This is a genomic window from Novibacillus thermophilus, from assembly GCF_002005165.1.
GTDB lineage: Bacteria > Bacillota > Bacilli > Thermoactinomycetales > Novibacillaceae > Novibacillus > Novibacillus thermophilus.
Window position 1 is genome coordinate 1,843,386 of record NZ_CP019699.1, and the last position, 115,343, is coordinate 1,958,728.

Consider the following 115,343-nt stretch of genomic DNA (forward strand, 5'->3'; position numbering starts at 1 on the left):
TGGCACTGTCATTGAAGCTGAGACAGATGTCGGACATGTGACGAGCGAAGTTCCTTTATACAACCATGACGGAGACGGGAAAAAAAGTACTGGTACCATCGGGGATGGGACGTACACAGTTCGGTTAAAAAGTGACGTCGGCAACATTAAAATCCGGAAAACTACGGATTAACGCTGACAGGTAAGGTAAAACCACTCTGGCGTTAACTGTCAGCTTATGGGAGGGACGGCGTTTGAACATTTTGTCCACAACGAATATGAGCGAGAAACATCAGCAGCGCTTGTCAAAACAGTTTCCCCAACATCGATTCATTTATGCGGCAAACCCGGAAGAAGGGAGGAGCGCTTTAACCGAGGCAGATGTGCTGGTGGCTTTCGGAAACGGAATTGGCGAAGAAACGTTGGATGAGGCTCCCCGTTTGAAATGGATTCACGTCATGAGTGCCGGTCTGGAAACTCTCCCCTTTCCGAAATTGCAGGATCGCGGCATCTTGCTGACGAACGTTCGGGGAATCCACGCCATTCCGATGGCGGAATACACTTTTGCCGCCATGTTACACATATCTCGCCGCATGGGCGAGCTGGCACAAGCGCAACGGGAGAAGCGCTGGGCAAAACGGTTGCGTGTGACGGAGTTGTGGGACAAGTCCCTCGGGATCGTCGGGGTCGGGGCCATCGGACGTGAGATTGCCCGTCGGGCAAGAGTGTTCGGCATGTACACACTCGGGGTTAACACAGATGGACGTTCAGTCGAGGGCGTTGACGAGACATGGGCGACTCACGATTTGAAGAAGGTCCTCGCTAGAAGTGACTTCGTCGTCGTCGCGGTTCCGTTAATTCCGAGTACTCGCCGCCTCATCGACCGCGAAGCGATTGCCTCGATGAAAGAGACTGCTTACTTGATCAATGTCGCCCGGGGTCCTGTTGTCGATGAGGCGGCGCTCGTTGAAGCGTTGGAACAAAAGAGGATTGCCGGAGCAGTGCTGGATGTGTTCGATGAAGAACCGTTGCCCGAAGACCATCCCTTCTGGACGATGGACAATGTGATGGTGACTCCGCACATTTCCGGCTTGTCCCCAATGTACATGACCCGAGGCGTCGATTTGTTTATCGAGAACTTGTCTTACTACACGCGCGGCGAGATTGAAAAAATGCAAAACGTTATCGACGTGACGAGGCAGTATTGACGGACCTTTGGCTGTGAACAGGAGAGCGGTTTTCTCCTGTTTTTCTTATGTTCTGGGAAGTGTATAATAACGGTGAAAAGACGGGAGGAAGATCTGGAAAATGAGACCGAAGCCAAAACGAGTCCAGACGAAGAAAATATTGGAAACACTAGAGCGGATGTATCCAGAAGCAAAATGTGAACTTCATTTTCGCACCCCATTTGAGCTGTTAATTGCGACGATATTGTCCGCACAGTGCACGGACAAACGCGTGAACGAAGTGACGGCACGACTGTTTGCAAAATACAACACGCCTGAAGATTTTTTGCCCTTAACTGAGGAACAGCTGCAGGAGGAAATTCGTGGACTCGGTTTGTATAAAAACAAAAGCCGCAACATTCTCGCCACATGTCGTATTCTGTATGAGAAGTACGATGGGAAAGTGCCTAAAGACCGCAAGGCGTTGGAGGCGTTACCTGGAGTTGGGCGCAAAACGGCTAATGTCGTCTTGAGCAACGCGTTCGGTGTCCCTGCTCTGGCCGTTGACACTCACGTTCAACGGGTGTCGAACCGGTTAGCACTGGCCGATAGCGAAAACCCACTGGAAACAGAGCGACAACTCATGCGCAAAATTCCGAGATCACAGTGGTCAAAGGCGCACCATTGGTTGATTTGGCATGGGCGGCGCATTTGTGTCGCGCGCAAGCCGCGATGCCTCGATTGCGACCTTTTGCCGTACTGTTGGTACGGAAGATCACGCCATCCTAAAGAAAGGAGGAAATCTGGTGAAAGTGGTGATGTGCATAGCAGGTCAAAAGATCGCCCCTGATCTTCTGGAGAAATTGGAACAGAACAACTATCGGGTCACTCGGCTGGCGAGTGAGGGGGGATTTTTGAGAAGAGGGAATGCCACTTACCTCATTGGGGTTGAGGATGACGAAGTATCCAGGCTGTTAGGGATCGTGGACGATTTGAAGGCACAGAACGGTCACACTTCGTCAGCCCAGAGCGTCTTGGCTATCGTGTTGGATGCCGAAGCGGGTGGAGCGTTCGTGCATACGAATAAACAACAATCTTGACCGCATTTGTTGACAAAATTGTGGCTTACAGCATAGACTATATTATAAGCATTATCAATTGATAATGATGCTCAATTCAAAGCGAGGTGTGCATGACGATGGCGGAGCGATTGAAACATGCGGTAGATCAGCTGAAGGCCAAAGGTGTCCGAATGACACCTCAGCGTCATGCCATATTGACATATCTTATGGAAACAATGACTCATCCGACAGCTGATGAAATTTACAGAGCTTTAGAACCGAGATTTCCGAACATGAGTGTCGCGACCGTCTACAACAACTTGCGCGTGTTCAAAGAAGCAGGTCTTGTACGCGAGCTGACGTACGGTGACTCCTCTAGTCGCTATGATGCCAATACGGTGGATCATTACCACGCCATATGCACGCAGTGCGGAAAGATAAAGGACTTCGAATACCCTTCACTCGATCCTGTCGAGCGTCAAGCCGCTGAGGAGACGGGGTTTCTCATTCACTCTCACCGAATGGAAGTGTATGGGGTATGTAAAGAGTGCCAGCAAAAACAGAATGTGATAGCTCAGTAACCCTACCCTCTGCGACAGCGATCGGATATGGATAGGACTTTGTCTGCAGTAAAAAGATCCTGGTAAAAAGTTCAGGATCTTTTAATGTTTATGGAGCTGATTTCTGTCACTCGAGGAACCGTCTTTTTTTGAATCGGGAGCGTATTTCGGATCCAGTGACAGTGTCGTTTTACAGAACATGCACTGATCGGTCGTTCCTAACATTTTCGTGATTTTTCCACATTCGGGACATTGTACTTGCACGGCCTGAGTGGACAACATCCCGGCCCAAAAGTATATTCCGAAACTTGAAAGCATGACGACGAGACCGAAGATGAAAAAGAAAACCATCCATGACGGCCACAGGAAGCCAAAGTACATGACGATGATGCCGAGAAAAACGAGTCCGAGTGCAATAGTCCTCAATTTATTTAATTTGCTTGCCAAAAGCATTGATGTCCCTCCAGGTGCGATTCGAATCTGTGTTTTCAGTATACTACAACCGCCTGGAATATAAAAATTTAACTTTCCTGTTGACGTCTTGTCAGATGCGTGGTAGGATATGTCTTGCCGCTCCGAGAGCGGTGAAAAAGTGCTGCGCAGGTGCGAATGGAAAGAAATAGCGTATTGACAGCAAACGCCCTGCGTGATAAGATGTAGGATGTCGCCTTTCAGGCGAGAGCGCGAATGTTCCTTGAAAACTGAACGAACAAGCCAACGCCCCAAGAGCTTGGAACAGCTTGTTTCGTACAAGGAGCCTGTTTGGCTTCTGAAGAAAGTGTTACGCAGCTGAGCTGCGGACAGACCATGATGAATGGAGAGTTTGATCCTGGCTCAGGACGAACGCTGGCGGCGTGCCTAATACATGCAAGTCGTGCGGGTGAAGCCGACCGCCCCTTCGGGGGCGGATGGTGGAACCAGCGGCGGACGGGTGAGTAACACGTGGGCAACCTGCCTGCAAGACCGGGATAACTGCGGGAAACCGGAGCTAATACCGGATAAGAGGCTTTTCCGCATGGGGGAGCCTTAAAAGGCGGCGGAAGTCGTCACTTGCAGATGGGCCCGCGGCGCATTAGCTAGTTGGTGAGGTAAGGGCTCACCAAGGCGACGATGCGTAGCCGACCTGAGAGGGTGACCGGCCACACTGGGACTGAGACACGGCCCAGACTCCTACGGGAGGCAGCAGTAGGGAATTTTCGGCAATGGGGGGAACCCTGACCGAGCAACGCCGCGTGAGCGAGGACGGCCTTCGGGTTGTAAAGCTCTGTCATGTGGGAAGAACGGCTAGGAGAGGGCATGCTCTTAGCGTGACGGTACCACAGGAGGAAGCCCCGGCTAACTACGTGCCAGCAGCCGCGGTAACACGTAGGGGGCGAGCGTTGTCCGGAATTATTGGGCGTAAAGGGCGCGCAGGCGGTCTCTTAAGTCTGATGTGAAAGGCCACGGCTCAACCGTGGGATGGCATTGGAAACTGGGGGACTTGAGTGCAGGAGAGGGGAGCGGAATTCCCGGTGTAGCGGTGAAATGCGTAGAGATCGGGAGGAACACCAGTGGCGAAGGCGGCTCTCTGGCCTGTAACTGACGCTGAGGCGCGAAAGCGTGGGGAGCGAACAGGATTAGATACCCTGGTAGTCCACGCCGTAAACGATGAGTGCTAGGTGTTAGGGGCGTCACGCCCTTAGTGCCGAAGTAAACACATTAAGCACTCCGCCTGGGGAGTACGGCCGCAAGGCTGAAACTCAAAGGAATTGACGGGGGCCCGCACAAGCGGTGGAGCATGTGGTTTAATTCGAAGCAACGCGAAGAACCTTACCAGGGCTTGACATCCTCTGACCCCTCTAGAGATAGAGGTTTCCCTTCGGGGACAGAGAGACAGGTGGTGCATGGTTGTCGTCAGCTCGTGTCGTGAGATGTTGGGTTAAGTCCCGCAACGAGCGCAACCCTTGAGCTTAGTTGCCAGCATTGAGTTGGGCACTCTAAGCTGACTGCCAGTGACAAGCTGGAGGAAGGTGGGGATGACGTCAAATCATCATGCCCCTTATGTCCTGGGCGACACACGTGCTACAATGGCTGGTACAGAGGGCAGCGAAGCGGTGACGCGGAGCCAATCCCTAAAAAGCCAGTCTCAGTTCGGATCGCAGGCTGCAACTCGCCTGCGTGAAGGAGGAATCGCTAGTAATCGCGGATCAGCATGCCGCGGTGAATACGTTCCCGGGCCTTGTACACACCGCCCGTCACACCACGAGAGTCTGTAACACCCGAAGTCGGTGAGGCAACCGTAAGGAGCCAGCCGCCGAAGGTGGGACAGATGATTGGGGTGAAGTCGTAACAAGGTAGCCGTATCGGAAGGTGCGGCTGGATCACCTCCTTTCTACGGAGTAAAAAAAGGCGTTCGGCTTGTTCGTTTAGTTTTGAGGGAGACATTCTCAGAAGAGAATGGTCTCTGCCGTCCCGTGGAGGGGCGGATGTGTTCCTTGAAAACTGGATCGGAAGCATTCACCGGGATGACGAGAGTCATGTCGAGAACGATTAAGCGAGAAAGGGCGCACGGTGGATGCCTAGGCGCCAGGAGCCGACGAAGGACGGGGCGAACACCGAAATGCCTCGGGGAGCCGTAAGCAGGCGTAGATCCGGGGATGTCCGAATGGGGGAACCCGCTCTCTTTCATAGGAGAGCATCCGTTGCTGAATGCATAGGCAGCGGAGGGCAACCAGGGGAACTGAAACATCTTAGTACCCTGAGGAAAAGAAAGCAAGGCGGGCCCCGCGAAAGGGAACCTTTCGTGGGTGCTCAAAGCGATTTCCTGAGTAGCGGCGAGCGAAACGGAAACAGCCCAAACCCGGCACTCAACTGAGATCCACAAGACGCATTTATCATATGCGTAGTGGGTTTGAGTTGAGTGCCGGGGGTTGTGGGGCGTCTCATAAGGAGTGAGAAACGGACGGGATAGCCGAAGCGGCCTGGAACGGCCCATCAGAGAAGGTAAGAATCCTGTAGGCGAAATTCTGTCCGCTCCGAGACGGACCCCGAGTACCGCGGGGCACGGGGAACCCCGTGGGAAGCAGGGAGGCCCACCTCCCAAGGCTAAATACTCCCTGGCGACCGATAGCGCACCAGTACCGTGAGGGAAAGGTGAAAAGCACCCCGGGAGGGGAGTGAAAGAGAACCTGAAACCGTGTGCCTACAAGCAGTCGGAGTCCGGGTAATCTGGATGACGGCGTACCTTTTGTAGAATGGACCGGCGAGTGACGATGCGTAGCGAGGTTAAGCGGGAGACGCGGAGCCGTAGCGAAAGCGAGTCTGAAGAGGGCGATTTTAGTTGCGCGTCGTCGACCCGAAACCGAGTGATCTACCCATGTCCAGGGTGAAGGTCGGGTAACACCGACTGGAGGCCCGCACCCACGTCTGTTGAAAAAGGCGGGGATGAGGGGTGGGTAGGGGTGAAATGCCAATCGAACTCGGAGATAGCTGGTTCTCCCCGAAATAGCTTTAGGGCTAGCCTCAGGGGAAGAATCGCGGAGGTAGAGCACTGATTGCGTGAGGGGCCCTCGACGGGTTACCGATCGCAGTCAAACTCCGAATGCCGTTGATTCGGTTCCTGGGAGTCAGACGTCGGGTGCTAAGATTCGACGTCGAGAGGGGAACAACCCAGACCATCAGCTAAGGTCCCGAAGTATCCGTTAAGTGGGAAAGGATGTGGCGTTGCCGAGACAACCAGGATGTTGGCTTAGAAGCAGCCATCATTGAAAGAGTGCGTAAAAGCTCACTGGTCAAGTGACGTCGCGCCGAAAATGTACCGGGGCTAAACGGATCACCGAAGCTATGGGCGGGACACCGTGGTAGGGGAGCGTACCCAGTGCAGCGAAGGATTTCCGGGAGGGAATGTGGAGCGCTGGGTAGTGAGAATGCCGGTATGAGTAACGATAAGAGGGGTGAGAATCCCCTCCGCCGAAAGCCTAAGGGTTCCTGAGGAAGGTTCGTCCGCTCAGGGTAAGTCGGGACCTAAGCCGAGGCTGAAGAGCGTAGGCGATGGAGAACAGGTGGAGATTCCTGTACCACCGCGTTCCGATTGAGCGAAGGGGGGACGCAGGAGGGCAGGGGAGCAGGCGGATGGATGTGCCTGTCCAAGCGGTGAGAGAGCAGCGCGAGGCAAATCCCGCGTTGCGAGGATCTTGAGCCGTGATGGGGAGTGAAACTTAGAGTAGCGAAGTCCCTGCACCCACACTGACAAGAAAAGCCTCTAGCGAGGAGCGCGGTGCCCGTACCGCAAACCGACACAGGTAGGCGAGGAGAGGATCCTAAGGCGCACGGGAGAACTCTCGTTAAGGAACTCGGCAAAATGGCCCCGTAACTTTGGGAGAAGGGGTGCCCCGTTAGGGTGGCCGAGAGGTTGCCTGAGGGGGCCGCAGTGAAGAGGTCCAAGCGACTGTTTAGCAAAAACACAGGTCTCTGCGAAGCCGCAAGGCGACGTATAGGGGCTGACGCCTGCCCGGTGCTGGAAGGTTAAGGGGAGGACTTAGCGGAAGCGAAGGTCTGAACCGAAGCCCCAGTAAACGGCGGCCGTAACTATAACGGTCCTAAGGTAGCGAAATTCCTTGTCGGGTAAGTTCCGACCCGCACGAAAGGCGTAACGACTTGGACACTGTCTCAACGAGAGGCCCGGTGAAATTGTAGTATGCGTGAAGATGCGCATTACCCACGACAAGACGGAAAGACCCCGTGGAGCTTGACTGCAGCCTGATAGTGGATTTGGCGATGATGTGTACAGGATAGGTGGGAGCCAGAGAAATCGGTTCGCCAGGATCGAGGGAGGCGCCGGTGGGATACCACCCTCATCATGGTTAAATCCTAACCGACCGCCGTGAGCCGGTGGCGGGACATTGTCAGGTGGGCAGTTTGACTGGGGCGGTCGCCTCCTAAAAGGTAACGGAGGCGCTCGAAGGTTCCCTCAGCGCGGTTGGACATCGCGTGAGGAGTGTAAAGGCAGAAGGGAGCTTGACTGCGAGACTGACAGGTCGAGCAGGGACGAAAGTCGGACTTAGTGATCCGGTGGTTCTGAGTGGAAGGGCCATCGCTCAACGGATAAAAGCTACCCCGGGGATAACAGGCTTATCTCCCCCAAGAGTCCACATCGACGGGGAGGTTTGGCACCTCGATGTCGGCTCATCGCATCCTGGGGCTGAAGCAGGTCCCAAGGGTTGGGCTGTTCGCCCATTAAAGCGGTACGCGAGCTGGGTTCAGAACGTCGTGAGACAGTTCGGTCCCTATCTGTCGTGGGCGCAGGAAATCTGAAGAGGAGCCGTCCTTAGTACGAGAGGACCGGGACGGACACACCGCTGGTGGACCAGTTGTTCTGCCAAGGGCATCGCTGGGTAGCCACGTGTGGCCGGGATAAGCGCTGAAAGCATCTAAGCGTGAAGCCCCCCTCAAGATGAGATTTCCCACCAGGCACTCAGGTGCTTGGGTAAGACCCCTTGGAGAAGACGAGGTGGATCGGTCCGAGGTGTAAGCGTGGTAACACGTTGAGCTGACGGATACGAATCGGTCGAGGGCTTAATCGAGAGAATGCTTCCGACCAGTTTTGAGGGAATGCTGTCTGGTGGCCATAGCGGAGGGGACACACGCGTACCCATGCCGAACACGACCGTTAAGCCCTCCAGCGCCGATGGTACTCGGGGCGAGAGCCCCTGGGAGAGTAGGTCGCTGCCAGGCGAAAATGTGAAAATAATAATTTCACCTCTAACACGGAGAGGTGTCCGAGTTGGCCGAAGGAGCACGATTGGAAATCGTGTAGGCGGGTAACCCCGTCTCGAGGGTTCGAATCCCTCCCTCTCCGCCATCTCTGAACTGGTAAGGCCCGTTGGTGAAGCGGTTAACACACCAGCCTTTCACGCTGGCATTCAGGGGTTCGAATCCCCTACGGGTCACCACGGACGGTTAGCTCAGCTGGGAGAGCACCTGCCTTACAAGCAGGGGGTCGGCGGTTCGATCCCGTCACCGTCCACCATGCCGCGGGGTGGAGCAGTCAGGTAGCTCGTCGGGCTCATAACCCGAAGGTCACAGGTTCAAATCCTGTCCCCGCAACCAATATCCCTTGGAGCTGTGGTGTAGAGGCCTAACATGCCTGCCTGTCACGCAGGAGATCGCGGGTTCGAATCCCGTCAGCTCCGCCATCCTTTACTTTTCGTCAAGTGTTGACTTACTAAGCGCAAACATGTTAATATGGTATTCGTCACTGCAGTCGTATTTAAGCCAGAAAATGGAGGTACTCCTCCTTTCCTGAAAGCGAAAAAAGCTCGCTAAAACCTGAAAACCCAACGCAGCGCGGTTCGGTAGCTCAGTCGGTAGAGCAGAGGACTGAAAATCCTCGTGTCGGCGGTTCGATTCCGTCCCGAACCACCATTTTAACTCTGTTTGCCGGTGTAGCTCAACTGGTAGAGCAACTGACTTGTAATCAGTAGGTTGGGGGTTCAAGTCCTCTCGCCGGCACCAGTGGTTAGAAATATGGAGGGATACCGAAGTGGTCAAACGGGGCAGACTGTAAATCTGCTGGCGTTGCCTTCGAAGGTTCGAATCCTTCTCCCTCCACCATGGATAGCTCATCCTTATCAGCGTCTGTCTGCCCGCATCATGGGGCACCTTGTGTAGGGGCGTAGTTCAATGGTAGAACAGTGGTCTCCAAAACCATCGATGCGGGTTCGATTCCTGCCGCCCCTGCCATAATACGGCGGCCGTGGCGAAGTGGTTAACGCACCGGATTGTGGCTCCGGCATTCATGGGTTCGATTCCCATCGGTCGCCCCACAGCATTTGAATTTTGGGGAGTAGCCAAGTGGTAAGGCAACGGACTTTGACTCCGTGATGCGCAGGTTCGAATCCTGCCTCCCCAGCCATAATAAGCGGAAGTGGCTCAGGGGTAGAGCATCGCCTTGCCAAGGCGAGGGTCGCGGGTTCGAATCCCGTCTTCCGCTCCATTTTATCCCGCTTAAGCGGCGGCATAGCCAAGTGGTAAGGCAGAGGTCTGCAAAACCTTTATCCCCGGTTCGAATCCGGGTGCCGCCTCCACTTATAGCGTGATCATTTTGTGAGAGGCAGAGATGCGACACTTATTTCGCCGGGGTGGCGGAACTGGCAGACGCACAGGACTTAAAATCCTGGGGAGGGTTAACCTCCGTGAGGGTTCGAGTCCCTCCCTCGGCACCAATAGGCGGACGTGGCGGAATTGGCAGACGCGCAAGATTCAGGATCTTGTGGTCATTACGACCGTGGGGGTTCAAGTCCCTTCGTCCGCACCATTTAACAATGCGTGTGCCCTTAGCTCAGCTGGATAGAGCGTCTGACTACGAATCAGAAGGTCGGGAGTTCGAATCTCTCAGGGCACGCCATTTTATTTAAAATGCCGAAGTGGCGGAATTGGCAGACGCGCACGACTCAAAATCGTGTGGTCTTTGACCATGTGGGTTCGACTCCCACCTTCGGCACCATATTGATGTCCTCATCTAGGGTTTCAGTGTACGCTGAAACTCTTTCATTGTAGCAAACCTTTGGCTTTCTACATCTCTCGGTTAACGGTATTTGCGATGGGAGACAAATGCTGGTAAAATAATACGTGACAGTGAAAAGGTTACGGGGTGTGGCTCAGCTTGGTAGAGCACCTGCTTTGGGAGCAGGGGGTCGCAGGTTCAAATCCTGTCACCCCGACCATCCAAAAAGCCGCATACGAAGCTTTAATTAAACGCACCCACTTTAAAAAAGTGGTTTTTTTGTCTGTTCGGCACCATTACTTGACATTTTGAAGCCAGTCGTATACCATATACCGGTATCATGTCGCTTCTCCTCTTTGCGTGATGAAATTGCTTTGAAAGGAGGGGAAACAGCGTTGGCCGTCAAAACATTCAAGATTAACGGGATGACATGTGACCATTGCAAGCGCGCCGTAGAAGGAGCTCTCAGTAGTTTAAACGGCGTGAAAGAAGTCTCAGTCAATTTAAAAACAAATTCAGCAGATGTCACGTACAACGAGAACCAAGTGACAGAAAGCCAAATGAAACAAGCGATTGAAGAACAGGGATATGACGTGAAGTAATCGACCGAACGGCAGGGGCAGTGCTCCTGCCTTATTATTTTTTTGTTTTCAAACATCCGGGTGCATTCGCCTTCGCATGGGGTTTTTCTTACGTTCCGGTGGATAGTATAGTAGTAAGCGGAGAGTATAACGTGTGGTTTTGTCGATAAACATCCGTTTTGGGGTTCTTTATAAAATCTTAACAATTCGGGTCCATACTGTTACATGAACCGTTTAAAATGAAGGTGAGGTGACACCGATGCGTTGGCGAAATGTCCTTTTCGGTTTGGCGATATTGTTACTTGTGGTAGGAGCGGTTGTTGTGAATCAGTCGAAAGAGGAAGAAACCGCTGGCGAAAAGAGACAGGAAGCAGTTGGCCCTATACAACCTGATCGCGACGTGAAACCGCAGGAGGGGTTTGCAGCACCAGACTTCGAACTCGAGACGCTGTCGGGGGAAACGGTGCGCTTATATGAAAATAATGGGAAACCGTCGCTCATTAATTTCTGGGCTTCATGGTGTCCGCCGTGCAAAGTGGAAATGCCCCACTTACAGGAAGCGTACGAACAGTACGGTGAGCAAGTCAATTTTCATATGGTGGATCTTGCCTTTAACGACGACTTCGACAATATGAGCCAGTATATCGAAGAAAACGGCTACACCTTCCCCATTCCGTTGGACGAAACGGGAGATGTGGCGACGACGTATCAAGCTGTGGCCATCCCCACGACGTTTGTCGTGGACGAGAAAGGGATCATTACACACCGCATTCAAGGGGCGATGACGGAGCAACAGATTCGAGATATCATGGAAGAGTTAACGGAGTGAAGGAGGTGATCTTGTGGAAGTAGCCGATGTGACACTCTGGCTGGCATTCGGAGCAGGGGTGCTGTCGTTTATATCACCGTGCTGTCTCCCCCTTTACCCGTCTTACATCTCCTACATCACGGGTGTGTCGGTCAGTCAGCTAAAAGGGGATGAGCAAACTGGGAAGATACGTAAACTCACGATGTTCCACACGCTGTTTTTTATCGTCGGCTTTTCCATTATCTTTTTTGCGTTAGGTTTGTCCGCTTCCTGGATCGGGCAGATTTTTATCGGGAATCAAGACTTGATCCGCATGCTGGGCGGCATCTTGATTATCGCTATGGGGCTTTTTGTCATGGGTGTCATTAAACCGTCCTTTTTAATGAAAGAAAGGAAGTGGTCCGTCAACCGCAAGCCGGCGGGATATGTTGGCTCCGCACTTGTCGGTATGGGCTTCGCAGCAGGGTGGACACCGTGTATCGGACCGATTTTGACCGCGGTGTTGCTGTTAAGTGCGTCCAACCCTTCGCAAGGGCTAGCGTATATCACGGCTTACACCTTGGGGTTTGCGTTGCCGTTCTTTATCATGGCCTTTTTCATTGGTCGCACGCGGTGGATTTTAAAGTATTCTTCTAAAATTATGAAAATTGGCGGAGCGGTTATGGTGCTGACGGGGATACTGTTGTACACCGGACACATGACCAAAATTACGACGACGTTGATCGACCTTTACGGCGGGTTTACAGGATTTTAATGGGGGAGTGACGATGTGTGATCCGGTCATGATTAACGTCGGACCCCTTTTTCTCCCCTTGCACGTCGTTGCAATCGCGCTGTTCGTTTTTATATCGGTTTGGCTGGCGGAAAGGTTGTCCCCGGAATCCCGTTTCGTACGGAAAACCGTCATCGAATGGCTGCCGACTGCATGGTTGATGGCCCTCGTCGTATACAAATTCAGCCCGGCGCTGTTCAACCCGGGTCAAGTGTGGCGAAACCCGGCTATATTGCTCTATCTGTCAGGAACGGACGTATCTTTTCTCTTGGCAATTCTGCTGACAGCCTGTTGGCTGGCGTGGAAAACTTTTCATTCTCCGTTACTTTGGGCTACAGCTGACGTTATGGCCGTTTCTGGTTTGTTGAGCGTCATCGCCTACAACGTTTTGTTTAAAGACTTGGGAAATACCACCACATTGTGGCAGATTTGGGGGAACGGCCATGATGTTTACCATCCGCTGCACGTATACCGAATTATTCTGTTACTGCCGTTGGTCATATGGATCTTCCGCAAGTGGAGGCGGTTAGAAAACGGACGTGTTTTTAGCCTGACCTCACTCTGGATCGGGACTGTGTACATCGTGACGTCGTTTGCCGACTTCCACACCGGAAGTTTTAAGTTTTTGTTGACGAAAGAGCAGTGGGCTGGTGTTATATTGGCACTGGCAGGTTTCACAGCTAAAGTTTACCAGGATCAAAGGAGAAGCGAGAGCAAATTGTGAGATGGGGGAATGCTTCATGGAACTTAAAAGGGAAGAACGTGGATTTGTGACTGAAACTGCGTACGGCTCCTTGCATGTATCGTCTGACGAACAGCAAGGATTTCGCCCCTTCCAGTTGATGGCTGCATCCGTTGCAGGATGTAGCGCCATCGTATTAAATAAAGTGATGGCAAAGATGCGGATACCATGTGACGACATAAAGGTTTCGGTTCAAGTGGAGCGGAATGAGGCGGAAGCGAACCGCATCGAAAGGTTACAGCTGCACTTTGTCATTCGCGGACAAAACCTGAAAAAGGATAAGGTTGAGAGGGCGATGGCGTTGGCTCGTAAAAATTGCCCGATGGTTCAGTCTGTTAAAAACAGTATAGATGTCACAGAAACGTTTGAAATTGTTGAATAAAGTCTCGTTTGTTGACATATCCGCCATAAAGCGCATACACAATCTGACGGTGATTGGGACCGTATTCTAGGCCTCGGCGCCATTTGCCAATGTCGTGACTGGAAGAGGCGTCGAAGATCAGAACACACCGGAGCAACTTTATGTGGCCACTCATAGTTACCAACTACTGTGGAGAGCCGTCCCTTTACCGTCGGCATCGCCATTTTCGCCCAATCGTTTGAGACGGGGTACAGTGGGGGACGGTGACGGCCGCGACGATTGTGGTGATCTTTCCTCTGTTGGTCGCGTCCTTCATTTTCCAGAAACGGTTTGTGACGCGTTTCATGCATTCCGGTATTAGATAAGGCTTCTTCCTGTGATAGGCAGACGATTAGAAAGAGGGATGGAGATGGAAGTCGTTTTATTGGGAACCGCGAGTGCAGGGGCAGCGCGGTAAGGGACAATACGTATTTCCTGCTGCGCCGCGGGCAAGGCAGTGTGCTCGTTGATGTGGGAGGGGATCCCCTCGGCAAACTGAAGAGACTCAATGTTCCCCTCGATGACATTGAGCAGGTCGTCTTCACTCATTTTCATATCGATCACATTTACGGACTTCCTTCATTGCTGTGGGGGATGTGGCTCGGCGGAAGGACAAAACCACTGACGCTACATTGCTCCACCGGTGACCGTGAGCGACTTCAGCGTTGGTTGGACGTTTTGGAAGTCAAGAAGTGGCCTGTGGCATTTGACATTCACATCGTGACGTACGAGTGGCGTAAGGAAACGGTTTTGGTGAGCGACCAGAACTTGTATCTCTCGACATTTCCCAGTCAACACGTTGGAGAGACAGTCGGGCTAAAGCTCGTGCACAATGACCAGGTGCTCATGTACTCGGCTGACACGATGCCGAACGAGCGGATTAAGCGAGAGCCGAAAATTGACGTCTTAATTCACGAAGCGACGACTGCAGAAAAACAACTACCTCATCATACCAGTTTGAACAGTATCATACAGTACTATGAAATGGAGCAGATAGACAAAGTCGTACTCGTCCACTTGACGGACGGGGAACCGTATGAAGCCGTGTTAAAACGAGCAACGCCAGCAGTTAGGCAGAAAGTGACACTCGGATTCGACTTCATGAACATCAGTATGTGAGTATGTGAGTAAAGGGAGAGATTGGGAGGCATCCCAAGCTGTATCGACCTCGATGGGCTTTGACGGCTTGGGATATTTTGTTTTAAGTGGCGAGGGCTGAATGAAGACTATCTTTTCCGATTATATCTTTTGATTTAGACGGAGCGATTTACGTTGGGGACCTAATTGAGCGACGGTGCAGATCAAGTGATCGAGGCACTTCAGTCCGCAGGAAAACGTGTACTAAGCCATCTGTTCTAATCACTAAAATGGCGCTAAACGTGTTAAAATTAAACTGGTGAGACAGTTGCAGAGATTCAAGAAACTGGAAAATGTGGCTTTCGTCCATCCAATTGGCGATATTGGAAAAGAGCAGATGGGAGTACGCTTTTTGGCGCATAAGATTGGAGCCGACGGTTCGGTGACGACGGCTCCAACATTATCTTAACCGCCAAACGGCATCACTTGTTGACCATTCAACGATTGTTTGCGTTTGATTCAGTTTAGGTACCCAACCCGATGCGATTGAGGTATTACCGGGAGTGGTGGTTCCCCGTATCGTTAAAACGCATTGGAATGAAGCACCATTTGCCGATTATGGCCGGTGGTTTGATCACGGAGTTGACTGATGTGGAGACAGCACTTAAATGCGGGGCTATCGGTATTTCAACTTCGACCCAACAACTTTGGCAATGGCAAGACGGGAATGAGTAAAACAAATGGAGGTCTGCGAAGATGTTAGACATCGATTACGCGGCTGTCGCAGAAAGGCTAATCCTCGCGGCGGTACTCGGCGGAATTATCGGATGGGAGCGGGAACGGCGCAATAAGCAGGCGGGGTTTAAAACCCACTTACTCGTCTCCGTCGGTTCCGCACTCATTATGTTGACGTCTATTTACGGCTTCGGCGATCTCGTCGACCATCCGAACGCCCGTTTCGACCCGGCCCGGCTCGCCGCGCAGGTGGTGAGCGGCATCGGGTTTCTCGGTGCCGGTGCCATTTTGCGCCATTCCAACATGGTGGTTTCCGGATTGACGACGGCCGCGACACTGTGGGTTGTGGCGGCCATCGGTTTAAGTGTGGGAGCGGGGTTTTACTTCCCCGCCGTCGCGACAACAGGCATCGTGTTAATCAGCGTGGTCGTGCTGAGAGGGGTCGAGGTCCGGTTTGCGAAGACGAAAAAAGTGAAAGAGCTGAACATCACGGTTGAAGACGTGGAAGGAACGCTCGTGGACATTAGCGACGTCCTGGACAAAGAGAGGGTAGACGTCCGCAAAGTGACCTTTTCAACCAAACAGGGCGGAGAGGAAGCGGCCCTCACTGTCGTCAAGTTCCGCATTCGGATGCCAGCCAAGAAAGATTCCCTCGAACTTGTGAATCGACTGCACAACATTCACGGCGTCAAAGAAGTGCAGTTGCGCAAGTTCACGACGTAAAGGAGGGATCAATAAGCCGACTGACACTTTGTTTGCCTTCAAGGTTGCCGTTTATGCGAGATGGACGCGCACTCCTTCATCTCGCCACTTTTGTATGTCATGTTCATCGACTTCCTCTCCGGTAACCAAATCGTGCACGTGTTTTGTATTGACCACTGTGTGCAGGGATACACGCCCAATCTTCGTGTGGTCTGCGACTACAATCACTTGTTTGGCTGCACGGATCATGCCGCGTTTCGCTGGGACTAAATACTCATCGAAGTGAGTCAGGCCATGTTGGTGGTGAAGAGCCGGTGTTCCAATAAACGCTTTGTGAACGTGGAGGGATTCGAGAACTTCATCGGTAATCATGCCGTTAAGCATGTAGCTTTCGGGAAACAAAATCCCCCCTGTGACGATCACTTTGATAGACTTGGCGAAACGCAAATTGGCAGCAATATTAATGTCGTTCGTGATGACGGTTAAGTTTTTCTTGTGGGCGATCGACTCAGCAACGCGCAAAGTGGTCGTTCCAGAGTCAAGAATAATGTTGTCTCCATCTTCCACGAGCTCTGCTGCCCGCTTTCCGATTCGTTTTTTTTCTTCAAATTGTACGGACTCTCGTTCTTGAAAGGGCGGTTCTGAGTGAACTTCTTCCTCAATCATGACACCGCCGTGAGTGCGCTTCAGTCTCCCTTCCTTTTCCAAAGTCGAGAGATCGCGCCGAATCGTCGCTTCGTGAACGTGAAAGTGCTTAGCCAATTCTGAGACGGTGGCGACGTCGTGTTGTTTCACAAATTGCAGTATTTTCCTTTGCCTTTCCAGTGGGAGCATGTGGGTCAACCTCACTTGTACGTTGATTGGGACCAGTACGATGGCCCATGTTCTTAACGTTACGCGGCATGTGTATTTCATTTTAAATAATGATAAATAGGCAATCAAGGGCAATTTTGAGCGATCAAAAGGTTAAATCACGGATATTTTAAATTAAAACAAACACACATGAGCATTGGCGTGGAACACGCGAGATACACAACTTGACGAAACCGAATTTGGCAGGAGTCTTTATAATATGTAAAGAGGGTGTTCTCGGTGAAGGACAGTCTTGCGCAGTGACGATACTGGGCCTTCCCTTGACACTCTCACATCTTTCGCTACAAAGGAAGGGATACAGTGAAAGTTAAAGCTCTCGCCCATCGAGGGTATTCTGCCAAATATCCGGAGAACACGTTGTCTTCGTTTCGGGCAGCTTATGACCTTGGCTTTACCCATCTGGAGTTGGATGTCCACCTAAGCAAGGACGGGGTTCCGGTCCTGATGCACGACTTGAGGATCGACCGTACGACCAACGGGAAGGGGTTTGTGAAAGATTATACGTATGAAGAACTAAAGCAGTTCCGGGTCGGGGACAGAGAAACGATTCCTACGCTAGAAGAGGCTTTAAGATTTGCCAAAGATAAAATGCGAGTGTGCATTGAGTTAAAACAGAAAGGGAATTGGTACCCTGGCTTGGAAGAAACAGTCCTCCAAGTGATAGAAGAAACTGGTATGCTGAAGCAGGTTTATGTGAATTCGTTCGACCATTTTGCTGTACAAAAAATGCGCAGTCTCTCAAAAGACATTGAATTAGGCCTGATACAGTACGGCATTACACCATCCGTTATCCCCTTTATGAAGGAAATCGATGCAACGTATTTGTCCTTCAGGGTAGAATTTCTAACAGATGAATATGTGAAGGCTTGCCGTGACGCAGGGATCCAGGTTGTCGTTTGGCCTGTCGATACAGAATGGCAGTTTAAAAAAGTGAGTCGCTATCCATCGGTTCTGAGTACGACGAATCAATTAGAACGCTTTAAAAGGCTTTGCGAAAAACTCGTTCAACAATAGAACGAGTGGGGGCAGATTGGCCCATTTAAGAACTGGGTCCGTTTTTACGGTCCGTTCTACTGTAGATGGCACGGCCGTCGGCAAAGGGGTCGTCCTCGCAGCAGGCTCGGTGGTCTCGTCGGATGGGAGCAGGAACGCCAAACAGGAACGCTAGCGGATATCAGCGACGCCAGGCCAGAGGGCAGACGTCGGCAAAACAGGGCGGAAGGGAAACAGCCCTCACTGTCGTGGATCGCATGCCAACATTTACGGCGTAAAGTGAAACATTAGCGAATAGCGGTGCGGCTTTTGTATTGGGAAGGAGAGGGAATCACATAGTGTTTTAAAAAGTGGGCGACGGCATGTTCCTCGTTGGATGGCATCACGACGTCCGCCCTTTTTTTTGCTGACGGATGTGCGTTCCCGACGGCTGCGGACAATCCAGCTACTTCAAACATGGACAAGTCGTTCAAATGATCGCCGATGACCGCTACATCTTGCAAGGGGATATTCCATTCCTCTGCCAGTTGGACGACAGCTTTCCCTTTTGATGTGTGGAGGGGCAACACCTCCAAATAAAAATCGGCGGACTGGATGACGGTCAGCTCGTCGAATTCCGGTTGTTCTTGAAGATGGGGGACGACTGTCTTCTCGACGTTCGGTTTCACAATGACGAACTTAATAATGGGATTTTCTTGTGGGATCTCCACAAGTCGGTTGACCTCGACGATGGTAAACCCTTCTTCGTCTAACCCTTCTGCGGTAAATTCGTTCATTCCCTTCGTGTAAATGGCCTTCGGTGTGAAGATGAGAATGTCCACATCGGGCAACATGCGTTCGATTCGAGCGACAAAATTTAACGTTTTGTTCCGCTCCAAGCACGTGACAGTGTGCAAGTGATCCTGCAGTGGATCGTAAAGGATGGCACCGTTGCACAAAATGACGGGCAACTCCAAACCGAGTTCCTCAATAAACTTTTTCGTTTCCAAATAACTCCGGCCGGTGGCGAGGGTGACCTGGCCCCCCAACTGCCGGTATAAGCGGATCATGTTTTTATTTTTTTCGGAAATTTTCCGGTCCTCACCAATCAACGTTCCATCAATGTCTGACACAAACAATCGGTATTTTAAGTTCACGTTATCCACTCCTTACTGCTATTGTAACGGTATTTTGTGAAGAACGCTTTAACGTTTTGTAAATCATCGTGTGCTGGTGTGAACCTACACTCTATTGTAGCCATTCGATTAGAAGACTCAAGAAAGTGTCAAAAAGTATAAAAGGGTTCCCTCGTACGAACGTCGAATTAGAGCATACGGGAACAGCCCCATCGGTTGCACTCGCGGGGGAAACTTGATATTGTAAGGAAACCGACAATCTACTTTGAAACGTATGAATGGCACAGTCGTCAGGTGCGTGTTTTCTGAAAGGAGCGTGTGCATGAATCGCCTGCGGGAGATACTGCAACGCATTGACGGAAAAGGGTACAAAGCGTACAAAGACATACAGGGCGAATACCGCTTTCCGAAGTTTTTGCTGTTTATCGACTATGTACAGGGAGATCCGTTCGCCAGTCCTACCAAAATTCGCGTTCGCATGGAGCAGCGACAGGCGAAATACGATCCAGACTGGTATCACACCCCTCACCGTAAAGTGGCCTTAAAAGATTTTGTCGCTAGAAGGTTAGCTGAGGTGATCCGCCGGGAGAAACCGAACATCGGCGGCACGGGGAAAAGCGGTCTCATCGCCGTCGACGCTCCAGGACAGACGATTTTGGATCGTACGACGGTTGTGGTGACACCGGAATACGTGGAGGCGAGAATATCCATTGGCCTTCCGGCCAGCGGACGGCGCATCTTGGGACAAAAGGCCGCCCGATTGCTTCTGGAGGTCATTCCGTCGATCGTCGCCAAATCTTTGCCAAAAACAGCTCTAGATATAGATCAGCTGGAAGAACACTTAAAGTTGTCTGACAATCAATTCGCTATTCGCCAGTACATGGCACAGAAGGGGTGGATCGTCTTCGTTGCCAACGGTTCGGTGCTTCCCCGCGAGAGCGGGATCAGTGATCGGCCGCTCACCGGTGACCGGGTCGTTCGCTTTCAATCTCCTCCGACACTGGAGCAGTCCGTCCCTGTTCCCCACGGAGATCCGGTAAAGGGGATGGCGTTGCCTCGAGGCGTCCACTTAATCGTTGGCGGCGGCTACCACGGGAAAAGCACGTTGCTGAAAGCGATTGAGCGTTCCGTCTACGATCACATTAAAGGCGATGGGCGGGAGTATGTCTTTACCGAGCCCTCCGCTGTTAAAATCAGAGCGGAAGACGGTCGACGGGTGGAAAAAGTGAACATCTCGCCGTTTATTAACAACTTGCCCTTTGGTCAGAATACGGAGCGCTTCTCAACGGAAGATGCCAGCGGGAGTACGTCACAAGCCGCGAACATTGTGGAGGCGTTGGAAGTCGGATGTCGCTGTTTACTGATCGATGAAGATACGAGTGCGACGAATTTCATGATTCGCGACGGGAGGATGCAACGTCTCGTGGCGAAAGAGAGGGAACCGATCACGCCGTTTATCGACCGCGTGCGACAGCTGTCAGAAGAAAAGTCTGTCTCCACCGTCCTCGTGCTCGGTGGATCGGGAGACTATTTCGACGTATGTGATACAGTGATTATGATGAATGAGTATTTGCCCTACGACGTCACGGACAAAGCGCGTCAAATTGTAAAACAAGTGGACAACACCCGCCAGGCAGAAAGCGGGGGATCGTTCGGCAGTGTGACACCGCGAAACGTCCTGCCCTCCAGTTTTCAGGCGCGTCGCGGCAACAAGGAAAAAGTGGACGCCAAAGGTCTCCACCGGATCGTCTACGGCCGAACCGATATCGACCTTTCAGCGTTAGAGCAGCTCGTCGATGTGAGCCAAACGCGTGCCATTGCTGAGATGATGCGCGTGTTGGCAAAGCTTGCAGACGGGAGTACGCCGTTAGTCGACTGTATCGACCGGCTGTACGAACAAATTGAGCGTGAAGGTCTCGATTCGGTGTCTCCGTTTTACGGGATGCATCCGGGAGATTTGGCTATGCCCCGCAAGTTTGAGTTGGCTGGAGCGGTAAACCGGCTCCGGACGCTGCGCGTTACTTGAGCATTCAGTCAAGGGCAGTTCCTCGAAAATCTCTTGGTTTTTTAGGGTAGACCTTGCGGCTCTCGGGAGGTTATCATGAAAGAAGTGACGATTTACACAGATGGAGCCTGTTCCGGAAACCCGGGCCCCGGCGGTTGGGGGCCATCCTCCTTTACGGAAAACATGAAAAAGAGCTGTCTGGCGGAAGCAAAGAAACGACGAACAACCGCATGGAATTGACGGCTGCCATCGAGGCGTTAAAGAAATTAAAGGAACCCTGTGTCGTACACCTTTACAGTGACAGCGCCTACCTGGTGAACGGCATGAACGAGGAATGGTATCGCAACTGGCAGCGGAACGGCTGGCTGAACGGAAAGAAACAACCGGTAGAAAACAGAGATTTGTGGCAAGAGCTGCTGCGAGAAGTAAAGCGACACGACGTCAATTTCTACAAGGTAAAAGGACACAGTGACAACGACCTGAACAACCGTTGCGACGAACTGGCCCGCAAAGCTATTCCAAGCACCTAACACGTCAGAACGTCACGACTTAAACATATGTTGTTCAAGGGGGAGGTGGACGCAGTGAACGCATCGGCTCTAAAAGCAGAACTGTTCGCGTACGCCCGTGAAATCGGCATAGACAAAATCGGGGTGTGTTCCGCCGAGCCGTTCGACGAACTGCGCGTGCGCCTCACTGAACATCGAAAAAAGGGATATGACTCCGGGTTTGAGGAAAAAGACATCGAGAAGCGCGTCGACCCGTCGTTAACCGTTCCCGGTGCGCAAAGCATTATCGCCATTGCCGTCGCTTATCCGAGTAAGATGCCGTATAACCCGGCACAAGCCCCGGGCGCTTACCGCGGGGTGATGGCGAGAGTTTCATGGGGGCAAGACTATCATCACGTCCTCAAGGAACGTCTCCAAGCGTTAAAAGACTTTCTGTTGGAACGCATCCCCCATGCTAAAGCAGAAATTATGGTGGATACAGGTGTACTGTCCGACCGCGCTGTGGCAGAACGCGCCGGCCTTGGGTGGATCGGTAAAAATACGGCCCTCATTACACCAGAATTCGGATCGTGGGTCTACCTCGGAGAAATGGTGACGGACGTCTTTCTTCCGCGGGATGAGCCGATGTCAGACGGGTGCGGAGAGTGCACGCGCTGTCTCGATGCGTGTCCGACGGCAGCCCTCGTTCAGCCGCGTCAACTGAACGCACGGCGCTGCCTTGCGTATTTGACGCTGACGCGGGGATCACTCGAAGAAAAAGATCGTGAAAAAATCGGAGCACGACTGTACGGGTGTGACACGTGTCAAACGGTTTGCCCGTACAACCAACGTGTGAATGCCACACATCAAGAAGAATTCAGGCCTGACCCGGAAACGAGCAAACCGTTACTAAAACCGCTGTTATGCATGACAAAAAGTGAATTCAGGGAGAAATACGGTGCGTCATCTGCGTCCTGGCGCGGCAAAAAACCGATCCAGCGCAATGCGATCATTGCCCTGGCACACTTTAAAGACACAACGGCTGTCCCTGAGCTGGCCAAACTTCTTTACGAGGACCCGCGTCCCGTCATAAGAGAAACAGCGGCGTGGGCTTTGCATAAAATAGGCGGTGAAGAAGCGGAGCGTGTGTTAATAACAGCTGAATCTAAAGAGACTGACCCGACAGTGAAAAGACAACTGCAACAGTATTTGGAAGGATCGAATAAAAACTGTACGGGTAGATCGTAAAAGGTGTCCGATAGTTCTGTGGCAAAGGGGAGTTTATGGGAGGGTTTGCTTTGGATGCACAACCTGACAAAGGGACTCATTTACGGTACGGGTCTACGGAGACTCCGCTAGGCCAAGTAACGGTCGCTGTGCTGGACGGCGAGGTGTGTTGGCTGTCCTATGCCGGTTGCAAGCCTGCTGAATGGGAGCTGGAGTTGTGGAGCAAATCATGCCTCGGAGCGTCGGTCCGTCTGACAGAAGGTGGAGAAGACGTGCAATCAGTTATAGACGAGTTGCACGAATACTTCTCCGGTGAGCGCCGTCAGTTTGATACGTCCGTCACTTTTCTGGGCGGGACGCCTTTTCAACGAAAAGTTTGGCAGGAGCTTTTAAACATTCCGTACGGAGAAGTGCGGACGTACAAGGACATTGCAAAAGCCATCGGCATGCCGAAAGCAGTGCGAGCGGTCGGGAGAGCCAACAATAAAAATCCGATTTCCATCATCGTACCGTGCCACCGGGTCATCGGCTCAAACGGAGCATTAGTCGGTTACGGCGGCGGACTAGATAAAAAAGAGTATTTACTGAGGCTAGAAGGCTATCTAAAATAAACAGATCATCTTCGCCGCAGTCCCTTCATACAATGTGACGATAAAAATGGGGGAAAGAGGGTTTGGCATGAATCTTTCACGTCACACGTATGACCGTGAACGGGTGCGACAGTATGCGGAAAGATGGTGGAACGACTACCACCCGAAGTTCAAGAAATTTGAGGTGGACTGCACGAACTTTGTCTCGCAGTGTTTGTTGGCTGGGGGGTTTCCGATGCAGGGCGGCGAGAGACGGGACGAGGGATGGTGGTACCGGGGAAACGGCGGGGAGGATGACAATTGGAGTTACAGCTGGGCCGTGGCTCACAGCTTGCACTGGTATTTAGCCGGGGGCCGCACTCCCATACCGGTCTGGGAAGTGCAACGTCCGCAAGAGTTGGCCATTGGCGATGTCGTTTGCTACGACTGGTCAGGCGGTGGCAAGTGGGAACATACGACGATCGTGACCGGACACGGGGCAGATGGAATGCCACTCGTCAACGCCCATACCGTCAACAGCCGGCACCGCCTGTGGAGCTACCGGGACTCCCATGCTTGGACTCCCCAATCGCGCTACAAATTTTTCCACATTGACGACTGATTGGCGGTGCGAAACGGCCGCCATTTTTTGGACAAACTCAAACATAAACATGTTGAGAGCTTTTCACGATGTAGCGGAGTAATCATCAAGTTTGAGGTGACACACGCATGCCCTTTCACATTGTACTCGTGGAACCGGAAATTCCGTACAATACGGGAAACATCGCCCGAACGTGTGCCGCCACCGGGGCGAAACTGCACCTGGTACGGCCACTCGGTTTTTCGACTGACGATCGCCATTTGAAGCGGGCGGGGTGTGATTACTGGCATGACGTCGATATCACGTATTATGACGCATTGTCTGAAGTGGACCAGGCGTTTCCAAACAGCCGTTTTTTTTATTTCACGACGAAAGCGGACAAGGCCCACACCGATGTTTCGTTTCAGGCGGGCGATGTGTTCGTATTCGGCAAGGAATCGGCCGGGTTGCCGCCGGAATTGCTGCAGGAAAACCGCGATTCGTGCCTGCGCGTCCCGATGACGTCGGACGTACGGTCGCTTAATCTGTCGAACTCCGTCGCTATCGTCGTCTACGAAGCGTTGCGTCAAATCGGTTATCCGGGGATGCGTTGACTCAAACCTTTGACATCGAAAGGTCTAGTCGCAGTCGGACTAGACCCCCTAGACCTGTCTTGTTAGAAGTTAAACGTGCGGTCTTCGTTGTAACCGGCGGTGAAAATAGCGCCGAGGAAAGCGATGAAAACGATGAGAATAATCGCCAGTTTCATCACGCATTCGCTCCTTGCAAAATAGAGTGATCATCTCTTAGTATAAACCAAAATGCCCGGTAGAGGAATGTTTGTCACAAGAGAGACACAATCATGCAACCTTTTGCCTTCCCCATTCGTCACATGGGGAGGAAGGCGTGTGTTAGGAGACAACGTACCGTTACAGGTACAGAGTGAGGTAGGAGAGTTCAATTTGGGGAAAAGCGCGCTGAGCACTTATATTCGCTACATACTCGCGGTGGGCTTCCTGTTCATCTTGGTGTGTACGGGGAATCTTCCAGTGACTTACGGCCAGGATCGCGTGGAAATGTCTGTCGAGACAGGTTTTAACGGTGAAGTGAAATACGGCAGTTGGGCTCCGATTCGTATTACCCTTACGAATAACGGATCAGCGATCCAGGGAAACGTGTATCTCGATGTGAACCGTAACGCGAATGACGGCGATTGGACGGGGACAGTGGAGGCTCATGTTGACCTTCCGCAAGGGACGACGAAAACGTTGACGTTACTCGCTCCGAGTGAACGCGTGCAGGCGGGACAGAAACTCGTCTTCACAGCAGACGGGAGTAAAGTAACGGAAGCTAACGTTCGAGTCAACCAATTGGGACCATATGAGATGACGGTCGGTGTGTTGTCCACGTCTCCGGAAGCAGGTAAATTTTTGCACGGCTTAAAGATGGGTGGCGGAAACCGCGCGCCGCACATTTACGAGCTGCAGCCGGACGTTATTCCCGAAGTGGGGATTGGCCTCTCCAGTCTGGACGTGCTCGTCTTAAACAATTTCCCGGCTGAGACGCTCAATGTCAACCAGGTGGAAGCCGTTAAAAACTGGGTGGCAAGGGGCGGAACACTTATCCTCGGTGGCGGTCCGGGATACGAAAAGAGCGCCCAGGCCTTTCAAGAACTTTCTCCCGTTGACGTGTCCGGCACAACGACGATCGACGCCGTTGATGTCTTTCAGAGACAGAAGGAATACGGGGCGGAACTGAAGTTCACGTCGCCACTCACGGTAAGTGAAGGGACGCTGCGGCCAGACGCGAAGGCATTGGTGGCGCAAGACGGCCTTCCCATTGTCGCCTCCAAGGCGTGGCGGGAAGGAGATGTGATCTACACCGCTTACAACTTGACCGCGCCGCCAATTGCCGATTGGAACGGCAACGCTGTGTGGTGGGAGAGCTTTCTGAGCGGAAGCCGCCAGTACGTCACTCAATTTGACCGCTTTCCGTGGAGTTTAAGGCAGTCTGTCGACTACAACCCTTCCTTGCAATTACCGAGTCCCGGTGGTATGGCCATCGCTTTTCTCATTTATGTGCTGCTCGTAGGCCCAGTGCTTTATCTGCTTCTGCGCCGTTTTGACAAACGCGGCTGGGCGTGGGGCGTGATCCCCCTCTGTGCAGTTCTCGTCGCTTTTGGCGTATATACGTACGGAGCTGAAAAACGCAGCGAAGCGGTCATGGTACACGATGTCCAAGTTGTGAAACTGTATCCGGACGACTTTGCTGAATTGAGAGGGGCCTCCGCCGTCTTTGTCCCTGAAGGGGGAACGTACACATTGCGGTTGCCGAATACGGTCTTTGCGTGGCCAGGACGTTCTGACGTTACGACGACCACTGCAGGCGACTGGAACGATTCGCGTGTCCACATCACACCCGAAGGCACGGATGTTACGTTTGAAAAGGTGGAGTTTTGGTCGCTGCGCAAAGCCTACGTGGAAGGGTATGTGAACGGAGGTCAGATTGCCGCAAACTTGACGATGGAAGGAGAACGGGTCGTCGGAACGGTGACGAATGAAACGAAGTGGGATTTAAGAGACGCCCACGTGTTGGCCGGCGGTCAAATGAGCGCCATTGGCGGGTTAAAAAAGGGGGAGACGAAACAGATCGATGTGAAGTTAGACCCGGTCCCAGTGCGACATCCGGGACTTTTAAGCAGGCAGTTGCTCCCGACAGCAGGGGGGAAGGCAGACGAATTCCGGCGTGAGGTAATGCTGTTGCAATATTTGGAACACGAAGGCTATCATTTACAGCCGTTCCCGTCACAAGTACAGTTAATGGGATGGACGGAACAGCCCGTTTATGAAAGTACGGTTGCGGGTAGGACTTCGGACCAGTACTCCCTTTCACTCGTCATCGCGCCGCTGGAAATACGACCGGATAAAGACGGGAAAGTGGTGTACCCCAAAGGGTCGATCATACCGGCCGTTGTCGCGACGTCCGGTGCTGTCGACATCATGCCGGAAGGGTTTAACATTCTGCAAGGAACGGGTTCTGTCACATTCCGCTTTGATTTAAATGTTGAAGAAAACGTAACGTTAGACAAGCTGAACGTCGAACTGCAAGGCGCGGTAAGTAAGGTGGAGTGGTTTAACTGGAAGGCGGGAGAATGGGAAGAGACGAATGGACATTCTGACCAATCCTTGGACGAGTATGTGTCTGGAACAGGTGAGGTGTTAGTCAAGGTCAGCCGGGATCAAGCGGGAAGCGATCAGTTTTACCCGTTCCCCGTGTTAGAGGCGGAAGGGAAGGTCGTGCGATGATTCAAACAGAAGGTTTAAGTAAGGTGTACGGCAACGTGCACGCTTTGAAAAATCTGGATCTGGAAGTTGCGAAAGGATCGGTGTTCGGGTTTATCGGGCCGAACGGCGCCGGGAAATCGACGACGATGCTCATATTGTCGACGCTGTTGGAACCGTCAGCGGGGCGTGCTTTCGTCGGCGGATACGACGTTTTGCGCCATCCGCGCAAGGTGAGGAAGTTGATCGGCTACATGCCCGACTTCTTCGGGGTGTACGACCAGTTTAAAGCCGTGGAGTACCTTGACTTTTTCGCGGCGAGTTACGGCATCTCCAAGGCGGAGCGCCATGCACTCATTCCGCAGCTTTTGGAGCTTGTGAACTTAAGTGACAAAGGGGATGCCTACGTCGATTCCCTCTCCCGGGGCATGAAACAGCGTCTCGGGTTGGCACGCTGTTTAGTTCACGATCCGGAGTTGCTCATTTTGGATGAACCGGCCTCCGGTCTCGATCCGCGGGCACGAATTGAATTTCGTGAGATTTTGAAAGAACTGCGCGACATGGGGAAGACGATCATGATCAGTTCACACATTTTGCCTGAACTGGCTGACTTGTGCGACGACATGGGTGTTATGGAAAATGGGGAGCTGGTGGCGTACGGCAACGTGAAGTCCATTGCGGCGCAACTCCAGACGGGGCGCGTCGTGGCGTTGCGCGTTAGCGAACGGCAGGAGGCGGCAGCTAACTTCCTGCGTGAGCATCCCCGCGTCACGCGGGTGGAAGAAGAAGGGGACGGTTTGATCCGCGTCGGGTTGGAAGGGGATGAACGCGAACAGGCGACGTTGTTGCGCCAGCTCGTGCAAGCAGATATTCCGGTTGCCCAGTTTCACCTTGCAGAGAAGAATCTGGAGGATGTGTTTATGGAGATTACGAAGGGAGAGTCGGACGGTAGTGTGGAACCATCCGGTGTTGAGTAAAGAGTTTCGCTTGCGGATGCGCTCCGCGCGGACGCCGTGGGTGTTGTCTCTCTACTTGCTCGTCATGGGCGGCATCGTGTTGACGTACATCTCTTTGCAAACAGCAGGCGGCGGCTACTTTAACCCTGAAGGCAGCCGGATCTTGTTTATGCTGTTGTCGGCGCTGCAACTCGTATTCATCGGGTTCGTCACGCCCGGTTTGACAGCGGGGCTCATCAGCGGTGAACGGGAACGGCAGACGTTGGCGGTGTTGTTGACGACGAATTTGTCAACTGCCTCCATTGTGATCAGTAAACTGGTGGCGGCGTTGAGTTTCATGACCTTGCTTATCGTCTCGACGATGCCGTTATACGCCATCGTCCTTCTGTTCGGCGGCGTATCCCCGTTGCAATTCGTACAGATTTTCGGCTTCTACTTCGTGGCGATGTTTTTCATCGGCAGTGTCGGGGTGCTGTACTCGGTCCTCATCCAGCGTACCGGTGTCGCCACCGTCCTCGCTTATGCGACTGTGGCGGTCATTGTCGTCGGCACATTGATTGTCGGGATGTTCGCCGCCCAGTTTTACGCACTTGACCAGACAAGTCCCCAACCACAGATGCCGTTTTGGGTGACGGTATGGTTTTTACTCAACCCGATGGTTGATTTTATGAGTATCTTTTTTGCCAATGAGTTGCCTTTTATCGATCAAACAGACGTGAATCCGTATCTGTTTTTCCTGTCCGTTTACGGTGTGTCGGGGGTGGTCCTGTTAGGGTTCTCCATATACCTGTTGCCGCCGGTACGCCGTAAACGCCGCGACCAAGGGGCTTGGTCTAAGATGGAGCGTGGTTGACATGCCGAAGACGCGCGAAGCATCCGTTGCGGACGCATTGCAGGCGCTGCGCACAAAACTGTGGCTAAAACGTGTCGTTCGCTTTGCGATCCGGGGGATGATGGTCGGCATCGGGGCGGCTCTCTTGGAGCTCGTCGCCGTACGGCAGTCCGCCATTGGGAGCGGCAGCCGGTCAGCCGCTGGTGTCTTCTTTTGGCGATGCTGCTCCTCCCTCTCGACATAGCGGCCCGGAGGTTGACAATTGCCTTGCCGTTTACGACACGCATCCGTAACCGAGTCACCAGAACGTTGCGTGTGCCGAAACGGACGGCGTATACAGTTACGCTCCCGCGATTAAACAGGCGGAAGGGGAACAGGTGGAGTAGACGGCCATTCCCGGAGAAAGGTCCATCGGCAGGAGGTCCATCGGGTGTCGCCGCTATCAGACGGGAGGGGGATACGGCGGACGAAAGGCCAATGCGTACGAGGGACGCCGCCGCTCAGCCCGGACAGACGACACCCACACCAGCAAAATCGCCGCGGCCGCCTGAGACGAAAGACGGCGGGACGGCAGAGCGGATGGAACGTCTGTTGGCGGCGAAAAACCGTCGGAAACGGTAGGAACCAAAAGCCGCTCTATAGCAATCTATTGAGACACTCTGTCATTCTATCATCTTACGACAATTGCTTGCGCTTAATCGAATCTTGGCGCAACTTCCTTAAACCTGCGCATACAATGATAGTACCCCTCAGATCCATGATTCCCCGGTTCACCTCACTATCGAGTTGATCACCCTCTGTACTATGACCCGTCATCATCACGGCCTTATGACCGGGGGACGATCCGGAAGGAGAGAGCGCAGGTGGATATCTTAAAACGCATTGATGAACACCGAAGAGAAGAAGAGCGGTTGGCGTGGGAAGGCACATTTGCCGATTACTTAGACATCGTGCGCGAGCGTCCGCATGTGGCCCAAACAGCGCACTCCCGCATTTACAATATGATTAAAGACGCCGGAGTTGAAGAGACGGAGGGGGGCAAGTCCTACTCCTTTTTTAGTCGCGAAATATTCGGATTGGAGCAAGCCATTGAACGGTTAGTGGAAGAATACTTTCACTCCGCGGCCAGGCGGCTCGACGTGCGCAAACGCATCTTGCTGCTCATGGGACCCGTCAGCGGTGGAAAGTCGACGATCGTCAATTTGCTGAAAGAAGGGTTGGAACGCTATTCCCGGACGGACGCCGGCGCTCTGTACGCCATCAAAGGGTGCCCGATGCAGGAGGAGCCGCTGCACCTCGTGCCTGTCGACTTGCGCCCGGAACTGGAAGAGGAACTCGGGGTGAAGATTGAAGGCAAATTGTGCCCGTCATGTCAGTTTAAGCTTAAACACGAATACGGCAACCGGGTGGAAGACGTGCCGGTTGAGCGGGTACTGCTCTCTGAAGACGAGAGGGTGGGGATCGGGACGTTCAGCCCGTCCGACCCTAAGTCGCAGGACATTGCGGACCTTACGGGGAGCATCGACTTTTCCACCATCGCCGAGTACGGTTCCGAATCGGACCCGCGGGCTTACCGCTTTGACGGTGAGTTGAACAAAGCAAACCGCGGTTTGATGGAATTTCAGGAAATGTTGAAGTGCGACGAGAAGTTTCTCTGGAATTTACTCTCGTTGACTCAGGAAGGAAACTTCAAGGCAGGGCGTTTCGCCCTCATTTCCGCGGATCAGCTCATCATCGCCCACACGAACGAAGCGGAGTACAAAGCGTTTATCAGCAACAAGAAAAACGAAGCCCTCCAGTCACGCATCATCGTCATGCCGATCCCGTACAACCTGAAAGTGTCAGATGAAGAAAAGATTTACGACAAACTCATTAAAGAGAGCGACATGGCCCACATCCACATCGCGCCCCACGCGTTGAGGGCTGCCGCAACGTTCAGCATTTTGTCAAGACTGCGAGAGTCCAAAAAACAAGGCATGGACCTCGTGAAAAAAATGCGGCTGTACGACGGTGAGGCAGTGGAAGGGTTTAAAGACTCCGACGTGGAAGAACTGCAAAACGAATACCTCGATGAAGGCATGGACGGCATCGATCCCCGTTACGTCATAAACCGCATCTCCAGTGCGTTTGTCCGGCAAGACACGACGTGCATCAACGCCCTCGACATTTTGCGCGCCCTGAAAGACGGACTGGATCAACACCCGTCCATTACGAAGGAACAGCGCGAGCGCTACCTCAATTTTATCTCCGTGGCGCGCAAAGAATATGACGAAACAGCGAAAAAAGAAGTGCAGAAGGCGTTTGTCTACTCGTATGAAGAATCGGCGAAGACGCTGTTGGACAACTATTTAGATAATGTGGAAGCATACTGCAATCGCCAGAAGATCCGGGATCCGATCACCGGCGAAGAGCTGGACCCGGACGAAAAACTGATGCGGTCCATTGAGGAACAGATCGGGATCTCCGAAAACGCGAAAAAAGCCTTTCGCGAAGAAATACTGATCCGCATTTCGGCGTACGCTCGTAAAGGCAAACGGTTCGACTACAACAGTCATGAGCGGCTGAGGGAAGCGATTCAGAAAAAACTGTTCGCCGATTTGAAAGATGTCGTCAAAATCACCACGTCTACCAAAACGCCGGACGAAAACCAGTTGAAAAAAATCAACGAAGTGACGCGGCGGCTGATTGACGAGCACGGTTACTGCCCCGTCTGTGCCAACGAACTGCTGCGTTACGTAGGAAGTTTGCTAAACCGTTGACGAGGAGGGATCGGCGATGACGACGTCGAGTTTTATTTTATCGCGCGAAGACTGGTCCCTGCACCGCAAAGGCCACTTAGATCAACTGCGTCACAAGGAAAAAGTGCGGGAAGCGATCCGCGACAACTTGCCGGATCTCGTCAGTGAGGAAAGCATCGTCATGTCCAACGGGCGCGATGTGATCAAAATCCCGATCCGATCCATGGAAGAGTATAAATTCCGCTACAACTACGACAAGATGCAACATACGGGTCAAGGGGACGGCGACAGCCAGGTGGGCGATGTTATCGCCCGCGACGGGGACAGAGGTCAGGCTGGAGCCGGACAAGGGCAAGGCGCCGGCGACCAGCCGGGGACCGATTACTACGAAGCGGAAGTGTCAGTGGAAGAACTGGAAGAGATTTTGTTTGCAGAGCTGGAACTCCCCGACTTGAAGCCAAAAGCGGAAGAGAACATCGTCACCCACGATATTCGCTTCAACGACGTGCGCAAAAAGGGGTTGTCGGCCAACATCGACAAGAAGCGGACGATCCTCGAGGCGATGCGCCGCAACGCGTTAAAGGGAAAACCCGGGCTGCACAGCATTTCTGTCGATGACTTGCGCTATAAAACGTGGGAAGACATAGAACTTCCCCACTCCAACGCCGTTGTCATCGCCATGATGGATACGAGCGGGTCGATGGGTGTGTTTGAGAAGTACATGGCCCGCAGCTTTTTCTTCTGGATGGTCCGCTTTTTGCGCACCCGCTACGAGAAAGTGGACATCGTGTTTATCGCCCACCATACCGAAGCGAAAGAAGTGTCGGAAGAGGCGTTCTTTTCCCGGGGGGAGAGTGGCGGAACGATTTGTTCGTCCGCTTACAAGAAAGCGTTAGAAGTGATTGACGACCGTTACCCGCCGAGCCGTTACAACATATATCCGTTCCACTTTTCCGACGGCGACAACTTGACGTCGGACAACGAGCGGTGTGTCCGCTACGTCAAGGAACTGATGGAGAAATGCAACATGTTCGGCTACGCCGAAGTGAATCAGTACCAGCGCCGTTCCAGTCTGATGTCGGTATTTCGCCGCATTGAAGACCCGTCCTTCATGCATTGCATTATTAAAGACAAGCGGGAAGTGTACAAAGCGCTGCAAACGTTTTTCGGCAAGAGGGAGCATCAAGCGAGTTAACGACTCTGGACACAGACAAGGAGGGATGGTGGTGACGGACGAGGAGCGCCAGCTGGAGCGCGCCATCGAGGAAATTATGGACATCGCCCGCGGGTTTGGGCTGGATTTTTACCCGATGCGGTTTGAAATATGTCCCGCTGACATCATATACACGTTCGGCGCTTACGGCATGCCGACGCGGTTTAGCCACTGGAGTTTTGGAAAAGCGTTTCATCGGATGAAACTGCAGTACGATTTCAATTTGAGCCGCATCTACGAACTGGTCATCAACTCGGACCCGTGTTACGCTTTTTTGCTGGAAGGGAACAGTCTGATCCAGAACAAGTTAATTGTGGCTCACGTGCTCGCCCACTGCGACTTTTTTAAAAACAACGTCCACTTCGCCAACACGAAACGAGACATGGTGGAGAGCATGGCGGCGAGTGCGGAACGTATCCGTGCTTACGAAATGCGCTACGGGAAAGACAAAGTGGAAGCGTTCCTCGATGCGGTGCTCTCCATCAACGAACACATCGACCCCAGTCTCGTGCGCGGGAAGCGACGGGGCCGTGACGAAGGCGACAGCTACGGAAATGGGGAAGATCAAATACAGGAACAACTGAAAAAGGCGACACCGTACGACGACCTGTGGAAGTTGGACGGAAAAGAAGAAGACCCGAGCAAGGCACAACAACCGGCGAAAAGGCGGAAAGTCCCGCCGGAGCCGGAAAAAGACCTCCTCCTCTTCCTTGAGGAGCACAGCCCGGTTTTGGACGCGTGGCAGCGCGATATTTTGACCATTTTACGAGAGGAAATGCTGTACTTTTGGCCCCAGCTAGAGACGAAAGTGATGAACGAGGGGTGGGCCACTTACTGGCACGTGCGCATCTTGCGGGAGATGGACTTGACTGAGGAAGAAACGGTCGAGTTCGCCAAACTGCACGCCGGCGTCATCCAGCCGTCCAGCACCGGCATAAATCCGTACTACCTCGGGTTTAAAATGTTGGAAGACATCGAACGGCGGTGGAACGAACCGACGGAGCAAGAGCGGAAAGAGTTCGGCCGAAAGCCGGGAAAAGGGCGGGAAAAGCTGTTCGAAGTGCGTGAAGTGGAGCGGGATATGTCGTTCATTCGCAACTACTTGACGAAAGAGTTAGTGGAAGATTTGGACCTGTACCTGTTCCACAAGCAAGGAAACGACTGGGTGGTGGCGGACAAACAGTGGGAAAACGTGCGGGATCAACTTGTCGCGGCGAGAGTGAACGGCGGATTCCCGTACATTACCGTCCAGGACGGCGACTATTTGCAAAACGGCGAACTGTATTTGAAACATCACTATGAAGGATTGGAGCTGGACATCAAACACCTGGAAAAAACGCTTCCCTATGTTCATAAACTGTGGGGCCGGACCGTCCATTTGGAAACAGTGATCGAAGGTCGTCGCGTTCTGTTTAGCCAGGACGACAGAAAAACACACAGACGGTTGCTTTAACCGTTGTTGCCGCGTTCGCCAACGTTATCACGCCCTGCAAATGTTATTCGTGCTTATGAACGTAGGGTACAGTTCAAAAGGTCGTAAACATAACATGAACTAAATGTTCAGATGGATGGGGGAGAGCTTTTTTCTCCCCGCATTTTTGTTCCATTTCCAGTGATGAATTGCAAAAGCTTGTCCGGAAGACATACAGTTGATCACAAGTTTTCTTCCCTCAGGGCGTCGCCGATATTTTCTTTTTTCAGCCTGGAGCTGGCGTGAAGCATGGTGATGAAAACAATGACGAACACGCCGATAATACAGATAATCATTTCCTTCCAGGGGATGGCAAAGGCAAAATCAAATGCATGATTCACCGAACGATACATCAAGACATTGACCAAGATACCGAGCGGGAGACCGTAGAGCAATGCTTTCAGTCCGTAAAAGATGCTTTCGTAGTTGATCATCTTGTTGAAGCCGGCCGGGGTTAATCCGACGGATTTCAACATGGCAAATTCCCTGCGGCGTAAAGCGACGTTAGTGCTGATCGTGTTAAAAATATTTGTCACGCCGATCAGTGTGATCAATGCCACAAAACCGTACAGGAAAATGGAGATCATCGTTTTGGTATTTTTGATCTCATTTACGAATTCCTCGATGTCAAACATCATCAGGTGTCCGCCCGAATGTAATCTGGCGTCGATCGCTTTAACGTGTTCTTTAAATTGTTGCCGGTCGACATCTTCTTGCAGCCCGGCGAACATTCGTATATGTTGTGCCGTTTCTTGAGACGGCGCGCTCAATTGGGCGCACAGATCGTCAAACACAGTTTCCGAGACGATGACGTTGACAGACTCCAAAAATTGAGCATATTGAACACCAAACGGAAGCTGTTCTGTCACTGCGCCAATTTCCAGCGTATATTCAAAAGGCGTTTCGTTCCCTTGAGCGGCTGGATCCGTCAGCGTCACCTTTTCCCCCGCTTTCATATTTAATGGTGTGTAGTCGGCAGTTCCTGGAATCACATTGCGATTGATTAAGATTCCTCTAATCTGTTCCGAATTGGTGTAATCAGCAACCTCAAGTCCCAGCTCGCGGGCGTAGGCGGCAAATTCCTCTTCACCGACGGCAATGAGGGAAAAACCAAGCCGATAACCGCCATCCGCTGTCCGCAAAACTTCCCCTTCCTCTTTGTCCAGATAGCCCCGCAAATAATCCCCAAGCTGTTTCCGCTCGAGTTCTACGGCTTCACTAAATATGTTGCGCACAAGAGAGTAACGTTCTACTTCATCCAGCCTGGCCACCTGGTTGTAAAATTCGACAGCCTCTTCCGTCGACACGTCCTGTTTTTCGATTTCAAAATCATGGGCCACATCCTGATAGTAGATGTCACTGCTTATAAAACCGTAGGTCATGAACGAGGAAAAAGAAATATACAGGACAATGCTGATCAACAGGGAAAACAGGGTGGCTCGGTATCGTCTTTTGTTTCGCTTTAAGTTTTTGAGGGCCAATTCCCCTTCTATACCAAACAGCAGCCGGGTCAGTCGGGAGGTTTTTAATGTTTTTTGTTTCACGTGGATGTCTTGTGTCTGTCTGATGGCTTCAATGGGTGATACTTTTGCGGCGCGTCTGGCCGGAAGGTAGACGGACAAGAAGATGGTCAGGGCGATAAACAAGACGGATACGGCTATCGTTTCGTACGAGATGATCAATCTTAAGCTGGCCCCGGTATTGAAAACCGAACCTCGCATCAATTGATTAACCACTTTCAAGGTAATGCCAATGCCCGCCACACCCGCTGACACTCCGATGGGAATGGCAATCAGACCGAGCAGAAATCCTTCCCAGAAAACCATCTTACGGATCTGTTTTTTGGTGGCGCCCACACTGGCCAGCATGCCGAACTGTTTTTTGCGCTCATTGACCGAGATGGCGAAGGCATTATAGATCACGGTCACAGAACCGGTGACAACGAGGAGAAGAATGATCAGACCGACGGATCTCATCGCCTTGAGGGTGCCCTCGTTTTGGGTAATGCCCATCCATTTTAACAGTTCATTGTTATAACTGATCTCTTCCGCTTCCGCCACCTCAGCCAGTTCCGGAGCCTGATCGAATATACGTTCAGGGTCCACGGCAACGATGGAAATATTGACTTTGTCTTCCGCCGAGAGTCGGCTTTCATCCAGATAGGCGATGGCCGTGTAACCCGGTGCATCATATGCTTCGAAGCGGGGTCGGGTGATGATGCCGGTCACGGTATACGTCTCGGTGGTGAATGTCTCCAGTTCCTCCGTTTCCGAGAGTGGCTCTTGTTGGGTTAAGAACTCTCCTTGATCGACCCGTTCACCAATATCGACAGAGAATGACTCGCCGATCTTGTATTCCATCCCGGTATCATACAAAACGCCTTCCGAGATGACGATTTCACCTTCCCGCTCCGGGAAACGCCCTTCCTTCAAGGTCACGGGCAGATGTTCGAAGCTTTCCGCGTCGTAACTTTTGATCATCCAGTAAGGTTTGGCGACACTTTCGGAACTTTCCAGCCGTGCAAAACCCAAATCTTTGCTCAGCATGGCTGTCTGGGTATAGGCATGATCTTGAATGTATTTGCTGTTCTCGTAGGGTACTCCGTAAAAAGAAGCATGGTGACTGCCGTCTGTCATTTTGGCCGATTGGATAAACAAATCTTGAAAACTGGCCACTAGGGTGGCCACCCCGGTCACCATTGCTGCCGAAAGGATAATCCCGATGATCGTAACGATCGTCCGTTTCCGGTTCAGCTTTAAATTTTGCCCGGTCAGCTTTCTTAACACATTCACGAGCGGATCACCTCATCCTTGATGATCTTTCCGTCTTCCATGGTGATCATCCGGTCAGCTTGCAAGGCGATGTTCTGGTCGTGGGTGATCACAATCAGCGTTTGCTGGTACAATTTATTGGATAATTTCAGCAGGTCCATAATGTCCTTTGAGTTTTTGCTGTCCAGATTGCCGGTGGGCTCATCAGCCAAGACCAGGGCGGGTTGATTGATCAGCGCCCGGCCGATGGAAACGCGTTGCTGCTGTCCGCCGGACAGTTCATTGGGCAAATGATTCATGCGCTCTGCCAGGCCCAACGTCTCTATTAATTCGCGCAGTCTTTGTTGATCCACCCGGCGGTGATCCAGCAGTAAGGGCAGTGTCAAATTTTCTTCAACATTTAAGATGGGGATCAGATTGTAAAACTGGTAAATCAAGCCGATTTGCCGGCGTCTGAAAATGGCCAGCTGGGTTTCATTGAGCGAATAGACGTCGGTCTCTTCAATAAACACTTTGCCTCTGGTCGGCCGGTCCACGCCCCCCAGAATGTGCAAAAGCGTCGACTTCCCTGAACCGGACGGACCGACAATGGCCACAAACTCTCCTTTTTTAACCGAAAAAGTGACCTGGTCCACGGCGGTCACCTGCGTCTCGTCTTTCCCGTAAATTTTTGTCAGATCTTCTACTTTCAATATGTCCATCATTCAAAACTCCTTTAAGCGTCTTTACCAGTTAGCTTAACGGTCCGAAATGACACTGCGGTGACATGGCAGGTGACAATTTTGTCATCTTTCTCTTGTGATCTTGAAGATGGATGATTTAAATATGCTGTTTGTAAAAAGTGAGCGTAAATTCGGTGCCTTCTCCCGATTCACTTTTGACGGTAATGTCTCCTCCCTGTTGTTTGACGATTTCATAGGCCATGGCCAATCCGATGCCGACACTTTCTTCACTTGCATTTTTCCCCCGGTAAAAACGGTTGAAAATATAGGGCAGATCCTTTTGATGGATCCCCTGACCGTTATCGGCTGTCGTTATTTTGGTGAAAATTGGATTGTCTTCATATTCAATGCGGATGATGCCTTGCTCTGGGGTATGCTCAATATGGTTTTTCAATATATTGATCAGTGCTTCGGCCATCCAGTCTATATCGCCTGTCAACATGACCGATTCATCCCCCGCAATACGGATGCGGTGCTGTTTAATGTCCACGGGGATGCTTAAAGACTGTACGGCCCGGTCGATGAGTGCCTGCACATGGAACTTTTCCTTTTTCAAGGTGACGGTACCGGTCTCTAAGCGGGACAGTTTTAACAAAGAGGTGGTCAGCCATTCCATCCGCTTCAGCTGGGCCTTCATGCGTTCCAGAAATTCCGCCTTGACCTCTTCGGAGGGTTGATCTGCCAACAGGTCTCTTATAACGATCAATGAAGTTAAAGGGGTTTTCAACTGATGGGAAATGTCGGCCAGGGAGTCAGCCAGATGGATTTTATCCTGTTTAAGGTTTTCGGTCTGTTCTTTCAACATCGTCGTCATTTTATACAGTTCATTTTTTAATATACTCAGTTCCCCTTCAGTGTTGTCCCGGATGTCCAGGGTGTTTTCCCCGGCCTCAAGCCGGCTCAAATAATTGTTGATGTCGCCGATTTCTTTGTTTTGGCGGTGTACAAAAAGAAAAAAGATCCCCGTAAGGACCACAAAAATGAGGACAGCCAGAGACACGAAAAGCGCCGTCTGCAGTTGAAAGCTCGTCTCTAGGCGATCCGGAACAAAGATCAGGTCTGGGCCGCTCAAGCCGTATTGGGATAATACAGCCTCTCCTTTGGCTATCGTTGTCTCGTCAGCCTGTTTCACCTGGCGAATGATATGCTGTTCGGCGTGGGGATATTCGTCGATCACCGCCCCGATCAATGCCGCCTGTTGGGCGGTGATCGATTCTTGCAGAACTTGCCTGCTGAACGAGGAAAATCCGAGGGCCAAAGTCCCTGAAAGGACGAAGAGGATGGCCAGCACGACCAATCGTCTGCCCCATTGCGGGTGTTTAGTCCGTCTCAAATCCGACACCTGCCTTGTAGCCCAGCCCCCGTACCGTTTGAATCAACTTGGGCCGATGCGGATCATCTTCAATTTTTTCACGCAGACGCTTGATGTAGACCGTGAGCGTATTGTCATTGACAAAGTCTCCGGCGACATCCCAAATATGTTCCAAGATTTGTTTTCGGGACAGTACTTGTCCCGCATGGTTGGCCAGAGTTAATAACAAACGGTACTCCAGAGCGGTGAGTATAATCTCCTTTCTTTGTTTGAACACCCGGGCTTGGGCAGTATCGATGAGCACCTCTCCCAGGCGGATTTCCGTTTTTTGGGGCGGCTGTTGTTCGTAGCGGCGCAACACACTTTTAATCCGGGAGATCAGTTCCCGCACTCTGAAGGGCTTGGTCACATAATCATCGGCACCGATGTCCAAGCCCATGACGACGTTCACCTCTTCATCCCGAACCGTTAAAAAAATGACCGGCGTATCTCCCTGTTCCCTGATCGTACGGCACAGGTCAAAACCGTTTCCATCGGGAAGAGACACATCGAGTAAAACGAGATTAAATTCGGACGTTTGAAGGATTTTCTCAGCAGAGGACTTGTCGTGGGCAACCTCTGTTTGGAATCCTTCCTGCTTTAAGGAATATTCAATCCCTAAAGCGATTGTTTTATCATCTTCAACGATTAAAATTTTGCTCATGATTCCACCCCGCATCGTTTGACATACATTGAGCCCTTCTTACTCGTCAGCACAATCGTCGAGACTGTAACGAAACAGCGGAAAAGATTCCCTGTAAACGAACCACCCGGCCAAAAAGAGCGTCCAACGTGGCAAAATCTTGATAGGCGCGCATTGGATCGTCAGATGAGAACACGGAAACGGCGCTTGTCAGGCTGAGACGCTTGGTCTGGATAGCGGCAGCTGCCAGGACGATAGCAGGTGCGGAACTGGTGTAATCCGCCCGGTGATGCTCCGACGCCGTACACATCCGGGCCGACTTCGTAGGCCAGCACAATTCTTTCAACCGCATGGCGCAAACGTTCACCATGACTGATGACCTTTCCTGTCCGCGGATCGGGTGTCGTCTCTAAAAATGTGCTGATCCCTATTTCCATACAGGAATGTTTTGTCAAGTTTTTCGCTTGTTTCTTAAGCAGACATTGAGTTTTCCTGCTTCTTACACACAGTTTACTGATTTCCTGTCCTCGATGAAAGTAAAACCTTAAAGTCAGTGAATCCATGAGTTCCTTTTGGCTCTCCTTGGTCATGTCGATTTATGCCTATCCTGATCTGATTGATAACAATCTTCCTGACTGGTGTCAGGATCATGCACTGTTTTCTTGGTTATCCGAATTCAAGCAGTCCAGACATTATGCAAAGTAAATGAAGCGACTTAAGGTCATTCGCCTAATTGCCTGTTTTCAGGCAAACTATTCAATGATCGCTCAATATGTTTAATCTTAAATCCCTTGCGCATATTAGAGGTACAAGTGGTTACAGTTTGAAGCGGAGGGATTCTGTTTGGTTGATAAGAAGAAGCGATTTACGTTCAAAAAGAGATCAAAACGAAAGTTAAAGGAGGACGACATTACGGTTATAGATCTGGAAAAAGCAAAACGAGCTGTGGTGACAACAGGGATTGGCAATGCGATGGAATGGTTTGATTTTGGAATTTATTCGTATCTTGCGCCAACGATTGGTAAGGTTTTTTTTCCGGATTTAACTGGAACGATGCAGTTAGTGTATTCGTTTGCTACTTTTGCTGTCGCATTTCTAGTTCGCCCCATCGGGGGTGTGTTTTTTGGTATGTTGGGTGACCGGATCGGACGCAAAAAGGTTTTAGCCATTACGTTAATCATGATGGCACTTGCCACGTTAAGTATTGGATTGATTCCCAGTTATGCATCGATTGGGGGAACCGCAACCGTTTTATTGCTTGTTGCCCGATTGTTCCAAGGATTTTCGACAGGTGGCGAATATGCTGGCGCAATGACGTTTATCGCGGAATCGACCCCCGACAAAAGGCGGGGAGTCATGTCGAGCGGACTAGAAGTGGGGACATTAGTTGGCTATATCGCCGCAGCCAGTCTTGTGACGCTTCTTACTTATACTTTAGGCCCCGATAACATGGTGGAGTGGGGATGGCGGATTCCGTTCATTGGAGCGGCTCCAGTTGGTTTTATCGGATTTTATTTGCGTCGTCGCTTAGGGGAAACACCGGCGTTTGAAGCTATGAAAAGTCAAGATCAGGATGTAGATGAAGCTTCTGTAACAGACATTTTGTTGTATCACAGAAAGCCGTTACTTATTGGCATGATCCTTGTGTTCTTTTATAATGTCGTCAACTACACGATCTTGTCGTACATGCCCTCGCATCTAACAGCAGTGCTCGGTTACGGGGAAACAGGAGGGCTCCTGTTAATCGTGATTGTCATGGTCATTATGATTCCCATTGTTTTGACAATGGGGTATTTTAGCGATCGTATAGGTGCGAAACGCATTATCCAAGGCGGTTTAATCGGATTGATTTTATTTTCGATTCCGGCGTTTTTGCTTATCAAAAGCGGGAACACGTGGCTTGTGTTTTTGGGATTAATGATTGTCGCCATTTTCTCAGCATCTTTTCAAGGAACAATGCCATCACTTTTACCGTCTATGTTTTTTACACATGTAAGAAATGGAGCATTAGCCATTACGTATAACGTATCGGCATCCGTGTTTGGCGGTACAACACCATTCGTTGTATCTTGGTTGATAAGTGTCATGGGGGACCGGATGGTGCCCGCTTATTACATGGTGTTTGCGTCAGTCATCGGCATATTCGTCGTATCTTATTTTGTCAAAGAAATATCCGGAAAGCCACTCAGGGGATCTCCTCCGGCAGTTTCCGGTGAAGACGAAATACAAGAAGTTTTAGATGAACATGAAGATTCGTTATGGTGGCAGGAGGAGAAAGAAGAGATTGAGAAGAAAAAAGAGGATTAGAACGTTAGAAGGACAACAGAAAAGACGAACATTTTTTAATAAAAAAATGTTGCCGTTCGTCTTTTAATGTGGTAAGCTTGTGAGTGTACAAGGTCGAGCAGAACCTCACATCACCTGTCATATATTCTCAGAAATAAGGTCTGAGAGTTTCTACAGGGAGACCGTAAATCTCCCAACTATGGCGGGAAACACAGATTGGCTGAAGCCTTAAACGTTCGGGCTTAAAGCTTTCATCTGGTCAGTCTCGCGCGCGGAGATTGGCCGGATTTTTTGTTTCATCCGACGAACCCTACGACAAACGATCTAAGAGGAGATGCACATGGACGTATTCAAGGACATACTGGCTGCCCTCAGTGGCGTGCTGAACGGATTGCCGCAGGGCATTTTGGCGATGTCGTTCGGATTTGCGACTGTTCCGACGGCTTTGGCCTTCATCACCGGAGTCATCGGGAATACCGCCGTCGGTTCCGTGGCGCCGATATCATTCCAGGCCGAAACGATTACACTGGCGGGCACACTGGGAAAAAATATGCGCGAACGTCTGTCGATGGTCTTTTTCGGCGCCAGTATCATGCTGGTTATCGGGTTGTTTGGCCTTTTAGAGAAAATCATTGACTTTATCGGACCGGTCATTACGAGCGGCATGATGGCGGGAGTGGGCATTATGCTCACGAAAGTGTCCCTTGATATGGCGAATAAAAACAAGTGGGTCGGGTACAGTTCTATCGTCGTGGCGTTTATCACGTATATGGTGACCAAAGACTTAGTGTACGCCATCGCTCTCTCTGTTTTCATCTCTAGCGGCATTGCTTTTTTCCGAAGGCGGGATGTACAGTCTGTTGCTCCTCAGGGAGAGAAGTTCGCCTTACAAAAGTTTGTCATCAACCCAATGGTCATTCGCGGGGCGCTCGCCATGGTGACGTTGAACATCGGGGCGAACATCGCATTTGGACAAATTACAGGAGATATTGCCGGAATGGATGTCAATATTGATCACTTGACCGTCATTAGTAGTCTAGCGGACATGGCGTCGTCGATGTTCGGCGGAGCGCCGGTCGAAGCGATTATCTCCGCGACAGCGAGTGCCCCTCACCCTGTGTGGTCCGGCGTCTTGATGATGGCGGTCATCGCGGCGATATTGCTGGCAGGGTGGCTGCCGAAAATCGGGAAATACATTCCGAGCGAATCGATCTCTGGATTTTTGATCGTGTTGGGCGCTGTCGTGACCGTTCCAGGGAATGCTGCGGACGCTTTGCTCGGTGACGAATGGTCGGGCGGAATTGTCGGCGGTGTCACTATGACCGTGACAGCATTGACAGATCCTTTTATCGGGATGGTCGCGGGCATCCTCATGAAATACGTTGTCGCACTTGTCGGTGTGTAAGAGAGCAAAGGAACATGAGATCCGCAACACGTCAAGGAGGTTTTTTTAGTGGAAAGAGAGTACTATACATTGCACGTTGCGGGTGTGACACGAGAACTTCCGATTGTCCCGGTGAATGATCAGTTGCGTATCGCGAGTTTCGTCATTTTAGGTGATACCGAGCTGGTGTGTCGGGCAGCGGAGGAATTGGTGCAGAAACTCCCACCCGTCGATGTGTTGATCACCGCCGAAGCGAAGGGCATTCCACTCGTGTTTGAAGTGTCCAGATTGCTCGGCATGAAGCACTACGTCGTCGCGAGGAAAAGTGTGAAGCCGTATATGGAAAATCCGTTGATTCACGAAGTCGTCTCCATCACAACCCAGAAGAAACAGCTCCTCTGTCTGGACAGAAAAGATGCGCTGGCCATTCAACGCCGTCGTGTGGCCATCGTGGACGATGTCATCAGCACCGGCGAATCGGTCAAGGCTTTGGAGACACTTGTGAAAAAGGCAGGGGGAGACGTCGTCACCAAGGCGTCCATCCTGGCAGAAGGGGATGCCATCCAGAGGGACGATATTGTGTATTTGGCACCGCTGCCCCTCTTTCCGGTAAAAAAAGAGTAGTGTATCGTCATTTCGTCGAGCAGCATTCTGGCTCATCCCTTCCGAAAGTTTAAAACCAACGGCTCTGGGATCGTCGACCGTATACATGAGGTTGACGACTAGACCGTCCTCATAGAAGACGTAGGCAAAATGGATATTGTTGACCAGAAAACGAGACGTTTCTAATGGTTTTGCCGATAACACAATATCGCGTTCCTCTTTCAAAATTCGGCTCACATAATTGAGCGTTTCCTGACTTTCACTAGCTGGTGTAACTGTAAATTTATGTTTGGATTTGTTTCTGCTGATTATCATAAGCCGTTCACAGCGGAAGATTTTAAATGCAGAAGCGGAAGTGATCGTTAACGAAGTCATCGAAAAAGCGACCGTTAGCCAATGGAAGTTTGACGACTTCATGTCATCGTCGAAAGATGCCGTGCACTATCTATTGCGAATATAAAAAAAAGCTGGCGATTACCAGCTTTAAAATTCGACCACCGTCTCTCCCTTGACCTCTGACCAGGTTATCTCATCAAAAACGGTATAGCTTTTGGGCTTGATGTAAGGTTTCCCAGTAGTCATCTATCCCAGTAAGGTCTTGTTCAAATGCTGTTCCAGACGATTCCAAGTTTCCGTGATACCTTCTAACATGCCCATGTCCAAAACCGTCTTAAGAGCATCCGCAGACACATATTCAATTCGGTTCACGAGCTTCGTCTTGCCATTCAGATCGATGAATTCCAACGTGACCTCGGAGGCTGGCATATTTTCGTCGATATTGCCTTCGGCATCCGAGAAATAATCGGTGTAAAGGATCTTCTCCGGCTCAACAATTTCTTTGTAAACGACTTTACCCCAAGATTCCATACCGTAAGATTCACCTTGATTTTGGTCCATGCACTTCATGCAGAAGTGCCATATTCCGCCAGGTTGGAAATCAATGCGGCACACTGGGAGTTCCCAACCGCTGGGGCCCCACCAATGTTTGAGATGCTCAGGGTCTTTAAACATGTTGAACACGAGTTCGCGCGGTGCATCAAAAATACGCTCCAGTATCAGAACCTTATCGTTCTCCACTCTTGAGCTTATTTCGTTATTTGACATGTAAGCTCCTCCATTCGATCACAGTTGCCTGTGGTGATATTGCGAGACGATTGAGATGTTCTGCTTCCAAATCAATTCAACGGTTTTTTTCCCTGTATGGCCTTGAGGTAATCGTCTAATCGATCCATACGCGCCTCCCACATTCGGCGGTACGAGTCGAGCCACCGATCCAACTCTTGGAAGGGTTCAGGTCTTAGCTTGTATATCCGACGATTAGCAATGGGGTGAACATCGACAAGACCGGCGTCGCTCAATACACGAAGGTGTTTTGAAGTCTGGGGCTGATTGAGCTTTAGCTTTTCCGCAATCTTCCCTACTGGAAGCGGTTCTTCGAGAAGAAGCTCGACGATAGCAAGGCGATTCGGTTCCGCCAACGCACTAAATGTTTGCACGTTCATCTTGAATCACTCCCCGCTATGTACCTTTTTTAACATCAAAAAGCACATGTAGCTACATCGTGAAGGTCACCTCCAGTTTCCCAAAATTACAATAATTCTGTCGTATCTAGTTGTCAACATGATTATTCCATATTAGGAATATTCTTGTCAAGTAATATTTAAGATTTTTTCGACTGGCTGACTAAAGAAGTCATTTTCAGAAGGTAGGCTCTAACGAACAAGCGAAAGGCAGTTGACACTGCGACCCCCAGAGATCCTGTCAGCCTTCCCGTTTTTCGCTCGATCGAAAGACTTGAAAAATATGGTGATTTTCGGCATTGTCGTAACCGTCGCGATTGTTTGTTTTGTCATTGTTAGAAGTTTGTTCATATAAACGTTGGGTAAAAAGGGGGGTATGAGGTTTGAGCATACTCCATTTAGAAAAACGCATCTGTGAAACGATTAAAGACTATCGCGACCGCTTTTTCATTGCCATAAGCACCGATGAAGGGACGATACAGTTAAACGCCGATCGACAGGTGAGGGCAGCCAGCGTTGTCAAAGTTCCGATCATGATCGAGGCTTTTCGGCAAGTGGAAGCAGGGAGTGTGGAGCTTGACCAACCAATTGATATTGACGAAGGGAGTAAAGTCGGCGGTTGCGGTGTGATCAAATATTTAACCCGTTCAAACAGGTTTACATTTAGGAATTTATTGGAACTCATGGTTATCGTATCGGACAATACAGCGGCGAATCTCGTACTGGACAAAGTCGGCGTGAATTCCGTGAACCAGCTTTTCGAACAGTTGGGGTGTCGCAACACTCAAATTGAGAGAAAGTTTATGGATGCTGAAGCGATTGAAGCCGGCCGCGATAACTACACGAGTGCGAGCGATATGGTAACCCTTTTAAAAATTATTGGGGAAACAAATGCGTTGATCACCCAGTCGAGCCGGTCTCAAATGTTAGAAATCCTCAGCCGCCAACAGTTCCGGCAAAAATTGCCGTGTTATAGCGATCCGGACTCAGGAGTTCGTTTCTACAATAAAACCGGTGAGATACCGGGCGTTGAGCATGACGTAGCCATTGTTCAAAGGGGAAAGGCTCGTATTTACGCTGCCGTGTTGACCCAAGGCTGGCAAAACAATGGTATGGCACAACGATACCTCGCTGAGATCGGGAAACATCTCATAGCTTACATGTCGTGACAAAGGGAGTATCCGAAAATGAAGATTCATATCGCACTGTTCGGCTTGGAGCAATCTGTGAATCGGATGATCCAGTTTGCCGAAGGAAAAGGAGATATCGAAATTGTCCCTTTTGTATACCGTCAAGCGGAAGAAGCTAAAGAACTGCTTTCACAAGCTTATATGTGTGATGTGTTTCTGTTTACCGGACCACTCCCGTATTTGTACGCAAAAGAGGAAATAGAAAAAAAACGTTTGCCGGCCGTACACGTGTCTTTTGATGAGTTTATGGTATCGACTGCGCTGTTCCGACTAAAGAACGAAGATGGTCGGGACTTAGACAGGATGTCCATCGACATTATGGACGAAGACACGATAAGGGCAGTTTTGACCGAACTCGAAATAAGCGATCGAGACATCTACACGTACGGTTACGGACAAGAAAAGGCGTTTGATGTTAACCGTTTGATTGAATTTCACCTGACCAAGTGGAAAGAGAAAAAAATCGATTTTGTCTTTACTTCGATTGGCGAATGGAAAATATCACTTTATGCAGCAAAGACGAGAAGACACGCGGTCCTCGAGGTCATCACGGAAGACGGTGTCCGGGGCTTCGGAGAAGCGTCTCCGTCGCCGGCTTTCATGGGAGAGACAGCCGATACAGTGAAGCTTGTGACGGATCTGTATTTGGCCCCGGCAGTGGTCGGTTTGCCAGTCAGTGCGTTAAGCTTGATTCACGAGCGGATGAATCAGGCGATTTACGGCAACAGTGCAGCGAAGTCTGCTCTAGATATTGCTGTTCACGATGCATGGGGGAAAACGGTGAAACAGCCGGTTTACGAATTAGTGGGTGGTCTGTATCGCAAAAAGGTGCCGCTGACATACGTGGTGGGCATGAAAAACACCAAGAACGCCTACGATGAAGCGATGAAGCGCATCGATGAAGGGTTCAATGTGATCAAAATCAAAGTGGGGCAAGATCCGAAGAGAGATGTCGAACTAGTCAACTTAATTCGCAAGGCTGTCGACGACTCCGGGAAAGACGTTAAGATCCGTCTGGATGCTAACCAAGGTTACGATGTACCAACGGCCATACGGGTGATCAGAGAGTTGGAAGAGGACGGGGAATTGGAATCAGTCGAACAGCCAGTCAGAAAGTGGAATGTGTTCGGATTAAAAGAGATTTGCGAGAAAGTGAAAACTCCTTTGATGATTGATGAGACAGTCTTCGGACTAGAAGATGTGACAAATGCCATCAAGATTGGGATTGCAGACATTATCAACCCTGAATTATTCATATAGCTGAACTTAAAATATCAAAAAGCGCGTCATACCAGGCCATTAAAAGCATTCCACCTTTTCACCCAATGGGTGAAAAATAGAAATGGAGCCCAACCTTTGGTATTGTAAAAGTGACCAAAACCAATACAAACCAAGGAGGCTCCCTTATGCATAGTGTAAACGAGCAGACCATGCATTTCAACAAAAGTGTGAAAGTCAATTTTGAAGGTGGAAAACCTGACCTCAGATGCCGGTTGGTTACTGTATAAAGAATTTGATGAAAAAATCGGGCTCAGTCAAGCGATCACGGATCACCTCAATGTGAATGATCCAAACCGTCATCACATCCATTTTAACGATGACGTCATCATCCAAAAGATCTATCAGCACATTGCCGGGTATCATGCGGATGATCATGCCGATGAATTACGTCATGAACCTGTGTTGACCACCATTTTGGGTAAAGAAGTCCTGGCTTCTCAACCGACCATTTCCCGGCTAAATCAGAAATTGGATAAGGAAACGATGAAGCAGTTGCAATCGGTCAATTCACTGATGCAAAAACGAGTCGATATCATCCAACCCAAGGAAAACATCATGATGGATCTGGACTCGACCAACTTGGCCACCTATGGTGAACAGCATGGATCCGCCTTTAACACGCATTATCAAGCCCAGGGTTACCATCCCCTGATGATGTTTGATGGACTGACTGGAGATTGTCTCAAAGCAGAACTGCGCGCTGGTCATGTGTACACATCCCGGCAAGTCGTCCGCTTTGTCGGCCCTGAAATCAAGCGATATCGGAAGCAAAGTCCATGGGCAACGCTATGCATACGCGGGGACAGCGGTTTTGCCATCCCGGCTCTCTATCAATTGGCGGAAACACATGATGTCCACTATGTGATCCGCTTAAAAGCAAACAACGTGTTGAAACAAAAAGCACAGCCATTTGAAGATGAACTCTGGAAACAGTTTGATCTGAACACGACAGAAGCCAAGGTGTTTTACACATCATTTGACTACCAGGCACGTGCTTGGGATAAGCCGCGTCGTGTGGTGGTCAAGATGGAGAAACCGGAAGGTGAGCTTTTCTTCACCTACACCTTCATCGTGACCAACATGGGGCTCTCACCCAAAAACATCGTCAAGCTTTATGCGAACCGTGGCACGATGGAAAACTTTATCAAAGAAGCCAAGAACGGCTTTGCTTTCGATCAGATGAGCAGTCCATCGTTTTACAGCAACGCCACAAAGCTGCAACTCATGGTGCTCGCCTATAACTTCAACAACTGGTTTCGTCGACTGTGTCTACCCAGAACGATGAACAAAAATCGTATCGACAACATCCGTTTGAAGTTGCTTAAGATCGCGGGAAAGCTGGTTCGTTCAGGCAGATATCTGACATTTAAACTGTGCAGCAGTTGTCTGTATCAAAAGGCTTATTGGCAGACTTTACGAACCATCCATCACCTCCCACGGTTTGGTTGAATGAGATGATATTAGAAAAGTCAATCTCATAGCATTCACATTGACCACAGGATCAGTGTGCCCTTTTACAGCCGATTTTGAAAGCTAGCGTATGACTTCCTGCTGTTTTTCCAGTAGATTAGGTAATATATTTGAGAAAACATCTAGGGAAACCAAAAACTTACAAAAATCAGGCTTGAAACTGGTTTTTAAAACATTTGAGACGCGGTTATGAATAATTCAGGATATTGTAAGCTGTGAAAGGGTCAAAGAAAATCAAGATTGTTAAATCGTTTTAGAGTAAAAAGGGGGATGACCCCCCCATTTTTTATTAACCATTTCCATTTCCAATCAAACATTAGCTATAAAATCTAATACAACTCAATCACTTCCTTTGACCGTTTGAAGTCCGCTTCCGAAACATTTAATATAAAACTTCCGACGACGCAGATGAGGACGTTCAGCAATAACCCCCACGTCCCGCTGTGTATCCCGAAAGGGCTGACGCCGACGATAGCCATCGTCGATGCAGTCAGAGCGCCGGCAAGCATCCCGGCAAAAACCGCCGCTCTGTGCAAGCGTGGCCAATAAAGGCCGAGAATAAAGGCGGGTGCTATTTGAATCAGCAGTTCAAACTTCAATACGAAGATTTGGTAAAGGGTTCCGGGCGGGTTCCAGGCAATGATTAATAAAAGTCCTACAGCCACGATTCCGGCCAATTTTCCGACCAGAATTTTCTTCTTTTCGGGTGCATGTTTGTGAATGAATCTGCCGTACAGGTCTTTTGAAATAATCGAGGAAAAGGCAAGCAGTGCGGAGTCAGCGGTCGAAATGATGGCCGCAATAATACCGCCGAACAAAATGACCATTGCCCAATAAAAAATCACATGTTCACCTGCAATCGTACTGGCCATCATTCCGACTAATTGTTCCGAATCTGCTGTGTCCAGGTTCGGAAATGCACTAATGCCGATAATCCCCACCAAAAACACGAGGCCGGATGTGATAAACGGAACCCACGCCATTTGCATGAGCGATCTTTTTAGTGTCCGTTCACTCTTTGCCGAAAAAATTCTTTGAATCGCGTGAGGGTAGACTGCAGCACCTATTCCGACTAGTAATAAGAAACTAAACCAATTCATAATGCCGGCTCCGTCCGGGACCCCCAGCTTTTCCGGCGAATACGTTTCCATGTATGCAGCGGAAGAAGGAAGTCCTCCAAAATAGACAATGGATCCGATCAGCAAGATAAACACCCCGGCCAGGAGGGCGATTCCCTGCATCACGTCCGTATAAGCGACAGATCTCATGCCGCCCAGCCAGCTGTAGATGAGCATAATGACAATGAAAAACACGACGGCGACCTGATAAGGGATTGTTCCGCCTGTCAGTCCGGCGACACCGTGCCCGATGGCCACGAGCTGTTCTAATAAATAGTTGCCTAACCCGTAAATCATGAGGACGACCGCTAGAATGGTAACGGCTTTAGACCGAAAACGCTGTTCCAACCAGTCGGCAGGTGTCACGAATTTAAATTTTTTGCTCAATACGTACAATCTGGGGGCGAAAAGCAAGTACCCCGCAATAATGAGGATGAAAAATGTGATGGACTGAATCCACGCGTATCCTAACCGGTAAGCGTTCGGTGCATAGCCGATAATCGTATTCCCGCTGTATTGGGTGGCATAAAAGGTGAAAAACAGCACCATGATCCCAAGCCCCCGGCCGCCGAGGTAATATTCGTCAAGGCTTTGGTGGATACCTTTGTTTCGGAAGTATGTGAGAAACCCGATCCCGAGCATGATCAACCCGTAGATGGCCATGATGAGTATTCCCGACCACCCCGAGAACGTCAAGTTCATATTCTACTCATCCTCCTTCACGTGGGAGGCTTCTTCTTCCATGTGCCATTCGTACTTTAGAACGTAAGTTAAAAAAGCCGATAAAGCGATGGATACCGCTATAATAAAAAGGGCCCAGTAAGGGATGCCGAAAATTAAAGGCTGATACGAACCTTGGGGAAAGTACCACGGAACACTTAAAAGAAATATCAGGCCGAGTACCATCCATATTTTTACATTTTTGATCGGCTCTTTAATTGGTTTGTTCATTTAGATACCTCCTGTCTGTTCTGGATTAATAATTCGACGTCAAAACGCAATGGCCTTCTTTTGGGAGGTAAATTTTTCGCTTCTCTTTATAGACTAATTCTTGCTGGGCACTGTTCGTCAACGGCGATTTTTTTATATAATCAGAATAGAGATGCGGCGGTGAGAAAAAAGGAAGGAGTTGAAGCATCCGTGAAGTACCGAAAACTGGGAAGATCCGGGTTGAAGGTGAGTGAAATCAGTCTGGGGAGCTGGTTGACGTACGGAAAGTCAGTCGAGGACGACACAGCGGAACAGATCATACACAGGGCGTATGAGCTAGGCATTAACTTTTTTGATTCGGCAAACGTGTATGAGCGGGGTGAAGGCGAACGGGTCATGGCGGAAGCACTGAAAAGCTACCCCCGCGAATCATACGTGATCACGACAAAAGCGTACTTTCCGGTGGGAGAGGGACCGAACGACCGCGGGCTGTCGCGGAAGCACATTTTTGAGCAGGTACATAAGAGTCTGAAAAACATGAAACTGGACTATATCGACATTTTTTACTGCCATCGTTACGATCCGGATACTCCTGTCGAGGAAACGTTGCGCGCGATCGATGACCTGATCCGTCAGGGAAAAATTTTGTACGCTGGCGTAAGCGAGTGGACTGCAGCCCAACTGGAAGAGGCCGCTCGCGTAGCCGACAAGTTCTTGCTGGATCGCATTGTTGTTCATCAGCCGCAGTACAATCTGTTAAACCGGCGGATCGAAAAAGAAGTCATTCCGGTGAGTGAAAAGCTGGGCATTTCGCAAGTGGTCTTCTCTCCTTTGGCACAGGGTGTGTTAACCGGCAAATATGCCGGCGGAAAAATCCCGTCCGACAGCCGCGCCGCCAATAAGGAGATCAATGTATTCATGAAGAACGTGATCAGCGAAGACCATTTGAGCAAGGTCGACAAACTGCGTGTATTAGCCGAGGCAAACGGGCTCACTTTACCGGAGCTTGCACTGGCGTGGGTGTTGCGCCAGCCGAATGTGGCCAGTGCGCTCGTCGGCGCCAGCCGAGTGGAGCAGATTGAAGCCAATGTCCGAGCGGTCGATGTGGAACTCCGTGACGATATGTTGGAAAAGATTGACGAGATTCTTGGATGACATATGCCGCTTGGGGGAAAACATTTGCCGGCAGACTCGTGTCTGCGAGTGAACCGAGTCTCCCGGAGAGACGGCGGTAACCATGCCCCCCCTGTAACAGCAGGGGGCTTTATGTAGGAGGCATGGAGCTGTATGGGTGTCTCCCTTCTCCTCGTCGGTTTGTCTACTATAGCGGCCGTTGTGTTGACTGCGATGTACCAAAAGCATTTTCGCAGTTGGGATGAAGTCGTTAAAACGGAAGGTTATGTCGTCGAAACAGATCGAAAATGGGTGTCAACCACGTGTTGTACCAACCTGTCATAGAGTTTGAGACCGAGGATGGAACTTTGCATCGGTATACGTCGAGTATTGGGACGGTTCCTCCCAGGGGTTCGCGCGGGGACATATGTGACCTTACGGCTGCAGGAGGACTTTTTACTGTAATGGTTCAGAAAAACCGAGACTTTCGTTGTGTTTTAAATACTTTAACGATAAATTTAAAAATTGTTAATGATATTTTATAAAATTTACGTTATTTTAATAGTAAAATATATTAAACTATCATTTTGTAAGAGAAAGGAGTTAAGGTGTTGTGAGAAAACCGTGGAGCAAATGGCTAGCGTTGGTCGTTGTTTTGGCGTTTGTTTTTGGCAGTTTCATAAGTTCTGTTACAGACAGCTCTGTCATGGCCGAGCCACAAACGGCACGGTACAAAGGGATCAAAAACATTATCGTGTTGATCGGTGACGGCATGGGCCCGAGTTACATGACGGCTTATCGGTATTTTAAAGATGATCCGTCCACGCGTGTAATGGAAAGTACAGCGTTTGATCGACACCTCGTCGGAGCAGCGAAGACGTATTCGTGGGACGAGGAGGAGAATATAACGGACTCCGCGGCAGCCGCGACATCTATGGCAGCGGGCATTAAAACGTACAACGGCGCGATTTCCGTCGACATGGACAAACGGCCTGTCCAAACGGTTTTGGAGCGGGCCAAGGAATTGGGGAAATCGACCGGGTTAGTGTCGACCTCACAGATTACACATGCGACTCCAGCCGCTTTTGGAGCTCACGATGAAAGCCGGAATAACTACGATGCGATTGCAGACGATTTTTACGATGAACGAATCAGAGGGAAACACAAGATCGATGTCATGCTTGGGGGAGGAACGGACTATTTCATCAGGGACGACCGCAATCTGGTGAAACTCTTTAAGCGTGACGGTTACAGTTATGTGACGAATCGAAAGGAAATGTTCAGAACCCGGAATGATCAAGTGTTGGGACTGTTTGCCGAGGTCGGCTTGCCGAAAGCGATCGATCGGCCCGATGACGTGCCCTCTTTGGAAGAAATGACGAATTTTGCCATTGAGAGACTGAGTAAAAACCGAAAAGGGTTTTTCCTCATGGTTGAAGGGAGCCAAATCGACTGGGCAGGACACGATAACGACATCGTCGCCGCCATGAGCGAAATGCAAGATTTCGAAGAGGCGTTTCAAGCAGCGATTGATTTTGCCAAGAAAGATGGACGCACCCTCGTCGTGGCGACAGCCGATCATTCGACCGGCGGCTTGTCCATCGGACGGGACGGTGAATATAAGTGGGATACAGCCCCGATAAAACAAGCAAAAAGGACACCTGAGTTTATGGCGGCGCAAATTGCGGACGGAGCTGATGTAGAACGGACACTCGACGAGTACATCGCGTTTGGGCTGACGGATGATGAGATTCAGTCGGTAAAAGAGGCTGAGGAGACAGGAGATGAAAGCGAGATTCACCGGGCGATCGCGAACATTTTTGACGAGCGTTCCTTGACGGGATGGACGACTGGCGGACACACCGGTGAAGATGTGAACGTCTACGCTTACGGTCCGGGTAAAGAGATGTTCGCCGGCCTGATAGACAACACAGATATTGCGAACAACATTTTTAAAATCATGGGGAAACGCCACAGATAAATCGGGTGAATAACCGTTTGTCGGACGGGGCTGTCTGATAAGTCCTGAAAAAAGGCAAGTGGAAAGAAATTTTTGTTTCTTTCTCCACTTGCCTTTTTACTTTTCCTGTTTTTCTCCCAAAGTAGCTGGTGTATGCCTGCTACTTTCAGTATGTTATGGGCTAAAGCCACTAATCCCAATTCCATGTGGACTTTATTTCAATCCTCTCCCATTTTTGAATATGTACTCTAACTCCATTTTCAAATAATTTTTCTATTACCTCAATGGCGTCCTTTGCTGATCGCGCGAATCTATCGGGCTCTCAACTGCCTCACTTTTTCCTGGTAAGGGTTTACAGAGTTTTCCATGTCTTTTTTATCCTAAAAAAAACAATTACATTCCCGCTTTTTTTTTGCTTTTTACTGGAGGCATACAGGCGCTTGCCCCAACATAAATTGGATTAGGGTGCGCTATCAATGCGGGCACGTTACCGGATTTGAGCTCCCTTACGTATTGGGTGTTTTAGGTGTCGGGAGGGATGTGATCGTTCTGGAATGTGTCAACCGATTCGTGATTCCTGCGATTCGCCGTATGGAAGATATGGAGTATGCGCTTTCAACTTCAGAAAGAGTGGTGGTGTTGTTAGACACCTCCTTGACAGACGTGCGCAGCGTCGTGAGGTTGGCGCATGACCGTAGCAAAAAAATACTGGTACACGTTGATTTAATCCAAGGGTTAAGGCCAGACGAATACGGTATCCGCTATCTCGCCAAATACGTGAAACCGGACGGGATTATTTCGACGCGAAAAAGTGTGATTGTGTCTGCGAAAAAGCATAAACTTATCGCGATTCAGCGGTTGTTCATGCTCGACAGTCTCGCCATGGAAACCGGCATCCAAAATGCAAAGTCGACAAAACCGGATTACATTGAGCTTTTGCCGGGAGTCATTCCGAAAGCTGTAAGGGAGGTGAAGGAAGCAACCCGCCTTCCGGTCATCACCGGTGGGCTGATTAAATGCCAGGAGGAAGTAGAACAGGCGTTTTTGGCGGGAGCGGCAGGTGTCACGACGTCAAAAAAAGATTTGTGGTCACGACATAGGGGGAGAAAATCTTGATGGCATTTTGGGGAGAAGTAATAGGAACGATGCTTCTCGTTATTTTGGGGGACGGTGTCGTAGGTGGTGTTCTGCTTAACAAGTCGAAAGCACAAAACGGCGGTTGGATCGTCATTAGCGCCGGGTGGGGACTGGCTGTGGCGATGGCCGTTTACGCTGTGGGAAACTTGAGCGGTGCCCACATCAATCCAGCTGTCACGATTGGATTTGCTGCGGCAGGGCAGTTTCCATGGGCAGATGTACCGGCGTACATTTTGGCGCAGATGATCGGAGCGATCATCGGGGCTGTCATCGTTTGGTTACACTATTACCCTCATTGGGCGCAAACGGACGATCCTGCTTTGAAACGCGCAGTCTTTTGTACCGATCCGGCGATTCGCAGTCCGTTCAGCAACCTGTTGAGTGAAGTCATCGGGACATTTGTCCTCGTCTTCGGCCTGTTAGCAATTGGAACGAATGAGTTTACCCAAGGATTGAATCCTTTAATTGTCGGATTGCTCATTGTGAGTATCGGTCTTTCTCTGGGAGGTACGACGGGTTACGCGATAAACCCTGCCCGCGATCTGGGGCCTCGGATCGCCCACTTTGTCCTGCCAATTGCCGGGAAAGGAGATTCTAACTGGGGATACGCCTGGATTCCAGTGGCGGGTCCGGTCATTGGCGGGATTTTAGGTGCGCTGTTTGCTGCAGCCGTTTTTGCCCTGTAGAAGGGATCACATGTATCGAGGCGCAATAGAAAACCTCTCCTCGCCACATGGCAAGGAGAGGTTTTGAGTGTCAAAGATTTGCCATTAACCGTTTTAGAATGCGTTTGTAATCATCCCGGTCAATACCAGGTGCAAACTGTTCAGGCAACATTTCAAAGTCAGGGACGGGAGCTCCTTCTGGCATACCGTCAATGACTCTTAAAGGTTCGCCTGTCTCTGGGTTTTTTCCCTTCCAAATTTTGTTAATATCTTGATATTCCGGTTCATTCCACGTATACAAGACATTGTACAACCCTTGTTCCATAAATTTTCTGGCGTGATCAAATTTGTTATTGTCCGGTCTTGGAACTGGAAGCATTTTACCTATGTCTACTCCAGTAGCCACTTCAATCGCTTTCGCGTACGCAATGATATGGGTTCCTCCACGAACTAGAAGATACCCGATCATTTCCCGTGCAGTGGGATGGGTTGTCATTTCGTAGACGCGCATTTTGTGCAGGCGGGCGCCGATTTCCAACAAATAGTTGTGCAGTAAATCTTGAACGAGGGCACCGCTGTTGTTGACGTAATCTCCATTCCAAGGTTTTCCCATAGAATCTCCTGGGTAAGCTGTCTGAGCCGTAGTCGTGAAATAAATAGGATACCGTATATCTAATGCTTCTTGCAGTGGGGCAGCGTCTGGGTCGGCTGGTTGGGTGACCCCGTACGACAACAGATTGATCGTATTCGCCACCAATTCCACGTGCCCAAATTCCTCTGCGGTTATGCTCGCGATCAGATCATAAAAAGGTTTGAATTTCTTTTTAGCGCGAAAATTGAAGGACTGGAACATATAGTTGTTCAGCGTGGACATTTCTCCATATTTGCCACCCAGCAAATCTTGTACCGCAGAAGCTGCATTTAAATCCCCGTGTTCTGGTCTTGGAAGTTCAATGGCAATCCTGTTCACTCGTTTCATCATCAGGTACCTACCCCCCGGTATCTTGGGTTTTCATCTAATATGCATATGTGGGGGGAAGTTGTCTCATTCTTTTATAGGACCGAGGATAAGGAACAAACCAGATGATCTGTTGAGTTCTAATGAAAAACCAGTTTCCTCCCATTTCAACGACCAGATGATCAGGTGTGACGCTCCTTAAAATTCCTCTTACAGAACCGCGTGTCGTCTGGACTGTGATCGGTTGGTGAACACAAGGCATTAAAGACTGATACAAGTATGAATCGCCGGTGTGCCAATGGTTCATCGTTGTCACTGTTGTCACTCCTCTGCGTGTTTTGTCTAACTCATTATATGCAGCCCCATCGAAATTGGGGATTTGTCTACAGGTTCGCGCCTCGCGTTTGTTTAAAGCAGTACTTTTGTGGTACATCCTCGTACTACTGACCATTGTGCCTCCCAAAAAAAGTGATACCCGCGGTGACCAGCCGACGAAGTATCACTTTAAAGCATTCTTATTTTACAGGTATATCATTCTTCTTTGGAGACGTTCTAATTCAAGGCCGTTCCGTTGGGATCTGTTTTCCTCTCCTTGACCATTTCTTTCACATCGGCTAACAGTTGCTTTGCGTCAAATACTGTCTTTGATGGTGTACTTCACTCCGCCAATCGACGCGTCCGGTCTCGTGGTTTAGTTTTTCCGTACCTGTACCGTAAAAGGTCTTAAAGTTTTGTAGGGGATTTTCTTCGACAAGTACGAGAACCGCTAACATGCCTGGGCGAATGATCCCTTACCTCAACGGCACACCGTTTTCTTTTGGTAACAGTTCAGCTCCGTACATCGTTGCTGACTGGCTCACCTCCAAAGGGTGGAACCCGGCTTCCTGTAACAATTCCAGCTCACGAATATAGCCGAATCCGTACACTTTGTAAATAAAACCTGAGTCTGAAGAACCGGTCGTCACGCGTCCACCCCGATTATGAGCCACTAAAAATGAAGCAAAAGGCACGTTAGTAGATTTCGTGGTATCCGATGAACCCCAGTGACGGAAATTGCAAAAATAATGAATGCATCGCACCAGGCCGTTTCTAAAACGAAACTTAAAGCTTTGCACAAATTGCGGAAATACTTCCAAGACACCTGTCAGGAGGAAGCCATATGAATGAGTTGTCACAAATTATCTACTTGCTGGGAAATTTCGGTTTTCCTGTTGCCATCAGTGTCTATTTACTTTTCCGGTTTGAGAACGTTTTGAGGAGTTGGAATCGGCTATTGATGATCTGAGTGAAAGTGCTAAAACAAAACTACAACCTAGACCAAATCCCAGGATTTTGGGAGTTTGTTCATCGGGACAACATGTCGAATGAGACGGCCAATTGAAAAAGGAAAAGCGCTGGCTCTCTCCGGACGTGGGGAAAGCCAGCGCTTTTTCATATCAGCATTGACATTTTAAGCGGTCTCTCTCGGCAGCGGTCTTGTAGCTTTGTCGTACTCGTCTTGAATGGCGCGTGATGGTGCCTTATCTATTAAGCTGACGATTGTAATGGCCAACAAGCCCAAGACGAATCCGGGCACTAGCTCGTATAACCCCGTCCCGCTCAGGGCGGGGACATGCTTCCACAAAAGGACTGTCACCCCTCCCACTACAATGCCGGAAAGCGCCCCGTTTCTCGTCATGCGTTTCCAGAACAGCGACAACAAAACGACAGGACCGAACGCAGCGCCGAAGCCAGCCCAAGCGTACGATACGAGATCGAGCACCGATCCGCCGCTCATCGCTAAAATGACCGCGACGATCGCGACAGCCAGTACTGTTATGCGACTGACCCAGACGAGTTCGGCCTCGCTGGCGTTTTTACGGAAAAACGGACGGTAGAAGTCTTCAGCAATTGCACTGGAGCAGACGAGCAGTTGTGAATCGATCGTGCTCATAATCGCGGAAAAAATGGCAGCGAGCACAATGCCCGTGATCCAAGGATTGAACAACATCTGCGCAAGCGATATCAATACCGTCTCAGGATTATCCAGGGGAACGTCAAAGTAAGGAATGCCCAACAGACCGACGAAACCGGCACCTACAAGGGACAAAACGACCCAGATAACCCCTATAAAGCGTGCTTTCGGAATTTCGCTGGCTGAACGAATCCCCATAAACCGCACAAGGATATGCGGTTGGCCAAAGTAACCCAGTCCCCAGGCGACGAGTGAAACAGTGCCGATGACGCTGAACGAGACCGTTTGGCTGATCCACGATCCGCTCTCATCCAGATTGACGATTTTCGTCATATTTAACAAATCCGGATTCACTTGACTGACGGCAGTCATGGCTTCGCTCACGCCGCCTAACATGTTGATCAGGGCCACAGGGACAAAGATAAGTGATAAAAACATGAGCGATCCCTGGACAAAATCGGTCAAACTGACAGCGAGAAAGCCGCCGAGAAAGGTGTAACTGACAACGACGACGGCTCCGATGAATAGGGCAACGTTGTAATCGATATGGAATGTTTCCTGAAACAACACCGCACTGGCGACCATACCCGAAGCGGTATAAAAGAGGAAAAACACGAGAATCGTAAGGGCTGAGACGATGCGCAATGCTTTCGATTGGTCTTTAAACCGGTTATCCAGGTAATCGGGGATTGTAATCGATTGGTTCACTTCCGTGTAACGGCGCAGCCTTTTGGCAATGAACTGCCAATTTAAATACGTCCCGACCGCCAAACCGATGGCCATCCACATCCCGTTCACGCCAGTCGCATAGATTAATCCCGGCAACCCTAGCAGCAGCCAACCGCTCATGTCGGACGCCTGTGCACTCAGAGCGGTGACCCAACTGTTTAAACTGCGCCCACCTAAAAAGTAATCGGTCGTGGTGTTCGTCCTTCGATACATCCAAACGCCGATCGCAACCATTCCGAGCAGGTAAACAATAAACACGGTTATCGTTTCAACTCGCACACCACCTCACTCCTTTTCCGTGAAAAGTGTAATGAACGACAAAATGACGATGACGGCCAACGGTCCGAACAACCAAAACACGGTTGAAAGCGGCATAATCTTTCCCCCTCTGTTAAACGTTAAGACCACACATCTTTCCAATTATTTTATGAGATGAAAATTGGCAAAATACAAGTGTTATAACGTGTCGGCTTAAGTTTTGGCGGCTAAGGTGGGGATGAACATGAGAAAGTATCTGGAAGGGCACTGGGACTTACTGCGTGGGGAGCCGCCTCGTCATCAAGTGTGATTCGACAGTTGAACAAGGTGATCAATCGTCTGTCTTCCTCATCGCATAAAAGATGTGTCAAAATGCATTTTGCCCTCCACTAGGGATCAAACAAGCGAAGCGCGTTAGGGATCCGGCGACAAAATGAAGGTTTTCTGATCCTTTTGCCTGTAAGGTCGTCGAGTAAAACGTGACACATACAAAATGGAGGGACAGAGATGACATACTTCACAATAATGCAGGGAGTGTGAAACGGTATGTCATCTTTAATACGTTTGCTTCTTCAATAGCCTTCTACGATAGTGTCCAGCCGACCTGTTTCCGGATCAATTATGAGGCCGTGCACTGGAATGTCTGGCAGCATGAGCGGATGGTTCCTGATCAAGTCGACACTCTGTTTGACACTTTCCTCAAGGCTGTCAAACCCGCTTAACCAGTCTTTTAAATGAAACCCACATCGTTCAATGGTGTCGATTGTGTCACGGGGAACCCCTCTCTCGATCATCGTCTGGATCGTTTTCTCTGGATGAATGCCAGCCATCCCGCAACCGTCATGGGCAATGACGCAAATTTCTTCTGCTTGCAACTCGTAAATGGCGACTAAAATGCTGCGCATCGCACTCCCAAACGGGTGTGTCACCGTTGCCCCTGCGGATTTGATGATCTTGGCATCGCCGTTTTTAAGGTTCATCGCCTTTAGCAGTAAATCGCTGAGCCGCGTGTCCATGCACGAGACGATCACTAATTTTTTGTCTGGAAACTTGGAGGTTTTATACGCTTCAAACTCTTTTTTTCGCACGAATTCCTTATTAAAGGCTAATATTTCGTGTAGTCGTTTCATAGGACAACCTCCGTCGTTAAGGTCGTATTTTTGTCATTTTAATTAAACAATTGACCGTTTGTAAACTATTTATTTTTAAACCAGACCGTTTTAGCGGACGGACATTGGCATCTAAGTCACGGAGGGTTTGACACGACCTGCAGCGTATGTTACCTAAAATAAAGAGATGTTAGCACTTGTTAGAATAGAGTGCTAATACCGGGTGACGTCTTACAATTTCATATTGAAAGGAGTGGTTTTTTCATGGAGAAGAAACAGTTTAAAGCTGAATCTAAGCGGCTGTTGGACATGATGATTCACTCGGTGTATTCCAACCGGGAAATTTTTTTGAGAGAGCTCATTTCCAATGCCAGTGACGCGATTGACAAAATTTATTATAAGGCGCTGACCGATGAGTCGCTCACGTTTGACAAAGACCGTTACTATATCAAAATCATTCCCAATAAGGAAAATCGGACGTTGACCGTACTCGATACCGGCATCGGCATGACGGAAGAAGAGCTGGAACACAACTTGGGCACGATTGCAAAGAGCGGTTCTTTAGCCTTCAAACAACAAAACGAAATGAAAGACGGGCACGACATTATCGGTCAGTTCGGGGTCGGGTTTTATTCCGCTTTTATGGTGGCTGATGAAGTGACGGTGCGCAGTAAAGCGTTGGGCAGTGGCAAAGCGTTTGAATGGGTGTCCCAAGGCGCGGACGGATACACGATCAAACCGTGTGATAAGACCGATGTTGGGACGGAGATCATTCTCAAGTTAAAAGAAAACACAGAAGACGAGAATTTTGACGACTATTTGGAGGAACACCGTCTCAAAGCTATCATCAAAAAATACTCAGACTTTATTCGGTACCCGATAAAAATGACGGTAACGGAGATGAAACCGAAAGAAGGCAGCGACAACGAGTTTGAAGAGGTCAAAGAAGAACAGGTCATCAACAGCATGGTTCCGATCTGGAGGAAAAACAAAAGTGAGCTGAAACAGGAAGATTACGAGAACTTTTACCGGGAAAAACGGTACGGTTTTGACAAGCCGTTAAAACACATCCATATCCAAGTGGATGGGACTATTCGGTACAACGCCATCTTGTTCATTCCGGAGACGATCCCCTTTGATTACTACACGAAAGAATACGAAAAAGGGTTGGAGCTGTACTCAAACGGGGTTCTGATCATGGAGAAATGCCCCGATCTTTTGCCCGACTATTTCAGCTTTGTCAAAGGGATGGTCGATTCCGAAGATTTGTCCCTTAACATTTCCAGGGAAATGCTGCAACAAGACAGGCAGCTAAAGGTCATCGCCAAGAATATAAAGAACAAAATCAAAAAAGAACTGGAGAACCTCTTAAAACATGACCGGGCAAAGTACGAGACATTTTATCGATCGTTTGGGCGGCAGTTGAAATTTGGCGTGTACAACGAGTTCGGCCAGGATAAAGACGTATTGCAAGACTTGCTCATGTTCTATTCTTCGAAAGAGAAGAAGTGGGTGACACTGGATGAGTACGTCTCCAGAATGCCGGAAGATCAACAATACATTTACTATGCGACAGGGGAAACGCATGAGCGCATCGACAAACTCCCGCAGACAGAGCTGATCGCGGAAAAAGGGTATGAAATCCTGTATTTCACCGAAGACGTCGACGAATTTGCCATTAAAATGCTCAAGTCATACAAAGACAAAGAATTCAAATCGGTGGCGAGCGGAGACTTAGGGATCGAAGAAGATGACAACGAGACGGCAGAGACAGAAGCGAAGGAAAACAAAGCCCTCTTTGATTACATGAAAGAGGTCTTGTCCGGCAAAGTGAAGGACGTTCGGGCTTCCAAGCGGCTAAAGACACACCCGGTGTGTTTTTCCACTGAAGGCGAAGTGTCCATCGAGATGGAAAAAGTGCTGAATGCCATGCCCAACGCTGACCAACAGCAGATCAAAGCGGACAAAATCTTGGAGTTGAACGTCCACCACGACGTTTTCCGATCATTAAAGGCGACATTTGCGCAAGATAAAGAGAAGGCGAAGCTCTATACGAATATCTTGTACAATCAAGCTGTGCTCATCGAAGGCTTGTCTGTCGAAGATCCGGTCGCTTTCACGAACGACATTTGTCAGCTCATGGTCCAGACCTAAAGATCATCTCCACCTGGGTTCGGAATAGCAACCTTGAAAGGCTCGTTACTTCATCGCGAGCCTTTCAAGAACAAATACTCAGATCGGATATAGCAGGAGATCCTCGTCGATGAAGTGGAGAAAAATGACATTGTCATCCGTTACAATAAACGGCTAATAAAGGTTAAAGAAGTATACGCAGGTGTAACGGCAATTTTCGAGGATGAAACGGAAGCTCGTTTTGAAGAAGACCGAAAAGGCCGGGCAGAGAAAAACATCTTGATGATGGCTTCTTCCAGACAACCGTATCGACGTTTAGGGAGCAAGGAGTTGGGTATATCTTCCATTTTCCCGTATCTGGTGTGTAATGAACGTTGGTAGTAGCCGTTATTACTGTTTGGCAGTTCGGGCTCTCCACTTTCACCATTATAATGTTAATAGCGAAAGATTAAGCCCCCTCCATCATATCTCGCTTACTGTAACCAACATATCCGATTCCCATTAAAATAATGCTGATCACGGTTAAGGAAATGAACGTTAAAGATTCAAACTCTTCAACAGGCATTTGCGGAATCCAACTTAGAATCGCTATATTCACAACCCATTCTGGAATGTCTAACATCGCTCCGAAGTAGTTGACTGAAAAAGAGTAGCCTAGATAAACATAAATCACTTTACCTAATTTCGGTATCCAGCCAAGGGTTAAAGCTGCCAAACCAGTAACAAAGAGTACCGATGGTAAGTAATTGAAACCAGCAGCAAGAAAATCATTGAAAACCATTGTCGAATGTTCCCCCATTGCAGCAATGGCTGTCCCGCCAAGACTGCCTGCGGCCAGTAAAATTCCTACTGAACTTGCTAAAATCGCCAGTCCAATACAAGTCCAATAAAGTTCGCTACGAGTCACCTTTGTTGAAAAAAGCTGACTGAAGCGCAAACGACTTTCTTCAGCAAAAAGTTTATTGACAATTAGGATTGGTAAAATTGAAACTAAAACGATCATGACTATCATAATAGTACCCGTAAATGATTCTTCAATAGAAATCCCCGAATGAGAAAACATTTGTTGCATAAGGTCGTTGCTTTCGATAAAAATTTGCATATCACCATATATCGCACCGTAGGAAGCGCCCATGAAAATAAAGGCTATCATCCACCCAATAATGACCCTTTATTTATCTTGAAAAGTAATCCGCGGACAGATAACAATGATCTCTTTGCATATTCTCTTCCCTCTCGCTCCGGAAGGTAGCCTGACCCCATATCTCGAAATCCCTCGAGTGTAAAAGCAATGATCACAACAACTACCAAGAAGAGCAAAATAAACGGAGTCCAGTTGTTGTCAGTGAAAGGAAACGTTAAATAGGTCCAACCGAGTGGATTGAACATCGACAAATCTACATGAGAAATATCCGTTCCGGCACGCATGATATAAAGTAATCCTATAAAACCAAGCGTTGAACCAGTTGCACTGGAAGAGGTTGGCATCACTTGCGCAAGAACCAGTGCAATTCCAGCTCCGATTATTCCTGAAAAACCAATTGAAGCTCCAAACAAAAGGGAACCTTCCGTAGTAATGGTTTCTGCGCCGAAACTGATTAATACTCCGCTAATAAATAGTGCCAGGAAGACATTAATTAGGATTGTTTCAGTCATTGTGGCAAGGGAGTTCGCTTGACGCCCTATTTGAAAAGAACGTACGAGTTCAGTTAGACCAAGATTCTCTTCTTTACGCGTATGGCTTATGACATGGAGAACAGAGATTACCATGGCGATTAAACTACAGAACAGTAACATTTCGTGTGCATACATGGCGCCTAACGTGTACTCCGTTGCGGTCTCGATTGGTGTAGGACCGACTATCGCGATCATGGCAGGGTTTTTTAATGTTTCAAACATTCCCACTAAACCCTGACCTTCTGCTAATTCTTCAAAGGCAGGTACGAATCCTCCTGAAAATAAGCCAACACCTAAAATCCAGATGATGATTTTCTTCCAATCTCGTTTTAAATATTGGACAAAAAGGATTTCCCATCGGGAAAATTTTTCCTCCATCTTATCTTCCCTCCTTGTACACTTCGTTTTCATAGTGGCGCAAAAACAGATCTTCTAGTGTAGGTGGTACAGCTTCAAACTGTTTCACACCTAGTTTTGTTGCAGCAAGCAAAATGTTATTGAGGTGTTGATTATCTGCAGAGAATGTCGCTTGATTACCCTTTTGTTGGAAATCATATACGCCAGCAACTTGTTCCAGTTGAGCGATATCACCATCAGTTACTAATGTGACGGTTGTCCGTGTTAAATGCCGTAATTCCTCAAGGGTGCCAGATTCGACGATTTTTCCTTGCCGAATGATGACAACCTTATCGGCCAAACGTTCTACTTCACTTAAAATATGTGAGGATAATAGGATCGCTTTTCCTTCATTTTTAATCTTTTCCACTTCTTCTTGAAAAATGGCTTCCATCAAAGGATCCAAGCCAGAGGTGGGTTCATCAAAGATGTATAAATCGGATTCTGTAGATAATGCTGCAATCAATGCAACCTTTTGGCGGTTTCCTTTAGAGTATGTTTTTGCTTTTTTCTTCGGATCTAACTCAAAACGCTTTATTAAATAGTCGCGTTTTTGTTTATCTCCACTACCGTGTAATTTTAAAAACAAATCGATAATTTCTCCACCTGTTAGATTTCCCCAAAGTGAGACGTCTCCGGGAACGTATGAAATTCGTTTATGAATTTCAAAACTGTTTTTCCAAACATCCTTTCCAAAAATTTTGGCATCGCCGGCATCTCGTCTGAGGATTCCCAATAAGATACGAATCGTTGTCGATTTACCGGCGCCATTCGGACCAATAAAACCGACAACCTCTCCAGCATTTACTGAAAATGTTATATCGCGAAGCGCTTGGAATTTCCCAAATTTTTTTTGCACGCCAATTAATTGAATCAATCTGAAGGGCGCCTTGTCCTTTAGGTATAATCCTTCATATGAGTTGCTCAAAAATAAAGAGGCTGATCCAAAAATCGGTTTTTACGGACTTTTTGGGTCAGCCTCACTCTAGAAGATGTGTCCGCTATTAAGCAATTTTGACAATGTGTTTTATCGCTTTATTTTCCATTTGTGTTAATATTCAACTTTCCTTTCGCTGTCTTCCGCGTTTCGTTACCTTTGTCGTCGGATACTTTGACCTCAATTTCCGCTCCTTCAACCTGTATGTTTGATGTCGCCGTCCAATATCCGACGTAATGCCCTTCTTCTGTCTCCATCATCGGCAACTCAGTTGCGCTCGCGATGGTGTTCGTGAGAGGGATGCGAATCGCGAACGTTGCCTTCAATCCAGTTTTACTGTCGAATTCAATTTTTACCGTCTCCCCCGCGTCCAAAGTGACATCTTCTGTCGGTTGAAGGTTCTCGATGACAGGTTTTTCAGGATCGGATTGACCGTCACGCCCCAACAACGGTTCAGTTAAACCATCTACTCCTACAAGGCCCAGGGAGGTCAGTAAAACTTGTTGGGGTCCGAGGTAAGCGTCCGTAGGATCAAACCACTCGTCCAGGGAATGTGTTCCGCCCGATTGACCTCCACCCCTCAAGGTAAGTGATGGGATACCGAGACTGATAGGCCAATTCGAATCTGTGCTACTGGGGCCACCTAAACTTGGCTGTAACCCGATGGCTTCTACTGATGCCCAGGCAGCTTGTACGTTGAACCCATCCGAAGGTTGGGAACCTGCCGGGCGGTCCCCGATGAGTTCAGCGTTTACTGTAATAGCATCTTCCTCTCCCCATCGGTTATTTTCTTCAACGGCGGCCTCTTCAACGATTGTTAAGAATGCTTTCTCTAATTTTTGCAGTTCTTCTTCATCGTTCGACCGCATGTCCACTTTCATACTGGCTTCAGCCGCAATGGCATTGACGGATGTTCCTCCGCTAACCGTGCCAACGTTAAAGGTTGTTTTCGGGTCATCTGGCGTCTCCAGATCGGCGATATTCGCTATCGCCCGGCCGAGGGCGTGTGTGGCACTGGGTGTTCCGAAGGCACCGAAGCTGTGACCGCCTGGGCCTTCATACGTTACGTTGTAACGGTGGCTCCCCGTAGCTAGATACGTTATATTTGACGGATCTCCGGATTCAACCGATATAAACCCGTCAATGTCGTTGTGTTCTTCAAACAGAAACTTAACTCCCCTTAAATCACCTTCGCCTTCTTCCCCGACAGTTCCAACAAACATAATGTCGCCGACAGTCTGGATATCGGCCTCATTCAGAGCTCGAATGACGGACAAGAGAGCGGCGAGCCCCCTTCCGTCGTCTGCAATGCCAGGAGCATAAAGGATTCCGTCTTTTTCTGTAACCGTTGTATCTGTGCCTTCAGGGAAAACAGTATCGAGGTGAGCGGAAACCACGAGCTTAGGGCCGTCGCCGTTTCCTGGACGAATGCCGATTGCATTCCCTTCTTCATCTATATGGACGTCTTCTAGTCCCAACTCTTTAAATCTACCAGCATAATACTCAGCCCTTTCCTCTTCCATAAAAGGAGGTGCTGGTATTTCGGTTATTTCTATTTGATCTGCTATCGTGTTTTCGTGGTCTGACTCAATAAATTCCAAACTCTGATTGATATCCGAACTAGATTGAAGCTTGTCGTACACGTCGACTACTTCAGGGGACAGTGAGTAAGGGGGATCGGGGTCTTGTGCCACAGAAAATCCTGTCATCACCAGTGTCACTGCCAAAAGCACGCAAATAATCGGTAAGAATCGTTTCATTCTCAACTTTAAGCAACCTCCCGTAAAAAATTTAAACAAGTGGAGTCCTATTGGGTTAGACGTTCAACGGAATGAATCACCCCCTCTTTCTTTAACCATTAAAAGGGCACGAAGTCTGATGGCACTCTCTTAACTAATTTAAAAATTTATTAAATATAGTGTTAAAAAATCTATTTATTCTTTATTTTATATCACTTCTACAAAAATAACGAAAATATACCAAATAGAACGCATAATCTTTTTTTGAATTTCCGACTACCATTTCTGCACAAACTTCCTAGTGTGGACTTGTCCCATAACAAGTAACCCTTTCCCAAAAACACGACGTTAATGAGAAAGGGTGAGTGCAACGAAACTAATGGAAAGAAAGCAGGACGGTCTTTCGCTTGACCGTAAAGGATTTAACACCGAGATACCTTAGTCGTTAAAGACGTCAGAGGGATGAAAAAAGGTTAAGACGATCTGTTCTTGTTAAAGATATCAAAGGCGACGGCTAACAGTAACACCAACCCTTTTATCGCTTGTTGCCAGTCGATGCCTAGCCCGATGATTGACATCCCGTTGTTCATGACCCCCATGACGAGTCCGCCGACGACAGCGCCTGTCACAGTTCCGATACCACCGTATGCCGACGCCCCTCCGATAAATGAAGCGGCGATGGCGTCCAATTCAAATAAGGTTCCGGCTTTGGGCGTTGCAGCATCCAGTCGCGCCGCAAAAATCATGCCCGATAGGGCGGACAACACGCCCATGTTGACAAACACCCAAAACGTGACGCGCTTTGTATTGACGCCGGACAACCCGGCAGCCTTCGCATTGCCGCCGACCGCGTAAATGTGTCGGCCGATGACCGTCTTATTCATGACAAAGGTGTAGGCGGCGATGAGTACGAATAAAATGACTAAAATGTTGGGGATACCTTTATAACTGGCGAGAATGTACGTAAAAACATTAATCACCGCGACAAGCGCAATGATTTTGGCGATGAACAGTTTTTGGGGGAGTACATTATAGTCGTATTTCATTCGTTTGTTTCGGTTCTTCACTTCCCTGTAAATGAAGATTAGAGATAAGAGTGCACCGATGACGAGTGAAAAGATGTGGAGACTCTCTCCTCCAAAAAAGTCGGGGATGAACCCTGAACTCATTTGCTGGAACGCGTTGGGAAAAGGAGCGATAGACTGCCCTTCTAGAGCCACCAAGGTTAAGCCGCGAAACAAAAGCATTCCGGCAAGGGTCACAATAAAAGCGGGGATTTTAACGTAAGCCACCCAAAAACCTTGCCACGCTCCGATGAGAGCGCCGAGTGCCAGGCACAAGATCACGGCCAAAAAAGGGTGGACATGTAACTGGACCATTAAAATCGCTGAAATTGCCCCGATAAATGCGGCGATAGACCCCACCGACAGATCGATGTGGCCCGTGATGATCACGATCACCATGCCAACGGCCAGCACGAGAATGTAACTGTTTTGCAAAATCAGGTTAGTGATGTTCAAAGGTTTTAATAGCGTACCGGCTGTCAAGATTTGAAAAAGCAGCATGATCAACAGCAAGGCGGCGACCATGCCGTACTGTCTTAAGTTGTTGTGCAACAACTCCCTTATCACGATTGTCCCTCCCTGGTATTGGTCATGTATGCCATTAACTTTTCTTGGGTGGCTTCTTCTCTGTTGAGTTCGCCAGTGATCTTGCCTTCACTCATCGTATAGATGCGATCACACATGCCCAAAATTTCCGGCAATTCCGAGGAAATGAGGAGAATGCCTTTTCCGCTCTCAGCCAACTGATTCATAATCGCGTATATTTCGTATTTGGCTCCGACGTCGATTCCGCGAGTCGGCTCATCTAAAATCAAGATATCCGGTTCTGCCATCATCCATTTGCTCAGGACCACCTTCTGCTGGTTGCCGCCGCTTAACTGTTCCGTTTTCTGCAGCAAGCTAGATGATTTGATCCCTAGTTTCCTGCGGAAGTGGTCAGCTTTTGTGACTTCGGCCTGTTCGTTGACGACAGTATTTTTGGAAATGTATTTCAAGTTGGGCAATGTGATGTTCGTTTTAATGTCGTTCATCAAGATCAAACCGTACGTTTTCCGGTCTTCTGTTACATACACCACGCCGTGTTTAATCGCTTGGCTGACATTGTCCATCTCCACCGGGATTCCGTCTTTTTTGATCGTGCCGGCAATCTTCTGGCCGTAAGATTTGCCGAAAAGACTCATCGCCAGTTCAGTCCTTCCCGCTCCCATCAGTCCTGCGATCCCGACGATTTCGCCTTTTCGAATGCGCAAGCTCACGTTGTCAACGACTTTCCTGTCGCTTTGTAGCGGATGGTAAACAGTCCAGTTCGTCACTTCGAACACTGTTTCCCCGATGCGGGGAGTCCTTGGCGGGTAACGGTTGGTCAAACTTCGTCCGACCATCGCCCGAATGATGCGGTCTTCCGTTATGCGATCGCATCCCCGTTCCAACGTTTCAACCGTTTCCCCGTCGCGCAAGACGGTGACGGAGTCGGCAATTGCCAACACTTCATCCAGCTTGTGAGAAATCATGACCGATGTGATGCCCTGACGTTTAAACTCCAACAGCAGGTTTAACAGGTTTTCACTGTCCTTCTCGTTGAGAGCCGCCGTCGGCTCGTCTAAAATTAGTAGTTTCACTTCTTTTGCCAACGCCTTTGCTATTTCCACCAGCTGTTGTTTGCCGACGCCGATTTGTTTGATTAAGGTGTCCGGGGGATCGGACAGATTCACTTTTTTCAGCAGTTTATTCGTTTGGCTCGTCGTCTTGATCCAGTCGATCACACCTTTAGTCGCTCGCTCGTTTCCTAAAAAAATGTTCTCGGCTATCGTTAATTCGGGGATTAAGGACAGCTCCTGATGAATGATGACAATTCCTGCCTGTTCGCTTTGTTTGATGTCTCTAAAGGCGCACGGACGACCGTTAAACTGGATGTCGCCTGTATACGATCCGTAAGGGTAAACGCCGCTCAAAATTTTGACCAGCGTCGATTTGCCTGCGCCGTTTTCTCCGCACAACGCGTGGATTTCTCCCGCTTTTACTTTAAAATTGACGTTGTCCAGCGCTTTGACACCTGGAAAACGCTTTGTAATGTTCTTCATTTCTAGCAAAATGTCGCCCATTCATGCTTCACCACCTTCCCGTTTAGCGAGTGAAAGGTTAAATGGTTGGAAAGTACGTGCTGCCTTGCTTAAATGACGTGATCGATGTCGGAGGCGCGAGGTGAAGGACGGCCATCAGGATGCGGTGACCCGAACGGATCACCGCATGACGAAATGGCCTTTAGACATCCCTTCTACACTGCATCCCGTGACTATTTCCTTTGTTGGCCGCAAATCAGAGCGGACTGGCCTGTCATCTGTCTATCCCGTTCCGGTTGTGACGTTTTTTATTGGAGGTCTTCCTTTGTGTAGTAGCCGCTGTCGATTAACACTTCTTCGTAGTTTGAAATGTCGACGGACACAGGTTCCAGCAAATATGAAGGCACGACTTTGACGCCGTTGTCATACGTTTCCGTATCGTTCACTTCCGCTTCTTTACCTTTTAACACCGCTTCTGCCATCGTGACCGCTTTTTTTGCAAGTTCCCTTGTGTCTTTAAACACCGTTTGTGTCTGCTCGCCGGCTATGATCGATTTAACGGACGCGAGTTCTGCGTCTTGACCGGTAATGATCGGCATGTCCTCTTTTCCGTAGCCGACCCCCTTTAACGAGGAAATGATCCCGATGCTGATCCCGTCGTAGGGGGACAAGACAGCATCCACTTTTTCAGTTGTGTAGTGGGCGCTCAACAAGTTATCCATTCGCGCTTGGGCTGTTTCACCGTCCCAGCGCAAGATGGCGATTTGGTCAAAATCTGTCTGTCCGCTTTTCACGATCAGTTGCCCGGAGTCGATGTAAGGTTTGAGGACGGACATGGCGCCGTCAAAAAAGAAGTAGGCGTTGTTATCGTCGGGAGAACCGGCAAACAGCTCAATGTTGAAAGGACCTTCTCCATCCTTTAACCCCAATTTCTCTTCGATGTACGTCCCTTGCAGAACCCCGACTTGGAAATTGTCGAACGTGGCGTAGTAAGAAACGTGGTCGCTGTTCATAATCAGCCGGTCATAGGCAATGACGTCTATGCCTTGCTCGTTAGCTTTTTGCAGTACGTCTGTAAGAGCTTCCCCGTCGATTGAAGCAATGACGAGAATGTCCACGCCTTTTGTAATCATGTTTTCAATCTGGGAGATCTGGTTTTCGACTACGTCTTCGGCGTATTGCAAATCTGTCCTGTACCCCAGCTTTTCAAATTCTTTCGCCATGTTTTCACCGTCGCTCACCCACCGCTCTGAAGATTTCGTCGGCATGGCGATTCCGACGAACCCGGCTTCATCTTCGCCCACAGCACCTCCGCTGCAAGCGGTCAACGTGATGACGGCTGTTAAGATAAAAAGCAGGCACAACTTTTTCATACATGATCACCCCGTACGTTTTTTAAGCTTTCTTGGTTTTTGCCCACGACACAACATTAAAAATTATGTATAGAGATAGGAGTGATACGCTATTAGAAACTAAAAATTTAAAATATAATATTTAATTATTATTTTTTTTAGTTTATAATAGAGGTGCAGTATCGAGTACTCCTCACACATACGTATTCTACCGAGAGAGAAGTTAGAACCCTCGTTATTCAGACGACGGATATTCATGAGTGGCAAAGGAGGGATGTGAAAAAAAGATGAGTCCACGGCATGTTTTTACCATCTTTAGTTAAGAGGGAGGTCGGATACGATGGGAAGAAGTCGGAGAAGAAAAGGGTGGCGATCGGGTTTCCTTTTGTTTCTTGTGAGTGTGTTTGTCCTGTGCGGGAGTATGGTTACACCGAGCTCACATGCATACGCGTTGGATGACGACTTGGCGAAAACACCGCCAATGGGGTGGAACAGCTGGAACAGGTTCGGCTGTCAAATTGACGAGCAGTTGATATTGGACACAGCCAAAGCGATGGTAGAAAGCGGTATGAAGGATGCCGGTTACGAGTACGTCAACATAGACGATTGCTGGATGGACGAGGAACGCGATGAAAATGGCAACTACGTGGCAGACCCGGAAAGATTTCCCCATGGAATCAAGTGGTTAGTTGATCAGATTCACGACATGGGGTTAAAGGTCGGTATTTATTCCTCTAACGGGGCCATGACCTGCCAAGGGCTCCCGGGAGGTTACGGCCACGAGAAGGAAGATGCTCAAAAATACGCCGAATGGGGCATCGATTATTTAAAATACGATTGGTGTTATTCGCCAGAACTTCACTATTCTGCGGATATTGACAAGATTTCGGTGAACGGTGTCGATTACGAGGCAGAGGACGGTACGTTGGAAGGTGGGGCAAACGTAGCGGACTGTGCGAATTGTTCAGGAGAAAGGAAAGTAGGTAATATTGGTAACAACAGCGGGAGCTTGACGTTTGACAACGTCAGGGTGACTAAGAGCGGACACTATGAGCTGACGATCTACTATGCGAATTTTTATTGGGAAGACGGTATTCCGAACCGATCCGTCTATGTCAGTGTCAACGGCGGCGAAGGACAAAAAGTGGAATTCGTGAACACCGGCGGGTGGGACTCAGTCAAGACTGCGACGGTTCAAGTTCAACTTGAAAGCGGTGACAATACGATCAAATTTTATAACCCCTGGACTAAACACGACAATGCCAAATATGCGTATACGAGAATGCGGGATGCCCTAGATGAGGCTTATGCCGGGACGGGGAGGGATATCGTATTTAGCCTTTGTGAATGGGGCAGCAATGAGCCGTGGCTCTGGGCGAAAGACGTCGGACACCTTTGGAGAACGACTGGAGACATTTCCGATAACTGGGGGAGTGTATTAAACATTCTCGATCAGCAAGTCGGTCTAGAAAAGTACGCAGGCCCCGGTCACTGGAATGACCCGGACATGTTGGAAGTCGGAAACGGCGGCATGACCAATACGGAGTACACGTCGCATTTCAGCTTGTGGAGCATTTTAGCAGCTCCGTTGCTGGCAGGAAACGACCTTCGGAATATGGATGAAGCCACAAAAGACATTTTGACCAATCAAGAGGTCATCGAAGTCAATCAAGATCCGTTAGGTGTACAAGGGAAAAAAATTCGTGACGACGGAGACCAAGAGGTTTGGGTCAAGCCGCTGCAGAACGGGGACCGCGCCGTTGTTCTTTTTAACAGAGGAAGTTCTGCGAAGACCATACAAGTCAATGCCAACGACATCGGAATGCCGAATGCTCCTTCTTACGTCTTGAGAGATCTGTGGAAGCATACTGAAACTGTAACAGCCGGAGAGATAGTCGCTCACGTGCCGAGCCACGGCGTTGCCATGTACCGTGTCAAACCGGGAACGCCGAATGCGGCACCTCCGTTGATCACCCTATCGTTTGACAGCGATAAGTACATTCAACCTGGTGAAACAAACGAGTTGACATCCACCATCACAAACTATGGGCGCATTGCGATACGCGACATTCACGTTCAGTTGGATGTACCAGAAGGATGGGGGATAGAAGATTCCACCACACATTTGGAGAATCTCCCTCCTGGGAAGTCCGCTCAAATCGACTGGCTGGTGACACCTCCACGCGATGCTGAGCACGGGACTGTGACTCTAGAAGGAACAGCATCTTTTGTATACGGAGACCAGGAAGAAACCGATGTGCATACCGAAGCATCGGTTAGGATTCCTCCCCCTGTTCCCGATCACGATGCTTACTTAAGTGATATAGACTGGGTTTGGGAAACGAACGGCTGGGGTCCCGTTGAAAAGGATAGCAGTAACGGGGAACAGGCATCGTCTGACGGCAACACGATGACCATTGGCGGAGTAGAGTACGAGAAAGGACTCGGTGTACACGCGCCCTCAGAAGTAACGTACTACCTGGGAGGAAAGTTCTCTAAGTTTACCGCAGATATCGGTGTCGACGACGAAGTGGGAGACAGGGGTTCGGTTGTCTACCAAGTGTGGGCAGACGATGAAAAGGTATACGAGAGCGATGTCGTAACAGGGTCGGATGCAGCCGAAAAAGTTAATGTGGATATTTCCGGGGCGGAAGAATTGAAATTAGTTGTCACAGATGGCGGGGATGACAAAAACTATGACCATGCCAACTGGGCTGACGCAAAAATACTAAAATATCCAAGTGCTGTAAATATGAAAGAGCTGGTTGAACAACTTGAGGCAGAAGGTGAAATCCAAGGGGATGAGGCGCCCCATTCGTTAAAGATTCATTTGAATGCGGTCACCTATTATGAGGAAAAGGAACTGGCTGACAAGGTCGTCAAACATATGGAAGGCTTTAAACAGTTGCTGGACTACCAAATGAATGCCACGTTAATATCTGAACGTGCGTACCACATCCTGAAGGCGGATGCGGATAATGTCATTCAAAAGTGGCAGTCAAGCACACTTCGCCGATGACGTGTTAAGTTAGTGGTTGTCCCTGAAAGTTGGCCTGCTCCGCTTCTGGAGAAACGCGTGATCAAATTAATACAGCCCGTATCACTAAAAAAGTGATGCGGGTTTTAATTATTAAGGATATGATAATATAAAAAATAATTCGGATATCAATTGATGTAGAGGGAGGTATATCGGTAATCGTCCTGCTGTTGGCTACGTATTCACTTCTATATATGTACTGTCTGTCAACACCGGAACTACGGTGCTGGTTTTCCTATCAATAAAAAAAGTCCTGCAGGACAAATTTTCTATTGACATACGGAAAGAAAGCGTTTAAAATTTCTGTAAGAATACGTATTCACAGAGGTTGTCAGTTGCATGGTATCTTCAAAAGATGTAGCCAAACGGGCAGGTGTCTCCCAATCAACGGTCTCCAGAGTTTTAAACAATCCGTCGAAAGTGAGTAAAACGAATGTGGAGAAAGTCGTTCGAGCGATGGAGGAGCTGAACTACCGCCCGAACTCCATCGCCAGGTCGCTCGTCAGCAAAAAAACGAAAACGATCGCCTTAATCTCCGGCCCGCTTCACAACCCTTTCTTTGTAGAGACGACGACGTCGATCGTCAACTACGCGAAAGAAAAGGGTTACAACACGACTGTCTTCTTTGAGAAAGGCGACAACATGTCGGTGTACGAGTCGGTTTTAAAGCACCAGGTGGACGGCATCATTTTATCGTCCATTTTTATGGACGACCCGATATATGCCGAACTGGAGAAACTCGATATCCCGGTGATGATGTTCAACCGCAAATGCCGCCGCGGCGGTAATTACGTCGAGGTGGACAATTTCCGGGCAGGGAAAATGGCGACGGAGCACTTGTTGAAATTGGGGCACGAACGGATCGGCTTTATTGGCGGTCCCCTTTATACGTCGACATTTTACGGCCGTTATCAAGGGTATGTCGAGGCGTTGAAGCGTTACGGTCATGAGGCTGACCGAACGCTGATCCGGGATACGGACACGAGTGAAAGCGGCGTTCGGGATGCAGTATTGACGTTGATGGGGAGAAAAAACAAGCCTTCGGCTATATTTGCAGCCACAGATTCCATCGCCATTTTTGCCATCGATACATTAAAGGAACTCGGCTACGACATCCCACGTGACGTCAGTATATGCGGCATGGACAATATTAACATCGCCCGACATCGTTCATTCGAGCTGACGACAGTTGGGCAAAAGTCGGAGAAAAATCTGGGCCAATTAGGGATTGAGCATCTTTTTAGAATGATAGAATCGGGTGGAAAGGGAGAAGAACCTGTTCAAATGACACTCGAGCCCGTATTGTATGAGAGAAAAACAACAGCTGCACCAAAATAAATTTTTTTCTGACATATTGAATACGTATTCAGGAATAGGGAAGGAGGTGGGTGCTATAAAGGACGATCGCGTGAACATCCAGGTGTTTCAATACGACAGGGAACAAGAGCCGGAGAGCGCGGCTGTCTACTACCCGTACGTATTGACCACATGGGAAGTACAGTACCAAACCTTATTCAGAAAGAGGGTTGAGAACGTTTGCGTGATGACCAACAGAATCAAGGGTGGGAGCACCTTGGCCCATGATCTCCCGCCGCTGTCAAACATGGCAGTATCGGTTTCTGAAACGATGGAGGCGAAGCTCTCAACGGAAGAAGCTGTGGAAGATGCACGCGAGATGGTTCGCCGCTACTACGTGCACATCGCCCGTTCGTGGAGTGTACCGGTCATCCGTCAGAGGGGCGAACAGTCTGTTTACGTACCGTATCTCATTGTATCGAAACCCGGTCGTATTCATCAAAGGGAGCACGTCTACTTGTATGAACCTTTGTCTGCATCTTACGAGAAGATTAAAGCGTTCCCCGAGATTCACAAGTTTTACAGGGAGAAGGTGATTTAATTGACGATGCTAGTCATCATTGCCACTTTAATTTTATCAACGTGGATCGGCATGGCCCTTGTGCTGTGGAAAACGAAACTTGTGGAAGATGAAGAGTAAAAGGGGGTTTAAGTGTGATGAAAAGTGAAATTGTCGTTTTTCTTGGATATTTATGGTGTTATTCATTGGGTTGATGCTTTTTCTTGGATGGGTCGGGATGAAAAGGACGAAATCGTCCGACGATTTCGCTACAGCGCGGTCGAGTTACGGACCGTTCACCATTGCCCTTGTGATTGCAGCCGGTATTTCCAGCGGATCGACATTCATGGGGATGCCCGGTCTTGCATACAGTATGGGAGCGCCTAGTTTGTGGTACCCGTTACTGTATCCCATTGCCACCGTCATCGGCATGCTGTTTGTCGCTAAAGCAATAAAAAAATACGGAGATCAATTCGGCACGCGGACCATCCCAGAATTTATTGGAGAACGGTTCAACAGCGATTTTTTGCGCATCGTTTTAACGATCATCTCTGCTTTGCTCATTTTTTACGTCGTGTCTCAATTTGTTGCAGCGGCGACGATGTTTCAGACGATGATGGGAGTGAATTACGAGCTCGGGTTACTTTTGACGGCTGTTGTGTTAGCTGTATACGTTTTTATGGGCGGTTCGCATTCAGACGTAATGACAGATGCGATTCAAGGTTTGCTCATGCTCGTCACCGCCATTGTGGTCGTCATTTGCTTTGTAGGCAGTGTCGGTGTCGACGGAGGGTTTACTGACATGATTGCCAAAATCAGCGAAGAAAATCCGACAGGCGGATTTGACCGGTTGTTCTTGCCCGGCGACATCACTTATGGCGCTTTTTGGATGGTGGCCCTCCTGTTTATTGCCCATTTGCCGTTCGCTGTGTTGCCGCATCTCGGCAACAAGTTTATGGCGGTCAAATCAGGGCAAAATTTAAAGAAATTGATCATGTACTGCACCATTTTCGCCACGATTTTGCCGTTAATGTCCCTCGGCGGCATGTTAGGGGTCGCTGTTGTTGGGAGCGATGCCGATATCGTGCCAGACCAGATTATACCCGTTTTGTTCAGTGAGATATTCCCGCCTGTTGTGGCCGCTTTCTTTGCCATTGCCGTACTGTCGGCGGTTATGTCCACATCAGATGGATTGATCGTCTCACTTACGCAACTGTTGGCGAATGACTTGTACCGAAAAACGATCGTCCCGCGCTTAAACATTTCGAAAGAGAGGGCAGAGCGCAATGAACTGTTGATCAGCCGGTACAGCACGTTTGTCGTCATTGTGGTCGCTGTCATTATGGCCTGGACGCCGCCTGAATTTCTCTCTGTCTTTATGTGGATCGGGATCGGCGGCATTGTATCGGCGACGGGGGGCCCGCTCGTCGTCGGCGCGCTGTGGAAAAGGGCGACGAAGCCCGCTGCAGTTGCTTCCCTCATTGCCGGAACTGTCACCTATTGGACGGTTTACCTGCCGTTTGGATTCAACTATTCTAACCCGTTCGGAGCAGCCGGCATCGGCGTTCTCGTCGGCATGGCCGTGATGTACATTGTGACCGTCGCGACGACAAAGTCACAGGCGCAAGACCAAAGGAGTCAAACAGCTTAGAGGAGGATGTTAGCATGGTACACACATTCGTTTCACCGCTTAAAATTGTGGCGGGGGAAGGTGCGATCGAAAAAGTTCCGGAAGCTATTGCGTCCTTCGGCGCCAAAAGGGTGATGGTCTTTGCCGATCCGTCCATCGTAGAAATCGGCCTGTTGAAAAAGTTGGAGGATGTGCTGTCAGATGCACAGCTGACTTACAAAATTTACAGTGACTTGCAACCTGAACCGCCTTTGGCAATCGGCGATCAGGCCGTGCAAGCTTTAAAAGATTTTCAAGCAGATTTTGTAATCGGAATGGGGGGCGGCAGTTCTCTAGACATCGCCAAAGCAGCTTCGGTGCTATACAGTCACGAAGGAAAAGTCCAAGATTATTTAAACCTGTCCGGAACGCGTAAATTGACGCACAAAGGATTGCCGAAAATGCTTATCCCGACGACTGCCGGGACCGGGGCAGAAGTGACAGACATCGCCGTCTTCTCCTTGGAAGAAACGAAAGATGTCATCACAGACGAATACCTTTTAGCAGATGTCGCCGTCGTCGATCCTGAACTAACTTACACTCTGCCGCCTCGGATTACGGCGTCTACCGGTGTCGATGCTTTAACCCATGCGGTTGAAGCGCTCGTGTCAGTCAATGCGACTCCCCTTACCGATGCGCTGGCCTTGGAAGCGATTCGCAAAATATCCGGCAACATCCGCACAGCTGTATGGCACGGATCCAACACGGACGCCCGTCGGGAAATGGCGTGGGGGAGCCTATTGGCCGGGCTCAGCTTTTACAATGCTGGTGTTGCCGGCGTCCACGCCCTGGCGTACCCGTTAGGCGGGTTGTTCCACATTCCGCACGGTGAAGCGAATGCCGTCTTGTTGCCGTATATTTTCGACTACATCTGGCCGTCTTGTCTTGAAAAAATGACCGACATGGCTAGAGCGCTAGGATTGAAGACGGAAACGTTGAGCAAACGTGAAGTTGCGCTGGAGGCGGTGAAAGAATTACGCAATCTCGTGAAGGATGTCGGGCTTCCGTCGACGTTGAAAGCGTACGGGATTCGAGAGCAAGATCTCGATACTCTGGCCAAGAACGGGATAGAACAAAAGCGATTGCTCGCAAGGAGCCCGAAACCCTTTACACTGGAAAGCATTCGAGAAAGATATAAGGCTGCGTACACGGGTGAGATGATGCTCGGGCATTAAAGTAAATCGAAGCTCTGACAGCTCGCATTCCAGCGGGTCAGAGCCTTTTTTATGGAACGAAACGGTTGACGTTTTAGCCAACTAATTGAGTTTAGCGGAGCGGTCTTCTGTTGCGGTCAGAGCCGATTGTACGCGAAATGAATGCCGCTTCCGGTAGGTGATGAAACGCCAGACCCATTCCAGCGGACCCGTGCGGAAGTATTTTAACCACACGTGACTGATAACGAGTTGCCCAATAAAAATGGCGACAGACAAGACGAGCCCGGCGAACGGGTAGACAGAACCGTACAGCCCGAGACCGACGTTGTAAAAGATTAGCGTACAGACGACAGACTGTAAAATGTAGTTGGAAAGAGACGTCCGGCCGACATTTGAAAGAAGGGCTAACAGACGTTGGGCGGTACGTCTTTTGTGCAGGTGCCACAACGACGTCACATAAAAGAACATTAATAGCGGGGCACCGATCAGATTGAGCGAATCCAAGTCGAGTAGTGTCCCGGTTACACTCAACGGGACCCCAATGAATACCCCGCTCAGCCACTGTCGCTTCAGCAGCCGTCTGTGCCTCTCCGGTTGGTGAAACACTTTAAGCTTGGCAAACGCGGCTCCGAGGAGAAACATGGAAAAGTACGGAAGATTTGAAAAAATGTAGAGCAGCGGATTTAACGACAGCATGCCGTTCATCGACATATATGTGATCCGATCGTGTATGCGTTGCCCAGCAACGTCCATGAATGAGCCTGTGCTGTAAATCTCGATCGCCTGTTTTGCCTCCTGTACATACTGTTGTTTCCATCCGTCCTCCTGTAACGGCATCTCGGGAGACAGCAATGACATGGCATCTTGGACGGCGAACAGTAGCGTAAACACGGAAAACAGGATCACAGCCCAGATGATGAGCGTTTTAGGTTTTCTCTTTCGGAAGAAAAGCAGCAAAAAGCCGAGCAAGGCGTAGTCGGTCAAAATGTCTCCGTCCCAAATAAAAAAAGCGTGGATCGTGCCAAATAAGAAGAGGGCGAGCAACCGGCGCACGTAGAGGGGAACAAACTTCTGATGCTGTGCTTCTGCCCGCTCCATCATCACGATCATTCCGAATCCGAACAGAAAGGAAAACATCGTAATAAACTTCGCTTGAATCAATATATTAAGCAGGTCATGGGTGAGGTGATCCCGCGGGTGCCACTGTTGGCTAAAAAAATTGTCCTCCCCGAGCATGAGCAAATAAAGATCGGGATAACTGAAATGGGCCATGTTCACAAGTAGAATGCCGAAAATAGCTAAGCCCCGGGCCACGTCAAGAACGGGGATGCGATCGCGGTTTGGGATTGGGTGTAATGAACGACTCACGTGTCTTTCTCCTAAGGATGATTTTACAAAGATATCGTAACACGTTCACCTTTTTTTGTGTTTAATTCTACCTTAAAGGGAGCTTAATATTTGAGTTCCGAAACGTTCGCACTGCTATACGGGCAGGTTGAAAGGGTGGCATTAAGAATTGAGGTTGAACGCCATTGCCTGGAAACATGGCGTTTGGGAAGGGGACACATATGAAAAGGAGCTCGCGACAGCTTCTTCTTTGATCACTATTTTTCGCTGGCCTCCGTAACCGTTTGAGAGGGTGACGCATGGCGCAGCGGTAAGTCTTTTTAGACTTGGCATTCTCATTTTTGACTTGTTGCACACGGTTTTCGGTATTGAAACGAGGCAACTGTACGCTTTTCAAACAACCTGAAAAGTGGCATAAAACTTGCTTTATACACAAAGAATACCTTTATAAAAACTGAAAGGAGAGCCGTATCATGAAATATGCCAGTGTGAAAACAAATCTACCGGGACCGAAAGCGCAAGAACTGCTGAATCGAAGACACAACAGTGTGCCGCAGGGAGTTTCCTTCGGCGTGCCGACGTTTGCTCAATCGGCCGAGGGTGCCATCGTGACAGACGTAGACGGGAATACTTTTATAGATTTTGCTGGAGCCATCGGTACGATCAATGTGGGACACAGTCATCCGAAAGTGAAAGAAGCCTTGAAAGATCAAGTTGACCGTTACATTCACACCGGCTTTAACGTCATGATGTACGAACCTTACATTGAACTGACGGAAAAGCTGGCGAAACTGGCACCGGGAGATTTTGAAAAGAAGGCGCTATTGCTTAACAGTGGTGCTGAAGCCGTTGAAAACGCAGTGAAAATTGCCCGCAAATACACAAAAAGACAGGGGGTTGTCTCGTTCACGAGGGGGTTTCACGGACGGACGCTGCTCACGATGACGATGACGAGTAAGGTGAAACCTTACAAATACGGGTTTGGTCCGTTTGCCCCGGAAGTGTACAGGGCCCCGTATCCATACGTTTACCGGCGGCCGGACGGCATGACGGAAGAAGCGTACGACCAATACGTGTTGGAGGAATTTAAAAACTTTCTCATTTCCGACGTCGCCCCAGAGACGATCGCAGCCGTCGTCATGGAACCGGTGCAAGGGGAAGGCGGCTTTATCGTCCCGAGCAAGGCGTTTGTGCAAGGCGTTTACGAGCTGTGTCAAGAACACGGCATTCTGTTTGTGGCGGACGAAATTCAGACTGGTTTCTCCCGAACAGGACGGTACTTTGCCATTGAGCACTTCGGGGTTGTACCGGATCTCATCACCGTGTCCAAATCTCTGGCAGCCGGGGTGCCGATCAGCGGTGTCATTGGCCGGAAGGAGATCATGGATGAAGCAAGTCCCGGTGAACTCGGGGGAACATACAGCGGAAGTCCGTTAGGATGCCGGGCGGCACTGGCTGTCCTCGACATCATTGAAGAAGAAAAATTGAATGAACGCGCCGCTGCTATCGGCCAAAGGGTGATGCAGAAGTTTGAGGAGCTGGCCCGACGGTTTGAGTGTATCGGTCACGTGCGCGGTCTCGGTGCCATGTGTGCTATGGAAATCGTCCAAGATCCGCAGACAAAAGAACCGGACAAAGTTTTGACGAGCGCCATCGTGCAAGAGGCGGGGCAACGGGGTCTGTTGCTGTTGAGCGCCGGCGTGTACAGCAACGTCATTCGTCTGTTGATGCCTATTGTCATTACCGACGAACAGCTGGAAGAAGGGTTCACGATTTTGGAACAGGCGATTGAAGCGGCGTCTCGTTCCAAATAGAAAATTCGGTGGACGAGCTTTTTGATATAATAGGATTGTGTTAAATTCGGCTGGAAAGGTTGGGTTGTCATATGGCAGACGTACAAAACTATCGGATTTACATCAACGGGGAATGGACTGGAGAATCGCTGGAACCGATCGAAGTTACCAATCCTGCTACTGGTGAAGTGATTGCCACTGTCCCGAGGGGTGGAAGGAGTGAAGCCGAGCAAGCTGTACAAGCGGCTTACGATGCGTTTAAATCCTGGTCGAGTAAAACAGCAGGAGAGCGCAGTGAGTTGTTGATGAAGTGGTCCCGCCTCATCGACGAACACAAAGAAGAAATCGGCGAATTGATGACGAGAGAACAGGGCAAACCTCTAAAAGAGGCCATCGGTGAAGTGGATTACGCCAACGGATTTGTATCCTGGTACGCGGAAGAAGCGAAGCGCGTGTACGGTGAGACAATTCCGGCCTCACACCCAAACAAGCGCATTCTCGTGCAGAAACAACCAGTCGGCGTCGTCGCGGCGATTACGCCGTGGAACTTCCCGGCTGCCATGATCACGCGCAAAATTGGCCCCGCCTTAGCGGCCGGGTGTACGGCCGTCGTCAAGCCGGCGGAACAGACACCCCTCACGGCCTTAAAGTTGGCCGAACTGGCCGAAGAAGCGGGAATTCCAAAAGGTGTTCTCAACGTCATCACCGGCAAGTCGAGAGAAATCGGTGAAGCGTGGCAGAAGGACAGCCGCGTGCGGAAGCTGACCTTCACTGGGTCCACCGAAGTCGGAAAGATACTGATGAAGGGCGCTGCGGATACCGTGAAAAAAATTTCGCTGGAGTTGGGCGGCCACGCACCGTTTATCGTCATGGACGACGCCGATTTGGACAAGGCGGTACAAAACGTCGTCGCTTCTAAATTCCGGAACGCCGGGCAGACGTGTATTTGTACGAACCGCGTCTACGTGCACGAATCCATCGTCGAACCGTTTACGGAGAAGCTGACCGCAGCTGTAGAAAAACTGAAAGTGGGGAACGGTCTGGAGGAAGGGACAGACATTGGCCCCTTGATCAACGAAGAAGCGATCGAAAAAGTGCAAGAACACATCGAGGATGCGACACAAAAAGGAGGCAAGTTGGCTACGGGAGGCAAACGCATCGACTCCGGACAGGGGACTTTCTTTGAACCGACGGTGCTCACCGACGTTTCGGACGACATGCTCTGCATGAACGAAGAGACGTTCGGTCCACTCATGCCGGTCACGACGTTCAAAGATGAAGCAGAAGTCATCCAACGGGCCAACAACACGCCGTACGGGTTAGCTGCCTACGTCTTCACCGAAAATATCGGGCGGGCGATCCGCATCAGCGAAGGGTTAGAGTACGGCATTGTCGGCCTAAACGACGGCTTGCCCTCTGTTCCGCAAGCTCCGTTCGGCGGGTTTAAAGAAAGCGGCCTCGGCCGGGAAGGCGGGCATTACGGTATCGAAGAATTTTTAGAGGTGAAGTACGTCTCCATAGCGCTTTGAGGGAGTTTCAAAAATGAAACAAGAGGGTGATAAGAGAGTGGGGGAGTTTGAAACACGCTACAGTTTTGGCGGAGATGAATTCATCTTTGTCGAATTGAGTGAAGAGATGAGTTTGGAAGTCAATTTTCGGGGGATTGCCATTACGCGGAAGCTGAAAGAAAAAAATTTACCGGGAATCGTCGACATTTGTCCTTCCAATGCATCGTACCTCGTGCGGTTCGATCCTAATGAGATCAATCCGCAAGATTTGTTGGCGGAGTTAAAACAATTGGAACGGGAAGTATCTGATCTCGATGGTGTTGAGATTCATTCGCGATTAGTTGACGTCCCGGTCTTATTTGAAGATCCGTGGACGCACGAGGCGGTCATGCGTTTTCGTGACCGCCATCAAGACCCCGAATCGACAGACCTCGAATACGCCGCGAGGATTAACGGTTACGCATCAAAAGAAGACTTTATCACCGCCATTACGAGTGCGCCTTTCATCGTCTCGATGATCGGTTTTGTCCCCGGATTGCCGTTTTGTTTTCAAATTGTCCGGAAAGAAGAACAGATTGAAGTGCCGAAGTACGTCCGACCGCGTACGTTCACGCCGGAGCGAACTTTTGGTTTCGGCGGGGCTTTTTCCGTCATTTATCCCGTACAGGGTGCAGGTGGCTATCAAATGTTCGGGATCGCAGCCACTCCGGTTTTTGACCGGGAGCAACGACTGCCTGATTTTCAAGACTCCATGGTATTTCCGCGGCAGGGGGATATTTTCCGCTACCGGAGTGTGACGCGGGAAGAATACGATGCTGTGCGTGAACGTGTGGAAGCGGGAACATTTAAATACCGCAAACGGGAAATTACCTTTACTCCTTATGACGTGCTCAAGGACCCCAAGCAGTTTTCCGAAATGGCACTGGGGAGGTTGTACCATGATTAAGGTGTTGAAGCCGGGCTTAGAGACGACCGTACAGGATCAGGGCAGAAAAGGATTTTACGCTATCGGCATGCCTCCTTCTGGGGCTGTCGATCAATTCGCCTATACTGTCGGGAACATGCTCGTCGGAAATGACGACGGTGCCGCCGCTTTGGAAATGACGTACATGGGACCTGAACTAGAATTCCAACAAGATGCGGTCATCGCTTTAACAGGAGGAGCGATTCCGCCCAAAATAAACGGTAAGGACGTCCCAATGTGGGAAACGATTTACGTGAGGCGCGGTGATGTGCTGTCGTTTGGTATCGTCAAACACGGTGCGCGGGCTTATCTTGCGGTAGCCGGTGGAATTGACGTTCCGGAAATAATGGAGTCTCGGTCGACGTACACCTTGTGCGGTGTCGGCGGGTATGAGGGTCGTCCGCTTAAAAAGGGAGATGTCCTCAAGATCGGTGATGGGCAGAAGCGAATGGTGGAAGAAGGAACCCGGATTCCGTCTGAGTTCATCCCGTCTGTCACCACCCCCACGAAATTCGCGTGATGATGGGACTCTGTAGCTACCGTCTGACAGAAGAGAGCAAAACGCGCTTTTTGGACACGATATGGACGGTCACTCCCGAAGCAAACCGGGTAGGGTACCGTCTGAAAGGGGAGCGACTTAAGTTTGTTCCCCGAGAACAACCGTTTGGAGCGGGCAGCAACCCATCTAACGTGGTAGACTTGGGTTACCCCATCGGGTCCATTCAAATTCCGGACGGCGTTGAACCGATTGTCCTGTTAAACGATGCCGTTACCGGCGGCGGCTATGCGACGATTGCGACCGTAATCAGTCCGGACCTTTCCAAAATCGCGCAGGCGAAAACAGGGGAAAAAATCAAATTCGTATCTGTTTCACTGGAACAAGCTTTGAACATCCGCTCTGAATCCGAGCAACGTCTAAACAAGATTCGCAAACGCGTCGAAGGAGGAATGTGACATGAGTGATAAAAAACAGGTGTTATCGCCGTTGCCAGGTATCTTTTACCGGAAACCTGATCCAAATGCGGACCCGTATGTAAAAGAAGGGGATCGAGTCAAAGCGGGCGATGTCATTGGATTAGTGGAAGTGATGAAAAATTTTCAGGAAATCCAAGTAGAGGAAGACGGAATCATTGAGTCGTTCGAAGTGGAAAATGAAGCGGAAGTGACGGCGGGACAAGTCATTGCTGTGCTAAAGTGACGCTGTTCATATAGAGCTGTTAAACCGGTTTCTAACGGGTTATTCTTTTTTTGGGCGTAGTAAAAGAAGGGTGATCTATGAAACGCATACAAAAAATATTGATTGCCAACCGAGGAGAAATTGCGAGACGGATTATCCGCACGTGTCGACGGATGGGGATCCCATCTGTTTCTGTATATTCTGATGCAGATCGGGAGGCCCCTCATGTGAAAGAAGCCGATGAGTCTTATTACATCGGCTCCTCACAGGCGAAAAAAAGTTACTTAAACATCGACAACATTATAGATGTCGCCCGTCAGTGCGATGCCGATGCCATTCACCCGGGATACGGTTTTTTATCGGAAAATGCTGTCTTTGCCCGCAAATGTGAGGAAAATGCCATAACGTTTATCGGACCGGACCCACGGATCATCGAGCAGATGGGGAGTAAAATTGAAGCCCGTCGCGCGATGAAACGAGCCGGGGTTCCGGTTGTGCCAGGGTGGGACGGTCGGTTAAACTCTGCTGAAGAAGCGGTAGAAGTAGCTGATCAGTTAGGATTTCCACTTATGTTGAAAGCGAGCGCCGGAGGGGAGGCATAGGACTGCGCCTCGTCCAGGACGAAGCGGAACTGAGACGTCTATTTTCCGCCGCTGAACAACAGGCCGGTGCTTCTTTCGGAGACAGGGCCCTGTTTTTGGAACGGTACATTGAACGCGCCCGCCATATTGAAGTCCAGATCGCCGCAGATAAATTTGGAAACGCGATTCATCTGTTTGAACGAGAATGTACCATTCAGCGGAGAAATCAGAAAGTGATCGAGGAGAGCCCTTCACCTGTTCTAACAGACGCGTTGAGGCAATCACTGTGTGAAACTGCTGTTCGGGGTGCCAAAGAAATCGGTTATACGAACGTGGGAACGATGGAGTTTATATTTGATGAAGAAACACAAGGCTTCTTTTTTCTTGAGATGAATACTCGTTTACAAGTAGAGCATCCCGTCACGGAAGCCATCACCGGATTAGATTTAGTTGAACTGCAAATTCGTTTGGCTGCAGGAGAAACATTGCCACTAGAGCAGTCTGACGTTCAGACGTCCGGTTATGCGGTGGAGGGGAGGCTCTATGCAGAAGATCCGGTCACGTACTTCCCTTCGCCTGGTACCATTGAGAGACTCACATTGCCGGAGGACGGTGTGCGCCTCGATTTTGGGGTAGAAGAAGGGAGTGCCGTATCCCCCTTTTACGACCCGATGATCGGAAAAGTGATTGTACACGCTGTCGATAGACAATCGGCCATCAGCCGATTTCAGCAAGTGCTCCGTGAAATGAAAGTGGAAGGGATCCGAACGAACCTCCCGCTCCTTGAGAGAATTGTCGCAGATCCCGACTTTCGCGAAGGAATGTACACCACCCGCTATTTAGAGGAGAAAGATTTACTCGCTTCTGATGACACTTGATGACAGCACGGAAGGAGTAGCGACCTTATCGAGCGAAACACTTTCCGCTTCTGACGACACGGGCAAAGCGTAAACGGTGTCAAAACGAACTAAAAGGAGGTCAGTCTCTGATGAAAGTCGATCTCAACTGTGATATGGGCGAGAGCTTTGGCTCATACGAGATGGGTCAGGACGATGAGATGATGCAGTTCATTACATCGGCAAACATCGCCTGCGGTTACCACGCCGGTGATCCACAAGTGATGCGGAATACGGTAGAGCTGGCTAAAAAATACGGGGTCGGAATTGGCGCCCACCCCGGTTTTCCGGATCTCATGGGGTTTGGCAGACGCTATATGCACTGTACACCTTCCGAAATAAAAAATTACGTCATCTATCAACTGGGGCTCTCAGAGAATTCGCGTCGATCTCGGGACTAACGATTCAACACATGAAACCGCACGGTGCATTGTTCATGATGGCGATGGAAGACGAGGCGATTGCCAGAGCTATACTGGAAGCCATCGGTGAGATGGGGGAAGACATTATCGTGTTTGCCTTGAACCGTTCTGCCGTTATCGAAGTGGGTGAGAAAATGGGCATTCCCATTGCCAAAGAAGGCTATGCAGATCGGGAACACACGGCCACAGGCTCGATTGTGCTGACGCGCAAAGGCCCGACGATTACCGACGTTGACGCCATGGCTAAGCGCGTCGTGCGCATGGTTAAAGAAGGAAAAGTGGAGACCAACACGGGGGAAGATACCGAACTCGACGTGCAGACGGTGTGCATCCACGGGGATACGCCGGGAGCAAGCGAACTCGCTAAAGCGGTTCGCGCATCGTTAACGTCCGCCGGCGTTGAGGTGACGTCCATTCGCAACATTTTGTAGCGAAAGTGTGAGGCCGATGTGGTAAAGTAAGGGGGTGAAAGGGGTGGTATTTATGCGTTTTGATCAGGTGGAGATGCAAAACAAAGAGCTGGAAGCGATTTTGAATGCGTCATTCGACGAAATTTTCGTCACCGATGCCAGAGGGTACGTGACTCGCGTCAACGCGGCGTGCGAGAGGTACTATCAAATTCCGGCGAAAGACCTCGTCGGGAAACATGTCAAAGAACTGGAAAAAATGGGAGTTTTTTATCCCTCGGTCACACCCCATGTCATGCAGAGCAGACAGCCCGTTGAAATGTTCCAACGCACACAAAAAGGGCGTTATCTGCTCGTGCGGACTCGCCCCTTATTTGACCAAGACGGCCAACTGTACCGAATCGTCAGTTTTTCCCGGGATTTGACCGACGTCATTCAGTTAAATGAGCGGATCAAAGAGCTGGAAGGACAGCTAGAACAGTATAAAAAGGAACTTGACGACAGGGTCGAACTGAACGGGATTATCGCCAACAGCCAGAAGATGCGAGACGTCCTCCACCTGGTGAACAAAGTGGCGCGCGTGGACAGCACCGTGCTCCTCACGGGGGAGACGGGCGTCGGTAAAACGGTCATCGCGCGGGCGATTCACGATTTAAGCGAGCGGCGCGGCGGCCCGTTTAACTACGTGAACTGCGGTTCACTCCCCGATTCCCTCATTGAATCGGAACTGTTCGGGTATGAGCCCGGTTCGTTTACCGGAGCGGCACCGCACGGACGGCAAGGATTGATTGAAAAAACGCAAGGCGGGACGTTCTTCCTGGACGAAATCGACGCCTTGTCCCTCTCCATGCAGGCGAAGCTGCTCCACGTGTTGCAGGAAAAACACGTTCGTCCGATCGGTTCCAGCACGTATGTGAAGGTCGACGTACGCTTCGTCGCGGCCAGCAACAAACAGTTAGAACAACTGGTGGAGGAAGGGGCGTTCCGGGAGGACTTGTACTACCGATTGAATGTCGTCCCCATTGAGATTCCCCCGTTGCGCGAACGGAAGGAAGACATCATTCCTTTGGCGTACCACTTCCTCGATTACTTTAACCGCCAGTACGAGCGCAACGTACAGTTTTCCCCCCAGTTGCTGTCTGCGTTCCTGGATTACTCGTGGAAAGGAAACGTTCGGGAAGTGTCCAATGTGGTGGAGCGGTTGGTAGTGACGGCCGATTCCGACGAAGTGACGTATCGGGATCTTCCGCCCTTTCTCAAAAAACCTTCCGCAGAGGGGAGGGGCACTTTAAGAGAGATGCTGGAAGCCGCGGAAAAAGAGATTATAGTCGAAGCGTACGCCAAACACCCTTCTTCCTATCAACTGGCGGAAGCCCTCGGGATTAGTCAATCGTCCGCCATGCGCAAAATCCGAAAGTACGTTCAGAACGAGAAGAGCCGGAGTGAAAAGGATTGACTGCAATAGGATGGTGTAGAACTTAGGAGAGGATGTTCGTTAAATGCTGCCACCTCCGCACGCAACGTTCACAAGTTGCGCCACGTTATGTGAACGCAAGTCGTTTCATCTGTTTAAACCGTATTTCTTCATCCGCCTCATAATGGCCGACTGGGTCATTCCTAACGCTTTGGCCGCTTTTCGGGTCGAACCGTGCTTTCGCAAAGCCCGTTGAATCCACTCTTTTTCAATGCTTTCCAGCAATTGGGGAAAGGTTTCGCAACCGTGCGCGTCTTGCTTGATCCAGGCCAATGGAGAGGCCTTTTTTAGCGAATCCGGCAAATCGTTGGCTGAAATTTCCTGTTGGGGAGACGTAATGATCACACGTTCTACCAAGTTTTCAAGTTCTCGTATATTTCCCGGCCAATCGTAGTTTTGCAAGACGTCATAAGCTTGAGGAGAAAATGTTTTGTTTGACCCGTAAATACTGTTGAATTTATTTAAGAAACTTTGTGCCAAATGGACGATGTCGTCCTTTCTTTCGCGCAAGGGCGGAATGTGAATGGGGAGCACGTTTAGCCGGTAAAATAAATCCGTCCGAAAGCGGTTTTCTCGCACGAGCTTCTCCAGATTTTGATTCGTGGCGGCGATGATCCGGATATCGGCGGTTTTGGACTTTGTGCTGCCCAGTGGCAAATACGTCTTATCTTGTAAAAGTTTGAGCAGTTTCGGCTGGATTGAAAGAGGAAGCTCACCGATCTCATCCAGAAAGAGCGTCCCCTTTTCCGCTGTTTCCACAAGCCCGGTTTTGCCGGTGCGGCTCGCTCCGGTAAACGTGCCTTTCTCGTAACCGAAAAGCTCCGATTCCAGCAATGTCTCGGGGATCGTACTGCAGTTGATCTCGACAAACGGCTGTTTGTTGCGGTGACTGAGCTGGTGAATGAATTGGGCAACCGTACTTTTCCCGACCCCCGTCTCCCCGGTGAGTAGAACGGTCGTATCCACCGATGCCACCCTTTCGCACAGATCGAGGAGCTCTCTAAAGCGTTTGCTCTTTCCGACGAGATCGCTGGACGGTTCCGAGGATTGGACCAGCATTTTCATTTTGCGCAGTTCTTGACTGTATTTTCGCAATAGCGCCTCCGTCTCCTCCAACTGTAAAGACGTGCGGACAGCTTCTGTAATGTCGCGAGAGTGGACGACGACGAGCTCTATGTCACCGTTTGGACTTTTCAACAAATTTCCCGTCACCAGATGTTTCTGTCCGTTTTTGGACGTTTGAACCGTACTCACGGTCCTCTGTTTTTCTAACGTTAAGCGCGTGACGGACGGATAAAAGACCTTCTCGTTTTCCAACTCACGGACGTTCCGCCCGATGAGTTCCTCCCGCTTTCTCCCGATTATTCTTTCACTGGCATCATTGAGCCAAATCGTCTTTCCCCTCGCATCCGAAATGTAAATCCCATCTGAAAGCGTATTAAAAATGTTAAAAGTACGAACATATTCCTTGATTTCCGACATTTTCATTTCCCCCTCTGAACTCTTTAGGGCATCCGAATCGATTTCAATTCATTATAACAAATAATCGGCGATAATAGGGTTTTTACGAATCGGAATCGTTTCATCGAGTTGAATTCGGTTCAAATCCTCTTTCGAAATGGCGGTTTGAGCCACAAAAATGCCTTCAAAACTTCATTAAAAAGTCAATTTACTTGGCATATTTATTGCATATTCCTGTAATACCTACGAATTTGAGAAGAAGGTGAAGGTACCATGAAAGAATTCCCTTCGATTAACCGCGCGAGGCTGGAAGGCACGATCGAAGCAAGCGCTCGCATTGGCGCCACAGACGACGGAGGCCTCCATCGCCTTGCCTTGAGTGATCAAGACAAGAAGATGCGGGATTTGTTTGTGCAATGGTTAAGGGACGCTGATTTGGATGTAAAAGTAGACGATTTGGGCAACATTTACGGTTACCGCCCAGGGGCGAACAAATATTTGGAACCCGTTGTTCTAGGTTCCCATTTGGATACACAGCCGAACGGGGGGCGCTTTGACGGTGTTCTCGGCGTTTTGAGTGCACTGGAAGTGGTCCGAACGTTTAACGACTGGGGATAGAGACTGAGAGGACGATTGTCGTCGCGAATTTTACTAATGAGGAAGGGGCCCGTTTTGAGCCTTCCATGCTGGGCTCAGGAGGCCTTTCAGGCGTCTATGATTCCGAATACATTTTCTCCCGACAAGATCGAGACGGTCGAACGTTCGGCGAAGAACTCCAACGAATTGGATACAAGGGAAAGCCGGAAAACCGCCTGAAGGACATTTACCGTTACGTTGAGCTCCATGTCGAGCAAGGCCCTTATCTGGAGTCCAGCGGCCATTCGATTGGGGCTGTTGAAGGGGTCCAGGGCATCGCTTGTTTGCAAGTCAATGTGAAAGGAGAACAGGACCATGCGGGGACGACACCGATGGAGACGCGCAAAGACGCACTTGTAACAGCCGCGAAAATGATAGCGGATCTCAATCGGTTAGCAAGAGAGAGCGACGAGGGCACCAAAGTGACGGTCGGGCGCATGTCTGTCGAGCCCAATGTGAGTAATTGCGTACCCGGTGAAGTCACCTTTACTGTGGATATTCGGCATTATGATGATGAGATTCGCAACCGCACGATTGAAATGGTAAAAGACCGTTTAGGAACCTTGGCCGGCGTGGAAGATGTGGAGTTGCAAATCGAACTGTTATGGCATACGCCTTCCACCGCGTTTGCCAAAGACGTTGTGAATCTCATTCTAGAAGGGGCCCAGTACTTTCGTTACCCTGCTCGGACGATCACCAGCGGTGCCGGCCACGATGCTCAACATATCCACAAAATAGCACCGTCGGCGATGATCTTTGTGCCAAGTGTTCACGGTAAAAGCCATTGCGCAGAAGAGTTTACCGCTATGGACGACATCGAAAAAGGCGCGAACACTTTACTGTACGTCACCTATCGACTAGCTGGTCATACAAAACCGTGAAAGGGGATGAGCGTTTATGAATTTCCACGTATTCGTTCTGTTTTGGAACGCCCTCTTCGTGACGATACTCTCTTCGGGGATTGTGTTGTGGATATTGCGCAAACAGTACCTGCCGGTCATCAAGAAGCTGGAGGAAGAACAGCAACAGAAGGATGCTGACAAGAAAATGGACAACTGAGGTCAAAACACCGCGCTTAAAGGAGGAGTTGTCGTTTGGTTAATCTCGTATTTTTTACGGTTCTCGTCGTATACGTTGCCGTTGGAGCTTTTATCACGCGTTACGTCAAAAACAGTGACGACTTTTACATCATGGGAGAAAAAGGTTCCACCGTGTTGATCGTGGGCACACTGGCTGCCACATATTTGAGTGCGACCACTTTGATGGGCATAGCCGGCCAGTCTTACAGCGAAGGACCGTTGATCATCGCGGCCTTAGGGTCTTTTGGCGCCTGGATCGGGACGCTGCTCGCAGTCGTTTACGTTGGGCGGAGAATGAAAGCGATAGGCTGTAAAACGATGCCGGATTTCTTTGAGAAGCGCTTTAATCATAAATGGGTCAGCACTGTGGCGATTCTGATCATGATTGTCGGTCTGCTTGGCTACGGCGTAATCCAATTCATCGGTGCCGGCTTGATTATAAGCGAGATCACGAATATTTCCTTCCCAGTTATAATTGTCGCTTTCACCGTTGCCATGCTCGTCTTTTCTGCTTTGGGCGGCATGTTCGGCGTCGTGGTCACTGACACGTTGATGTTTTTTACAATGCTCGCGATCTCCGTCGTGATTGCCCCGATGATTATCGGACAAGCCGGTTTCGAGGAAATGAAAGGGTTATCTGAAACGTTGAGTGGTTATTGGACCGTTCAGGGAGCTGCCGATCGACCGTTAGGCTGGTCCATCTCTCAATTCCTTGTATGGATTTTGTTTTTTACTTGCATGCCGGCACTAGTGTCAAGGGTTTTTCCCGCCAAAAACGATTTTGTTATTTTAAAGGTGGCCATCATCGGGGTGTTTTTCGCGCCTTTCATGCAACTGACGGTCTTTTTGGCAGCTGCTGGTTTGCAAGTGTTGCAGCCGGGGATCGAAGATACGGATAAAGTGATGGTCATTGGCTTTCTTGAGCACACCCCGTCTTTTGTCGCCGGCATTGGGTTAGCCGGGGTCATGGCTTCCATTTTGTCCACCGCCTCTACGCTGTTCGTCCTGCTCGGCTTCGCCTTGTCGCGGGACTTGTACGAGAAGTTGTTCAACAAAAAGTTGTCCGAGCGCCAGAGTCTGTTAGCAGGCCGCATGGGCCAACTCATTGTGGGTGCCGTTGTGTGCGCCATTGCCATCGCCCGCCCTTCAGCCATATATTGGATATCGATCTACGCGGGATCCATTTTTGCCGTTGGATGGTTGCCGACCATAGTGGCCAGTTTTGAGTGGAAGCGGATGAACAGTAAAGCAGCGCTGGCGAGCATGATAACGGGCGTGGCGAGTTTTATTGTCGTGGGAGAGTTAGTCAGTGCAGGATGGGTTACATTACCGGAACACATCGATGAGCTCATGATTGCCCTCATGTTTTCAGTGATTGCATTAGTGGTGACTGCCATGCTGACAAAACCCAACCAGTACGAATTGAACTATTTCCAACAGATGAAAAACACTAGCATGTCCCAAATTACCATCAAGGAAGTTTTATCTAAACCTGATGGTTTGATGGAGTTGAAGAAGCAGTACAGGTTCATTGTCATGTATGCCGTCGTTTTCACTGTCATTTCTGCCGCAATCTGGGGGTATTTCTTCATCAAGCTAGGTTTGTAAAAAAATGGTTTGTTGTCAAATAAAGCTGTAGAAGGAAAGGGGATAACATGACGGATTGGAAAGAAAAGATTATATCCTGGATGGAACGTGCGGAACCTGTTGCCACGAAGTGGTTGAGTCAGCTCGTACAGTGCGACAGTACGACTGGACGTGAAAAAGACGCACAGCGGATTACGCGGGACATCTTAGTCGAGATGGGTGCCAAAGTCGACATGTGGGAACCGGAAGGAGATACGCTGATAAACCATCCTTTGTTTAATACGACGAGGACTGATTTTACAGACAGTCCGAATGTCGTCGGGGTGTTTAAAGGAACAGGTGGCGGAAGATCCATGATCTTAAACGGCCACATTGATGTAGTGCCAGAGGGTGACCGGGAACAGTGGGAGAGTGACCCTTGGAGCGGAACAGTGAAGAAAGGGAAACTTTACGGGCGCGGCAGCACGGACATGAAAGGGGGCAATGTGGCTGCTCTGCTGGCGGTCAAGTGTTTGACAGACTTGCGTGTCCGGTTAAAGGGGGATGTGATTTTCGAAAGCGTGATCGAAGAAGAGAGTGGAGGGGCAGGCTCCCTTGCAGCGGCGCTCCGTGGATACCGCGCAGACGCGGCCATTATCCCCGAACCGACGGACATGAAAATATTCCCGAAAACGCAGGGTTCTATGTGGTTCCGGCTATACGTGCCAGGCTTGTCTGCCCACGGGGGAACGCGGTACGAAGGCGTCAGCGCCATCGACAAAGCGTTTCTCGTCGTCCAGGCCATTCGCAAGCTGGAGGAGGAGCGGAATGCTGAGATTCAAGATCCCCTCTATGCCCAAACGCCGATTCCTGTACCCATTAATATCGGGAAAATCAAGGGTGGAAGCTGGCCGTCGGCGGTTGCCGACGAAGTCGTTTTGGAAGGGAGGATGGGTGTCAAACCTGAAGAAGACCTTGTTGCTGCCCGTGAATCTTTGGAACGCGCGATACGTAAACTTTGCCAGCAAGATGAGTGGTTGGAGAAACATCCGGTAAAAGTTGAATGGTTCGGAGCTCGATGGGTCCCGAGCAACTTGAGTTCAGAACACCCTTTGATTCGTTCGCTGAGTGAACAGTATCAAACGGTCATGGACCAAGAACCAGAGATAGAAGCGTCACCTTGGGCGACAGATGCTGGCATGTTGCAGACAGCAGCGAAGACACCGACTGTTGTGTTTGGACCTGGCGTCACGGCGGTAGCTCACTATCCAAATGAATACATCCCTCTGCAGCGGATTCTGGATTGTGCGAAAGTGATCGCTCTCACGTTGATCCATTGGTGCGGGATAGACGACTGTTAAATTTTTAGCGGGTCAAACCGCTTTTTTTTTGTTTTGGGCCAGGGGCATGTGGAGAAGTTAGGGCTAGGTTAGTCTGTCGGCTTGTCAGGCAATTTTTGATAAAATGGCAAGTAAACAAAGGCACAAAGGAGTTAACACCTATGATCTCTTTGAGCGTACTCGATCAATCCCCTATTGCTAGCGGGAGCCATGCACGGGAGGCGCTGCGGCAAACGGTTCAACTCGCCCAAGCGGCGGAGCGGTTAGGCTATAGGCGGTTTTGGGTGTCCGAGCACCACGATGCGACGACGCTGGCAGGTTCGACGCCGGAAGTGCTCATCGCCCACCTGGCAGCTCGGACGAAGCGCATCCGTGTAGGCTCCGGCGGTGTAATGCTCCCCCATTACAGCGCGTACAAAGTGGCGGAAAACTTCCGCATGTTGGAAGCCCTCTACCCGCACCGAATTGACCTAGGGATTGGACGGGCCCCTGGCGGGATGCCCCTTGCGACGATGGCACTGAATGAAGGAAAGGAACGCCATGTCGATATCTACCCTCAGCAAGTGGAAGATCTCATCGGGTATTTAACGGATTCCCTCCCCGACAACCACCGTTTTCACGGGCTCACGGCAACGCCTGTCGTAGACTCGGTTCCGGAGATGTGGCTCCTCGGTTCTAGCGGCGGGAGTGCGACAGTCGCGGCCGAAAATGGGATCGCCTATTCGTTTGCCCACTTTATTAACGGGGAAGGTGGGGAAGAGGTCGTGCGGGCGTACAAGCGGCAGTTCCAGCCGTCGCCACTCCTGGACGAGCCGAAGACGAGTGTGGCGATTTTCGTCGTCTGCGCGGAAACTGACGACGAAGCCGACCGCATCGCGTCCAGCCTCGATTTGTCTCTCTTAATGATCGCCAACGGGCAAAAATCGGACGGAACGCCGACGATAGAGGCGGCGCAATCGTATCCGTACACCCCGTTTGAGTTGGCGCACGTGCGGGAAAACCGCAAGCGGATGATCGTCGGCAGCCCGGCGACGGTGAAACGACGCATTGAGGCGCTGGCTGCAGCTTACGACACGGAGGAAGTGGTGGCTGTGACGATTACGCACAGTTTTGAACACCGCCTCCGGTCGTACGAGCTGTTGGCCGACGTCTTCCAACTGAACTGATGGAAACCGATGTCCGCAAAGCTGTCACGTGACGATAAATGGCCGTTTGGACAAAAAAGGAAGGGATGTGGCATGCTTTGTCGAATGTGACATACAAGAAGAGTGTGTCAGGAGATGACAAAGGAGGCTTTTTCAGATGAAAGCGATCGTTTTGAGAGAGATTGGCGGGCCACAGCGATTGAAATACGAAGACGTGGACGACCCGACCCCCAGTCGGAAAGAAGTGGTCGTCCGCCTGCACACAGCGGCCCTCAACCGCCGGGACGTCTTTGTCACGTACGGGCAGTATCCGGGAATCCGGTTGCCGGCCATCCCCGGCTCCGACGGTGCGGGGATCGTGGTGGACGCAGGAGTTGAGGTGAAGCATGTCGCAATAGGCAGTGAGGTGGTGATCTACCCCGGACTGGACTGGGGAGACGACGTCGGGAAGAAGGGCCTCCACTTCCACATTCTCGGCGTGCCGACTGACGGAACATTCGCTCAGTACGTGAAAGTGCCGGCGGAGAACGTGTATCCCAAGCCTCCGCATTTGTCCTGGGAGGAAGCAGCGGCTTTGCCCCTCGCCGGATTGACAGCTTACCGCGCCCTTGTGACGAAGGGTCAGGTAAAGAAAGGGGAGACTGTCCTCGTCCCAGGCGTCGGCGGCGGGGTCGCCACGGTTCTGGTTCAGTTTGCGAAAGCTCTCGGCGCACGCGTGTATGTCACATCCAGTCAGGATGAAAAGATTGACAGAGCGAAAACCCTCGGCGCTGACGGGGGAGTGAATTATACCGAGGAAGACTGGCCGAAAAAATTGAAAGAGTTGACCGGCGGTGTCGATCTCTCGGTCGACAGCATCGGCGGGGACGTGTTCGACAAGCTCATGTCACTCGGGCGCATCGGAAGCCGTATCGTGACGTTCGGCGCGACGAAAGGACCCGTGCCGCAACTGGTAATGCCGAAACTGTTTTTGAAGGAAATCACCGTGCTCGGAACGACGATGGGCAGCCCGCAAGAATTTCGGGAAATGCTCGCCCTTGTGGAGCGGCACCGCATCCGCCCTGTCCTGGACAACACGTATCCACTGACTGACGTGTCTGTTGCGATGCACCGCATGGAAAAGGGCGACAACTTCGGGAAAATTGCCCTCTCGATTCCCTAGCCATGTCTGAAAAACGCCATTTTGCTGTAGGAGTGGGAGACAATGGTCCATGAAACGCCTATCCGCGTCCGATTCGGAGAAACCGACCTGCTCGGGCATGTGAACAACGTCAGTTTTTTCTCTTACCTGGAGCATGCCCGGGTCCAGTTTTTTAAGGAATTGACTCGTCAACTGGATCACAAGACGTGGCGGTATATTTTAGCTTCGATCAAATGTGATTTTTTGGCTCAGGTGTATTTCGATCAATCCCTTCGCGTCGTGACAAAGGTGAGCCGCATCGGCAACAAAAGCTTTGACCTGGAGCAGCCGATTGTTGACAGCGAAACAGGGAATCTCGTGGCGAAAGGACATTCAACCATCGTTTACTTTGACTTTAAAGAACAAAAGAGCCAGCCGATCCCGGAGCACATCAGGGAAGCGCTGGCCCAGTACGTGGAGTAAAACCTGCAGACCCCCGACATGATGCGCTCGTGGTTCGGGCATCCATTGACGATTCGCGTACTGTAGCGATTGGCAAGGAGTGGAGCTTTGATGACGGATGGAAAGGACGACATTCGGCGACGGGTGTGGCGCGCGATGGAGGAGAAAAAAGTAGGGCGTTTTCCTTTCCCGCTCCAGCACCGCATTCCCAACTTTAAAGGAGCGGAAGTCGCGGCAAGGCGCATTGCCACACTGCCGGTCTATTCTAAAGCGGAGACGGTCAAAGTTAACCCTGACGCGCCGCAACTGCCTCTGCGGGCGCAAGTGCTCGCTGACGGCAAAACGCTCCTCGTCCCTACGCCCCGGTTGAAAGCTGGTTTCATCCAAGTGAAATCGGAGTGGGTGCCACCGGGAGAAGAGAGGAAAGCGGCGAGCTTAAGCCGTATGCGCGCGTACGGACGAGAACTTCCCCTCTCTGAACTCCCGCGTATCGACCTGTTTGTCGTCGGGTCTGTCGCTGTTCACCGTGACGGGCGCCGGTTGGGAAAGGGAGAGGGGTACGCAGACAGGGAATACGCCATTATACGCGAACTCGGTCATCCAGAAGTGCCGGTGGCGGGAACTGTTCACTCTATCCAAGTGGTGGAGGACGACTTTCCAGTTTTTCCGCACGATTTGACAGTGGATTGGATCGCCACGGAAAAAGAACTGATCGAGACGAAGTCGCCTTACCCCAAACCGTCAGGTATTGAGTGGGGCGATGTCACGGAAGAAGAGCTGAAAGCGATGCCTGTTCTGGAAGACCTCAGACAGACGCTCCGACAGGAGAAAGACTGACATGGCGCACGGAATACAATTTTTACATTGATCAAGGACTGCCATTGGACGGTAGTCCGCTTTTTTTAGCACATTTTTGCTCCTTTTGTCCCATTTTGAAAAGATAAATTATTGCTACAATGAAAAGACGAGCGAAAAGTGACAGGTTTTGAAGGATGGCGGCGAAAATGACTCATAGAGTAAAGAGGGTTCGACATTGGATGCGAAAACAGTTGGACTCTTTGTACCAGTTCTGGCAGGGGGTCCTTGAGAAGTACCCGATCATCGTCACCGTTTATACCATTTTTTCGTGGATATCCATCTTCGTGTTCCTGCTCAGTTTCATTTTTCTGGAAGATTCCCGCACGGTGTTTGTCCAGTTTTTGTGGTCGTTTTACGTCTTGTTACAGTTTTGGTTAATCTGCCGGAGTAAGACTCTCCCGTGGAAGCGGTACGTGGCATTTTTTCTCGCTGGCGCATGGCTTGTCGCGCCGTTTACGAATGGCGTCGTGCAATTGTTTCACCTTGTGTTCGGCGGTCAAACGTCAGATTTGTGGAGCACAGCTGTTTTGACGCCAATCGCGGAAGAAGTGTTCAAGTTGATCCCGGTCGGCGTTTATTTGTTTTTGTCGCGGCGGGCGTCGTCCCTCAGTCTGTCCGATTATGTCCTCATTGGAGCGGCAACGGGCGCAGGGTTTCAATTTTTGGAGGAGACGGCCCGCCGTCTCACGTCCGGCTTTATCGGGTACGGCCAATCACTGTTTGGCCAAGTCATTCAATGGGACGTTTTTTCCCTGTTTCCCGGGTATTTTGAAGAAAGTTTTTTGCCGACGCGAATGACGTCCAGCCATGCCGTGTTGACGGCGTTAGTCGTGCTCGGCATCGGAATCGCGGTCAGATGGCGTCGCCGTTTGAATCTGTTTGCCTACGCCATTCCGGTCGTATTTCTAGCGCTCGTGACGTTAGACCACGCGGTGTGGAACGGGCAGTACAGGTTTCCAGATTGGGTCCTGTCTGTCCACGATGCGCTGGGGAACGGTTACGCCGCGAAACCGTTGCTCCTCCTCCTCATCGCCTGTGCCGTTGCGCACGATTACTGGGTGCTGAACCGAATTCGCCAGGAACTGCCCCTCCTCAACGGGGAGGTACGGTTGAACCCGTTCTCGGAACTGTGGGTGTTGTGCCGCGCTTTCGTGAAGGAACGGTATACAATCGGATACTTGTGGGCGTTTTACCGGGAGCGGAAGGAACTCGGGTTTACGTTGCTGTACGGCAATGACGAAGCCCGGGAAAACCTTCCGTCCCTCCAGGAAAGTGTACGGAAATGGTACATCCCGCTCATCGCCTTGGCGTGTGTATGTGTGATTACCTTCACCCTTATCGTGTGGGTCGGCACTTGGGTGACGTCTGACCCGGCTTGTTTTGCGTGTCTGTTCGACGGTTTGCAAAGGTGGTGGGACGGTTTAGAATGGTACGAGAAAGGGGCGCTCGTCCTGGGAGCGTTTGCCCTGTCGTACCCGCTTTTGGGCTTCTGGTCTGCCGTCGGGCTCGCAACGACGGCCGTCGGCATCGCGGGCAGCGGAAGGGAAATCGCCGATGTCATCCGTCACCCGGACAAACTGCGCGATCCCGAGTACGCCCTAGCTGCCATTGTCGCCGTCGGGCTCAGCCGCATTCCCGGGGCGAGAATTGTCACCCGAAAGGTGTTGCCGACGGCGTCCGGGCTCACGCGGTATGAGCTGACGACGGCTGCCGGTCTCACGTACCGTGTGACCCTCGGGAGCCGCGGTGAGCTGCGGTCTGTCTTCGCCAAAATCGAGCCGCACCACATCGGCAGAGGGTCTAACACGAATCAGGCGTCTCGGGATTTTGCCCGTTCGCTGGGGAAACCGACGGACGACGCCGGCCACGGTATCGGCAGAAACCTCGGCGGCCCTGGAGGGAAAACGTCGTTCAATATTTTCCCCCAATCCCCCCATGTCAACAGGGGAGCTTTCCAACAGTTTGAACAGCAAATTGTCAGGGCCGTCCAAAGCGGAAAAGACGTCTTCGTCCGGGTGGTCCCCAAGTATGCCCCCGGCGCTACGCGGCCCCACGAAATTTATTACTACGTGCGCATCGACGGAAAAACCGTTCTGCGGGTATTCCCGAATCCTTAAAGGGAGGGCATAAATATGCAACCTTGCTACGTGTTAAAGGCAGATGAATCGACGCAAAACCAAGCGGAAAACGATCTCTCTTTTGTCGGAGGGCTGCCGCGCATACCGGAAGGGGAAGAAATGCCGTCTTGCCGCTTGTGCGGAGCTCAGCTAACGTTCTTTTTTCAAGTGGCATTTCCAGAGGATCACGTGTGGGCGAACCGAACGATGGCTTTGTTTGCCTGCACGTCGTGTGCACACGAAAACCATTTTATCCCTGAAATGCTGGATGGTCCCTCGCCGGTGCGGATATTCCCGAACATTTTTTAACGTCTTACCAGAAAAATTTCAGGATCTTAGTGTTTGACACGGATCGAGGGGTTGTGCGGAGTGAGTATGAGCCGAAGGTCGCCTTTAAGCGGTGGAAGCTCGTCTCTTCACAAGCCGGAGCACAGGAGCACAAAATCGGGGGCGAACCGAACTGGCTCTTGGAGGATGAAGCGCCGGCAACGTATCGGCAAACGGTCCCGATGTTTTTTTTAATGCAGTTGCTGGAAGGCTTCACGTTTGAGAAGTTGCCCGAGGCCCCGCCGCAAATGACCCTGGGGCTCACAGGCGAACCAGAACCGTCTCGCGATCCGTTCTACCGGCTGTTTCTGAGCAATAACCTCTACTTTTTTGGAACTGAAGACGGTGAGCCACTCGTGTACATCCTCACCCAGATTTAAAGTGAAGTGGGTTTCCCCGATGTACGCGATGGAAGCGAGGCCCTTCACGGCAAAAAAGGGGCGATGTAGGTTTTGACGCGGTCGATGGGGATCGCAAAGCCGATGCTTTGCGACGGGTAGACGATGGCGGCGTTAATGCCGATCACCTCTCCGAGGACGTTGACAAGGGGCCCACCGCTGTTGCCAGGGTTTATGGCGGCATCGGTTTGAATCACTTCGCCGTAATCCCGTTCCGTCGTGTGCAGGCGGCGGTCGAGCCCGCTAACGAGGCCGACGGTCGCCGTTTGATTTAGCCCTAGCGGATTCCCCAAAGCGAGCACCCACTCGCCAACCTCCAGGGAAGCGGAAGATCCGAGTTTGCACACGGGTACCGGTCCTTTCACCGGGAGTTTTAACACGGCCAAATCCCGCTTTGGATCTCGCCACGCAATGCGTGCTGCTGTGGTGTTTTTTTGTCTGTACGTTTGGACCTGAATCAGATCGGTTTGGCCGACCACGTGTTCGTTCGTCAGGACGTACCCGGCCGGATGGATGAAAAAGCCGGACCCGTAGTGGCGTTTAGGGGCGTCATCTTCAACGTGTACATCCGGGAAAAACAGGCGCAGCCACTGCTTATCGAGAGTGGCATGCGTGCTTGGTCGGGAATGGGTGACAATGGAGACGACACTCGGCAACACTTTGCGGACGACGCGGACAAAAGTGTTGCTCGGATGGTCCGCGGAACGGGAACGCATGTGTGTCGGGATGCGTTTGCGTTTCATCCTGCTCCCCCTTGCAGTCGGTACAGTGTATGCAGGGAAGGAGGGGATAGGCACGGGGCAAACTCCTAATTTGACATTGGAATGTGAACTGTTCAATCGTCCGGGATCGATTTATAATGGATGCAGGTACGGGAGTAAGAGAGTGAAAAGGGGAAGTGGACGTCATGGTCGATGTGTCCTTGCGACGGCTGAAGACGAAGGACGAACTGGAAGAGATGCAAAGGCTGGAGGAGATGGTGTGGGGGACAGCCGCCATCCCCTTTCATCAACTCCACACCGTGAATCACAACGGCGGTCTCATTATCGGAGCATTTGTCGATGAAGAGCTGGTCGGGTTCAGTTACGGTTTTCCGGGATTTTCGAACGGACGCGTTTACTTGTGCTCTCACATGTTAGCGATTCACCCCCGGTACCGGGACCAAAAAATAGGAGAGCGGTTAAAACGGGAACAGCGGCAGCAAGCTGCCGAACTCGGCTACGATTTGGTGACGTGGACGTACGATCCACTGCAAACGCGAAACGCCTATTTGAACTTGCACAAACTGAGAGGGATTGGAGCCGTCCAGTTACCTCATCACTACGGTGAAATGGACGATGCCTTAAACGAAGGGCTGCCGTCAGACCGGTTTCTCGTAGAGTGGTGGATCGACAGTCCTCACGTCTCTCATCGCGGCGCTTCAATGACAGTCCCGCCCGTGACCGCAGACAGAAGTCTGCTCCGGGCAGAAACGAAACTCAGCGGATTTCCAGTGGCCCACCCTGGCCGCGAGTTTGAAAGTGACGAAGGGGTCTGGTTCGTACCAGTACCGGAAGCGTTTCAAGCGTTAAAAAAGCACGACCTCCCCCTTGCCCGTGACTGGCGGATGAAAACGCGTGACGTTTTCGGCCAGTTGCTTGAGAACGGCTACGTTGCCGCAGACGTCGTGCGCGGACAGGAAGCGGGCGTTTGCCATTACGTGTTTGTTCCCCGACGTCAATTAAAGATTTAATAAAGGAGCAAAGTCCTTTCCCCATAGAATCATCCATGAATGGAGCTGAGCCGAATTTATGGATACGACCGTTGATCGCCTCCGCCCAGAATTAATGCAGATTTTTGAACACCTTCACCGCCATCCGGAAACGAGTTGGAAAGAGTTTGAGACGACAGCTTACATCAAACAGCACCTTGAAGCGCATGGCTGCCGCACCCGAACGTTTTGCGGGATACCGGGTGTCGTCGGCGAAATAGGGGCGGGCCACCCGAAGGTGGGCATTCGGGCCGACATGGACGCCTTGTGGCAGGAAGTGGACGGGGAATTTCGCGCCAACCACTCCTGCGGGCACGATGCCCACATGACCATGGTGCTGGGGACGCTTATGGCTCTTTCGCGAAGGGACGCCTTACCTCAAGGGACGATCCGCTTTATTTTTCAGCCCGCTGAGGAGAAAGGAAACGGCGCTTTAAAAATGTTGGACTTCGGGGTCGTCGACGACCTCGATTACCTTTACGGCGTGCACGTCCGGCCCGTCCAGGAAGTTGAAGACGGGAAAGCGGCTCCCGCCATCCTGCACGGAGCCGGATACTTTGTCGAAGGGAACATCACTGGGGAGGACGCGCACGGCGCCAGGCCGCATTTAGGGATCAACGCCATCGAAGTCGGAGCGTCCCTCGTGCACAAACTGGCCCATATTCACGTGGACCCGGCAGTGCCCCATTCCGTTAAAGTGACGAAGTTTATAGCAGGGGGTGAAAGCGGGAACGTTATTCCGGGAAATGCTTCTTTCAGTATAGACGCCCGCGCTCAAAAAAATGATACCATGCGGGAAATCAAGGCAAAAGTGGAAAAGGCGGTTCAAGCGACGGCACAGTTTTACGGAGCGGACATCCGGCTGACTCGTGCGGCGGAGTTGCCGGCAGCCGAACCGCATCCGCAAGCGATCGCGTATATGGCTGAGGCGATCAAAGAAGTCCTCGGCCCAGAACATTGTGTCCGTCCCCTGGAGACGACGGGCGGAGAAGATTTTCATTACTATGGGGTAAAGCGGCCTCAACTCAAAACGACGATGTTGGGTCTCGGTTGCGACCTTCAGCCGGGCTTGCATCATCCCCGGATGACGTTTAACCGCGAAGCTGTTCTCACAGGCGTTAAAATATTAACCTGTGCCGTTTTGAAAACGATGGGAAAGAACCGTGATGAAAGGAGAAACGCGTATGCGTAACATTCCGGTCAAGCCTGCCAAAATCGTACTGAGAAAGGTGAGCATGAGATTAAAAGCTCCCTTTACTACGAGTTTCGGAACGATGCAGGACAAAATGTTTTGCCTCGTTGAAGTCGTGGACGAAAACGGCCATGTGGGATGGGGGGAATCGGTGGCAGATGACACCCCTGCTTACAGTGAAGAGACGACTGAGACCAACTGGCACATGCTGGAAGACTTTCTCATTCCCCGCCTTCTAGGAAAGGAGATCGATCACCCCGACCGGGTTTCAGAGTGGTTTCAAGACATCCGGAAAAATAACATGGCTAAAGCCACGCTGGAGACTGCCGTGTGGGACCTCTATGCGAAGAACAACGAGATGACGCTGCGGGAGGCGTTAGGCGGGCAAAAGTCTGAAATCGAAGTGGGGGTCAGCATTGGAATTCAGCCTGACGTGGGGACCTTACTGAACATCATCGAAGAAAAACTGGAGATGGGCTACAAAAAAATTAAAGTAAAAATAAAGCCCGGGAAAGATGTTCACGTCTTGCGCGAGATACGCAAAGCGTTTCCCGACATTCCCTTAATGGCCGACGCGAACTCGGCGTACACGCTTGAGGACGTCGAACACTTACAAAAGCTGGACGAATTTAACTTGATGATGATTGAACAGCCCCTCAACCACGACGACATTGTAGACCATGCCGTGCTGCAAAAAAGGGTGGAGACGCCCATTTGCCTCGATGAGAGTATCGTGTCTGCAGATGCCGCCAGAAAAGCGATTGAACTGGGAAGCTGCCGGATTATCAACATCAAGCTGGGCCGTGTGGGCGGATTGACGGAGTCGAAAAAAATACACGACCTCTGTGAAAAGCACGACATTCCCGTCTGGTGCGGCGGCATGTTAGAAGCCGGAGTCGGCCGGGCGCACAACATCGCGCTGACGACTCTGCCCAATTTCACGTTGCCTGGCGATACGGCGCCATCCAGTCACTACTGGGTGGAAGACATCATTTCACCTGAAGTGACGATGGACCACGGGGTCGTCAAGGTGCCGGATGGACCGGGCATCGGCTTTGACGTCAACCGGGAGACACTGGAACGATACACGACGCGTATAAAAGTGTTTGACTAGATTCGGTTAGGCATATCCCTCCGCCCTGTCCATATATATGTAGCACAGGTGTACAGGCGGGGGTGGGTCGACAATTGAAAGGCAAACTGAAGCGATGGTCGAAAATCGGATGTATTTACGCAGTCGTCATCGTCCTGACGGTCGTCGCCACGCATTTTTACCATGAGCGGGAAACGATGCGCTATATCCAGGCGTACAAAGACGCCGGAGGAGATGAAGTACTCAGTGACATTTCGGATACGTACAAACTGATTGTGGAAAACTATTCCAACTACAAACTGGGAACGGACACGAAGCGAAAGATTGTGCGAACACTAGATCAACTGCAAGACCAGCTAGAGGAAGTAGACAGGCAAATCAATCAAAACAAGTCCATCCAGCACAAAATCGACTTTTCCTTCATTTACCACGACATGAAATTAGTGCGGCTCTCGCTGTCCGACACGACGAAAGATGACATCGTCCCTGTCATCGTGTTGCATGCCAATGAGGGACTGAAAGAGCTGGAGAAAGAGATTACGTACATCGAATACCGGTAGTCCGTTAAACGGGCAAGACGGTCAAGCCGCTGTGTTCGGCCATCTTGTCCATAAACCGCCGGTTGAACGGAACGATCAAGTGGGCGTCGTTTCGTTGAAGTATCCCGTTCCGTTTGATGACATAGAGCTCGCGGACGGCTACTTTATAGTACTGTCTGGGAAAACGGGTGACGATCTCGGTTTCGCCGACGATGCCGATGGGTCGGGACGTGTTTTCTAACTGGAACGGGATGATCCCGATAATGTCGTCTAACAGCATGTGGTAAGTCGTATGCGGCTGTTGGATAATCAACTCTTTAGTCGTAAGCGTACAGCCCAGTCGTTTTCGTTTCTGTGTGTACAAGAGTTCTCCTTCCAGCGATTTGACTTGAATAAACTGCGAATCATCCAAAGTTATGCCTCCTCGTCGGTAAAATAGGCCTTCAGCGGTTTTTCCTCAAGTTCCCGCTTGCTTTCAATGAGGACGGCGTACGGTATATCCTTCATCACGAGCAAATACTGGTCATCGTTCAAGTGGAGCAGCGAAAGGGCGCCTTCGATGCTTTGTACTTTATGGATCGGGGAACGGACGTCACGCCCGTTGACGATCATCTGTTTCTCGGCAGTCAGTTGTACGGGGTTATCTTTTAACATTACGCGTTTCATCAGCGCCATCCTCCCCCCTTGATTCTTATCCGTCCTTTTATTATAACGTAGAAAAAGAAAAGTGAAATAACGGGATGCGATCGCATGGAGAATAAAATGCAGACTGTACACGACGTGCGGAAATTTCTGCAACGATACGGCACGTTGATATATACCGGCGACCGACAGGGTGACCTGGATCTGATGGAAGATGAACTGCGGGAACTGTACAGTGAGTGGGGCTTGATTTCCGCAGAAGAGTTCCGTTCCGCCCTCACCGTGCTGCGCCGGGAGCGGGAAAAAGGGTGATCGCTGGTATTGCGGAACGTGGTCATGACACCGTTCGACAGTTCAGATAAGGCTGCTGAACAATCTAGTAAAATATTTTTTAATAGAAATATAATTTTATGAAATTCACCCTTTTGTTCCACGAGAAACAGCTGTTTGTATTTTTCTTACAAATATATTTTTATATTTTAATATAAAGCCACCGAGTTACGGTGCCGGGGCCTGTATCGCGCTGTCATCGGGCAAGGAGGGAAGTTTTTCAGTTTTTATTCTGCTGTTTACTTTTTGAATATTCTAATGTTCTGCGTGGAGTCTTTGTCTTTCTTTTAAATTTTATACTCTGTCTGGTAACCGTAAAGTGAAACATGTCGAATCCGCTGTATTGTCCTTCCATGAACCGTTCATCTCCTGTCCTCGACAGGATTGAATTCCGAACCGCGTCCACTTCTTGCTCGGACTTCCATGGACACCCCCCTTTGTTTAGATATTGGATAAATTTCATTTCCAATTTATGTTAGTTACGTTCGTTGTACGCGCTGGGAGAACGGCGAGAGATGCATCGCGAACCTTCGGAAACAAACATTAAAAAAAGTGTTGATTATACACAAAATGGCAGCTATAATAAAACTAGATTAACTAATATACTAGTATGTCATGCAGGGAGAAGGCTCGCATTGTAAGCGCTCATTTTTTCACACTATGTTTGTTTAATAAACATATGATTATGATCTGCTACGCTGCGTGACGTCAAAATGGCTGCTGCCCGGGGTGAGGGTATATGAGACAAAAGGAGTGACAATATGTGGATCAGCACGTTGCGACGCACACCGCTGATGCTAGGTGGCAACCAGAGCCAGGTTGGAAAAGGGTTTTAAAGACTGTCAGGAAAGACTGGCAGCTCTACTCTTTGCTCGTCCTGCCGATCGTTTACTTGCTTGTTTTTAAGTACGGCCCCATGATCGGGAACGTTATCGCTTTCAGACGATTTGTCCCTGGTGGAAGTCTGTACGGGGAAGAATGGGTCGGCTTGCACTACTTCAAAATGTTTTTGGAAGACCCCACGTTTTGGCACGTGTTCAAAAACACGTTGATCTTAAGCGGTCTGACTCTCATTATCACGTTTCCGGCTCCGATTGTTTTTGCCCTTCTGCTGAACGAATTAAAACCGATGGGAAAATTCAAGCGCTTTGTCCAGACGGCGTCTTATTTGCCGCACTTTTTCTCCATCGTCATCGTAGCCGGCATGATTTTAGAAATTACGGCGATCAACGGGTCCCTCAACAATCTCGTGGAGTTTTTGACAGGCGAACGGATCAGCTTTATTCAAAAGCCAGAGTGGTTCCGGACGATTTACATTACGTCTGAAATCTGGCAAGGCCTTGGGTGGGGCGCCATTTTATATTTGGCGGCACTAACGGGCATTAACGATGAACTGTACGAAGCCGCCAAGGTGGACGGGGCGAACCGGTGGAAACAGACGATTCACATCACCATTCCGGGGATCACCCCCACGATTATGACGCTCTTGATCTTAAACATTGGCAACATCATGGTGGTCGGATTTGAGAAAATACTGCTGATTTACAACCCGCTCAACTACGAAACGTCGGACGTCATTGCAACTTACGTTTACAGGGTAGGCCTTGAGTCCGGAAACTACAGCTACGCGACAGCGATTGGCCTGTTCGAAGGCGTCGTCGGTTTGATCTTAGTCTTTTCTGCTAACTACCTGTCCAGAAAACTGACCGACAACAGTTTGTGGTAGGGGGGGTCCAGTTGAAGGAATCGCTAAGTTACAAAATGTTTAAAGTGTTGAACGTGATCGTTTTGTTGGTCATCGTCTACCTCACTTTCTACCCTTTTTTGAATATCGTCGCCCAGTCTTTCAGTTCACAAGCGGAAATAAACGCCGGAAACGTCAACTTGATCCCAAAGGGGTTCAATGTCGAAACGTATAAAGTCATCGTTCGCGATAAAATGTTCTGGATCAATTACAAAAACACGGTCGTCTACACGGTGACAGCGACCGCAATCTCCATCGTGATGACGTCCATGTTTGCGTACGCGCTGTCCCGAAAGCGGTTGTTAGGCAGAAAGTTTTTTACGATGTTTGCAGTGTTTACGATGTTTTTCAACGGGGGGTTAATTCCAAACTACGTCCTGATACAGTCCCTCGGGTTTGGAAACACGATGTGGGCGATCGTCGTTCCGGGAGCGATTAACGTTTTCAATATGCTCATCATGCGAACGTTTTTCCAAAACATACCTGAAGAGCTTGAAGACGCTGCCATTATCGACGGCTCAAGCACTTACAACACGATCGTTCGAATCATTCTGCCCCTGTCGAAGCCGATTATGGCGACGATGATCCTGTTCTATGCCGTCGCACACTGGAACTCGTGGTTTCCGGCGTTTATCTATCTGGATAAAAAGGAATTGTTTCCCGTCACCATCTACTTGAGAAATTTGATCGCCGGAACTGAAAACAGCTTGACGACAGGAGCTACCAGTGCCGACGACCTGGTCCAAATTGCTTCCAACGTCAAATCCGTGACGATGGTGCTCACGGTGCTGCCGATACTCAGTGTGTATCCCTTTATTCAAAAGTACTTTGTATCCGGTGTCATGCTCGGATCTGTGAAAGGTTAAGGGGGTGATGCGATCATCTTTAGCATGGCGTGGAGTTAAGAGCTTTGGCAGCAGATTTTAGAAAAATTACAATGAGGGGGAAGATGTATGCAAAAGCAGTCCACCAGTCGGCTGAACATGTTGATGTTTGTGCTGGCCATAGTCTTGCTCGTAGCCTCTGCATCTGCCTGCAGCAGTGGGGAAGCAGATGACGCAGACACTGAAGAAGATGCAGCTGAAGCGGACAGTTTGGCGATGGAGGACTACGGGGTGGGGGATACGTTTAAAGCGAAGGACAAAGTGACCTTTAGCATGATGTACCTTGACAACCCAATCTATCCCGTGGACGAGAACTGGATGTTATTTGAGGAGATTGAAAAGCGGACCAACGTCTCCCTTGATCTGACCGTCGTGCCGCAGAGTGACTACTCTGAAAAGCGGAGTCTGTTGATCAGCAGCGGGGATGCGCCCTATATCATCCCCAAGACGTACCCTGGAGAGGAAACGCCGTTTGCAGCATCGGGGGCCATCCTTCCTGTCAGTGACTACATCGATTACATGCCGCATTTCAAAGACAAAGCTGAGAAGTGGGATATGGGGCCGTTTCTGGAAACATTGGAACAGGAAGACGGAAAGTTTTACGTGTTGCCTGGAATGCACGAAAATGTGTGGCCCGACTACACGCTGGCGATGCGGATAGACATTCTGGAAGAGCTCGGACTGGAAGAGCCTGAGACGTGGGATGAACTGGAAGTCGTCTTGGAAGAAATGAAGAAAGCGTACCCCGATGTGATTCCTTTCTCTGACCGATGGGAGATGAAGAGCACGCTAAACATCGCAGCGCCTACCTTCGGAACGGTCGCAGGATGGGGACTCGGATCGGGACTGAAATACGACGAAGCGAGCGACGCGTTTGTCTTTGCGCCTGCCACTGAAGAGTACAAAAGCATGGTCGAGTATTTTAGACGCCTCGTCGACAAAGGATTACTCGATCCAGAAAGTGTGACCCAGGACGACGACCAGGCGATCCAAAAATTCGTGAACGGAAAATCGTTCGTCATCAACACGAATTCCCAGACGATTAACTTATACCGCGACGACATGGATCAGATTCTCGGTGAAGATAACTACGAGATAAGGAAAATTACGGTTCCAGGTGGCCCGAAAGGACATCTGATCGGCGGTTCCAAGTTGGAAAACGGCATTGCCATATCAGCGAAAGCAAAAGACGACCCGCACTTCATCACGATGCTTCAGTTTATCGACTGGCTGTGGTACAGCGATGAAGGCCAAGAGTTTACTAAATGGGGAGTGGAAGGAGTGACGTACACGAAAGAGAGTGACGGCACGAGGGTTTTAATGGACGACATTGATTACAACGGGTTGAATCCCTCGGGGTCGAAAGATTTGCGCCTAGATTACGGATTCTCCAATGGCGTGTTTTCATACGGGGGAACGACAGAGTTGCTCCATTCCATGATGCTGGAAGAAGAACTCCAGTTTCAGGAAGACATGTTGACGACGAAAGAGTTGGTTATGCCCAATCCCCCCATTAAATACAGTCAAACTGAGCTGGAGAGAGCCAACTTGCTGAGTACGCCCTTGATCGACACAGCAGAGACGGCAACTTTTGAGTTCATTATTGGAGCACGGGATATGTCTGATTGGGATGCGTACGTCGAGGAGCTTAAGAGCAAAGGAATGGACGAGTACGTTGAACTGGCGAACGAGGTGTACCAAAAAAATAAAGATTGATGGAATCGGTAAGGGAGGGGAATTGGCAAACGCCAATTTCCCCGTTCAATCTTAATGAGAAAGGCTGGGGTCATGGGAAAGAAAAAGGAGTTTGGAGAAGGGATTCTGTACACGGTCACGAATTACATTTACTGGCTGCTGCTCACCAACTGCTACTTTTGGATGGCGAACATCTTATTGTTGCTTGCTGTTTTGACGCTGAAGCCGACAGTATCCAATCTCGCCCTTTACTTTCTGGCACTGATCCCGACGGGTCCTGCCTTCTCTGCGCTGTGCTACGCCATGGAAAAGTTGGTGCGTGAAAAAAGTCTTTCTCCGACAGCAGACTTTTTCCGAGGCTACAGGGTAAATCTGAAAGACACGATGAGAATGTGGTTGCCGATGCTCGCGATTTTGTTCATCCTCGTTGTGGACATTCACTACTACAATTCCGAACCGTCGACTGCCAATCAAATGTTAGGGGCGGTGTTGTCGGTTATTTTGCTCTTGTTTGTAGTCGGGTCCCTTTACGCGTTTCCGATCAATGCAAAATTTAAATTCAGAGTCCGGGATGTTTACCGGCTTTCCGTTTACTACAGCTTTAAGAAACGGCGGGCGACGATTGGAAACGCGGCGATCATCTTCATCACGCTGTTCGTCATGAGTGTGACAGTGGATTTGATCATTTTGTTCCTGGCGAGTCCCGTCGGTTTTCTGTTGATGTGGAACAGTCAAGAGGTGATGCATGATGTCAAACTGAATTTTATTAAAAGACACGAAATGGAGGGCCACACGACTTGAGAGGCATGACGAAAGACATTCACTGATGGGTGTTGTGCGACACAAGCCCCATCCAGGATGTTGTTCTGTACATTGTCTAGCACGATGACGAAGGGGTGAACGTATGGCGCCTGTATCGTCTAAACACAGGACCGGGGGACTGACGAGAGATTACATTTACACCGAATTAAAAAAGAAAATCGTGAACTTAGAGTTAAAACCCGGGTCGAGAATTTCAGAAAAGGACATCTCAGAAAAGTGGAACGTGAGCAGGACACCCGTCAGGGAAGCGTTTCTGAAGTTGTCGGAAGAGGAGCTTTTGGACGTCTATCCCCAAAGCGGCACCTTCGTGTCCAAAATCGACCTCGAACACGTGGAGGAGGCAAGGTTTGTCAGGGAGCAGATTGAAACGGGCATCGTCCGGCTAGCCTGTGCTCAATTTCCCGAAGAACACGTCTTTCAATTGGAGACGAACGTCACGATGCAGACGTTGTGCGAGGAAAAAGGGAATTATGCAAAGCTGTACGAACTGGACGACGAATTTCATCGCATTTTGTTTGACGGTTGTCACAAAACGAGGGCTTGGAAGCTGATGCAGCAGATGAACACGCATTTTGACCGGCTGAGAAGACTGCGTCTGGCTTCTGCCCTCGATTGGGACATTATCGTGTCGCAGCACAAAGACATTTTATCTTTAGTCAAGAGCAAAAAGACAGAAGAAGCTGTCAACGTGATGCGGGAGCATTTAAGGTTAGCTGTCGTCGAAAAGGACGTTCTAAAACAAAGTAATCCTGATTTTTTTAAATGACAGAAACAAGGGGGAGTAGGGAGTAGATGAAAAAAGTTGTCGTTGATCAGCACACGGTTCCCCAAGCGTATCCAAAAAAATGGAAAAAAGTGATCGGGACCGGTCGCCTGGGTCTTGCGTTGCAAAAGGAGTATTTAGACCACCTAGCATTCGTTCAGAAAGCGATTGGCTTTCAG

At 50.1% G+C, this 115,343-nt stretch carries 106 protein-coding genes, 18 tRNA genes, 3 rRNA genes, 8 pseudogenes and 1 riboswitch (2 of these 136 cut by a window edge); of the genes and pseudogenes, 104 read left to right on the forward strand and 31 right to left on the reverse strand.

Going from position 1 to position 115,343, the window contains the following annotated elements; translation table 11 throughout:
• The 5 genes from B0W44_RS09190 to perR all read left to right on the forward strand — a co-directional run.
• Positions 1-172 carry the 3' portion of a DUF4097 family beta strand repeat-containing protein gene (locus tag B0W44_RS09190; protein WP_077719800.1) on the forward strand. 956 nt of this gene lie to the left of the window's left edge, so only the last 172 of its 1,128 coding nucleotides appear in the window; the start codon falls outside the window, past its left edge; the stop codon is at positions 170-172.
• Positions 173-242: 70 nt separating this feature from the next.
• On the forward strand, positions 243-1,187 hold the full coding sequence (locus B0W44_RS09195) for a D-2-hydroxyacid dehydrogenase (RefSeq protein WP_257788072.1): 945 nt from the start codon (positions 243-245) through the stop codon (positions 1,185-1,187).
• Positions 1,188-1,287: 100 nt separating this feature from the next.
• The gene (nth, locus tag B0W44_RS09200) at positions 1,288-1,995 is read left to right on the forward strand and encodes an endonuclease III (RefSeq protein WP_077719802.1); all 708 of its coding nucleotides are present in this window, start codon (positions 1,288-1,290) and stop codon (positions 1,993-1,995) included.
• A complete protein-coding gene (locus tag B0W44_RS09205) occupies positions 1,964-2,245 on the forward strand; it encodes a cyclic-di-AMP receptor (protein WP_418304093.1) in 282 nt (93 codons plus the stop codon). Before nth ends, B0W44_RS09205 begins: the two co-directional genes overlap by 32 nt.
• Before the next feature lie 98 nt (positions 2,246-2,343).
• Positions 2,344-2,787 carry a peroxide-responsive transcriptional repressor PerR gene (gene perR / locus B0W44_RS09210; RefSeq protein ID WP_077719804.1) on the forward strand — a complete coding sequence of 148 codons (444 nt, stop codon included), beginning with the start codon at positions 2,344-2,346 and terminating at the stop codon, positions 2,785-2,787.
• An 81-nt stretch (positions 2,788-2,868) separates the two neighbouring features.
• Here the strand turns inward: perR and B0W44_RS09215 are convergent, their stop codons facing one another.
• Entirely contained in the window at positions 2,869-3,219 is a 351-nt protein-coding gene (locus B0W44_RS09215; RefSeq protein WP_077719805.1) for a DUF2614 family zinc ribbon-containing protein, read from the reverse strand.
• A 358-nt stretch (positions 3,220-3,577) separates the two neighbouring features.
• Between B0W44_RS09215 and B0W44_RS09220 the strand changes: the two genes are divergently transcribed.
• The 31 genes and pseudogenes from B0W44_RS09220 to B0W44_RS09365 all read left to right on the forward strand — a co-directional run bounded on the left by B0W44_RS09220 (position 3,578) and on the right by B0W44_RS09365 (position 16,087).
• Positions 3,578-5,137: ribosomal RNA gene (locus B0W44_RS09220) — 16S ribosomal RNA — on the forward strand.
• A 156-nt stretch (positions 5,138-5,293) separates the two neighbouring features.
• Positions 5,294-8,327 (forward strand): 23S ribosomal RNA (locus tag B0W44_RS09225).
• A 34-nt stretch (positions 8,328-8,361) separates the two neighbouring features.
• Positions 8,362-8,478, forward strand: a 5S ribosomal RNA gene (gene rrf, locus B0W44_RS09230).
• The 16S, 23S and 5S rRNA genes sit together here with 18 tRNA genes alongside, the layout of an rRNA operon.
• Before the next feature lie 34 nt (positions 8,479-8,512).
• Positions 8,513-8,605, forward strand: a tRNA-Ser gene (locus B0W44_RS09235).
• Between the two features lie 15 nt (positions 8,606-8,620).
• A tRNA-Glu gene (locus tag B0W44_RS09240) sits at positions 8,621-8,696 on the forward strand.
• A 1-nt stretch (position 8,697) separates the two neighbouring features.
• Positions 8,698-8,773 (forward strand) — tRNA-Val (locus B0W44_RS09245).
• A gap of 3 nt (positions 8,774-8,776) precedes the next feature.
• A tRNA-Met gene (locus B0W44_RS09250) sits at positions 8,777-8,853 on the forward strand.
• Positions 8,854-8,862: 9 nt separating this feature from the next.
• Positions 8,863-8,939: transfer RNA gene (locus B0W44_RS09255), tRNA-Asp, on the forward strand.
• A 153-nt stretch (positions 8,940-9,092) separates the two neighbouring features.
• Positions 9,093-9,168: transfer RNA gene (locus tag B0W44_RS09260), tRNA-Phe, on the forward strand.
• A gap of 14 nt (positions 9,169-9,182) precedes the next feature.
• Positions 9,183-9,258 (forward strand) — tRNA-Thr (locus B0W44_RS09265).
• A gap of 14 nt (positions 9,259-9,272) precedes the next feature.
• Positions 9,273-9,357, forward strand: a tRNA-Tyr gene (locus B0W44_RS09270).
• Positions 9,358-9,412: 55 nt separating this feature from the next.
• A tRNA-Trp gene (locus B0W44_RS09275) sits at positions 9,413-9,486 on the forward strand.
• Positions 9,487-9,493: 7 nt separating this feature from the next.
• Positions 9,494-9,569, forward strand: a tRNA-His gene (locus tag B0W44_RS09280).
• Between the two features lie 14 nt (positions 9,570-9,583).
• Positions 9,584-9,658: transfer RNA gene (locus B0W44_RS09285), tRNA-Gln, on the forward strand.
• Positions 9,659-9,664: 6 nt separating this feature from the next.
• A tRNA-Gly gene (locus B0W44_RS09290) sits at positions 9,665-9,739 on the forward strand.
• Positions 9,740-9,756: 17 nt separating this feature from the next.
• A tRNA-Cys gene (locus B0W44_RS09295) sits at positions 9,757-9,830 on the forward strand.
• A 48-nt stretch (positions 9,831-9,878) separates the two neighbouring features.
• Positions 9,879-9,968 (forward strand) — tRNA-Leu (locus tag B0W44_RS09300).
• A 4-nt stretch (positions 9,969-9,972) separates the two neighbouring features.
• Positions 9,973-10,060 (forward strand) — tRNA-Leu (locus B0W44_RS09305).
• A gap of 13 nt (positions 10,061-10,073) precedes the next feature.
• A tRNA-Arg gene (locus B0W44_RS09310) sits at positions 10,074-10,150 on the forward strand.
• Between the two features lie 13 nt (positions 10,151-10,163).
• A tRNA-Leu gene (locus tag B0W44_RS09315) sits at positions 10,164-10,249 on the forward strand.
• Positions 10,250-10,392: 143 nt separating this feature from the next.
• A tRNA-Pro gene (locus B0W44_RS09320) sits at positions 10,393-10,469 on the forward strand.
• Positions 10,470-10,644: 175 nt separating this feature from the next.
• Positions 10,645-10,851, forward strand: coding sequence for a copper chaperone CopZ (gene copZ / locus B0W44_RS09325; RefSeq protein ID WP_077719806.1), 207 nt, complete (start codon positions 10,645-10,647; stop codon positions 10,849-10,851).
• A 238-nt stretch (positions 10,852-11,089) separates the two neighbouring features.
• Positions 11,090-11,659 carry a TlpA family protein disulfide reductase gene (locus tag B0W44_RS09330; RefSeq protein WP_077719807.1) on the forward strand — a complete coding sequence of 190 codons (570 nt, stop codon included), beginning with the start codon at positions 11,090-11,092 and terminating at the stop codon, positions 11,657-11,659.
• 13 nt (positions 11,660-11,672) lie between these two features.
• Entirely contained in the window at positions 11,673-12,392 is a 720-nt protein-coding gene (locus B0W44_RS09335; RefSeq protein WP_077719808.1) for a cytochrome c biogenesis CcdA family protein, read from the forward strand.
• 13 nt (positions 12,393-12,405) lie between these two features.
• The gene (locus B0W44_RS09340) at positions 12,406-13,134 is read left to right on the forward strand and encodes a hypothetical protein (RefSeq protein WP_077719809.1); all 729 of its coding nucleotides are present in this window, start codon (positions 12,406-12,408) and stop codon (positions 13,132-13,134) included.
• 16 nt (positions 13,135-13,150) lie between these two features.
• Positions 13,151-13,534: an OsmC family protein gene (locus B0W44_RS09345; protein ID WP_077721321.1), complete on the forward strand. Its 384-nt coding sequence runs from the start codon at positions 13,151-13,153 to the stop codon at positions 13,532-13,534.
• A gap of 125 nt (positions 13,535-13,659) precedes the next feature.
• Positions 13,660-13,878 (forward strand): annotated as a pseudogene (locus B0W44_RS18525) (carbohydrate ABC transporter permease); the annotation flags it as partial.
• A 133-nt stretch (positions 13,879-14,011) separates the two neighbouring features.
• The gene (locus B0W44_RS09355) at positions 14,012-14,671 is read left to right on the forward strand and encodes an MBL fold metallo-hydrolase (protein WP_169835509.1); all 660 of its coding nucleotides are present in this window, start codon (positions 14,012-14,014) and stop codon (positions 14,669-14,671) included.
• 277 nt (positions 14,672-14,948) lie between these two features.
• On the forward strand, positions 14,949-15,098 hold the full coding sequence (locus tag B0W44_RS18115; protein ID WP_169835510.1) for a beta/alpha barrel domain-containing protein: 150 nt from the start codon (positions 14,949-14,951) through the stop codon (positions 15,096-15,098).
• Between the two features lie 71 nt (positions 15,099-15,169).
• Positions 15,170-15,364, forward strand: a complete 195-nt coding sequence (locus B0W44_RS09360) for a glycerol-3-phosphate responsive antiterminator (protein WP_077719811.1) — start codon at positions 15,170-15,172, stop codon at positions 15,362-15,364.
• A gap of 21 nt (positions 15,365-15,385) precedes the next feature.
• The gene (locus tag B0W44_RS09365) at positions 15,386-16,087 is read left to right on the forward strand and encodes an MgtC/SapB family protein (protein ID WP_077719812.1); all 702 of its coding nucleotides are present in this window, start codon (positions 15,386-15,388) and stop codon (positions 16,085-16,087) included.
• 51 nt (positions 16,088-16,138) lie between these two features.
• On the opposite strand, the gene B0W44_RS09370 is transcribed toward B0W44_RS09365, so the two are convergent.
• Positions 16,139-16,900 carry a DeoR/GlpR family DNA-binding transcription regulator gene (locus B0W44_RS09370; protein ID WP_077719813.1) on the reverse strand — a complete coding sequence of 254 codons (762 nt, stop codon included), beginning with the start codon at positions 16,898-16,900 and terminating at the stop codon, positions 16,139-16,141.
• 339 nt (positions 16,901-17,239) lie between these two features.
• On the opposite strand from B0W44_RS09370, the gene B0W44_RS09375 reads away from it, so the two are divergent.
• A complete protein-coding gene (locus B0W44_RS09375; protein ID WP_077719814.1) occupies positions 17,240-17,953 on the forward strand; it encodes a glycerophosphodiester phosphodiesterase in 714 nt (237 codons plus the stop codon).
• 122 nt (positions 17,954-18,075) lie between these two features.
• Positions 18,076-18,210: a hypothetical protein gene (locus B0W44_RS18900; RefSeq protein WP_257788045.1), complete on the forward strand. Its 135-nt coding sequence runs from the start codon at positions 18,076-18,078 to the stop codon at positions 18,208-18,210.
• 9 nt (positions 18,211-18,219) lie between these two features.
• On the opposite strand, the gene B0W44_RS09380 is transcribed toward B0W44_RS18900, so the two are convergent.
• Entirely contained in the window at positions 18,220-19,068 is an 849-nt protein-coding gene (locus B0W44_RS09380; protein WP_169835511.1) for a Cof-type HAD-IIB family hydrolase, read from the reverse strand.
• 301 nt (positions 19,069-19,369) lie between these two features.
• Between B0W44_RS09380 and B0W44_RS09385 the strand changes: the two genes are divergently transcribed.
• From B0W44_RS09385 to B0W44_RS09445, 14 genes and pseudogenes are all read left to right on the forward strand, one after another.
• Positions 19,370-21,073, forward strand: a complete 1,704-nt coding sequence (locus B0W44_RS09385; RefSeq protein WP_077719816.1) for an ABC-ATPase domain-containing protein — start codon at positions 19,370-19,372, stop codon at positions 21,071-21,073.
• Positions 21,074-21,148: 75 nt separating this feature from the next.
• Positions 21,149-21,582, forward strand: a pseudogene (gene rnhA, locus B0W44_RS09390) (ribonuclease HI).
• Between the two features lie 27 nt (positions 21,583-21,609).
• Complete coding sequence (queG, locus tag B0W44_RS09395) at positions 21,610-22,788, forward strand: tRNA epoxyqueuosine(34) reductase QueG (protein WP_077719817.1); 1,179 nt, start codon at positions 21,610-21,612, stop codon at positions 22,786-22,788.
• A gap of 50 nt (positions 22,789-22,838) precedes the next feature.
• Positions 22,839-23,378, forward strand: a complete 540-nt coding sequence (locus B0W44_RS09400) for a methylated-DNA--[protein]-cysteine S-methyltransferase (RefSeq protein WP_228440913.1) — start codon at positions 22,839-22,841, stop codon at positions 23,376-23,378.
• 67 nt (positions 23,379-23,445) lie between these two features.
• Positions 23,446-23,958 carry an amidase domain-containing protein gene (locus tag B0W44_RS09405; RefSeq protein ID WP_228440915.1) on the forward strand — a complete coding sequence of 171 codons (513 nt, stop codon included), beginning with the start codon at positions 23,446-23,448 and terminating at the stop codon, positions 23,956-23,958.
• A 107-nt stretch (positions 23,959-24,065) separates the two neighbouring features.
• The gene (gene trmL / locus B0W44_RS09410) at positions 24,066-24,530 is read left to right on the forward strand and encodes a tRNA (uridine(34)/cytosine(34)/5-carboxymethylaminomethyluridine(34)-2'-O)-methyltransferase TrmL (RefSeq protein ID WP_077719820.1); all 465 of its coding nucleotides are present in this window, start codon (positions 24,066-24,068) and stop codon (positions 24,528-24,530) included.
• A 294-nt stretch (positions 24,531-24,824) separates the two neighbouring features.
• On the forward strand, positions 24,825-27,221 hold the full coding sequence (locus B0W44_RS09415) for a DUF7408 domain-containing protein (RefSeq protein WP_077719821.1): 2,397 nt from the start codon (positions 24,825-24,827) through the stop codon (positions 27,219-27,221).
• Entirely contained in the window at positions 27,218-28,174 is a 957-nt protein-coding gene (locus B0W44_RS09420) for an ABC transporter ATP-binding protein (RefSeq protein ID WP_077719822.1), read from the forward strand. Before B0W44_RS09415 ends, B0W44_RS09420 begins: the two co-directional genes overlap by 4 nt.
• Positions 28,149-29,006, forward strand: coding sequence for an ABC transporter permease (locus B0W44_RS09425; protein ID WP_169835512.1), 858 nt, complete (start codon positions 28,149-28,151; stop codon positions 29,004-29,006). The genes B0W44_RS09420 and B0W44_RS09425 overlap by 26 nt, the downstream gene beginning before the upstream one ends.
• A 1-nt stretch (position 29,007) precedes the next feature.
• On the forward strand, positions 29,008-29,229 hold the full coding sequence (locus B0W44_RS09430; protein ID WP_077719824.1) for a hypothetical protein: 222 nt from the start codon (positions 29,008-29,010) through the stop codon (positions 29,227-29,229).
• Positions 29,199-29,606 (forward strand): hypothetical protein, encoded by a 408-nt coding sequence (locus tag B0W44_RS17775; protein WP_149026972.1) that lies wholly within the window; start codon positions 29,199-29,201, stop codon positions 29,604-29,606. The genes B0W44_RS09430 and B0W44_RS17775 overlap by 31 nt, the downstream gene beginning before the upstream one ends.
• Positions 29,607-29,848: 242 nt before the next feature.
• Entirely contained in the window at positions 29,849-31,744 is a 1,896-nt protein-coding gene (locus B0W44_RS09435; protein WP_077719825.1) for a PrkA family serine protein kinase, read from the forward strand.
• 16 nt (positions 31,745-31,760) lie between these two features.
• Positions 31,761-32,918: a sporulation protein YhbH gene (yhbH, locus tag B0W44_RS09440; RefSeq protein ID WP_077719826.1), complete on the forward strand. Its 1,158-nt coding sequence runs from the start codon at positions 31,761-31,763 to the stop codon at positions 32,916-32,918.
• 25 nt (positions 32,919-32,943) lie between these two features.
• The gene (locus B0W44_RS09445) at positions 32,944-34,389 is read left to right on the forward strand and encodes a SpoVR family protein (RefSeq protein ID WP_077719827.1); all 1,446 of its coding nucleotides are present in this window, start codon (positions 32,944-32,946) and stop codon (positions 34,387-34,389) included.
• A gap of 200 nt (positions 34,390-34,589) precedes the next feature.
• Here the strand turns inward: B0W44_RS09445 and B0W44_RS09450 are convergent, their stop codons facing one another.
• The 5 genes and pseudogenes from B0W44_RS09450 to B0W44_RS09470 form a co-directional block, all read right to left on the reverse strand.
• Entirely contained in the window at positions 34,590-37,199 is a 2,610-nt protein-coding gene (locus tag B0W44_RS09450) for an ABC transporter permease (protein WP_077719828.1), read from the reverse strand.
• On the reverse strand, positions 37,196-37,879 hold the full coding sequence (locus B0W44_RS09455) for an ABC transporter ATP-binding protein (protein ID WP_077719829.1): 684 nt from the start codon (positions 37,877-37,879) through the stop codon (positions 37,196-37,198). The genes B0W44_RS09450 and B0W44_RS09455 overlap by 4 nt, the downstream gene beginning before the upstream one ends.
• 118 nt (positions 37,880-37,997) lie before the next feature.
• Positions 37,998-39,233 (reverse strand): sensor histidine kinase, encoded by a 1,236-nt coding sequence (locus B0W44_RS09460; RefSeq protein WP_228440917.1) that lies wholly within the window; start codon positions 39,231-39,233, stop codon positions 37,998-38,000.
• Positions 39,220-39,915: a response regulator transcription factor gene (locus tag B0W44_RS09465; protein ID WP_077719830.1), complete on the reverse strand. Its 696-nt coding sequence runs from the start codon at positions 39,913-39,915 to the stop codon at positions 39,220-39,222. The genes B0W44_RS09460 and B0W44_RS09465 overlap by 14 nt, the downstream gene beginning before the upstream one ends.
• A 54-nt stretch (positions 39,916-39,969) precedes the next feature.
• Positions 39,970-40,331: pseudogene (locus B0W44_RS09470) on the reverse strand (LLM class flavin-dependent oxidoreductase); the annotation flags it as partial.
• Positions 40,332-40,737: 406 nt separating this feature from the next.
• On the opposite strand from B0W44_RS09470, the gene B0W44_RS09475 reads away from it, so the two are divergent.
• From B0W44_RS09475 to B0W44_RS09485, 3 genes are all read left to right on the forward strand, one after another.
• Positions 40,738-42,201 (forward strand): MFS transporter, encoded by a 1,464-nt coding sequence (locus B0W44_RS09475; RefSeq protein WP_077719831.1) that lies wholly within the window; start codon positions 40,738-40,740, stop codon positions 42,199-42,201.
• A gap of 97 nt (positions 42,202-42,298) precedes the next feature.
• Positions 42,299-42,400: riboswitch (purine riboswitch) on the forward strand.
• Between the two features lie 120 nt (positions 42,401-42,520).
• Positions 42,521-43,585, forward strand: coding sequence for a solute carrier family 23 protein (locus B0W44_RS09480; protein ID WP_077719832.1), 1,065 nt, complete (start codon positions 42,521-42,523; stop codon positions 43,583-43,585).
• Positions 43,586-43,633: 48 nt separating this feature from the next.
• Positions 43,634-44,188 (forward strand): type I phosphoribosyltransferase, encoded by a 555-nt coding sequence (locus tag B0W44_RS09485; protein WP_077719833.1) that lies wholly within the window; start codon positions 43,634-43,636, stop codon positions 44,186-44,188.
• 33 nt (positions 44,189-44,221) lie between these two features.
• On the opposite strand, the pseudogene B0W44_RS09490 reads toward B0W44_RS09485, so the two are convergent.
• Positions 44,222-44,467, reverse strand: a pseudogene (locus B0W44_RS09490) (phage tail protein); the annotation flags it as partial.
• On the opposite strand from B0W44_RS09490, the gene B0W44_RS18120 reads away from it, so the two are divergent.
• Positions 44,463-44,627: a hypothetical protein gene (locus B0W44_RS18120; protein ID WP_169835513.1), complete on the forward strand. Its 165-nt coding sequence runs from the start codon at positions 44,463-44,465 to the stop codon at positions 44,625-44,627. The pseudogene B0W44_RS09490 and the gene B0W44_RS18120 sit on opposite strands and share 5 nt — an antisense overlap.
• Before the next feature lie 122 nt (positions 44,628-44,749).
• On the opposite strand, the gene B0W44_RS09495 is transcribed toward B0W44_RS18120, so the two are convergent.
• Together B0W44_RS09495 and B0W44_RS09500 are read right to left on the reverse strand one after the other, a co-directional pair.
• Positions 44,750-45,271, reverse strand: a complete 522-nt coding sequence (locus tag B0W44_RS09495) for an SRPBCC domain-containing protein (RefSeq protein WP_077719834.1) — start codon at positions 45,269-45,271, stop codon at positions 44,750-44,752.
• A gap of 71 nt (positions 45,272-45,342) precedes the next feature.
• Positions 45,343-45,669: an ArsR/SmtB family transcription factor gene (locus B0W44_RS09500; RefSeq protein WP_077719835.1), complete on the reverse strand. Its 327-nt coding sequence runs from the start codon at positions 45,667-45,669 to the stop codon at positions 45,343-45,345.
• Between the two features lie 401 nt (positions 45,670-46,070).
• On the opposite strand from B0W44_RS09500, the gene B0W44_RS09505 reads away from it, so the two are divergent.
• From B0W44_RS09505 to B0W44_RS09515, 3 genes are all read left to right on the forward strand, one after another.
• Positions 46,071-46,856, forward strand: a complete 786-nt coding sequence (locus B0W44_RS09505) for a serine hydrolase (RefSeq protein WP_077719836.1) — start codon at positions 46,071-46,073, stop codon at positions 46,854-46,856.
• A gap of 18 nt (positions 46,857-46,874) precedes the next feature.
• Positions 46,875-48,137, forward strand: coding sequence for a mandelate racemase/muconate lactonizing enzyme family protein (locus tag B0W44_RS09510; RefSeq protein ID WP_077719837.1), 1,263 nt, complete (start codon positions 46,875-46,877; stop codon positions 48,135-48,137).
• A 207-nt stretch (positions 48,138-48,344) separates the two neighbouring features.
• Positions 48,345-49,607 carry an IS1380 family transposase gene (locus B0W44_RS09515; protein ID WP_169835514.1) on the forward strand — a complete coding sequence of 421 codons (1,263 nt, stop codon included), beginning with the start codon at positions 48,345-48,347 and terminating at the stop codon, positions 49,605-49,607.
• 350 nt (positions 49,608-49,957) lie between these two features.
• On the opposite strand, the gene B0W44_RS09520 is transcribed toward B0W44_RS09515, so the two are convergent.
• Both B0W44_RS09520 and B0W44_RS09525 read right to left on the reverse strand, forming a co-directional pair.
• On the reverse strand, positions 49,958-51,448 hold the full coding sequence (locus tag B0W44_RS09520) for a sodium:solute symporter family protein (RefSeq protein ID WP_077719839.1): 1,491 nt from the start codon (positions 51,446-51,448) through the stop codon (positions 49,958-49,960).
• 3 nt (positions 51,449-51,451) lie between these two features.
• The gene (locus B0W44_RS09525) at positions 51,452-51,697 is read right to left on the reverse strand and encodes a hypothetical protein (RefSeq protein ID WP_077719840.1); all 246 of its coding nucleotides are present in this window, start codon (positions 51,695-51,697) and stop codon (positions 51,452-51,454) included.
• Positions 51,698-51,886: 189 nt separating this feature from the next.
• Here B0W44_RS09525 and B0W44_RS09530 point away from each other — a divergent pair, with 189 nt between their 5' ends.
• From B0W44_RS09530 to B0W44_RS09545, 5 genes are all read left to right on the forward strand, one after another.
• Positions 51,887-52,831, forward strand: a complete 945-nt coding sequence (locus B0W44_RS09530; RefSeq protein ID WP_077719841.1) for an aldo/keto reductase family protein — start codon at positions 51,887-51,889, stop codon at positions 52,829-52,831.
• Between the two features lie 132 nt (positions 52,832-52,963).
• Complete coding sequence (locus tag B0W44_RS18125; RefSeq protein WP_169835515.1) at positions 52,964-53,134, forward strand: hypothetical protein; 171 nt, start codon at positions 52,964-52,966, stop codon at positions 53,132-53,134.
• A 268-nt stretch (positions 53,135-53,402) separates the two neighbouring features.
• Positions 53,403-54,770, forward strand: coding sequence for an alkaline phosphatase (locus B0W44_RS09535; protein ID WP_418304043.1), 1,368 nt, complete (start codon positions 53,403-53,405; stop codon positions 54,768-54,770).
• A 444-nt stretch (positions 54,771-55,214) separates the two neighbouring features.
• Positions 55,215-55,865 (forward strand): glycerol-3-phosphate responsive antiterminator, encoded by a 651-nt coding sequence (locus B0W44_RS09540; RefSeq protein ID WP_228440920.1) that lies wholly within the window; start codon positions 55,215-55,217, stop codon positions 55,863-55,865.
• A complete protein-coding gene (locus B0W44_RS09545) occupies positions 55,862-56,572 on the forward strand; it encodes an MIP/aquaporin family protein (protein ID WP_149026973.1) in 711 nt (236 codons plus the stop codon). Before B0W44_RS09540 ends, B0W44_RS09545 begins: the two co-directional genes overlap by 4 nt.
• 70 nt (positions 56,573-56,642) lie before the next feature.
• On the opposite strand, the gene B0W44_RS09550 is transcribed toward B0W44_RS09545, so the two are convergent.
• The 3 genes from B0W44_RS09550 to B0W44_RS18350 all read right to left on the reverse strand — a co-directional run bounded on the left by B0W44_RS09550 (position 56,643) and on the right by B0W44_RS18350 (position 58,498).
• Positions 56,643-57,533: a manganese catalase family protein gene (locus B0W44_RS09550; protein WP_077719843.1), complete on the reverse strand. Its 891-nt coding sequence runs from the start codon at positions 57,531-57,533 to the stop codon at positions 56,643-56,645.
• Between the two features lie 34 nt (positions 57,534-57,567).
• Positions 57,568-57,960, reverse strand: a complete 393-nt coding sequence (locus tag B0W44_RS19060) for a YuzF family protein (RefSeq protein WP_335582603.1) — start codon at positions 57,958-57,960, stop codon at positions 57,568-57,570.
• A gap of 340 nt (positions 57,961-58,300) precedes the next feature.
• Complete coding sequence (locus tag B0W44_RS18350; RefSeq protein WP_179947346.1) at positions 58,301-58,498, reverse strand: hypothetical protein; 198 nt, start codon at positions 58,496-58,498, stop codon at positions 58,301-58,303.
• 170 nt (positions 58,499-58,668) lie between these two features.
• Between B0W44_RS18350 and B0W44_RS09565 the strand changes: the two genes are divergently transcribed.
• Positions 58,669-58,794, forward strand: coding sequence for a YvrJ family protein (locus B0W44_RS09565; RefSeq protein ID WP_077719844.1), 126 nt, complete (start codon positions 58,669-58,671; stop codon positions 58,792-58,794).
• Positions 58,795-58,959: 165 nt separating this feature from the next.
• Here B0W44_RS09565 and putP read toward each other — a convergent pair whose 3' ends face one another.
• Together putP and B0W44_RS09575 are read right to left on the reverse strand one after the other, a co-directional pair.
• Positions 58,960-60,471 (reverse strand): sodium/proline symporter PutP, encoded by a 1,512-nt coding sequence (putP, locus tag B0W44_RS09570; RefSeq protein ID WP_077719845.1) that lies wholly within the window; start codon positions 60,469-60,471, stop codon positions 58,960-58,962.
• 551 nt (positions 60,472-61,022) lie between these two features.
• The gene (locus B0W44_RS09575; protein ID WP_077719846.1) at positions 61,023-61,580 is read right to left on the reverse strand and encodes a beta-class carbonic anhydrase; all 558 of its coding nucleotides are present in this window, start codon (positions 61,578-61,580) and stop codon (positions 61,023-61,025) included.
• 243 nt (positions 61,581-61,823) lie between these two features.
• On the opposite strand from B0W44_RS09575, the gene htpG reads away from it, so the two are divergent.
• Positions 61,824-63,713 carry a molecular chaperone HtpG gene (gene htpG / locus B0W44_RS09580; RefSeq protein ID WP_077719847.1) on the forward strand — a complete coding sequence of 630 codons (1,890 nt, stop codon included), beginning with the start codon at positions 61,824-61,826 and terminating at the stop codon, positions 63,711-63,713.
• A gap of 114 nt (positions 63,714-63,827) precedes the next feature.
• Positions 63,828-64,073, forward strand: a complete 246-nt coding sequence (locus tag B0W44_RS09585; RefSeq protein WP_077719848.1) for a hypothetical protein — start codon at positions 63,828-63,830, stop codon at positions 64,071-64,073.
• 67 nt (positions 64,074-64,140) lie between these two features.
• Here the strand turns inward: B0W44_RS09585 and B0W44_RS18530 are convergent, their stop codons facing one another.
• The 8 genes and pseudogenes from B0W44_RS18530 to chvE all read right to left on the reverse strand — a co-directional run bounded on the left by B0W44_RS18530 (position 64,141) and on the right by chvE (position 72,938).
• Positions 64,141-64,845, reverse strand: coding sequence for a hypothetical protein (locus tag B0W44_RS18530; RefSeq protein WP_228440925.1), 705 nt, complete (start codon positions 64,843-64,845; stop codon positions 64,141-64,143).
• Positions 64,842-65,747: an ABC transporter permease gene (locus B0W44_RS18535; RefSeq protein ID WP_228440928.1), complete on the reverse strand. Its 906-nt coding sequence runs from the start codon at positions 65,745-65,747 to the stop codon at positions 64,842-64,844. Before B0W44_RS18535 ends, B0W44_RS18530 begins: the two co-directional genes overlap by 4 nt.
• Position 65,748: 1 nt before the next feature.
• Entirely contained in the window at positions 65,749-66,642 is an 894-nt protein-coding gene (locus B0W44_RS09595; protein WP_077719849.1) for an ABC transporter ATP-binding protein, read from the reverse strand.
• Positions 66,643-66,800: 158 nt separating this feature from the next.
• Positions 66,801-67,121 (reverse strand): annotated as a pseudogene (locus B0W44_RS18540) (hypothetical protein); the annotation flags it as partial.
• 111 nt (positions 67,122-67,232) lie between these two features.
• A pseudogene (locus B0W44_RS09600) lies at positions 67,233-68,462 on the reverse strand (M20/M25/M40 family metallo-hydrolase); the annotation flags it as partial.
• A 452-nt stretch (positions 68,463-68,914) separates the two neighbouring features.
• Positions 68,915-70,030 carry a multiple monosaccharide ABC transporter permease gene (mmsB, locus tag B0W44_RS09605; protein ID WP_077721327.1) on the reverse strand — a complete coding sequence of 372 codons (1,116 nt, stop codon included), beginning with the start codon at positions 70,028-70,030 and terminating at the stop codon, positions 68,915-68,917.
• Positions 70,031-70,068: 38 nt separating this feature from the next.
• Positions 70,069-71,607 (reverse strand): multiple monosaccharide ABC transporter ATP-binding protein, encoded by a 1,539-nt coding sequence (gene mmsA, locus B0W44_RS09610; RefSeq protein ID WP_077719850.1) that lies wholly within the window; start codon positions 71,605-71,607, stop codon positions 70,069-70,071.
• A gap of 266 nt (positions 71,608-71,873) precedes the next feature.
• Positions 71,874-72,938 (reverse strand): multiple monosaccharide ABC transporter substrate-binding protein, encoded by a 1,065-nt coding sequence (chvE, locus tag B0W44_RS09615; protein ID WP_077719851.1) that lies wholly within the window; start codon positions 72,936-72,938, stop codon positions 71,874-71,876.
• Between the two features lie 319 nt (positions 72,939-73,257).
• On the opposite strand from chvE, the gene B0W44_RS09620 reads away from it, so the two are divergent.
• The 5 genes from B0W44_RS09620 (at position 73,258) to B0W44_RS09640 (ending at position 80,653) form a co-directional block, all read left to right on the forward strand.
• A complete protein-coding gene (locus B0W44_RS09620; protein WP_077719852.1) occupies positions 73,258-75,936 on the forward strand; it encodes an NPCBM/NEW2 domain-containing protein in 2,679 nt (892 codons plus the stop codon).
• Between the two features lie 357 nt (positions 75,937-76,293).
• The gene (locus B0W44_RS09625; RefSeq protein ID WP_077719853.1) at positions 76,294-77,292 is read left to right on the forward strand and encodes a LacI family DNA-binding transcriptional regulator; all 999 of its coding nucleotides are present in this window, start codon (positions 76,294-76,296) and stop codon (positions 77,290-77,292) included.
• 46 nt (positions 77,293-77,338) lie between these two features.
• Positions 77,339-77,851, forward strand: a complete 513-nt coding sequence (locus B0W44_RS09630) for a hypothetical protein (protein ID WP_077719854.1) — start codon at positions 77,339-77,341, stop codon at positions 77,849-77,851.
• A gap of 196 nt (positions 77,852-78,047) precedes the next feature.
• Positions 78,048-79,460, forward strand: coding sequence for a sodium:solute symporter family protein (locus tag B0W44_RS09635; RefSeq protein WP_228440931.1), 1,413 nt, complete (start codon positions 78,048-78,050; stop codon positions 79,458-79,460).
• Between the two features lie 14 nt (positions 79,461-79,474).
• Positions 79,475-80,653 (forward strand): iron-containing alcohol dehydrogenase, encoded by a 1,179-nt coding sequence (locus B0W44_RS09640; RefSeq protein ID WP_077719856.1) that lies wholly within the window; start codon positions 79,475-79,477, stop codon positions 80,651-80,653.
• Positions 80,654-80,734: 81 nt separating this feature from the next.
• Here B0W44_RS09640 and B0W44_RS09645 read toward each other — a convergent pair whose 3' ends face one another.
• Positions 80,735-82,000: a DUF418 domain-containing protein gene (locus B0W44_RS09645; protein ID WP_228440933.1), complete on the reverse strand. Its 1,266-nt coding sequence runs from the start codon at positions 81,998-82,000 to the stop codon at positions 80,735-80,737.
• Positions 82,001-82,452: 452 nt separating this feature from the next.
• Here B0W44_RS09645 and gabT point away from each other — a divergent pair, with 452 nt between their 5' ends.
• The 9 genes and pseudogenes from gabT (at position 82,453) to B0W44_RS09685 (ending at position 91,183) form a co-directional block, all read left to right on the forward strand.
• A complete protein-coding gene (gene gabT / locus B0W44_RS09650) occupies positions 82,453-83,793 on the forward strand; it encodes a 4-aminobutyrate--2-oxoglutarate transaminase (RefSeq protein ID WP_077719857.1) in 1,341 nt (446 codons plus the stop codon).
• 71 nt (positions 83,794-83,864) lie between these two features.
• Complete coding sequence (locus B0W44_RS09655) at positions 83,865-85,301, forward strand: NAD-dependent succinate-semialdehyde dehydrogenase (protein ID WP_077719858.1); 1,437 nt, start codon at positions 83,865-83,867, stop codon at positions 85,299-85,301.
• 13 nt (positions 85,302-85,314) lie between these two features.
• Positions 85,315-86,226 (forward strand): 5-oxoprolinase subunit B family protein, encoded by a 912-nt coding sequence (locus B0W44_RS09660; protein WP_077719859.1) that lies wholly within the window; start codon positions 85,315-85,317, stop codon positions 86,224-86,226.
• Positions 86,219-86,764, forward strand: coding sequence for a 5-oxoprolinase subunit C family protein (locus B0W44_RS18810; RefSeq protein WP_250637964.1), 546 nt, complete (start codon positions 86,219-86,221; stop codon positions 86,762-86,764). Before B0W44_RS09660 ends, B0W44_RS18810 begins: the two co-directional genes overlap by 8 nt.
• Complete coding sequence (locus tag B0W44_RS18815) at positions 86,764-87,198, forward strand: 5-oxoprolinase subunit C family protein (RefSeq protein WP_250637965.1); 435 nt, start codon at positions 86,764-86,766, stop codon at positions 87,196-87,198. Before B0W44_RS18810 ends, B0W44_RS18815 begins: the two co-directional genes overlap by 1 nt.
• A 1-nt stretch (position 87,199) precedes the next feature.
• Positions 87,200-87,442: an acetyl-CoA carboxylase gene (locus tag B0W44_RS09670; protein WP_077719860.1), complete on the forward strand. Its 243-nt coding sequence runs from the start codon at positions 87,200-87,202 to the stop codon at positions 87,440-87,442.
• A gap of 77 nt (positions 87,443-87,519) precedes the next feature.
• Positions 87,520-88,880, forward strand: a pseudogene (locus B0W44_RS09675) (acetyl-CoA carboxylase biotin carboxylase subunit).
• Positions 88,881-89,041: 161 nt separating this feature from the next.
• Positions 89,042-89,751: pseudogene (locus B0W44_RS09680) on the forward strand (LamB/YcsF family protein).
• Positions 89,752-89,803: 52 nt separating this feature from the next.
• On the forward strand, positions 89,804-91,183 hold the full coding sequence (locus B0W44_RS09685) for a sigma-54 interaction domain-containing protein (RefSeq protein WP_077719861.1): 1,380 nt from the start codon (positions 89,804-89,806) through the stop codon (positions 91,181-91,183).
• Positions 91,184-91,288: 105 nt separating this feature from the next.
• Here the strand turns inward: B0W44_RS09685 and B0W44_RS09690 are convergent, their stop codons facing one another.
• A complete protein-coding gene (locus tag B0W44_RS09690) occupies positions 91,289-92,683 on the reverse strand; it encodes a sigma-54 interaction domain-containing protein (protein ID WP_077719862.1) in 1,395 nt (464 codons plus the stop codon).
• A gap of 252 nt (positions 92,684-92,935) precedes the next feature.
• Between B0W44_RS09690 and B0W44_RS18545 the strand changes: the two genes are divergently transcribed.
• The 12 genes from B0W44_RS18545 (at position 92,936) to B0W44_RS09740 (ending at position 103,692) form a co-directional block, all read left to right on the forward strand.
• Positions 92,936-93,280: a hypothetical protein gene (locus B0W44_RS18545; RefSeq protein ID WP_228440935.1), complete on the forward strand. Its 345-nt coding sequence runs from the start codon at positions 92,936-92,938 to the stop codon at positions 93,278-93,280.
• A gap of 14 nt (positions 93,281-93,294) precedes the next feature.
• A complete protein-coding gene (locus B0W44_RS09695; protein ID WP_237087457.1) occupies positions 93,295-94,179 on the forward strand; it encodes a Zn-dependent hydrolase in 885 nt (294 codons plus the stop codon).
• A 16-nt stretch (positions 94,180-94,195) separates the two neighbouring features.
• On the forward strand, positions 94,196-94,357 hold the full coding sequence (locus tag B0W44_RS18135) for a hypothetical protein (RefSeq protein ID WP_169835516.1): 162 nt from the start codon (positions 94,196-94,198) through the stop codon (positions 94,355-94,357).
• A gap of 35 nt (positions 94,358-94,392) precedes the next feature.
• Positions 94,393-95,985, forward strand: coding sequence for a sodium:solute symporter family protein (locus B0W44_RS09700; protein WP_228440938.1), 1,593 nt, complete (start codon positions 94,393-94,395; stop codon positions 95,983-95,985).
• A gap of 47 nt (positions 95,986-96,032) precedes the next feature.
• Positions 96,033-97,304 carry a peptidase gene (locus B0W44_RS09705; protein ID WP_077719863.1) on the forward strand — a complete coding sequence of 424 codons (1,272 nt, stop codon included), beginning with the start codon at positions 96,033-96,035 and terminating at the stop codon, positions 97,302-97,304.
• A gap of 140 nt (positions 97,305-97,444) precedes the next feature.
• Positions 97,445-98,449, forward strand: a complete 1,005-nt coding sequence (locus tag B0W44_RS09710) for an LLM class flavin-dependent oxidoreductase (protein ID WP_077719864.1) — start codon at positions 97,445-97,447, stop codon at positions 98,447-98,449.
• 136 nt (positions 98,450-98,585) lie between these two features.
• Positions 98,586-99,590: a zinc-binding dehydrogenase gene (locus B0W44_RS09715; RefSeq protein WP_077719865.1), complete on the forward strand. Its 1,005-nt coding sequence runs from the start codon at positions 98,586-98,588 to the stop codon at positions 99,588-99,590.
• Positions 99,591-99,632: 42 nt separating this feature from the next.
• On the forward strand, positions 99,633-100,031 hold the full coding sequence (locus B0W44_RS09720) for an acyl-CoA thioesterase (RefSeq protein ID WP_077719866.1): 399 nt from the start codon (positions 99,633-99,635) through the stop codon (positions 100,029-100,031).
• A 90-nt stretch (positions 100,032-100,121) separates the two neighbouring features.
• Positions 100,122-100,847, forward strand: a complete 726-nt coding sequence (locus tag B0W44_RS09725) for a 5-formyltetrahydrofolate cyclo-ligase (protein ID WP_077719867.1) — start codon at positions 100,122-100,124, stop codon at positions 100,845-100,847.
• A 200-nt stretch (positions 100,848-101,047) separates the two neighbouring features.
• Positions 101,048-102,985, forward strand: coding sequence for a PrsW family glutamic-type intramembrane protease (locus B0W44_RS18550; protein ID WP_228440942.1), 1,938 nt, complete (start codon positions 101,048-101,050; stop codon positions 102,983-102,985).
• Positions 102,986-103,000: 15 nt separating this feature from the next.
• Positions 103,001-103,294, forward strand: coding sequence for a hypothetical protein (locus B0W44_RS09735; protein WP_077719869.1), 294 nt, complete (start codon positions 103,001-103,003; stop codon positions 103,292-103,294).
• Between the two features lie 53 nt (positions 103,295-103,347).
• Positions 103,348-103,692, forward strand: a complete 345-nt coding sequence (locus tag B0W44_RS09740; protein ID WP_149026974.1) for a hypothetical protein — start codon at positions 103,348-103,350, stop codon at positions 103,690-103,692.
• Positions 103,693-103,736: 44 nt separating this feature from the next.
• On the opposite strand, the gene B0W44_RS09745 is transcribed toward B0W44_RS09740, so the two are convergent.
• On the reverse strand, positions 103,737-104,453 hold the full coding sequence (locus B0W44_RS09745; RefSeq protein ID WP_077719871.1) for a S1C family serine protease: 717 nt from the start codon (positions 104,451-104,453) through the stop codon (positions 103,737-103,739).
• A 164-nt stretch (positions 104,454-104,617) separates the two neighbouring features.
• Between B0W44_RS09745 and B0W44_RS09750 the strand changes: the two genes are divergently transcribed.
• The 4 genes from B0W44_RS09750 (at position 104,618) to B0W44_RS09765 (ending at position 108,305) form a co-directional block, all read left to right on the forward strand.
• On the forward strand, positions 104,618-105,442 hold the full coding sequence (locus B0W44_RS09750; RefSeq protein WP_077719872.1) for a GNAT family N-acetyltransferase: 825 nt from the start codon (positions 104,618-104,620) through the stop codon (positions 105,440-105,442).
• Between the two features lie 58 nt (positions 105,443-105,500).
• Positions 105,501-106,652 (forward strand): M20 peptidase aminoacylase family protein, encoded by a 1,152-nt coding sequence (locus B0W44_RS09755; RefSeq protein ID WP_077719873.1) that lies wholly within the window; start codon positions 105,501-105,503, stop codon positions 106,650-106,652.
• Positions 106,645-107,766 carry an o-succinylbenzoate synthase gene (gene menC, locus B0W44_RS09760; protein WP_077719874.1) on the forward strand — a complete coding sequence of 374 codons (1,122 nt, stop codon included), beginning with the start codon at positions 106,645-106,647 and terminating at the stop codon, positions 107,764-107,766. The genes B0W44_RS09755 and menC overlap by 8 nt, the downstream gene beginning before the upstream one ends.
• 62 nt (positions 107,767-107,828) lie before the next feature.
• Positions 107,829-108,305 (forward strand): hypothetical protein, encoded by a 477-nt coding sequence (locus B0W44_RS09765; RefSeq protein WP_149026975.1) that lies wholly within the window; start codon positions 107,829-107,831, stop codon positions 108,303-108,305.
• A 4-nt stretch (positions 108,306-108,309) separates the two neighbouring features.
• On the opposite strand, the gene B0W44_RS09770 is transcribed toward B0W44_RS09765, so the two are convergent.
• Positions 108,310-108,696, reverse strand: coding sequence for a hypothetical protein (locus B0W44_RS09770; protein WP_077719876.1), 387 nt, complete (start codon positions 108,694-108,696; stop codon positions 108,310-108,312).
• Positions 108,697-108,698: 2 nt separating this feature from the next.
• A complete protein-coding gene (locus B0W44_RS09775; RefSeq protein ID WP_149026976.1) occupies positions 108,699-108,950 on the reverse strand; it encodes a hypothetical protein in 252 nt (83 codons plus the stop codon).
• Positions 108,951-109,034: 84 nt separating this feature from the next.
• Between B0W44_RS09775 and B0W44_RS09780 the strand changes: the two genes are divergently transcribed.
• The 7 genes from B0W44_RS09780 to B0W44_RS09810 form a co-directional block, all read left to right on the forward strand.
• Entirely contained in the window at positions 109,035-109,238 is a 204-nt protein-coding gene (locus B0W44_RS09780) for a YqgQ family protein (RefSeq protein WP_335582604.1), read from the forward strand.
• Between the two features lie 781 nt (positions 109,239-110,019).
• Positions 110,020-110,982 carry an ABC transporter permease gene (locus tag B0W44_RS09785; protein ID WP_077719879.1) on the forward strand — a complete coding sequence of 321 codons (963 nt, stop codon included), beginning with the start codon at positions 110,020-110,022 and terminating at the stop codon, positions 110,980-110,982.
• A gap of 11 nt (positions 110,983-110,993) precedes the next feature.
• Positions 110,994-111,866: a carbohydrate ABC transporter permease gene (locus B0W44_RS09790; RefSeq protein ID WP_077719880.1), complete on the forward strand. Its 873-nt coding sequence runs from the start codon at positions 110,994-110,996 to the stop codon at positions 111,864-111,866.
• Between the two features lie 87 nt (positions 111,867-111,953).
• Positions 111,954-113,600: an ABC transporter substrate-binding protein gene (locus tag B0W44_RS09795; protein WP_077719881.1), complete on the forward strand. Its 1,647-nt coding sequence runs from the start codon at positions 111,954-111,956 to the stop codon at positions 113,598-113,600.
• 72 nt (positions 113,601-113,672) lie between these two features.
• Entirely contained in the window at positions 113,673-114,380 is a 708-nt protein-coding gene (locus tag B0W44_RS09800) for a YesL family protein (RefSeq protein WP_077721330.1), read from the forward strand.
• A gap of 103 nt (positions 114,381-114,483) precedes the next feature.
• Positions 114,484-115,167 carry a GntR family transcriptional regulator gene (locus tag B0W44_RS09805; RefSeq protein ID WP_077719882.1) on the forward strand — a complete coding sequence of 228 codons (684 nt, stop codon included), beginning with the start codon at positions 114,484-114,486 and terminating at the stop codon, positions 115,165-115,167.
• Positions 115,168-115,193: 26 nt separating this feature from the next.
• Positions 115,194-115,343 carry the start of a GH39 family glycosyl hydrolase gene (locus tag B0W44_RS09810; protein WP_077719883.1) on the forward strand. Its footprint extends 1,359 nt past the window's final position, so 150 of the gene's 1,509 nt are visible here — the first part of the coding sequence; the start codon lies at positions 115,194-115,196; the stop codon falls past the right edge of the window.

Coding starts and splice junctions, on each gene's coding strand:
- B0W44_RS09805 (WP_077719882.1), top strand. CDS start 114,484: ATGGCGCCTGTATCGTCTAAACACAGGACCGGGGGACTGACGAGAGAT.
- B0W44_RS09575 (WP_077719846.1), bottom strand. CDS start 61,580: ATGAAACGACTACACGAAATATTAGCCTTTAATAAGGAATTCGTGCGA.
- B0W44_RS09495 (WP_077719834.1), bottom strand. CDS start 45,271: ATGTCAAATAACGAAATAAGCTCAAGAGTGGAGAACGATAAGGTTCTG.
- B0W44_RS09705 (WP_077719863.1), top strand. CDS start 96,033: ATGACGGATTGGAAAGAAAAGATTATATCCTGGATGGAACGTGCGGAA.
- yhbH (WP_077719826.1), top strand. CDS start 31,761: ATGACGACGTCGAGTTTTATTTTATCGCGCGAAGACTGGTCCCTGCAC.
- B0W44_RS19060 (WP_335582603.1), bottom strand. CDS start 57,960: ATGGTCAGTAGTACGAGGATGTACCACAAAAGTACTGCTTTAAACAAA.
- B0W44_RS09480 (WP_077719832.1), top strand. CDS start 42,521: ATGGACGTATTCAAGGACATACTGGCTGCCCTCAGTGGCGTGCTGAAC.
- gabT (WP_077719857.1), top strand. CDS start 82,453: ATGAAATATGCCAGTGTGAAAACAAATCTACCGGGACCGAAAGCGCAA.
- B0W44_RS09550 (WP_077719843.1), bottom strand. CDS start 57,533: ATGATGAAACGAGTGAACAGGATTGCCATTGAACTTCCAAGACCAGAA.
- B0W44_RS09685 (WP_077719861.1), top strand. CDS start 89,804: ATGCGTTTTGATCAGGTGGAGATGCAAAACAAAGAGCTGGAAGCGATT.
- B0W44_RS09445 (WP_077719827.1), top strand. CDS start 32,944: ATGGTGGTGACGGACGAGGAGCGCCAGCTGGAGCGCGCCATCGAGGAA.
- chvE (WP_077719851.1), bottom strand. CDS start 72,938: ATGAAAAAGTTGTGCCTGCTTTTTATCTTAACAGCCGTCATCACGTTG.
- B0W44_RS09745 (WP_077719871.1), bottom strand. CDS start 104,453: ATGAAACGCAAACGCATCCCGACACACATGCGTTCCCGTTCCGCGGAC.
- queG (WP_077719817.1), top strand. CDS start 21,610: ATGTTGTTCAAGGGGGAGGTGGACGCAGTGAACGCATCGGCTCTAAAA.
- B0W44_RS09370 (WP_077719813.1), bottom strand. CDS start 16,900: ATGCTCCCACTGGAAAGGCAAAGGAAAATACTGCAATTTGTGAAACAA.
- B0W44_RS18900 (WP_257788045.1), top strand. CDS start 18,076: ATGGGAGCAGGAACGCCAAACAGGAACGCTAGCGGATATCAGCGACGC.
- B0W44_RS09500 (WP_077719835.1), bottom strand. CDS start 45,669: ATGAACGTGCAAACATTTAGTGCGTTGGCGGAACCGAATCGCCTTGCT.
- nth (WP_077719802.1), top strand. CDS start 1,288: ATGAGACCGAAGCCAAAACGAGTCCAGACGAAGAAAATATTGGAAACA.
- menC (WP_077719874.1), top strand. CDS start 106,645: ATGCGTAACATTCCGGTCAAGCCTGCCAAAATCGTACTGAGAAAGGTG.
- mmsB (WP_077721327.1), bottom strand. CDS start 70,030: ATGGTCGCCGCCTTGCTGTTGATCATGCTGCTTTTTCAAATCTTGACA.
- B0W44_RS09365 (WP_077719812.1), top strand. CDS start 15,386: ATGTTAGACATCGATTACGCGGCTGTCGCAGAAAGGCTAATCCTCGCG.
- B0W44_RS09755 (WP_077719873.1), top strand. CDS start 105,501: ATGGATACGACCGTTGATCGCCTCCGCCCAGAATTAATGCAGATTTTT.
- B0W44_RS09725 (WP_077719867.1), top strand. CDS start 100,122: ATGACGGATGGAAAGGACGACATTCGGCGACGGGTGTGGCGCGCGATG.
- B0W44_RS09465 (WP_077719830.1), bottom strand. CDS start 39,915: ATGAGCAAAATTTTAATCGTTGAAGATGATAAAACAATCGCTTTAGGG.
- B0W44_RS09775 (WP_149026976.1), bottom strand. CDS start 108,950: ATGAAACGCGTAATGTTAAAAGATAACCCCGTACAACTGACTGCCGAG.
- B0W44_RS09525 (WP_077719840.1), bottom strand. CDS start 51,697: ATGAACAAACCAATTAAAGAGCCGATCAAAAATGTAAAAATATGGATG.
- B0W44_RS09215 (WP_077719805.1), bottom strand. CDS start 3,219: ATGCTTTTGGCAAGCAAATTAAATAAATTGAGGACTATTGCACTCGGA.
- B0W44_RS09330 (WP_077719807.1), top strand. CDS start 11,090: ATGCGTTGGCGAAATGTCCTTTTCGGTTTGGCGATATTGTTACTTGTG.
- B0W44_RS18810 (WP_250637964.1), top strand. CDS start 86,219: ATGATTAAGGTGTTGAAGCCGGGCTTAGAGACGACCGTACAGGATCAG.
- B0W44_RS18535 (WP_228440928.1), bottom strand. CDS start 65,747: ATGGAGGAAAAATTTTCCCGATGGGAAATCCTTTTTGTCCAATATTTA.
- B0W44_RS09510 (WP_077719837.1), top strand. CDS start 46,875: ATGAAGATTCATATCGCACTGTTCGGCTTGGAGCAATCTGTGAATCGG.
- B0W44_RS09640 (WP_077719856.1), top strand. CDS start 79,475: ATGGTACACACATTCGTTTCACCGCTTAAAATTGTGGCGGGGGAAGGT.
- B0W44_RS09635 (WP_228440931.1), top strand. CDS start 78,048: ATGAAAAGGACGAAATCGTCCGACGATTTCGCTACAGCGCGGTCGAGT.
- B0W44_RS09715 (WP_077719865.1), top strand. CDS start 98,586: ATGAAAGCGATCGTTTTGAGAGAGATTGGCGGGCCACAGCGATTGAAA.
- B0W44_RS18550 (WP_228440942.1), top strand. CDS start 101,048: ATGCGAAAACAGTTGGACTCTTTGTACCAGTTCTGGCAGGGGGTCCTT.
- mmsA (WP_077719850.1), bottom strand. CDS start 71,607: ATGGGCGACATTTTGCTAGAAATGAAGAACATTACAAAGCGTTTTCCA.
- B0W44_RS09430 (WP_077719824.1), top strand. CDS start 29,008: ATGCCGAAGACGCGCGAAGCATCCGTTGCGGACGCATTGCAGGCGCTG.
- trmL (WP_077719820.1), top strand. CDS start 24,066: ATGCCCTTTCACATTGTACTCGTGGAACCGGAAATTCCGTACAATACG.
- B0W44_RS18530 (WP_228440925.1), bottom strand. CDS start 64,845: ATGATAGCCTTTATTTTCATGGGCGCTTCCTACGGTGCGATATATGGT.
- B0W44_RS09520 (WP_077719839.1), bottom strand. CDS start 51,448: ATGAACTTGACGTTCTCGGGGTGGTCGGGAATACTCATCATGGCCATC.
- htpG (WP_077719847.1), top strand. CDS start 61,824: ATGGAGAAGAAACAGTTTAAAGCTGAATCTAAGCGGCTGTTGGACATG.
- B0W44_RS18135 (WP_169835516.1), top strand. CDS start 94,196: ATGAATTTCCACGTATTCGTTCTGTTTTGGAACGCCCTCTTCGTGACG.
- B0W44_RS18545 (WP_228440935.1), top strand. CDS start 92,936: ATGAAAGAATTCCCTTCGATTAACCGCGCGAGGCTGGAAGGCACGATC.
- B0W44_RS09710 (WP_077719864.1), top strand. CDS start 97,445: ATGATCTCTTTGAGCGTACTCGATCAATCCCCTATTGCTAGCGGGAGC.
- B0W44_RS09360 (WP_077719811.1), top strand. CDS start 15,170: ATGCGATTGAGGTATTACCGGGAGTGGTGGTTCCCCGTATCGTTAAAA.
- B0W44_RS09625 (WP_077719853.1), top strand. CDS start 76,294: ATGGTATCTTCAAAAGATGTAGCCAAACGGGCAGGTGTCTCCCAATCA.
- B0W44_RS09385 (WP_077719816.1), top strand. CDS start 19,370: ATGAATCGCCTGCGGGAGATACTGCAACGCATTGACGGAAAAGGGTAC.
- B0W44_RS09565 (WP_077719844.1), top strand. CDS start 58,669: ATGAATGAGTTGTCACAAATTATCTACTTGCTGGGAAATTTCGGTTTT.
- perR (WP_077719804.1), top strand. CDS start 2,344: ATGGCGGAGCGATTGAAACATGCGGTAGATCAGCTGAAGGCCAAAGGT.
- B0W44_RS09735 (WP_077719869.1), top strand. CDS start 103,001: ATGCAACCTTGCTACGTGTTAAAGGCAGATGAATCGACGCAAAACCAA.
- B0W44_RS09670 (WP_077719860.1), top strand. CDS start 87,200: ATGAGTGATAAAAAACAGGTGTTATCGCCGTTGCCAGGTATCTTTTAC.
- B0W44_RS09620 (WP_077719852.1), top strand. CDS start 73,258: ATGGGAAGAAGTCGGAGAAGAAAAGGGTGGCGATCGGGTTTCCTTTTG.
- B0W44_RS09795 (WP_077719881.1), top strand. CDS start 111,954: ATGCAAAAGCAGTCCACCAGTCGGCTGAACATGTTGATGTTTGTGCTG.
- B0W44_RS18125 (WP_169835515.1), top strand. CDS start 52,964: ATGGGTGTCTCCCTTCTCCTCGTCGGTTTGTCTACTATAGCGGCCGTT.
- B0W44_RS09655 (WP_077719858.1), top strand. CDS start 83,865: ATGGCAGACGTACAAAACTATCGGATTTACATCAACGGGGAATGGACT.
- B0W44_RS09455 (WP_077719829.1), bottom strand. CDS start 37,879: ATGGACATATTGAAAGTAGAAGATCTGACAAAAATTTACGGGAAAGAC.
- B0W44_RS09205 (WP_418304093.1), top strand. CDS start 1,964: ATGTGCATAGCAGGTCAAAAGATCGCCCCTGATCTTCTGGAGAAATTG.
- B0W44_RS09660 (WP_077719859.1), top strand. CDS start 85,315: ATGAAACAAGAGGGTGATAAGAGAGTGGGGGAGTTTGAAACACGCTAC.
- B0W44_RS09720 (WP_077719866.1), top strand. CDS start 99,633: ATGGTCCATGAAACGCCTATCCGCGTCCGATTCGGAGAAACCGACCTG.
- B0W44_RS09420 (WP_077719822.1), top strand. CDS start 27,218: ATGATTCAAACAGAAGGTTTAAGTAAGGTGTACGGCAACGTGCACGCT.
- B0W44_RS09780 (WP_335582604.1), top strand. CDS start 109,035: ATGGAGAATAAAATGCAGACTGTACACGACGTGCGGAAATTTCTGCAA.
- B0W44_RS18815 (WP_250637965.1), top strand. CDS start 86,764: ATGATGGGACTCTGTAGCTACCGTCTGACAGAAGAGAGCAAAACGCGC.
- B0W44_RS09800 (WP_077721330.1), top strand. CDS start 113,673: ATGGGAAAGAAAAAGGAGTTTGGAGAAGGGATTCTGTACACGGTCACG.
- B0W44_RS09345 (WP_077721321.1), top strand. CDS start 13,151: ATGGAACTTAAAAGGGAAGAACGTGGATTTGTGACTGAAACTGCGTAC.
- B0W44_RS09340 (WP_077719809.1), top strand. CDS start 12,406: ATGTGTGATCCGGTCATGATTAACGTCGGACCCCTTTTTCTCCCCTTG.
- B0W44_RS09690 (WP_077719862.1), bottom strand. CDS start 92,683: ATGTCGGAAATCAAGGAATATGTTCGTACTTTTAACATTTTTAATACG.
- B0W44_RS09750 (WP_077719872.1), top strand. CDS start 104,618: ATGGTCGATGTGTCCTTGCGACGGCTGAAGACGAAGGACGAACTGGAA.
- B0W44_RS09405 (WP_228440915.1), top strand. CDS start 23,446: ATGAATCTTTCACGTCACACGTATGACCGTGAACGGGTGCGACAGTAT.